The organism is Kribbella sp. NPDC006257 (assembly GCF_040613535.1).
In the GTDB taxonomy this organism is placed as follows: domain Bacteria; phylum Actinomycetota; class Actinomycetes; order Propionibacteriales; family Kribbellaceae; genus Kribbella.
The window spans coordinates 56,698-170,858 of the sequence record NZ_JBEXSJ010000010.1 but is presented as its reverse complement, the minus strand read 5'-3'; the positions used below and the strand labels follow the sequence as shown (position 1 = coordinate 170,858).

Below are 114,161 nucleotides of genomic sequence, written 5' to 3'. Positions count from 1 at the left end.
GAGGCAACGAGCTCCTTCAGCCCCGGAGCATCCCGGTAGAAGTCGAACTGGTTGCGCGAGTCGATCCCGATCACCGGATACGCGTGCCACAGCACCACCGCGTCGTACCCGCCGAAGTCGTCGATCCCGTGCTGGACGAACTTCTGCGGCGTGAACCGCCCGGTCCGGACGTCGTACAGCTGCTCGTCCCACAGCCAGACCAGCGCCACCGAGTACGCCGTCTGGGTCCACTCGCGACCGGGGACCTCGTAGTGCGACCCGTCGTACGGGGTCCGCTCGTAGGCGCCCATCAGCCACTCGGCCAGCTTGCCGCGCCAGCGGGGCAGGTCGGAGGGGTCCTCGGGGGCGCCGAGGATCTTCGCGTCGTCGAGGAAGGCCAGATCCGCTCGCAGGCCGAGGTCGACCCTGGCCGGGAGGTCGATCGGCCGGGGCACGAGGGGGTTCACAGGTATACCTCCGCATAACGCGCGTCGATGACATCCCCGTGCGGCACCGAAGGGATCGCTCCCGCCGTTTTAACGCTCAATGAAGCAGCAACGTTAGCGCGTCGGACCGCATTCGTCAGCTCACTTCCTGTAGTTGACGTGGAAGCTAACGTCGCGGCCAGTACTCCGCAGAAGGTGTCACCGGCGGCGGTGGTGTCGACCACCTCGACCGGTACGCCGGGCACGCGCACCTCGTCGGCGCCGCGGGCAAGGATGACCGCACCCTTGCTCCCGAGCGTGATCACGGCGGCCGGGACGCGCTCGAGCAACGATCCGCCGATCGCCTCGGCCTCGGTCTCGTTCACCACGAGCAGATCCACGGCGGCGAGGAGCTCGTCGGAAAGCTCAGCTGCCGGCGCCGCATTCAGGATGAAGTACGACGAAGCCTCCGCCGCGGCCTGGACGGTGGCGAACGGGATCTCGAGCTGAGCCAGGACGACCTTTGCCCGTTGCACTGCGCGCAATGCTTCGGACGAGAGTTCCAGCTCGGCGTTGGCCGACGGCGCGACGACGATCGAGTTCTCGCCATCGGCCGACACGGTGATGATCGCCGTACCGGTCGGCCTACCGGCGGTGGACACCAGCGACAGGTCGACGCCGGACTCGCTGAGGGCTTTGCGCAACAACTCACCGGACTCGTCGGCGCCGAGCGAGGCAACGAACGCTGTCGAGGCGCCGGCCCGGGCGGCGGCGACGGCCTGGTTCGCACCCTTGCCGCCGGGCCCGCGGGTCAGCCCGCTCGCGAGGACGGTCTCGCCCGGCCGCGGGATCCGCTGGACCGGCAACACCAGGTCCACGTTCGCGCTGCCCACGACGACGACGTCAGCCACGCTCGCCCACCATCGATGCCGCCTCCACAGTCCGTCGTGCCAGCTCGCTGATCGCGATCTGATCCATCCCCGGCAGGCTGGTGGCCAGCCGGTCCTTGAGTGGTCTGGACCACTCTGCCGGAACTCCGAACACGGCGCCAAGTACCGCGCCGGTCGTCGCTCCCGCCGAGTCCGTGTCCCACCCTCCCATCACCGCCCGACAAATTCCGGTGCCGAAGTCAGGAGCCGTCAGCGCGTACGCCGTCAGCGCACTGTTGTTCACCGAATGCACCCAATGCAGATGCCCGTACTCCGCATGCAGGCGATCCAGAGCGTCGTCCAGTGGATCATCCGCAAGGTCCAACCCGAACCGAACCGCCTTCGCGATCTCACCGTTTTCGCTGATCACCTCGAGCGCTGCCTCGGCCACCTCGCGCGGATCGTCCAGCACCATCGCCGCCGCCGACATCGCCGCCACCCACAACGCGCCGTCGACCCCTGCCCCCGTATGACTCAACCGAGCATCCACCAACGCCAACCGCGCCGCCGCCGACCGGTCCCCCGGATGCACCCACCCGTAAACATCAGTCCGGATCTGCGCCCCGATCCACTCCCGAAACGGATTCCGCACCACACCCGCCCGCTCCGGCTCCACCCCCTCAAGCAAATTCCGATAAGCCACCCTCTCGGCCGTAAACACCCGCCCCCCCGGCAACTCATCCAACCAAGCCTGAGCCACGTCCTCGGTAGTCAGCCCATCCCCGTGCTTCTCCACCATCTGCAACGCCAGAATCGCGAAGTTGAGATCGTCGTCCTCCGGCATCCCGTCGATCACTTCTCGCAGACTGGTCGGCCTGGACCGCCGATTCCAAGGCCAGCGAGCCTGCACTTCCTCCGGCACGCCCACCCCGCTCACATACTCCGAAAGCGGCCACTGCCCCGAACTCTGCAAAATCTCCCGAATCCCCTCCCGAGGAATCTTCTCCACCGGCTTCCCCAACAAGCACCCCGCAGCCCGCCCCAGCCAAGCGTTCAACACCCGCCGCTCATCCGCAGGCGGCCCGGCCAACGCGCTCTCCCCAGGCGAGCGAAGCGAAGCCGGCCCTGGGGCCGCGCGCTCGGGATCTCCCACCTGAGGCGAGCGAAGCGAAGCCGCGCCGCCGACAGGTGCCCCGGGGTGCGCCTTTACCTCAGGGCCGGGAGAACCGCTGGGTAGCAGCGGCAGCTGGGGGATCGCCGGTGGAATCCACTGGGGCGCGCGGGCGTCTAGCTCGTCGAGGAGGTCCTGGGCGAGAGCACGTAGTACGGGAGGGGCTGGTTTGTCTGAGGCGCCGGAGACGGGAGCGGTTGTGGTGCCGCCGGCGTGGAGCCAGCGGGACTCGATGTCGGCGGTGTCGACGCCCTCCGTGTGGGATTGGTGCAGCTGGTGTGGCAGCAGGTCTTCCGGCTGCACCCAGGTCAGTCTCATCGACTCAGTCTCTCCAACGTTTCACTCCGACGCGACCACCGGCGCGCGTCGCTCTCGTGCAATTCGGCAGCGACCGACGCCATCACCCGCCCCGGCTGCTCCAGATCGGTCCGGCTGGCCTCCGCGATCGCCGAAGCCCACTCCCCCGGTACGCCGGACGCTCCGCCCAGCGCCCCCGTGATCGCCCCCGCCATCGAGGCGATCGAGTCGGCATCGCGACCGTAGTTCGTCCCACCGAGCACAGCCTGTCGCACATCACCACCCGACACGAGCACGAACCCGAGCGCGACCGGCAACTCCTCGATCGCCTTCGTCCGACTCGGCCGCCGTGCATCAAGCGACTGATTCCGATAGTCCGGCCCAACCGTGTCGAACGGCTCAACCGCCTTACGCAGCAGCGGAATCGCCTGCTCCCAGTCACTCACCCCGTCAACCGCCGCCACCACAGCCTCGACCGCAGCCCGCGTGCCGTCCTTCGCCAAGGCAAGCGCCTCAGCAACAGCCGACGAAGCTGTGGCTGAAGGCACCATCGCCGCCGCGACAGCCGCAGCAAAAACCCCAGCTGCCTCGCGCCCATAACTCGACTGATGCGCCCCCGCCAGATCGATCGCCTCGGCATACGCCCCAGCCGGATCACCCGCATTGGCAACCCCGACAGGCGCCACATACATCGCCGCCCCACAGTTCACGATGTTCCCGACGCCGGCTTCCCGCGGATCGTTGTGCCCGTAGTGCAACCGAGCCACCAACCACTTCTCCGCCAGAAACACCCGCTGCAGCAACAGCGCCTCGGTCTCCAGTTCGGGAATCCACCGCTTCTCCGACAGCAACTTCGGCACCAACGACTCCGCGATCGCATACGCGTCCAGGTGCGTACGCCGTTCGTCGTACACCTCGACCAGCGCATGCGTCATCAACGTGTCGTCGGTGATGTGCCCATCGCCCTTGTGGTACGGCGCGATCGGCCGGGCGTTGCGCCAGTCGTCGTACCAGGGACCGACGATCCCGGTCACCCACCCGCCATGCCGCTCGCGGATCGCCTCGGGCGTCCAGCCCTCGACGGCACCACCGATCGCGTCACCGACCGCCGATCCGACGAGGGCCCCAACCGACTTCTCCTCCAGCAGCGACATCAGCCGTTGACCTGCCCCCACCCGTCGCTCAGCTTCTTGCCCAGCGCCGCCAGGTCGATCTTGTTCGCCAGGAACTCCTGCAGCGCCGGCGTCGCGATCTGGTCCTTCCACTTCGGGTAGTTCTCCACACTCTGGAACGGCGCCTTGGTCAGCTCGGCACCACTGGCCAGCGTCTGCGTCCACCCGTTCTTGCCACCCGTCGCCTTCGCGATCGCATCCCGCGCGCCCTGCGTCGTCGGGATCAGCCAGTCACCCTGCCCGACCGCCGCAAGATTGTCGGCCTTCATGAAGTAGTCGATGAACTGCGCCGCCTGCTTCACGTGCTTACCTTCGGCCGGCACCGACAGCGTCTGCGGGTTCGCGGCCTGCTTCTCCGAAGTCCCCTTCAGCGGCGGCAGCACCTCCCACTGGAAGTCCTTCGGTCCCTGCTCGACGATCTGCTGCGCCGCATAGTTGCCGCCGACAATCATCGCGTACTTGCCGCCGAAGAACCCCGGCAGCACATCCGACCCACTCTGGGTCAGCGACGTCGGGTCGATCGACTTGTCGTCGTACGCCATCGCGTGGATCCGCTTCGGCACCTCGAGCTCGGCATCGCCGATCTTCGCCTTCGCGTCCCGCCCGGTGCCGTCGAAGAACGTCCCGTCGAAGTTCATCCCCAGGTTCAGCACGGTCGCGGTCGGGCTCTTCAGTCCCCAGCCGAGTCCGTACTTCCCACCGCCGGTCAGCTTCTTCGCATCCGCCTGCAGATCGTCCCAGCTGAGCGAGTCGCCGGTCGTCGAGATCCCAGCCTTCTTGAGCAGCGTGGTGTTGCCGAAGACGACGTACGACTGCAGCAGTGTCGGCGCGGCGAACACCTTGCCGTCACTCGACACGGTGTCCCAGACACCCTTCGGTACGGCGTCCTTCGTCTCCTGACTCAGGTACGGCGAAAGGTCGGCGAGGTAGCCCTGGTTCGCGAAGCCGGTGATGTCGGCCGATTCGTCATGGATGATGTCCGCCGCGGTGCCGCCCTGGAACTGGGTGACCAACTGGTCGTGCACCGAGTCCCAGCTGCCCTGCACGTACTCGACCTGGATGTTCGGGTTGGCCGCGTTCCAGTCCGCGACGATCTTCTTGGTCGCGGCGACCGTCGTCTTCTGGAAGGCAAGACTCTGGAACTTCAGCGTCACCTTCTCAGTGGAGTCGGAACCGGAACCACCACTGTCGTCGTTACCGCCACAAGCCGCAAGCGTCACCAAGGCGCTTGCCGCGAGCAACGAGATCACTACCTTCTTCATCACATCTCCTCAGGGGATTTACCGGTGGACCGTGGTGGAAGTTCTTCGGTCCACCTAGCCCTTGACTGCGCCGGACAGCAGGCCGGAAGTCAACCGGCGCTGTAAGAAGGCGAAGAACACAAGGCTTGGGACAGTTGCCAGGACGGACGCCGCCGCGAGAGGCCCGAACTGGACCTGCCCTTCGGCCCCGACGAAGCGGGCGAGGACGAGCGGAAGCGTCTTCAGTTGGGGATCCTGCAGCAGGACCAGGGCGAAGAAGAACTCGTTCCACGCCGAGATGAAGGTGAACATCGCGGTCGCGATCAGCCCCGGCCGCAGCAACGGCATCACGATCGCGACGATGGTCCGCACCCGGCTCGCACCGTCGACGGCAGCGGCTTCCTCGAGCTCCCGTGGCACGGCGGACACGTAGCCCTGCAGCATCCACAGCGCGAACGGCATCGACCACACCGTGTACACGATCACCACACCCGGGATCGTGTTCGTCAGGTGCAGCGGCCGCAGGATCATGAACAGCGGAATCACGATCAGGATCACCGGGAACACCTGGCTGACCAGGATCCACCCGTTGGTGATCGGCCGCAGCCGGCTGCGGAAGCGCGCCAGCGCATACGCGACCGGCAGCGAGACGACCAGCACCAGCACGGTCGACGCGACCGAGATCTGCAGCGAGTTCAGCATCGACCGAACCAGCCCCTGCTCCTCCAACGCATCGGTGAAGTTGGAGAAGTCCGGATGCTTGGGCAGGAACGACGGGTTGATACTCGCGAACTCCTGCGGCGACTTCAGCGAACTGGAGATCAGCCAGACCAGTGGGAACCCGAGAAAGATCAGGTAGCAAAGCACTGCGACGTACTGCGCGGCGCGGGTGACCGGCTTCGTTCTCATGCCTCGCTCCTCAGCCTGTTGCGCAGGTAGAAGGCGAGGAACACGATGATGATCACGACCATCACGTCGCCCATCGCGGCGGCCATCCCGAAGTTCCCGTAGCGGAAGGCCTCGTTGTAGGCGAACAACATCGGCAGCATCGTCTTGCCACCAGGCCCGCCCGCAGTCAGCACATAGACCAGGCCGAACGAGTTGAAGTTCCAGATCATGTCCAGGCTGGTGATCGCCACGATCACGGTCCGCAGCTGCGGCAGCGTGATGCTCCAGAACTGGTGCCAGCTACTCGCGCCGTCCACCGCCGCGGCCTCGTACAGCGATCGGTCGATCCCTTGCAGCCCGGCGAGCAGGGTCACCGTGGTCATCGGCATGCCGACCCAGATGCCGACCACGATCACCGCCGGCAGCGCAGTACTGAAATTGCCCAGGAAGTTGATCGGGTGATCGGTCAGGTGCAGGTTCTGCAGGATCTCGTTGACCGGTCCGTTGGTCGGGTGCAGCAACAACCGCCACATGACCGCGACCACCACCGGCGGCATCGCCCAGGGAATCAACGCGAGTGTCCGGGCGACACCACGGAACCGGATGTTCGTGTTGAGCAGCAGCGCCAGGCCGAGCGCCGCGACGAACTGCAGGATCGTGACGGACAGCGTCCAGATCAGCCCGATCTTGAACGACGACCAGAACAGGTCGTTGTGCAGCAGCTTGCTGAAGTTGCCGAAGCCGATGAAGTTGGTGTCGACGTGCAATCCCGCACGTGCATCGGTGAAGCCGAGCGCCAGACCACGCAGCAACGGGTAGACGCTGAACAGCAGGATCGGCAACAGCGCGGGGAGGAACAGGTAGATGGCCTCCCTGTTCTGCTTCGGCCTGCCGGTGGCAACGGTGCTCAAGGGGTCGACCTCCGCACACTCAGGGTCGGCTGTACGACGATGCGCCGCGGCGTCCGGGTGTCGTCCTCGATCCTTGCCAACAGCAACTCCGCCGCCCGCCGGCCACGTTCGGCCGATCCCAGGTTCACACTCGTCAACGGCGGGAACGACTGCTCGGCCAGCTCGCTGTCGTCCATCCCGACCACCGCGACATCCTTCGGCACTTCGAGCCCGTCAGCGGCCAACTCATGCATCAACCCCACCGCGAGCAGGTCGTTAGCGGCGATCACTGCATCAGGCAGCCCAGCGCGCGCCGATCGGCGACCGTCCGTGCTACCGACTCCCGACAGCAGCTCACGGGCCGCCTCGCGGCCCGCGGCGAACGTGAAGTCGATCGCCTCCACCTGAGCCACCGGCTGCAGTCCGTTCGCCTTCATCGCCTCGGTGAACCCCTTCGCCCGCGCCGCACCGGGAACCGTGTCGACCGGGCCGTTGACGAACGCGATCCGCCGCCGCCCCTTGGACACCAGATGCCCGACCGCCAAAAGCATCCCCTTCGGTGAATTCGCCCGGATGGTGTCGACCCCGGCGCTGGACGGAACGTTGCCGGCCACAACCACCGGTACGTCGCATTCGCGGATCGACTTGATCAGGTCGTCGTCGACCCGGAGCGGGCTGATCACCAGCCCGTCGGCGTACCCGCGGGCCATCCCCCGAACCAGCGCCACCTCGTCGACGACGTCCGGACCGGTGGTGGTGACGACCAGCCGATAACCGGCCGCCGAGACGACTTCCTCGACCGCCCGCATCATCGTCACGTAGACCGGGTTACCGACGTCGGCAACGGCCAGGGTGAGCTGGAACGTCCTGCCGACCTTCAGCGACCGCGCCCGCGCGTCCGGGACGTACCCGAGCTGCTCGACCGCCCGCTGGACCCGCTCGACCATCTCGTCGGTGGCCGGCAACCCGTTCAGCACGCGCGACACCGACGCCACCGAAACCCCGGCCACCCGGGCCACACCGGCGATCGTCGGACGGCTCACGCCAACCTCCTGTAATCGTTCTTGTAATCGTTTACAGATCCGACTGTAGGACCCCTTCCGAGCCGCCGTCAACAGCCCGGTGCAGCTTCGAGGCGCTCACATCCGTCGACGTTTCGGCCAGGTGAGACTGGTGACGACAAGGGATCCGGCGGTCAAGGCGATGCCGAACCAGAAGACGCTGCGCACATCCACATGGTCGGCGAACAGGCCGCCGAACAGGGCGCCCAGTGCGATCGAGGTGTTGTACGCCATCGTGTTGAGGGACATCGCGGCCTCGAACGTGTTGGGCGCCGCGGCCTGAGTGAGGTTGAGCTGGCATAACTGCACGGTGCCGAACGACATCCCCCACAAGACAACCGCGATGACTCCGGCGGCAGGCTGGCGGCCGATCGTCAGCAGCAACAGCAAGGACAGCACGACGCCCGCGCAGCCGATGACGAAGCCGGCACGGAAGTTCCTGGTCACGAGATGCCCGGCGAGGAAGTTCCCGGCCGCACCGCCGACGCCGTACAGCATCAGGACGATGGTGACCGCAGTCGGTGTGCTGGCCGACTCCCGCTCCAGGAACGGCCTGATGAACGTGTACGCCCCGAAGTGGCCGAGGACGAACAGCACGACCATCACCATCACCAACCGAAGCTGCGCGTTCGCACGCGGCAGGCCGAAGACTTCCCGGACCGGTACGGCGTTGTCCGAGGGCAACGAAGGGACGAGCGCGGCCACCGCGGCGAGGACGAGGAGACTCAGGCCGGCCCAGATCAGGAACGTACTGCGCCAGCCGGTGAGATTTTCGACGAAGATGCCCAGCGGGATGCCCACGACGGCGGCGATGGAGATGCCGGACATCACCACCGCCGCGGCCCGGCCGGCCGACGGTCCCGGGACCAGCCGCATCGCCATGCTGACTCCGATGGCCCAGAACACTCCGCTGGCGAAGCCCATCACCAGCCGGGTCGTCAGCACCAACGGGAAGGTCGGCGCGACAGCGGTGACGAGATTGCCCAGCGTCAGCACCACCAGCAGCAGTGAGAGCAGGACCCGGCGATTGACGCGCCGGGTCCAGGCCACGATGAAGGGCACGCCGAGACCCGCGGATACGCCGTACAAGGTCACCATCAGCCCGGCGACCCCGACCGGGACCTGCAGGCTGGAGCTCAGTGGGGTGAGGAGGCCGACCGGCATGAGTTCGGTGGTCAGGAAGACAAAGAGACTCGCGGTGATCGCGGCCACGCCGAACCAAGCTCTGGTGGTCGGCTGAGTCATCGATTGGTGCGTCATTCCAGTAGTCTCAGCCGGACCTTATCGATGAGTCCAACACATGCTCTTCATCCCATCGATCGTGATTTACGATAGATAGATGGAGCTGCAGCAGCTGCGCTATGTCATTGCCGTCGCGGAGACGAACAGCTTCACCCAGGCGGCCCGGCGGTGCCTGGTGGTCCAGTCCGCGCTCAGTCATCAGATCGCCCGGCTCGAACGAGAGTTGGGTGCCAGACTCTTCGAGCGCACCAGTCGCAGGGTCCGGTTGACGCCGGCCGGCGCAGCCTTCCTTCCGGCCGCCCGGCAGTGCCTCGACGCCGCCGAACGGGCCGCAGCCGAAGCCGCCGCGGCTGTCGGTGAGATCCGCGGGCGGCTCGCCGTCGGCTTGATCCCGACCGTCGCCGCGGTTGATATCCCGGGCGCCTTGCGGGCTTTCCGCGAGCAGCATCCGGACGTCCGCATCTCGCTCCGGGTCGGCGCGAGTGAGGATCTTGTCGAGCAGGTGAAGGAAGGAAGCATCGAGGTCGCCTTCCTCGGGCTGCCGACCACCGCACGGCCGGCCGGCGTCGAAGCACGCGTACTGGCCCGGGACAAGCTCGTCGCAGTGGTCGCACCTGACCACCCGCTCGCCGGCCAGCCAACCGTCAGCCTTCGCAGGCTCTCCGAAGAGGTCTTCGTCGACCTGCCCGCCAAGACCGCCGGCCGCGCGCAGACCGATCAGGCCTTCCAGTCCGCCGGCCTGGATCGCGAAGTCGCCTTCGAGGTCACCTCGGCCGATTTCATGGCCCGGCTGATCGCCGAGGGCCTCGGCGTCGGCCTGTTCGCCAGCAGTTACGCCCCACAGTTGACAGGCGTGACCACGATCGAGGTCACCGACGCCCCGGCCCGCGTCGAGTACGTCGCCTGGAGCGCCGCCGGCCGCACGCCGGCCGCGACCGCCTTCCTGACCTTGCTGAACATCCGCTGACCTACCACTGCCGGTGGGATCATGGCGAGATGATCGGACGCCTTCATCATGTGGTCATCGACTGTCCGGACCCGGCCGCGCTGGCACGGTTCTACTCGGAGTTGCTTGGGCTCCCGCTGACGTACGAGAGTGACGACTGGGTGGTGATCGCACCCAGCGACACGAATTCCGGGCTGGCGTTCCAGCTGGCTCCGGATCACCAGCCACCGCAGTGGCCTGATCGCGAACGGCCCCAGCAGTTCCACCTCGACGTGATGGTCGACGACATCGACGCCGCCGAACCGCTCGTCCTGGCCCTGGGCGCGAAGAGGCTGTCGGAGCACGTGTTCGAGGATCCGGCCGGTCACCCGTTCTGCATCATTTCCCGCCCGTCCTGGGCAGCACCGATCAACCCCGGCTGATCCTCGGGGCGCTCAGAGTTTCCGGCTGGGGTACCTCCCTAGAGGAGGGGGAACCGATGGAAACCGAAGACGGAAGCCCGGCCCTGCACCCGAGCTTCCCGCTGTGGACATTCCGGAGCGGCACCGAGTTCAGCGATGAACTGGATCCGCTCGGCTACCGCGTGGTCGGCACCGATGAGGAGATCGGCCTGGTCGCCGACTTCGTCGACGCGAACGATCAGCCGGCCTTCGTGGTCGACACGGGCGCCTGGGTCGTGGGGCAGCGGATCCTGTTGCCGGCCGGCACCGTCGAGTCCGTCGACCACGGCGCCCGGGTGATCAGGGTCGATCGCAGCGGCACGGAGATCAGGGAGGCTCCGCCGTACGAGGTGAGCACAGGCGAGAGCGAGGAGTACCGGAATCACCTGACGCACTACTACTGCGATCTCTACGGCGACGACCACGAGACCTGACCAGCCTCGCCCATCATCTGGGACGGCGGCCGTGTCGCGTTTATCTCAACTAATCTCATGGACTTAGTAGCTTTCACTCCCCCGCCGAGGAGCAGTCCGATGACTTTGACCTTCCACTGGTTTCTACCGACGTCCGGTGACTCGCGGAACATCACCGGAGGTGGGCACGGCGCAGAGGTCGTGCATCGCGATCGGCGGGTGACCACGCGGTACCTGCGGCAGATCGTGACCGCGGCGGAGGAGCTCGGGTTCGAAGGGGCTCTGACCCCCACCGGACTGTGGTGCGACGACGCCTGGCTGTCGACCGCCTCGTTGCTCGACTCCACGGATCGGCTGAAGTTCCTGGTCGCGTTCCGGCCGGGGTTGATGGTGCCGACGCTGGCGGCACAGATGGCGACAACCTTCCAGAACCAGTCCGGCGGCCGGCTGCTGCTCAACGTGGTGACCGGTGGCGAACCGGCTGAACAGAAGGCGTTCGGGGATTTCCTCAGCAAGGACGACCGCTACCGGCGTACGGATGAATTTCTTGCGATCGTGCGCAAGCTCTGGGAGCACGGCGAGCCGTTCGACTTCCGGGGCGAACACTTGCGGGTCGAGCAGGCCAGGTTGGTGTCGGTGCCCGATCCGCTGCCACAGATCTACTTCGGCGGCTCGTCGGCCGCTGCCGGACCCGTCGCCGCTGCCCGCAGCGACGTCTACCTCACCTGGGGCGAACCACCCGCTGCCGTCGCCGAGAAGATCGACTGGATCCGCAAACTGGCCGCCGAAGCAGGCCGGACCGTGCGCTTCGGCATCCGGCTGCACGTCATCACCCGGGACACCTCCGAGGACGCCTGGCGAGAGGCACGCCGCCTCCTCGCGGCCCTTCCGCCGGAGACGATCGCGAAAGTCCAGGAAGGCTTGCACCGCAGCGAATCCGAAGGCCAGAAGCGCATGCTGTCGCTGCACGGCGGCGTGGCGGAGAACCTCGAGATCTACCCGAACCTCTGGGCCGGCGTCGGTCTGGCCCGAGGGGGTGCCGGTACGGCGCTCGTCGGCAGCCACGAGGAGGTCGCCGACCGGATCAAGGAGTACGCCGGTCTCGGCATCGAGGAGTTCATCCTGTCCGGCTACCCACACCTCGAAGAGGCCTACTGGTTCGGCGAATCAGTACTCCCCCGCCTCGAACGCGACGGCCTGTGGGTGAATCCCGCCGAACCGTCCCGGGCGCCGAAGAACGCCGTACCGTTCGCCGTCTGACCTACTCTTCCTGGTCGTCGGCGCCGGGGCGCTCGGCCCACGGAGTCTCCTTGGCGGGGCGGACGACGATGAGCTTGTCGCCTGCTGCCAGGACGGAGACGGACGAGTCGTAGTACCGGTGGACCTTGCCGTCGCGGACGACGGAGACGACCCGGTCCGGGACCGATGACGGTGCCTTGCCGACCTCGCGGCCGAGCACCGGGCGTTCGGCGACCTCGAGACCTTCGCCGTAGGTGAGCAGGTCCTCCATCACCTCGCCGAGGTTGGGGCTGACCGCGGACAGGCCGAGCAGCCGGCCGACCGCCTCGGACGAGGTGACGACGGCATCCGCGCCGCTCTGCCGCAGCAGCGGCACGTTGTCCTCCTCGCGGACCGCGACGACGATGTGCGCCTTCGGGTTGAGCTGCCGGACCGCGAGCGTGACGAGCACGGCCGAGTCGTCGCGGTCGGTGGTGACGATCACCTCGCGGGCGGCGATCACCTCGGCGCGGCGCAGGACGGTCCGGTTCGTCGCGTCGCCGTGGAAGGCGGCGATCTGATCGTTGCCCGCGTCACCGATCGCGGTCGCCCGCGGGTCGATCACCACGATCTTCTCGCGCTGCACACCGTTGCTCAGCAGGGTCTGCACCGCCGACCGGCCCTTGGTGCCGTAGCCGACGACAACGACATGGTCCTTCATGCGCTTCCTCCATCGGGTGTCGCGCATGACGCGGCGACCTTCGTTCGCCAAGACTTCCAGAGTCGTGCCGACCAGCACCACCAGGAACGAGATCCGCAGTGGCGTGACGATGAAGGCGTTCACCAGCCGGGCGGTCGGCGTCACCGGAGTGATGTCGCCGTACCCGGTCGTGGTCAGCGTGACAGTGGCGTAGTAGATGCTGTCGATGAAGCCGACCGAACCGTCGTAGGTGTCCTTGTAGCCGTCACGATCGACCAGAACGATGAGCACCATCAAGATCAGCAAGCCCAGCGCGATCAGCAGCCGCCGGAACAGCTCCACCACCGGCGAGCGAGTGCTCGCGGGCAGGTTGACCAAGAGACCGTGCGGATTGCGACCGGTGGGCAGGGATGGCACGCGTCTGACGATAGGGCACCGACGGCCGATCCACCGCATGCGACAGGCTCTGATCGGACAGTGCAACGGTGACCATCAGATGACCGCTATCCTGCACCACCCTGGTCCGCATCCGGAGCCCCTCGACGGTCCTGAGCATCGCCACATTCTCCGGCTGCACCATGCAGACAGCACGGTCCGCGCCCAATTCACGGGCCTCCTGGATCACCCGGCGCAGCAGTTGACTGCCCAGGCCTTGGTTCTGCCAGCCGTCCTCGACCAGGACTGCCATCTCCATCGCACTACTGCCCAGCTCCTCCCAGGGAGCGGCTGTAGCCATCCCGACGACTGCACCGCCGACAGTGGCGACCACTGAGATTCCACCGGCGGGCGCAGACAGGTGCCGCGCAGTACGGGTTGTCAGCTTCGGCATAGGCACGTGATAGCGACGCGTGCGGCTCTCGTACGAACAGCGCTCATGCATGGCCACTACAGCCTCGGCGTCCTCGACAGTGGCCCTCCGGAGCTCCGGTACGCCGCTACCCGGTCGCGGGCCCTCCTGTACGACGCCTTGGTCGCGCTCGGCCAGCTTGCCTGCGATCTCCACGAGCGCATCGGCCCGGGCCCACTCGGCAGGGGTGTACTCCTCGAAGCCCTGGAGGTTCTCCAGCTCCTCATCAACCGACATCGGGTCGTCGAGCAGCCGTAGTACGGCCCGGAGGTACCTCGTCGGAGCGTCACTCAGTACGTCGGCCTGGCACGGGCGGACCGTCGTACGGACGCAGCCGGCATCGGCGACGAGTGCCGTGAGCGTCTCTGCGGTCCAGCCGACTCCGGTGGACACCACTAGTTCGTCGACAGCGCCGGACTCGGCGGTGAAGACCTCCAGGCTGAGGATGTTGATCTCGTCGGCACCACACCGTGCTGCGAGTTCGGCCAGTGCGCCCGGCCGGTCGGCGAGTTCGGTCCTGATCTTCCAGAGCATGGGTGACGCCCTCCCTCGTGGAACACCCCGCCGGAAACAGAGACGGGGGTGCTTCGAGTGTGCGCGGGAGGTGTTGCCTGGCCGGGTCGCGGATGTTACACGCGCGTCAACCCTTGGGCGGGCGGTGCGGCAGGTTCGGCAGCCGATCGGTGAGCTTCGGCTTACGTGCAGCCAGCTCGGCTGCGTTCTCCCGGCGGTCCAGGTCGGCATGCCGGAGCAGGTCCGGGTACGCCGACTGCGGCACCGGCGGGTAGGTGGTGACGATCGCGTCGCCGCTGAAGACGAAGTAGATCGCCTGACCGTCCTTGATCACCTTAAGCAGGGACCCCTCGCGCACGGTCAGCGCGTGCTCGAACGCCTTCTTCCGGGCGGACCGCTTCGCCAGTGCGGCCTGGATCGCCTGCTGTGCGGGTTCACGGCCGTGCTTGACGGCTTCGAAGGCCATCGGCCCGTACCGCACGCCGTACTTGACTACGTTCTTCGCCAGCCGACTGCGTCCACCTGCCATGTTCACGACTGTACTGACTGCACCAGGTCGGTGGGCGGGAAACGCCTCTGCACAGCGTCGGCATGCGGCGTTGGAAGGTGTCGGGCACCATTGGGCACGTGACGGTACCTACTCCGCGCCGGCCGATCCTGCCGGGCAACAAGCTCTTCGACTCGCTGCCTGGCGCCTCCGACCCGGCGGCGGTCGCCGAGGTGGCGCACCGGACGGCGGAGCTACTGGTCCGCGGCGCACGGTCCACCGAGGACGCGGAAGTGATCGCGCGGGTGGTGAAACTCGCCGACGACTACGGTCTGGACGAGCTCGCCGACCTGTGGTCCGACAGCCCCGCCGACTCGCTCCCTGCCACGTTGTGGCGGCTTTACCTGCTGCGCTCCTGGGTGCACTCCCAGGCCGACGAAGTCTCCCGCGAATACACGACCGGCCGCGAGTACGCCGAGGTCCACGCGGTGGTCGCCGGTGTCGCCGACCCGCCCGGCCCGACCGAGGTCCGCGACATGGTCGACGCCGTACTCCGGGGCGTGGCGGCCGGAGATTTCGCCACCACCCTGGATCGCGCCGCCGCCTTCGCCCGGATCGTCGCGACCGGCCGGGCGCATCTCGCCGGCGACGGGCACGGTCAGGTGCTGTCGGCCTCGAAACTCGTCGAGATGGCCGACCAGCTGCAGACCGCCGCCCGCGCCGAACGAGCCGGCCAGCTCTGGTAGTTGCATCCGGCTTCGCCAGGTGATATGAGGCGAAAGCTCAACAGGACAAGGGGTTTGCGGGCTGGTTAGACTGAGGGCGTTTCAAGCAAGTTATACTGTGTGAGGTGTCGGGCCGTGGTAGCCCCGGGTCCCAAATTAAGCCGCTTCGAGCGGCCACGCGCCGTGAGGCGCTTCCCGGTCCGGCACCCCAACTTCTCCCCCGCCGACAAGTTGCTTCAAGCAACCACGGCGTACGGCGTACTCCGCGGCGCTCGGTGCTGGCACGATGGGCCTGACCCTTTGCCTGGGGAGGAACAAGTGCTGGACGTGCTCGGACTCGACGACGCCGAGGAGATGGCGTATCGGGCGCTCGTCGAGGTGCCGTCGTACGACGCCGCGGAACTCGCCGAGCGACTGGGGTGCCATCCACTCGATGCGGCGCGATCGCTGGCGGCGCTCGAGACGCTCGGCCTCGCGGCTCGCTCGAGCGGCGGCACCGACCGGTACGTCGCGTCACCACCCTCGGTGGCACTTGCTGCACTCGCAGTACAGCGGGAAGAGGCGCTGCGGCGGGCTCAGCGGGAGATCGAGACGCTGACCGAGGTGTATCGCGGGACCGACACCGACCGATCCGTCAGCGACGTCGTCGACGTGGTGCGCGGGGCGAAGGCGGTCGGCCAGCGGTTCGTCCAGTTGCAGATGTCGGCCCGCGAGGAGGTTCTCGGCTTCGTCAAGTCCGACGTCGCCGTCGTCCCGCCGGAGGAGAACACGGCGGAGGACGCCGCTGTCACTCGCGGGGTTCGCTACCAGGTGCTGATCGAGCGGAGCGCATTCGACCGGCCGGGGTACTTCGCGATCGCCTCCGCCTCGATCCAGGCCGGCGAGGAGGTCCGGGTGGTTCCCGAGCTGCCGATCCGGTTGCTGATCGTCGACCGGCGGATCGCGCTGGTCCCGCTGATGTCGGAGTCGGACCGCAGCATCGGCGCGCTGATCGTGCACCGCAGCGGCATGCTCGACGCGCTGCTCGCCCTGTTCGACCGGCTCTGGCGGGACGGGATCCCGCTGATGCTCGGCGCCGACGGCAAGGTCGAAGGACCCCGGCTCGGACTGCCCGAACTGGACGCCCGGATCCTCGGCCTGCTGCTGGCCGGCCTCACCGACCAGGCGGTCGCCAACCAACTCGGCCTCTCGATGCGCACCGTCCAACGCCGGGTCCGCGCCCTGATGGACCGCGTCTCCGCCGACACCCGCCTCCAACTAGGCTTCCACGCCGCCCGCAACAACTGGCTCTAACCCCCCACCCCCACCCCCCCACCCCCCCACCCCACTCATCGGTCCCTTGATCCCCGGCGTGTCGCCACTCATCGGTCCCTCCGGCGGCGAGCCGTAGTACGGGCCGGTCAGGGTCGGATCAGGGATCGTCCCCCTTCCTGCCACCCCCGAAGGCGAGCACACTCAGGGGCAATTGATCAGCCGGGGAGGGCGAGGATCGGCATGGTGGGCGACACGCAGGACAAGGCTTCGGTCGTGGTGGCGACCGACCTGGAGCGAACGTACGGCGAGGGTGACACGGCTGTCCGTGCCCTGCGCGGAGTGAGTGTGGAGGTCGCGGCCGGCCAGCTGACCGCGGTGATGGGTCCGTCCGGGTCGGGCAAGTCGACGCTGATGCACATCCTGGCTGGCCTGGACAAGCCCAGTTCGGGCTCGGTGCTGATCGACGGTACAGAGATCACCACGCTCGGCGACGACGCGCTGACCAAGCTGCGCCGGCAGCACATCGGCTTCATCTTCCAGTTCTTCAACCTGCTGCCGATGCTGACCGCGCGGGAGAACGTGGTGCTGCCGCTGACGATCGCCGGCGAGAAACCCGACCCGGCGTACTTCGACGAGCTGATCGCGCGGGTCGGGCTGACCGACCGGCTCACCCACCGCCCGGCCGAACTGTCCGGCGGTCAGCAGCAGCGGGTCGCGATCGCGCGTGCTCTGGTATCGCGGCCGACGGTGATCTTCGCCGACGAACCGACCGGCAACCTGGATTCGCGGACCAGCAACGAGATCCTGCAGCTGATGCGCGGTTCGGTCGACGAGTACGGCCAGACCACCGTGATGGTGACCCATGACGCCCGGGCCGCCGCGATGGCCGACCGGGTGCTGTTCCTGGCCGACGGCGAGATCGTCAAGGAGACCGGGCAGACCACCCAGGGCGAGATCCTGCAGATCATCGACTCGCTGGACCTGCAATGATCCGGTTCGCGTTGCGCGGGGTGCTCGGCCGCAAGCTGCGGACCGCACTGACCGCGATCGGGGTGGTGCTCGGCGTCGCGCTGGTGTCCGGCACCTATGTGCTGACCGACTCGATCTCGAGTGCCTTCGACTCGATCTTCTCGGAGAACTACAAGAACACCGACGCCGCGATCACCGGCAAGCCCGCGTTCGACCTGTCCGACGACGGCGCCGGTGGGAACCCGCCGTTCGATCAAGGGCTGCTGGCGAAGGTCTCGGCGCTGCCCGAGGTCGGTGTCGCCGACGGCGCGGTCTCCGGTGAGGCACAACTGATCGGGCACGACGGCAAGGCGGTCGTCTTCGGCGGTGCGCCCAACCTCGGCTTCAGCATCAACACCGAGCGGCCCGAGTTCAACACGCTGGCTTTGGTGAAGGGCGACTGGCCGACCGCGGGCGAGGTGGTGATCGACACCAAGACGGCTCAGGCGAAGGGGTTCGCAGCCGGCGACAGCATCGGCGTACAGGCTCGTGGTGCTGTGCAGCAGATGAAGATCTCCGGGCTGGTCGAGTTCGGGTCGGTGTCGTCGATCGGTGGTGCCACGCTGGCCGGGTTCGACCTGCCGACCGCGCAGAAGCTCTTCGACAAGCCCGGCAAGCTCGACCAGATCCTGCTCGCGGCGAAGGACGGCGTGTCGACCCAGCAACTTCTCGCCGCGGTGCAGAAGGTCCTTCCGGAAGGCACTCAGGTTCGCAGCGCCGACGACCAGGCGGCCGAGGATGCGAAGGGCACGTCGAGTTTCCTGACCTTCTTCCGGACCTTCCTGCTCGTCTTCGGTGGGATCGCCTTGTTCGTCGGCTCGTTCGTGATCGCGAACTCGCTGTCCATCACGATCGCCCAGCGGACCCGTGAGTTCGCCACCTTGCGGACGCTCGGGGCTTCTCGTCGCCAGGTGCTCTACTCGGTGGTCCTCGAGGCGCTGCTGACCGGCCTGGTGTCCGCGGTCGCGGGGCTGTTCCTCGGGCTCGGGATCGCGACCGGGTTGTTCAAGATCTTCGATGCGGCCGGTCTGACGCTGCCCAACAACGGGCTCGTGTTCCGCACCCGGACCATCGTCGTCGCGCTGGCGGTCGGGATCGTGGTCACTCTGCTGGCCAGCCTGCGACCGGCTTGGCGTGCGACGCGGGTGCCGCCGATCGCGGCCGTCCGTGAGGGCGCCAAGCTTCCACCGGGAAGGTACAACCGCTTCCGCCCAGTGGGTGCCGCATTGCTCGCCGTGCTCGGCATCGCCTTGGTCGTGACCGGCCTGTTCGTCAACGGTCTCTCCACTGGCGCGCTGCTGGGGTTGCTCGCGGTCGGCGTACTGCTGATCTTCATCGGGATCGCACTGTTCTCTGCGAGATTGGTGCGGCCACTCGCGGCCGCGTCGGACCCGATCGCGCGCTGGTCGGTGCTGGTGCTGACGATCGTGGTCTGGCCGCTGTTCTCCTTGCCCTACTGGCTGCTGCGCCGCGCGTTCTGGGGCCCTGGATCCGGGCTGTCGCGGCTCGGCGGGTTGCTGCTGGGCGCAGTACTGAATCCGGTTCTGCTGGTGATCGTCGGGCTGATGGCCGTACGCCGGGCAGTCACCCGTTGGCGCCCGGAGTGGCCCGCGGAGTTCCCCGGCGTACTGAGTGATCGCCCCGCGGTCGGTATCGGAGGCCAGAACAGTCGGCGCGACCCGCACCGGACTGCCTCGACCGCGGCCGCTCTGATGATCGGGCTCGCCCTCGTGACGCTGGTCGCCACGCTCGGCGCGGGCATCATCAGGCCGTTCGAGGATGCCGTCGACAAGATCTTCAGCGCGGACTATGCGATCACCGCACAGAACAACTTCAGTCCGTTGCCACCGACCGTTGCCGCAGCCATCGAGCACGTTCCAGGGGTCGACGCGCTGTCGAGTGTGCGCGGCGGACAAGGCCGGGCATTCGGCGAGACGATCCCGATCACCGGCGTCGACAGTCAGGCGCCTCAGGTCGTGACGTTCGACTGGAAATCCGGTTCGCAGGCGACGCTCGGCGAACTGGGTGCGGACGGCGCGGTGCTGGATGCAGACTTCGCCAAGAAGCACTCGCTGACTGTCGGTTCGACGTTGCCGCTGGAGACCGTCACGGGCAAGACGCTGCCGCTGAAGGTGCGAGGGATCTTCCAGCCGCCGGCCGGTGGTTCGCCGTTCGGCAACGTGACGATCTCGACCGCGGCGTTCGACGCGACCAACCCACAACCGCTCAACCTCTACACCTTCGTCAGCCTGCACGGCGGAGTCACTCCGGCGAACACGGCGACCCTGCAGCAGGCGTTGAGTACGTTCCCGAACGCGAAGGCGCTGACTCGCGAGCAGTTCAAGAAGGTCCAGTCCGATGGCATCAAGAGCATCCTCAACGTGCTGTACGTGTTGCTCGCGTTGTCCGTGCTGGTGAGTCTGTTCGGGATCGTCAACACGCTGGTGCTGACCGTGTTCGAGCGAACCCGTGAGCTCGGCATGCTGCGGGCGATCGGGCTGACCCGGCGGCAGGTGAAACGGATGATCCGGCACGAGAGTGTGATCACCGCGCTGATCGGTGCGGTGATCGGGATCCTGCTCGGGCTGGGTCTGGCTTCGCTGCTCGCGGCGCGGCTCGACGAGGTGAGCTTCGCCGTACCGACCGGTCAGCTGGTGCTGTTCGGTGTCGTCTCGGTGATGGTCGGGATCTTCGCGGCGATCTGGCCGGCCCGGCGCGCAGCCCGACTCGATCCGTTGGAGGCGTTGCAGTACGAGTGAACCAGGTTGAGTGTTAGCTTCCGGCATGCGTTCGCTCGGAGTACTGGTTGGTCTTGCCCTGGTGGTGACCGGCTGCTCGACTGTCGACTCTGCCGACATCAAGACCAGCGGGATGACGGCCGACTTGCTCGTCAAGCTGCCTGAGAATGCGGACGCTGTCGACGTCACCGCCTCCTTCCGGGTCGGCAACCTGACCTATGTCGAGCTGGGCAGCGGGGAGAACGTGGAGGTCTCGGCGGAGGGCAAGAGGCAACAGTTGCACCGCGGCAAGTTCGCGGGCGCTACCAGCTACACCGGGCAGCTCGGCGTACCCAAGGTCTCCAAGGGCTCCAAGGTCGAGATCAACTTCGCGCTGAACCGCGCCGGCGGCAACACGTCCGCGCCGAGCTCGACCGTTGTGCTGCCCGAGCCGGTGCACCTGTCCCAGCCGGTCGGCGGGGCGAAGCTGTCCCGGCGCAAGGACGTCCAGGTGACCTCTGCGAGTGGGCCGGCTCAGACGCTGACCTGGAGCGGACCGTGCATCCAGACTGGCAGCCTGCAGATCGAGCCTGGTCGTTCCTCGACGACGATCGCTGCTGGGCTGATCCGGGCCACCACGCCGGCCAGCGCGGGGACTGACACCTGCCAGGTGGAGTTTCTGTTGAGCCGGCATACGACCGGCAGGATCGACGGGGCGTTCAAGGACGGGACGATCGTGGCCGTGGCCCAGTCGATCCATCAGGTCGTCTCGGCGCCCTGACACCGGTCGGCCTCTTGTTGGTTACCTTCTAGAGGGACGATTGTTCCGTGAACCGGTAACGATCGGCCTCGTCCCCGCCTCTGACGAAGGGAACCCCACCCATGCGCCGCCTGATCCCGCTGGCCCTCGCGGCCGGCCTGCTGGCCCAGGGCCTGGCCGTCGCGCCGGCCTCCGCCGCCCGCCGTGACCTCGACATCCAGGCCCACCGCGGCGGTCTCGGCCTGACCGTCGAGAGCACGATCGCCTCCTTCAGCCGCGGCCTCGAGCTCGGCGTGAGCACGCTCGAACTCGACGTCCAGATCACCCAGGACGGCCAGGCCGTGGTCACCCACGACCGCCAGGTGTCCGGCAGCAAGTGCAAGGACACCGGGCCCTACACGCCGGACGATCCCGAATACCCGTACGTCGGCAAGTTCATCAACACGCTGACGCTCGCCCAGGTCCGCCAGCTGGACTGCGGCTCGCTGCCGCAGGCCGCCTTCCCCGGCCAGATGCCCGACCCCGGGGCCCGGATGCCGAAGCTGAGCGAGGTGTTCGACCTCGTCCACCGGTTCCACGCGAACGACGTCAAGCTCAACGTCGAGACCAAGGTCGAGGCCGGTGCGCCGAGTCAGACCGCGCCGCGCGAGCAGTTCGTCCAGGTGGTCGCCGCGGAGATCCGCAAGGCGCACATCGCCCGGCAGATCACCATCCAGAGCTTCGACTGGGGCTCGCTGATGCGGATGCGTCAGGTCGCCCCGGAGCTGCCGCTGGTCGCGCTGACCAACTACGACTTCCTCGAGACCGGCAAGCCGGGCAAGTCGCCCTGGCTCGGCGGCATCGACATCGACGACTTCGGCGGCGACCTGGTGAAGGCCGCGACGTCGTTCGGTGCCTCTGCAATCTCCCCGGTGCACGGGTTCCCGCAGGACGGTCGGGTGACCGATCCGACGTACCGGCCCTATGTCACCGCCGACATGGTGCGCTCGGCCCACCAGGCCGGCCTGAAGGTCATCCCGTGGACCGTCGACGATCCGGCCACCATGCAGTCGCTGATCGGCCTGGGTGTCGACGGCATCATCTCCGACTACCCCGACCGGGTCCGTGCGGTCGCTGCTACGAACGGCTTCCGGCTGCCGCGTGCGTACGACGCTCCGCCGGTCGAGGCGCTGCCCATAGCTCACGCGCACAACGACTACGACCACCGGCGGCCGCTGTACGACGCACTCGACCGTGGGTTCAACAGTGTCGAGGCGGACGTCTGGCTGGTCGACGGTGAACTCCGCGTCGCGCACGACCTGGCAGATGCTCGCCCCGGCCGGAACCTGGAGAACCTCTACCTCGAACCACTCGCCCAGCGCGTTGCAGCGAACGGTGGTCAGGTCTACCGGCATGGCCGCGACTTCCAGTTGCTCATCGACATCAAGAGCGACGGACCCACGACGTACGCGGCAATCGACAAGGCACTGGCCAAGTACAGCGACATCAGCACAGTCTTCGTCGGTGGCCGGGTACGCCGTGGCGCAGTGACCTCGGTGATCAGCGGCAACCGCCCGCTCGACATCCTGCAGGCCCAGAAGATCCGGTACGCCGGGTACGACGGCCGTCTGTCGGACCTGAACTCCGGGCTGCCGGCGTCGGTCATGCCGTTGGTGAGCGACAACTGGTCGAAGAACTTCACTTGGCGAGGCATCGGCGAGTTCCCCGCGGCCGAGCGGACCAAGCTGCGCGACATCGTGAAGACGGCTCACGGTGCCGGCTACAAGGTGCGCTTCTGGGAGACCCCGGACGTCCGCGGCGCCGCCCGTGATGCTCTCTGGTCCGAACTGACCTCCGCTGGTGTCGACAACCTCAACACCGACGACCTCCACGGCCTGGAGGACTTCCTGCGCGGCTAGGGCTTCTTCCGCAGCTAGGGCCTGACTTCCGTGAGGGCGACAACGCCGTCGCCCTCACGGAACGCCTTGCGTTGCTTCACCGCTCCGTTGCCCTCTGCGATCAGGCGCTGCAAGGTGTCCTCAACCCGGTCGGTGTCACCGAGTTCCTGCAAGGCGTCGCCGACGTGGTTGATCAGTCGGTCGATGAGTTGTGTCATGGGAAGCGGCTCGGCGTGGAGTACATCCAGGCCGTTGCCTTCGATCCCGTCACGAGCAGCGAGCCAGTAGGCGGCGCGTAGTACCTCTGGCTCGAGCTTCGGACCCGGCGAGCCGTCGTACGTCATCACCAGCGCGCGGATGAGGGTTGCCAGCAACACTGTCTCGTCGATAGTCAGCGGCACATCGCTGATCCGCACCTCCACCGTCGGGAGATGGCTGGACGGGCGGACATCCCAATAGACCATGCCCTCGTCCATGATGCTGCCCGACGCGATCTGCATCGCGACCAGCGCGTCGTAGTGCGCAGCCGATTCGAAGTACGGCGGCGGCCCGGAGCACGGCCAGCGCGACCACATGATCGACCGCCAGCTCGCGAACCCGGTGTCGGACCCCAGGTAGATCGGCGAGTTGGCCGTCAGCGCGAGCAGTGTCGGCAGCCAAGGACGCAGATGGTTGCTGACCCGGATCGCAGCCTCCTTGTCCGGTACGTCGATGTGCACGTGGCAGCCGCAGACGCCTTGCTCCCTGGCCAGCAGCCCGTACCTCGCCGCCATCTGCAGGTACCGCTCCTTCTTGGTGACCAGCTGTTCAGCATGACCACTTGGCGGTACGGCGATCGCGCAGAGCCGGCCGCCCTGTTCCGCCGCGGAGGCGGCAAGCTTCGACCGCATTCGGTGCAGGTGGTCGTGCAGCTCGTCGGCGGTCCCGCAGACCGGCGTGTTGATCTCCACCTGGGCTCTGGTCAGCTCCAGTTCGACGCCTGGGTCGCCCGCTACCGCTTTGCTGCGCGGCAGCGGCTCGCCGGCGGCAGACACCAGCAACAACTCTTCCTCGACGCCCATGGACGGCAAGCTCAAGTGACTCTCTCCTCGGTCAGGGTGCCCTCCGGTACCCGGCGCCGCTCGAGCAGAAACCGTGCCCGGGCCGACACACTGCTCAGCGTGACGCATATGCTCTGCGGCGTGAGTCTGCCGATCGTCACCGCTACCCGGTACGTGCTGCCGCTCCGGGAAGGCGGGTCGCTGCCCGGTGTTGTCGAGGGCAACGATCTCGGCACCTACGTGCTCAAGTTCCACGGCGCCGGCCAGGGTCCGAAGGCGCTGGTCGCGGAGGTGATCGTCGGCGAGCTCTTCCGCCGGCTCGGCTTGCGGGTGCCTGAGCTGAAGCTGATGCAGCTCGATCCCGCGATCGGCAAGTCGGAGCCCGACGAGGAGATCCAGGACCTGCTGATCCGCAGCGCCGGTCTGAACCTCGCCGTCGACTTCCTGCCCGGCTCCTTCGGCTACGACGGCTCCAGCGGCAAACCGGACGACGCCACTCAGGCCCGCATCCTCTGGCTCGACGCGTTCGTCGCGAACGTGGACCGGTCCTGGCGGAACACGAACCTGCTGGTCTGGCACAAGAACCTCTGGCTGATCGACCACGGAGCCGCGTTGTACTTCCACCACTCCTGGATGTCCGCGGAGAAGTTCACCGGGCTCTCCTACGACGCCGACGATCACGTCTTCCGCGACATCACTCCGGCTGTGCCCGGCATCGACTCGGAGTTGGCCGCAGAGATCACACCTTCGCTGCTGACGGAAGTGATCGGCCTGGTGCCCGATGAGTGGATCGCTGAAGGTGACCGTGAGCGGTACGTCGGCCACCTGACCGCGCGACTCGCCGACCGGTCCGCGTGGCTGCCGGGTGGTGCGCGATGAATCTCGTTCCGTTCGACTACGTCATCCTGCGGGCCGCTCCGCGCATCCAGCGAGGCGAGTTCGTCAACGTCGGCGCGGTGCTCTACTGCCGCTCATTGGATTTCCTCGGCGCGGCCTGGGACGTCGAGCCTTCCCGGTTGAAGGCGCTCGACCCGGCGGTGGATGTCGACGTGGTGTGCGCGTCGCTCGAGCACATCCGCGCGATCTGCGCCGGCGACCCCGACGGCGGTCCCGCGGCAGCCACCAGGATCGGTGAGCGCTTCCGCTGGCTTGCGGCACCCCGCAGTACGGTCGTGCATCCCAGCCCGATCCACAGCGGCCTCACCAGCGACCCCACTGCCGACCTCGACCGCCTGGTCGACGCCTTCGTCCGCTAGGCGAGAGCTTGGGAGACGACCTCGCGGGCTTCGGCGAAGACTTCGGCGAGGTGGTCCTCGCCCTTGAAGGACTCGCCGTAGATCTTGTAGAGGTCCTCGGTGCCGGACGGCCGCGCGGCGAACCACGCCGACTCGGTCGTCACCTTGAGCCCACCGATCGGTGCCCCGTTACCGGGCGCGCTCGTCATCCGGTCCAGGATCGGCTCGCCCGCCAGCTCGGTCGCGGTGACAGCGTCCGCGGACAGCGCCGCCAGCTTCGCCTTCTGGTCGCGGCTGGCGGGCGCGTCGACCCGCGAGTACGCCGAGGCGCCGAACTTCGCCGCCAGCTTCGCGTGCGCCTGCGACGGCGTCTCCCCGGTCACCGCGGTGATCTCGCTGGCCAGCAGGGCGAGCAGAATGCCGTCCTTGTCTGTCGTCCAGACCGTGCCGTCGAAGCGCAGGAAGCTCGCTCCGGCCGACTCCTCGCCACCGAACCCGACCGAGCCGTCGATCAGCCCCGGCACGAACCACTTGAACCCGACCGGCACCTCCCAGAGCCGCCGGCCGAGATCCGCCACCACCCGGTCGATCAGCGACGACGACACCAGCGTCTTGCCGACGGCGGTGTCCGGGCCCCACTGCCGGTTCTCGAACAGATACGAGATCGCCGCCGCTAGGTAGTGGTTCGGGTTCATCAGGCCGGCGTCTGGCGTCACGATGCCGTGCCGGTCCGAGTCCGCGTCGTTGCCCGTCGCCAGGTGGAAGTGGTCCTTCTGGGCGACCAGCGACGCCATCGCGTACGGCGAGGAGCAGTCCATCCGGATCTTGCCGTCGTGGTCGAGCGTCATGAACGACCAGGCCGGGTCGACCCGCGGGTTCACCACGGTCAGGTCGAGCCGGTGCCGGTCGGCGATCGCGGCCCAGTAGTCGACACTCGCGCCACCGAGCGGGTCGGCGCCGATCCGGACCCCGGCGCTGCGGATCGCGTCGAGGTTGAGCACCGACGGCAGGTCGTCGACGTAGTGGCCGAGGAAGTCGTACTCCCCTGCCTGCGCCCGGGCGGCCGCGAACGGCGTACGGCGTACTTCGCGGTTGCCACCCGCGATCAGCTCGTTGGACCGGTTCGCGATCCAGCCGGTCGCGTCGGAGTCGGCGGGTCCGCCGTGCGGCGGGTTGTACTTGATGCCGCCGTCGCGCGGCGGATTGTGCGACGGTGTGATCACGATGCCGTCGGCCCCTGCACCGGCGCCACGGTTGAGCCGCAGGATCGCGTGCGACACGGCCGGCGTCGGCGTCAGCCGGTCGGCGCTGTCGACCAGCGTCTGGACGTTGTTGCCAGCGAGAACCTCGAGCACGGTCCGCCAGGCCGGCTCGGACAGGCCGTGGCTGTCCCGGCCGACCAGCAGCGGCCCGGTGGTGCCCTCACCGGCGCGGTACTCGCAGACGGCCTGGGTGATGGCCAGGATGTGCGCCTCGTTGAAGGCGCCGTCCAGACTCGAGCCGCGGTGGCCCGACGTACCGAAGACGACCTTCTGAGCGGGGTTCTCGACGTCCGGCGTGATCCCGTCGTAGGCGGCGAGCAGCGCGTCGATGTCGACGAGGTCCTCGGGCTGGGCGGGCTGGCCTGCGCGTGGGTGCATGTGCTCATGCAACAAGCCTTCGGCCCCGATCACAACTCCATCCGGGTGGCGGACAGGTATTTCAGCGCGGCTCCGGCGCCTTTTCTTTTCAGCTTGGGTACGGCGTGAGCAGTTGGTCGACCGGTGCGTAGTCGTCGGTCAGCAGCGGCGCGTCTCCGATGAACGCCCGTACTGCGGCCGGATCGTCCAGCAACTCCGCCCGCTGCCCCAGCCGTTGACGGATGGCTTCGGACTGCAGCGGTTGCTGAGAGGCGACCAGCACGAAGTTGCCGCCTTCGCTGCCTTTGAGCTCAGCCGGCTTCGCGATCACCCCGACGTACGCGAACTCCGCCGCGACCGTCCGGACCTCCGCCTTCACGAACGCCTGCGGCCCGAAGTCGATGACGTTCACCGTGTAGATGCCCGTCGGTTTGAGCACCCGGCGGACGTCCGCGACGAGCTCGCGCGTGGTCAGGTGCCACGGCACGGCGACCCCACCGAACGCGTCCATGATGACCAGATCGCGGCTCGCCGATGGCTCGGACCGTACGCCGAGCCGCCCGTCCCGGATCCGTATGTCGAGCTCCGGCGAACCCGGCTTCACGCCCAGCTCCGCCTTGTCGACCTCGATCACCCCGGCGTCGATCTCGTACACCTTGTTCTCGGTGCCCGGCCTCGTCGCGGTCAGATAGCGAGGCATCGTGAGTCCGCCACCGCCGACGTGCAGCGCTGCCACCGGTTGCTTGGCCGGCCATTTGCTGTCGATCGCGACGGCGAGGTTCTTGATGTAGTCGAACTCCAGGAACGTGGGGTCCGCGAGATCGACGTACGAATGCCTCAACTGGTCCAGGTACAACGTGCGTCCGTTGGGGCGATCCGGGTCGGCGACCACCCGCGCGCAGTGGTACGCCGTCTCCACCTCGCACGGCCGCGGTGCGACCAGGGTCAACCCGGTCCCGACCAGCGCCAACGCGACCGGCTTCGCGGCGGCCTTGAGCCCGCGGAAGTAGAGCGTGAGTGTGGCGCCGGCGACTGCCAGGATTCCGCCGAGGCAGAGCACGATCGCACTCGTCGGCACCTTCGCCACGAACACGAACCCGGTCAGCACCGTACCGGCGATCGCCCCCACCGTCGCGTACGCCGACAGCCGCCCGACCACCGTTCCCGTCTGCGTCAGCGTCTGAAGCCGCAATTTGGTCACCATCGGCGTCACCGCAGCCAACAGCGAAGCCGGGATGAACAGCGCGACCGTCACCGCAAGGAACACCACGTTCCCATCCGCGCCGCCCCGAACAGCCTCACCGGTCCACCGCACCACCGGCAGGATCAGCAAGACCATCGCCCCAGCAACCAAAACCAACGGCCCCAACGACCGCGTCGGCGGCACCGCATCCGCAAACCGCCCCCCGAACGCAGCCCCCACCGCAATAGCCGCCAGCGCCACCCCGATCACCGCGGTATTCGTCTCCAACGTCAACCCCAGATAAGGCGCCACCAACCGCAACGACACCAGTTCCAGCACCATCACCGCCCCAGAACTCCCCACCACCAGAGCAGTAGCCCCCCGCCCCCCAATCCCCCGCATCTCCCTCACCCCCACCACCCTATCCACGCCCACCCCCACCCCGCCCCATCCCGCCCCATCCCGCCCCTCACCCACTCCCGCCACCCCCAACCACCACCGCGAGCTCGCTCGCACCCCCAACCCCCACCATCCCGCAACCCCGCCCACCCCTCGCATTTCGCTCGTATCCCCGACCCCTTCTCCCCCCTCGCCGTCCCGCCATCCCAACCACCGCCGCGAGCTCGCTCGCATCCCCAACCCCCGCCATCCTCAAACCGACCGCCCCTCCCAACCACCACGCCTTCCCTAAACCCGCACCCAACCGCCAAGTCCTCTCACCACCCCGCACCCAACCCAGCAACCAAACCGAAATTCCCTTGTGGACAACACCGATCCAACACACAAACGCTCGTACCTTCCCTGGCATGAGCAACCGAATCGTCGTCTTCTGTTCCGACCTCATCAACGCCTCCGGCCCCCTCACCCCCGACGAACTCAGCCCACAGGTCCGCGCCGCCGGCCTCACCAAAGCCATCAACCCCGTCACAGCGATCCGCAGCGCCCTCCGCCAGTCGCCGGTCATGGTGCAACTCCCGGACGGCCGCTTCGACTCCGCCCGCCGCATGCTCGACGGAGTCGCCCTCACCCACCGGGTCCGTTTCGCCACCAAGGGAAGACAGGTCCTGTACGCCGGACCCGAACTCTCCATCCTCGACCAGATCCTCGTCCACGAAGGATCCCTGGCCCTGACCACCGGCGGCGCCATCACGTCGTCCTTCGGCGAGTTCAGCGGCTGGTGCGGTCCACCCGACTGGCTCCCCGATGTCCCCGCCGAGTCACTCCTCGCCTTCCGCTTCCGCAACGGCCGCCTCGCCGTCGAACCGGTCCCGCACGAACTCCCCCTGACAAGCCCCGAGGTCGAGCGCCTCCGTCTCGTCCTCCGCCGCTACCTGATGACCTCCGACGCCCTGGACACCTGGCGCAGTCACCACACACTCGGCAAGGTCATGCTCCGCGCCCTCGCCGAGGTGCCCGACCTGCTGGTCGACCCGCTACCGCCCCTGGACGAGATCCTCCGCCTCGGCGACGAACGCTGGGGCCGCGACTGGCCGGTGGAATCAGCCGACGGCCCCCACGACGGCCACCGCGTCGTACTCCACGACGTACCAGCCGCCCTCGTCTCGGCCCTCCACCGCGACGCCGACCGCCTAGGCGTCACCACCGGCGAACTCACCGTCCTACTCCTCTCGGCAGCCACCTACCGAACCGCCATGCCCTGCCGCCACGACGCCCAATCCGCCTGGCTGAACCCACCCACTCCCCCCACCGACTACTACCCCTACGAGCCCCACGAAGACCCCGCGCCTCCCCACACCAACACTCCCGAAGACCCCAACGACCCACGCGACCAAGCACCCGCCAACCCCCGCAGCCGGACGGCCGCCGGTGGTCCCGCCCCAGCCCCCAGCCACACCCCCGACGATCCCGACGACCCCGCGCCGACCCACAGCAACACTCCCGAGGACCCCGACGATCCAGCGCCCACCCACGCTGGCACGCCCGACGGCCCACGCGACCCCACCCTCAGCGGGTACGCGGGAAAGCTCGAGGGCGACGACGACTGCGAAGTCTCCGACGACTTCGAAGAGGTCTGGATCGACGACCTCCCAGAAGCAGTCCTAGCCCTCCGAAGGCCCCCCGAATGACCACCTCACCCCTGATCGAGCTGCGCGATCAACGTCTTCGGCGCAACCTTCCGATACGCGTCCTCGACGATCTCCTCGATCTGTTCCCAGTCCACGCCATCCACATCCAGATACACACCGACCCACCCACGATGCCCGACGTACGGCGGCCGGAAGAAGTGCTCCGGATCGCCCGCGATCAACGCCTCCTGCGCCCCTTCCGGAGCCGCACACCAGAAACCTGTCCGGTCGTCATGATGCTGATCCGCGAACATCACAAACGTCTTCTTGTCCCGCACGAACCACGTCGGCTCCCCATGACTCAGCCGCTCAGTAGTCTCCGGCAACCTCAGACAGATCTCCCGCAAGCGCTCCAACCCGTCCATCACCACTCCTCAACCTCACCGACGCGGTCCAGGCGCCACCACGCCGGACTCGTACGCATACACGACAGCCTGCGCCCGATCCCGCAGATGCAGCTTGGTCAGGATCCGGCTCACGTGAGTCTTCACGGTCTGCTCGGCAAGCACCAGCGTCGCCGCGATCTCCCGATTCGATTGCCCCCGTGCGATCAACCGCAGTACGTCGGTCTCACGTGGCGTCAGCCCACCCGCGGTCGCCGGAAGCACCGGCCGCACCTTCACGAAATCCTCCACCAGCCGGCGAGTGATCGACGGCGCGAGCAACGCATCTCCCGCAGCCACGATCCGCACCGCCGCAGCCAACTCGTCCGGAGACGAGTGCTTCAACAAGAACCCACTCGCCCCCGCGCGCAACGCGTCGTACACGTATTCATCCAGATCAAAGGTGGTGAGCATGATGACCCGAGGCGTCTCCCCTGGTGCCACGCCGGCCAGAATCTCCCGCGTCGCGGCCAACCCGTCGAGCACCGGCATCCGCACATCCATCAGGATCACGTCCGGGACCAACCGCCCGGCCGACTCGACCGCCTCGGCCCCGTTCGACGCCTGGCCGACGACCTCCAGATCGGGCTGCCCGGCCAAGAGCGCGCTGAACCCCGCCCGGACGATCTCCTGGTCGTCGACCACCAGCACCCTGACCGTCACTCGCCCACCTCGTCGCCTATTGGAATGGCCACCTCCACCAGAAACCCGCCATCGTCGGTCGGCCCCGCATGGAAAGTGCCGTCCACCAATGCGACCCGCTCCCGCATCCCGATCACCCCATGCCCACTTCCCGGCGCCACCGGTACGTCGGCCCGCGCCGGCCCGTTCACCACCGTCAGCCGCAACTCACCGCCGATCACCCGAACAGCCACCTGTACTACGGCCTTCGGCGCATGGCGCACCGCGTTGCTGATCGCCTCCTGCAGCACCCGATAGGCGTTCAGCTCCACCGCTGGATCCAGCCCCGCAGGCACCTCTGCCTCGAGCCGCACATCAGCCCCCGCCCGTCGCGTACCAGCCACCAGTTCCTCCAACCGCTCCAACCCAGGCTGTGGCTCGAGTTCTCCCGAGGACGGTGACATGCGCTCTTCGCCGGAAAGCGATGAACTCAGCCGGTCGGGCATGCCAGCGGCGCCGAGGAGGTGTGGGTGAAGGTCGAGCGCCGGATCGCGGTCAGCTCCGGTCAATGCGGTGTCTTCGCGGAGAAGACGCAGTACGCGGCGCATCTCCGTCAGCGAAGACCTGGCGTCCTCGGCAATACCGGCGAACTCCTCGCGCGCATCGTCGGGCAGCCCTGCCAGCCGATGCGGCGCGCTATCGGCCCGGACCACCACAACGGAGAGGTGATGAGCGACAACGTCATGGAGTTCGCGCGCGATCCTGGCGCGTTCTTGCCAGCGCGCCCGCTGCGCCCGTTCCTCCGCGCTGATTCCTTCCTGCGCGGCCAACTGACGCCTGGTCTCCGACCGCGACCGCAGCAGGTCCCCGACGACGACGGCGACCGCGGAGAAGATCGCCATCGTCAGCAGACCAGGCCAGCTGCCGCGCTCCGATGCAGCGAGCATCGCGACGACCCCGACCAGTTGGGTGACCACCCACCAGCCGGCCAACTCGCGCCGCGACGCACCCCGCGACCCGACGATCGCCAGCACGGCGGCGAGCCCGAAGACACTCGTCACCGGCCACGGCCACGCTTCGTCCGACGAGACCGGAACGCTCACCGCCGCGATCAGCGCCGCCACCAGCACGGAGACCGGAATGCCGGCCGCCGGCCGCAACCAGGCCAGCACCAACCCGAACCCACGACCGACCCCCAACGCCAGCGCGGCCCCCAACGGAATCCGGTAGTGCTGCCCAAGGTCCGCGGTGGTCAAGACGAGCAACACAGCAGTAGCAAGTCCAGCCGCCCAACCACCCCACACGCTGGGCCATCCACTCTGACGTGCTCCCACACCCGCCCCCATCCATTCCTTCACGAGCCGAGCCTAGGACCCGCTCGGCTCGTGAACCGGCATCAGATCTGCTGGGTCCAGGAGTAGAAGAACAGCAGCCCACCGATCGACAGCAAGATAGTTGCCGGAAGCACCCACCACCCGACCTTCGATCCGTACAGCCGCCGGATCTCCGCCGCGTGCAGCAGCGCCGACCCCCGCAGTACGAACGGAATCAACACGACGACCGGCACCGCGATCGCCGCGTGAACCGCCCAGGCTCCGGTCTTGGTCGGCCCGCCCCAGGTCCCCGGCCCGAACGGCCCGTCCTCCACGAATCCGTAGAACGGCCCGCGAACGATCGACAACACGAACAACATCAGCAGGAACAAGCTCAGGCACCCGAACACCACACTCAGCAACCCGTGCCCGAAGGAGTTGACCGCCCCCGGCCGCCGCAGACGCACCAGCTCGCCCGACCCCAGATACCGAGCCATCCGCCGCCACCACCCCTGCACCGAATCCACCCGCCCCACAACCGCCAGCGCCATCACCACCACCCCAACCCCCACCAACGCCACCCCATACCCCACCCCCCGAACCAACCCCCCACCCACCGACCGCCGCACACCCCCGCCGCCCGCCACACCAGCATCCCCAGCCGGACGGACCGGGTTCCCCGCCACACCAGCATCCCTAGCCGGACGGACCGGGTTCCCCGCCGCACCAGCATCCCTAGCCGGACGGACCGGGTTCCCCGCCGCACCGAGGTTCAGGGCCGCACTCGCATCCCCTCCCGCGCCCGGGTTCCCACCCACACCCGGGTTCCCCGCCGCACTTGGGTTCGCGGTCGGGCGGATCGGCGTTCCGGAGGGTGGACCGGCGGGGTGTGGGTGACCGGATTGCGGTTCATCGGCGGGGTTGGAGTGCGACTGCATGGTGTCCGTCATGGCTAGCTCCTCGGTCTCATTAACTGAGATAGAGCCTAGAGATGAGCGTCCTTCCAGACGTCCAGCCACAGAGCCAATTCCGACCCCCTACCCGGGTACGGGGCGTGACTGTGATCCAGCTCACAGTGACCACGGTCTGTGTCCCAGCGTTACACGGTCAGTGCCGGTAGGTGTCAGCGGCTATGCCGCGCCGGTAGGTGTCAGCGGCGGTGCCGCGCCCGACAGGGAGGTTCGGACAGATGCGCATCAAGAACCTGGTGGTATCCGCCACGCTACTCCCGGTGCTGCTGTTCGCGGGTTGCGGCAACAACGAGTCGTCCGATCTCGCCGCTCAATCCCCCGGTGCACAGAAGGCGGCCAAGCACGGCCTGACCGACGCGGCCGCCGAGGGTTCGGCGCAGGTGGAGGGCTCGCCTGGTTCGGACGACCCGGTCGTCAACGCGTACTACAGCTACCGCGTCGCCCTCGACGTGATGATGCGGAGCGGCGGCAAGTCCACCAAGCAGCTGATCCCGGTGATGACGAACGACCTCTATCGCTCGATCAGCCAGCAAGCGAAGTACTACCGCTCCAAGCGTCTCCACAACACCGGCCTCACGACGGTCGTCTGGGCCAAGCGAACCCTGCTCGCCGACGGCGTCATAGTCCGCGCCTGCTACGACACAAAAAAGGCCACCACCGTCGATGCGAAGGGCAGGAGCGCCTTGCCCCCGAAGACCCCAACCCGCTGGCTAGACGAAATGCGCGTCGAACAGGTCCAAGGTCGCTGGGTAGTAGACGGCGGCCGCACCACCCCCGTGAAGTGCTGACCCCACTCCCCCGCCCAGCGCTCGACGACATCCGTGTCGACCACGAGGCTCAGACCACAGCATCCTGACCCACCCCCGGCAACGGCCCCCGAACGACTCCGATCCGCCGCCCACTCCCGGGCACACCTCGCGGCACGGAGCCAACTCGCAGCGCGGAGAGCACCCCCCTCGCTCTCCGCGCTGTCTGTTTCCCACCACGCCCTCAGGACCAGGCGGCCGGAGCGACCGTTGCTCGGCCTTTCGGTTGCGCGAGTTGGATCGGTTAGGGGTGGCGGCTTTCGATGTGGATGAGGGCTTCTACGGCAGCGTGGAGTTCCCCGTCGTGGTGGGGACCGGACCAGACGATCACCCGCGCCTTGTCGCCGAGCTTGGCAGCGACAAGTTCACGCGCCGGGGTGGGATCGCCTTGGTTGAGCAGTACGACGAGTCGCCGGCCGTCGCGCTGGAGGCGATCGAGCAACGGCGGCAACGTGGATCCGTGGAACAACCCGGGATCGCTCTTGACCTTCGTCTCGATCATCACGCCGCGCCCGCGAACCACCAGCAGGAAGTCCGCCCGGTCCCGGGTGAACTCGCGATCGTGATAGACCCGCGCCTTCGGCCACAACCGCTGCAACGCGAGATCGACCTCCGCGTCGTACCGCGCGGACAGCCGGCTCACCCGAGAACTCGTACCGCAAGGACGAAGCTCCTCAGGCGCCCGTCGTCCTCGACGCCGCCGGCCCAGCAAGGGCAGGAACCAGCGGCGGAACCTGGTGTCGATCATCGGCGGACCCCCTGGCCCTAGTCCGGCACTCACCGCAAGTGTCGCAGCGCCCCAGGTGACGAACCAGACCAGAACCACCCCCACCCCCGATCGTGATCCCATTGCGACGAACCCCCAACAAAACCCACTTCCGCGACCTGGGAACAACTACCTCCCAGATGCCAGCGAATTCAGCCGGGCGACCTGGTCGGTACCGGGGCCGGCGGCTTGGCCAGGCCGGACTCGCCGGGCTCTTCGAGGATCTCGCCGAGTCGGTGACGTGGCGCAACGGCTCGCTGTTCATCAAGCACCGCCGGTTCGGGGGCGTCCGGAACCTCGCCGGAGAAGGGCTGCTGATGACCCCGTCCGCCTTCGTCTGGCCGACCGTGTCTCGAGTACGATCCCTCCCTGGCAGCCAACTCTCACCTACCGGCGCGCGGTATCGCGACCTTGTGGGATGACAGTTCGAGTCCGGCTCCGGCAGGCGTCGCCGGCGTACTCGGTCGATCGCGCGCGGAGTTGCTGACCCAGCTCGACGGACCGAGGTCGACCACTGAGCGGGCCGGCCGGACAGGTTTGACGCCCGGCGGTGTTTCACAACACCTGAGCGCCCTCCGCGCCGACGGCCTGGTGACTGCGCATCGAGCCGGTCGTGCGGTCCTCTACGCACGGACCTCGGTGGCCGAGGCACTCCTGGAGGCCGCGAAGTTCAGCTGAACCTGCGGAGGCCGCGTTCCACCGAGGGCTGGGAGGGGTGGGTTGTTGCTGGGGGCAAGGGGTTATTGGGTTGCGGGTTGGCGGCTCCGGCGGTTGGGTAGTGGGGTTGACCGATGGAGGGAACGGCTGTGGAACCGGTGAGTGCGGCGGAGATTCGTGGCGGGTTCGTCAATTCGACGAAGAGTCTGGTGAAGGCGATGACGCTGCCGCGTGACTTCGACGAGTTGCCGTGGGAGTCGCTGGACTACCTCGGCTGGCGTGACCCCAAGGCGCCCGCGCGCGCCTACCTCGTCGTACCGCGGGATGGTGGTGTGACTGCCATCGCTCTCGGTACTGCGGCAACCGGAAAGCCCCGGCGCGGTACCGGGCTGTGCGACCTCTGCCACACCGCGCACCAGGTCACCGACGTCGCGTTGTTCGCGGCACGGCGAGCCGGGTCGGCCGGGCGTGCGGGAAACACCGTCGGCACCTACATCTGCGCGGACCTCGCCTGCTCGCTGTACGTCCGCGGCCTGCGCGACCCCGAAGTACCGCAGGGCGAGACCGTCGCCGCCGATGTCCGGGTCGATCGGTTAGGTCAGAGACTCGACAGTTTCGTCGGTCGGGTCCTCGCATAACGCCTTCCGATGGATACGCTTGGCGCAGGGTCTGGGGCAAGCCGCCGAACCGGGAGTGAGAACGCGATGACGGAGTTCAGAATCACGCACGAGATCCACGAGGTCCATCCGGACATTCGCGAGAAGCTGACCGCCACGACGATCGAGGCGATCAACGAGTCCAGCTCCCGCTCGGCCGAGGACGCGGCGCTGGTTCTGCGCAACAAGCTCGGCGAGATCGGCGTCCACATGAGTGACGCGGCCTGCCTCGCCGCGGTCGAGCGGATCCGGTCCGGCAAGTCGCTGCGGTTCGAGATCGAGCGCCGCGACAGCGACAGCGACAGCGACACCGAGGACTGAGACGCCCTCGTACTTCGTCGGCGTCGACCTCGCCCGGGGACAGCGAGGCGTCACCGGTCTGGCGGTGATCGACGACAGCGGCGGACTGCGTGACGTCGCGACCCTGCAGTCGGACGAGGAGATCCTCGCCTGGTTGTCGCCGTGGGTCACCGGACCCTGCCTGGTCGCCTTCGACGCGCCGCTGATCGTGGTGAACCCGTCAGGCAAACGCTTGTGCGAAAGGCTGATCGGTCAGTACTTCGGCCGGTACGGCGCCCACTGCCATTCGGCGAACACCGCCAACCCCAGCTTCACCGACGGATCGCGCGCGCTGCGGATCGCCGAGCTTCTCGGGCTCGACACCGACCCGACCCGCACCTCCGTACGACGGGCCGCCGAGGTCTACCCGCATCCCGCACTCGTCGCCCTGTTCGACCTGCCGCGAATCCTTCAGTACAAGGCGAAACCCGGCCGCGACTTCAACCACCTCCACGGCGAGATGCTCCGCTTGGTCGGATACCTAGAATCCCTTGCCGACGCTTCCCCACCACTCCACCTCAACACCACTCCGAAGTGGCAAACAATCCGGAAGAACCTCGACGCGGCCACCCGCAAGGCCGACCTCAAACGCCTCGAAGACGCCATCGACGGAGTCGTCTGCGCCTACATCGCCTGGTACGCCACCACCCACCCAACCCGAACGCGCACCTTCGGCAACCTCACCACCGGCACGATCCTCACCCCCGTCACCCCGCCCATTGCAACCCGGTACGACGCGGCACTCGCCGGCTCCTGATCGTCCACTACGACGTAGCGCCGGTGTAGCGTCGCATTCCCAGTTGCCACACAAGCGTCGTTCCCGCCGTGAATCCGACGGCCAGGACAACTGCCATCAGCATGGTGCCGAGGTCGGGTCCATAGATGAGTGTCTGCGCCGGCCAGGTGGTGATCGCGGCGACCGGGAACGCGAAGGTGAGTAGTTGCCGGAGCCAGCGGCCATAGATGTCGATCGGGTAGCGCCCGAATTCCCAGGCGGCTCCGTGCAGCACCCCGAGGTTGAGCCGCGGTGCCCAGAAGGCCAGCGATGCGAGCGCTACCGAGGTAGCCCATCCGATCAGCAGCCCGAGCAGGGTGAGGAATGACCAGCCGGCCAGTGCGACCGGCGAAGGGACAATGGCCAGCTCACGGAGTCCCAGAATGATCACGACGGCACCGAGGACGCCTTGCACAAGGGCGACGGGTGCGTGCCGGGTGCTGGTTGCGAGCAGGAGGCTGTTGGCCGGCTGGAGCAAGTAAACGTCGAGCCGGCCATCTCTGATCTGGTCCGAGAAGTCGGCGAGACCGGGATCGAGGAGTGTCGCCCGGAGGCCGGTGATGAGCGAGTAGGTGCCGATCAGGACGAGCATCTGTCCTGCGGACCAGCCCGCGAGCAGCCCGGTCTGGCTGAACACGATGCCGATGGTGCCGATCGAGGCGCCCAGTTGGACCAGGGCGAGCAGGACATCGAAGAACAGGTTGGTCCGGTAGGCCAGGGCACGCCGGAGCGCGAGGGAGAACGCCGTACCGAGCAGTCGAACGATTCTCATCAGGCCCCCACTGTGCTGTAGCGACGGATGCCCAGACGCCAGGCACCCACAGCGCAGCAGCCGAAAGCAGCGGTCCAGAACAGCGCGATCGAGTAACCGGTGGCAGCCTGGTCGACTGTCAGAGTGCTGGTCGCCAACTCGGCGGGGAGCCCGAGCATCGAGCGGAAGGGCAGCAGTTGGGCAACGGTCCGGAGCGGATCGGGCAGCAGCGCGTTGGGTGCCGCGGAGCCACCGAGCAAGAAGATCAAGACACCACCGAAGGCCACCACGCCGTGGACGCGCTCGGTCCAGAACGCCGCCATGGCCAGCGTCCACGTGAACAAGAACCGCAAGGCCGCTGCGAGGACTACGGCCGGCAATGCCGCCAGCAGTGCCAAGGGTGAGAAGCTCACGCCGACCGGCACTCCGACGAACGCCATCAGCGGTATCCCGAGCAGGACCATCCAGAGGCGAATGGCCAGGTTCTCCCCGAGCGGGCCGATGACCGTTGGCTGCGGCCGGAGCAGCGCGGCGGCCACGTCACCGCTGTAGATGGCCTGCGCGAACGTGTGGTTCTCGAAGGACGCCGTCATCAGCCCCACAGAGATCACGGCGAGGTAGTAGCTGCCCACCTGAGGCCCTGCCCCGGGCACGCGCAGCCAGACGAGAAGCCCCAGGAGTGGAGCCACCGACTGTCCGACGATCAAAGTGACCAGGAACCACCAGGCACCGGACCAGCCGATGACCTGCCGCCAGATCTCGAGCCGCAGCAAGCGGAGGATCCGGCTCATGACGCGGCTGCTTCTATGCCTCGCAGGCCTTGATAGACCTGATCCATCACGTTCTCCAGCGACGGTTCCTCGACCGACAGATCGGCGATCGCGAAACGGGCCAGCAGCCGGGCCGTTGTGGCCGGCACGTCGTCCCGGTCCACCCGCAGCAACCACCGGTTCCCGTCGCGCTGCAAGATCTCGCCGTACGCCGACAGGTCCGGATCGTCATCGGTGACGTCCACCCGGATCAGCTTGGTCGGCGCGAAGGCGGAGCTGAGCTCGTCCCGGCCGCCGTCGAAGGCGATCGCCCCGTCGTCGATCAGGATCAACCGTGGACACAGCGATTCGACGTCGACCATCGAATGGCTGGTCAGCAACACCGTGGCCCCGGTCTGTGCGGAGTAGTCGGCGATGAACGTTCTGATCAGTCGCGCCGCCGACACATCCAGACCGATCGTGGGCTCGTCGAGGAACAACACCGTCGGGCGGTAGAGCAGCGCGAGAGCGAGACCGGCCCGCATCCGCTGGCCGAGGCTGAGCGCACGGAGTTGCCGCTGCAGGATGTCTTCGAGGTCGAGCAGTGCATTGAGCTCGGCCAGGTTCTGCCGGAACTGGGACTCCTCGATGTCGTAGAGGACCTGCTGATAGCGGAACGAGTCCAGCACGGTGAGTTCGGGCGCGTCCCCGATCGGCTGGCTTCCCCGGATCAGCGCGATCTTGCGCAGGTAGTGGTTGTGCCGTCGCCAGGGAACCTCGCCGAGGACCCGGACCTGACCACTGGTGGGGTGCAGAATCCCGGCCAGGATCTTCATCGTGGTCGTCTTGCCGGCGCCGTTGCGGCCGAGAAATCCGACGATCTGCCCGGGGGCGATCTCGAAGCTGAGGTCCTGGACGGCGTGGACGTCGCGGAAACGCCGGTGCAGCAGGGAGCGGGTGGCCGCGAGCAGGCCGGCATCGCGCACCGGCACGCGGTACGTCATCGACAGCTGGTCAACGGCAACGGCGGGAGCCGAATTCGACGGGATCACCATGGTTTAAAGTGTATCTTTTAAGTAACACTGAAGCCTTTTCTCCAAAATTGTGAGGATCCACGGTGGCCGATAGCGAAAACCCTCAAATGGCGCATCAACGGCGATCCGAGGAATCGTGCTGGCCAGAGAGGCCGGGATCTCGGTCCAGCAACTGCGTAACTACGAGCAGGCGGGACTGCTGCCGGCCGCCAGCCGCTCCGCGTCGGGTTATCGGGAGTTCGACGAGTACCACCGTCGCGCCCTGATCCCGGCCCGCGCCTTGGTTGGAGCGTACGGCTGGGACGACGCCGTGACGATCATGGCGGCCGTGCACCGCGGCGACCTGAAGACCGCGGTGGCCCGGATCGATCATGCACATGCTGAGCTCGACCGCGACCGCCAACGCATCCAGCAGGCGCTGCACGCCTTCGAGGTCGTCGTGACCCACCCACTCGACGCCGACCCCCGAATGGCAGCAGCCCTGGACCAGATGAATCGGCAGGGCGCCTCCTTGCGCGTCGGCCAACTCGCGGACCTGCTCGGCGTTCGCACCTCGGCATTGCGGTTCTGGGAAAGCGCCGGACTCATCCGGCCGGGCCGCGACCGGGCAACCGGCTACCGCGTCTATGACCGTGCAGCCGCTCGCGATGCGCATCTCGTCCGTCTTCTCCGCGAGGGCAATTTCCCGACCACGATCATCCGCGCCGCGCTGGCCGAGATGCACTCCTCGGCGGACGGTCGCCCCGAACGGGTCGGCGCCGAACTCAACCGGCGCGATCTCCAATTGCACGAACGCAGCCTGGCCCGGCTGCGCGCCGACGCCGTCCTCGTTGCCTATCTGGACTGGCGAGACGACTTACCGGGGTTGCGGGGTGAGATCGCCGGCCGTCAGGAGGGAGTGCAGGGTGAGGTTGGCGGCGGCTAGGGATTCGCGGCCGCCTTGCTCGCGGTCGATGACGCAGAGGGCTTCGCGGATATCGGCGCCCAGGGCACGGAGTTCCGTCGTGGAGAGGACGATCTGGCCGCCACTGGTGACGACGTCTTCGACGACCAGGACGCGGCGGCCCGTGATGTCGGCCCCTTCCGCCAGGCGGGCGGTGCCGTAGGCCTTGGCCTTCTTGCGGACGAAGGAACAAGGCAGTCCGGTGTGCCGGCTGAGCGCGGTCACGACCGGGATGCCGCCCATCTCGAGGCCCGCCAGGACCTCGATGTCCGCGGGCACCAGTGGCACCATCGCTTCGGCGATCGCGTCGAGCAGGACCGGATCGCCCTCGAACTGGTACTTGTCGAAGTACTCGTGAGTCGTCATCCCCGACCGGAGCACGAACTCCCCGGTCAGATGTGCCGTCCGGTAGATCCGTTCACCCAACTCCGCAAGGTCCACGCCCGGATCCTATCCAGTGCGCTGCGACTCCCGGAGATTGCGAAGGTCAGCTCGCTCGTTGCTCGTCGGGAGGTGCGGGCAGCAGGCGGCGGAAGTCTTCGACGGCGATGATCGGTACGCCGTACGCGCGGGCCGCTCGCGCTTTCACCGACAGGCTGTCCACGTCGGCCGCGACCACGAAATCGGTCTCTGGACGAACCGCTTCCTGCGGCACAAAGCCGGCTGCTACGGCCCGGTCCCACCAGGTCTCCCGCGGCTCGACCATGTCTCCCGTGAACACCAAGGTGCTGCCCGGTGGGAACCCACGTGCTCCTGGTCGCGCGGGCACCGAATACCTGCCCTGGCTGGCGGCGACCAAGGCGTCGTCCACATCGGACGCCCGATGCCCCAGCATCACCGCAACCTTGTCCAGGTCGCGGCGCTGCTCGGCGTCAACGCCGTCGTCCGCGGCCCACAACGCCGACGCCAGCGCGGCCACGTAGTACCCATGAAGCTCGTCGACCTGCGGCCGGGTGAGGCCGAGGTCGGTCGCGACGTGCACCAGCTGATCGGCGTCGGCCTGGGTGATCTCGCGATCGGCCAGGACCATGTCGAGCACCGCCAGGTACGAGTCGGCCTGCGGCGGTTCCGGCACCCGCGGCAACTGGTCGACCAGCCGGCTCATCCACCCATGCCGGCCGCCCGCGTGAACGGGTCGCACGGTTGGCGTGAACGGCGCTGAAGGAATTGTTGGCCAGGGCAACCTTCGCACCTCTTCATAAGCCCACTGCCACGGCGGCCGGCCCGGAAACGCCTGCAGATAGTGCTCGAACAACAGCGCTGTCGCCCGGGTGTCCGCCAGAGCCGAATGCCAGCCCTCCAAGGGAATCCCGGCGGCCGAACAGCATGCGCCGAGAGTCCGCTTGGCGCCCGGATGCAGATACCCCGCGAGAGCCATCGTGCACATCGCGCGCTCGGTGATCAGCGGCACGGCGTACCCGATCCGCGCGAACTCTGCGCGCAGGAACCCCAGGTCGAACTCGACGTTGTGCCCGACCACCATCCGCCCGGCCAGCAGCCCGGCCAGGTGCGCGGCGACCTCGGCGAAGTCGGGCGCCGCCAGCACGTCAGCGGTCAGAATTCCGTGAATATGTTGTGGACCGAGATCGCGTTGCGGATTCAGCAACGTCACCCACTCGTGCTCCAACCGGCCCTGAGCGTCCAGCAACACGACCGCGATCTCGATCACCCGATGCCGGTGTCCGGGCAGCAGGCCGGTGGTCTCGGTGTCGATGACGGCATACATCCCCAGCGCCTCCTCCAACGCGAGTCCAGTACGAGCGGAATCCCAACCCCGCAAGCCGATCCGGCCCCTCCGAATCCGACCTGTTCCCAGCCAATCACAGGCCACCGACAGTTTCGGATCGACAGCTTGGAAGGCCCCGGGCGTGGAAGTCAGACCGCCGGTACGTCGACCGCGATCTCCTCGCCCAGCTTCGCCCCGCCGATCAGGTCAAGATCGTCGCCACTCCAGAAGCGCCCCGGGTCGTACCAGTTCAGCCGCCGCCCACCCGCGAGCAGCCCCATCTCCTCGTACGTCATCGCGACCACTTCCGCGCAGTACGCCGTCTCCAGCTCCAGGTCGCGCTCGCCGCGCCGGAACTTCGGGATCCGCCCCCGCATCCAGCGCGACGCGAGCCGTGCGGTGGAGGGGAACGGCGTACCGTCCAGGCGCGCGACAGTACGCAGTACGGCGTCTTCCATCTCGCGGGTGATCGTGTGGTCGAGCTGCCGCAGCCAGGCGTGCTGCCCGTAGCGGTGGGACCAGGTGAGCACCGCGTCGCGCAGGTCGTGCAGCTGTACGCCGCGCTGGTGGTTGCCGGTCCAGATGTCCGGCAGGGAACGCCCGAGCTCCGCGTGCCACATCAGCGGCGGCATGTCCTCGAGCACGATCGCCATGCCGACGTGATTGACCGGGCTGTTGGTGGTCAGCTGGATCGCCCGGTCCGCCGCACTGTCACCGCGAAAAAGCCAAATGTCACCTGTTCGTGTCAGTTCCGTAGCGTCATCCAGTGAAATCCGCGTCTCCACGTCGCTAGGTTAGTGCTCATGAAGGCATGGAAGGTTGTAGGACTGGCGGGGATTGTCGGCGTCGCGGCAACCGGTGTGGTGATCGCGAGGGGCGAGCGCAAGCGTCGCGCCTACACCCCCGAGGAAGTCCGGGACCGTCTCAAGACCCGCGTCAAAGAAGCAGCAAGCGCCTGATCCGAGCCCGGCGCTCCGCAAAGAGCGCCGGAGATCAGCCCGTACTGCGACCAGCCGGCCGACCCCGTACTACGAGGTCGCCGGCCAGCCTGACGCTGCCAAGGTTGACCAGCGTCTCCGCGGCCCTTCGGGTTGATCTCAAAGGTTGTGGAGAGCAACATTCTCCAGCCGGCCCGAGGTGATCTCGGCCGTCTGATATGTGCAGAACGGCTGCCTGCGCCGATCCGTCGGCGACCCCGGGTTGAGCAATCGCAGCCCACCAGGCGTCGTCGTGTCCCACGGGATATGGCTGTGCCCGAAGACGAGCACGTCCACCCCTGGGTACGCGCGCTCACACCGTTCCTCGCGACCCTTGCTCGCACCCGTCTCGTGGACGACGGCGACCGAGAGCCCATCGAGCGACACCCGGGCGACCTCGGGCAGCCTGCTCCGCAGTACGGGGCCGTCGTTGTTGCCCCAGCAGCCGATCAGCTGCCGGGACCGCGACTCCAGCTCGTCCAGCAGTTCGACGCTCACCCAGTCGCCGGCATGGATCACCACGTCGGCCCGCTCGATCTCGTCCCACAGAACCGCAGGCAACCGCTTCGCCCGCACCGGCAGATGCGTGTCCGAGATCAGCACCAAACGCATCCCACTACTCTCCCACGGACCTGATCAACTCCCTCTCCCGCTCAGGGCTGAGCCCGGCCTTCCGCTCCCGCTCGAGCCCGAGTTCACGCTCCCAGGCCAGCGTGTCGCGCATGAACTCCGCACGCGGCCGATGCGTCAGCCCAGCCGCGACCGCCGCCTGGCCGCTCCGGTTCGACCAGCCTTCGTACCCCGGCTCGACCAGCCACATCGCGAGCGAGTCCGCCCCCATGTACTGCTCGACCTTCTGCGCCACCAACCACTCCCGCGACGCGAGCACCACCGGTCCGGTATGTCCCCCGACCGAGCGCGCCAGCTCGATCCACTCCCCGAACGGCACCACCGGCCCGACGGCGTCGAATGTCCCGGTCCGCCCGCTCTCCGCACAGTCCAGCAACCAGGACGCCAGATCCCGTACGTCGATCACCGAAGTCGCCAGATCGGGCGTGTCGGGCACCAGCAACGGCTCCTCCGTCGCCCGAGCGGCCCGCGCCACCCACGCACCGGCGCGATCGCTGGCATCCCCAGGCCCACCGATCAACCCGGCCCGCGCGATCACCAGCCGGTCCCCCACCGCCTCGGCCGAGGCCAGCTCACAGGCAACCTTCGCCTCGCCGTACTCCTCCCGCCCGGCGACGTCGCCCTCCAGCGCGGCTCGCACCGCCGCCGACTCGTCCGCGCCCGGCGTATCGAATTTCTCGTAAGCGTTCCCGGACGAGATATATGTCCAGTGTTTCGCCTTGTGTGCAAGGGCTTCCAGCGCACCCCTCACGAACCCTGGCTGCCACGACACCTCGAAAACGGCGTCCCACTCGCGATCCGGCAGCGCGTCGTACGCGTCGGGCCGGCTGCGATCGGTCGCGACCAGGGTCGCGCCGGGCGCTACCGCACCACTCTCGCCGCGCGCGACGCAGCTGACCGCATGCCCGCGAGCGAGTGCCTGGGCCGCGATCTCACGCCCCACAAAGGCTGTTCCACCGAGTATCAGAATCTCCACAAGGACAGCCAAGCAGGCGGCACGGACAAAACCCATCACCTCTGCGGACAGCAGAACCAGTGTCCTGAGCCTGAAGTTCGCGCATACCGCTCCGGCGAACTTCCGACTCAGGACACTAGCCACGCTTCGTGGCGTGCCGGCGGCGCGCGGTCAACCCCGGTCGCTACCCCTTGCGGCAGAGGCGTCGGCGGGAGCACTGTCGAAATGTCGTACGCGTCGAAGGACGTAGTACGGAACGCAGCAAGGGGGAGAAATGACTGGTTTCGTGCAGATCATCGAGTACCGGACCTCGAAACCTGACGAGGTCCGCGCGCTCAGCGAGGACTACCGCAAGGCGCGGGAGGCGCTCGGCGACGGCAGCGTCGGACCCGGCCGGGTGATGGCGTGCGCGGATCGCGACGATCCCGGGCGCTACCTGACGATCGTCGAGTTCGAATCGGCCGAGGCCGCGAAGGAGAACTCGGATCGGGCCGACACCGGCGAGTTCGCCGCGAAGATGATGGAGCTCTGCGACGGGCCGCCGACGTTCCGCAACCTCGATCTGATCGAGACGATGTAAAGGTTTCGAGCGGACCGCTACCGGAGGGAGGAGAAGGTAGCGGCCCGCTCGGTGTCGGACCGGATCCGCGGCGCCGGACCCGGTCGTGGTCTGTGCCTACGTCAACCCAGGCGTTTGCGTCGTGTGGAAAGCAGAGCTGTCCGTACTACGGCGCGCCCGGATGTCCGTACTGCGGGGCGCAAGGCCGCCGGTACTACGCGGCGCTCGCGACTCATGTTGTCCGAGGCCGTCGGGCCCATGGAGCGGATCTGGATCGTTCACCGGATCGGGCTTCGCCATCGGGGCCAGCTGATCCGGCTTCGGGCGTGCCTCCAGCCTCGGTTCGGCCTCGAGCTCCGGTTCGGGCGGTGGCTCCGGGGCCGGGTGGAGGTCAGGCCAGGGCCGTGGCGGGAGATCGGCGCGAGGTTTGAGTTCGAGGACCGGATCAGGGCCGGGATCGGGGTCGAGCCACTCGACCTCGGTGGCGCCGGCGTGACCATGGATGGCGATCACCGACTCGATGGCGTCCCAGACGGTCGTGGTCGGGTAGTCGCCGTACCAGCGGAGCGCGACGGCCCCGTCGGTGAACTGGACGCCCTCGGCGACCGGGCCGGTGCCACTGACACCGGAGACGTCGTGATGGCGGATCAGCCGGAAGCGACGGGAGCTCATTTCGGTGCGACCTCCCAGAGGCGCTCACCCGGCAGCTTGCGGCCCGGCAACGCTTCACTCGGCGGGATCGGCTCGCTCGTCACCCGCAGGCCGGCGAACCGGCGCGACATGGCGGCTGCATAGCGGTCGGCCAGGTCGGCCTCCGCCTGGTAGTCCGCGACGACGTGGTCTCCGAACCACACACGCACACGGCGTCGCTGCGTCCCCGAGTCCGGCTTGTTTAACGGAACGGGTTCGGTACTGGCATGGTCGCCGGACATCAGTGCACCCTGCGCCCGGTCGGCTTGATCGGCGTCTTGCGGCCGCCTGTCGGTGTTCCCATCAGCGGCATCGAGGACCAACAGCTCACTTCGATCACTTCCACTTCCCTGTGGGGATGGGTTCACTGGTAGTGACGAGTGCCGCGAGGGTCTATGACGTGGATTCCCAAAACTTTTCGAACCCGGCCGGAGCTGTAGTGGCCCACGCTGGGGAACCCCGCGCCGGTGGGCGTGGCTGGACGGATCGGGAACCGGTGGGCGGGGGTCAGGCAATGAGTGGTGTGAAGCTCTTCCGAGACCTGGCAGCGGTGCCCGACCTCCCCACCCAAGCCCTAACCGCGGCGCACCCAGCGACCCCAGGTGTCGACGTCTTCGGCGTCCGGGGTCAGCTTCGGTTCGAAGTACTCCGGCGGCTGGCCAGGCAGATATGCAGCAACCAGCCATTCAGCGTTATGAAGCAGCAAAGCCGGGACGTCGGGCAGCCCAGCCACAATCGTTTCGAACGCAAGTCGAGCCTCCTCCGCCTGGATCGGCTTGTGGGTGCGGAACTGGATGTCGACCATCACCGGATACGCATCCATCGCCTGCAAAACATCAGGCTCCGGGGCCAGTTCGTTCGGCCCGATGAAGATCCCCATCGGCGCGTCAACAGTTCGCGCCCGCCCCACGTAGCCCCGCTCGCCCGCCACCAAGTCGCCGCCCTGCAGATCCAGCACCTCCGCAATCTGCGCTGCAGCCGCGTCGAGCGGAACCTCGAACGCAAGAAAGATCTCGTCACTCGCCGCCATCAATGCTCCTTGAGTAGCTGATCAATCGTCCGTCTCCGAGGATCACCTGAATGAGCTTCGGCACGGTCGTCCCTGGCTGGCCACGGCAGCGACGATACGCACGGCCGGCGCCTTCCTCGGTCACCTTCGTCGGCCGGCCGTCGATAACCACCAGGTCCGCTTGTTTACCGGCCCGCGACATAGCGCTCTTGAGTGCGTTCGGCCCCGAGCTTGTCGGAGTCTTGAACTCCACGGCCTCCCCTTCATCAGCCCCGGACCAGCGGATTGTGGCGTCCGGATTCTTACGCCACGCTCCATGGTCGGCCGGTCGGGCATCCACCCGCCACCCTTCCTCCGACAGCCGATCGGCGATCGACCGTTCCTCGGGGCTGAACTCGTTGTGCGGGTCGTGGACACCCGGCGCGAAGTCGACTCCGAGGGGTCGGAGGTCGAATGCCGGGTCGAAGTCCGCTGCCCCGTCGAGGCCCACCTCGATCGCCTCGACAGCTATCGGCGATGGTTCCCGGGACTCCTCCGCAGGCGGATGATCCGGGAGTTCCACGTCGATGATGGGTGGGGGCTTCTGCTCCGGAAGGTCTTCGTAGGTGAAGGTTGCTGCTACGCGTTCGGGGGTGATGGTGATGGTGGCGGATTGCCAGGTGGTGGTGGGGGTGGCGGACATGGCTTGGAGGAGTTCTGTGGCGGCTTCGTTGATGTCGACCGCGATCTTGTAGTCGCGGTCCTCGGGCTGCTCCTGGTCCTCGACGACGACTGCTCGGCCGTCGGCGGTTACCTCGATCTCGAATTCGAAGGCGTCCTCGCGTTCCTTGTCGGCCTCTTCGCGGGCCTTCTCGTCCTTCTCCTGTTGTTTGCGGAGCTTCTCGAGGGCCTTGCGGGCGACCTTGATCAGCGGCGGTTCAGGTGCGTCCGACGTCGAGTCCGCAGGCTTGAAGGGAAAGGAGAGCCGCTTCGTGCGGCCGAAGAGGTCTCGTTCGGCGGCGTCGCCGGATCCGCCCGTGGTTCGGTTGCGGTCGGCTGAGAGAGCATCCGGGCGGGATGAGCCGCCACCAACCAACCGGGTCGCCCAGGCCTTCGCTTTGGGCGGTGCCATCGACAAGTAGTGCGCAGCCTCTTCGCAGGCGCGTGCGGCAGCATCCAGTTGCTGCGCAGCGACGGTCGCCCGCCCCTGCGAAGCAGCGACAGCCAGAGCAGCGTTCTCGCGGCAGCGTTCCGCAGTACGTTGCAGATGAATAACTACTGCGGGCACCTCATCGAGGCACTCGACCAGACCTTGCGCGACTCGCTGCAGGTCGGACGGCATCTCGACGACTAGATCTGGTCGGCGTAGCTCTTGCAGCCGGCCGAGGCGATCTCCAGTGCTTCGGCTGCCTGTTCCACGGCCTTGCCGGCGGCGTCGAGGATCTCCGCGATGTCGCGGTCCACTCCGGTCGCCGTACCGGCGATCAGACTCTCCACCTGGGCGCTGTGCTGGGTGAAGCGGAGTTTGAAACCGGCCAGGCCACCAGCTGCCTGCTTGGCCTCCATGGAGACCTGCTGCAGCTGTTCCTTGAGCCGCTGTACGTCGGACACTGACTGCCTCTTTCTAGGGATTGCGCTTTTTCGGCAACACGATGGCCGTGCCGGAGATGATCACCGGTACGGCGATAGCGATCCACCACGGCAACCCAGCTGCCATCAAAACCATGACGAGCACTGCGCCGCCCCAGCCCCACCAGCGTGCGCCGGGCAGCCGTGGCAGACCCAGTACGCGGGATGCGGCCAGCATGGTGACGGCCTCGATCACTGCGTCTTCCAGGGCGGCCAGGAAGGATCCGGAGATCACCCAGACCAGTACGAAGCCGACCACTACCAGTGCGGCGCTGATAGTACGGCGCTTGCGGCGCTCCTGCTCAGCCCGGGCCTTCGCACGCACCTCTTCAAGCTTGTCGACCGTGTCCGCTAGCTGCTTGGTGAGCTTGGCCGCGGCCGCCTCGATGTCAGTGAGTCCCCTGATCACCGGCATCGTCACCGTTGTCTTCTTGCCATCCGCCGGAAGCCCTGCTCGCTGCAACGAAGCAGCGGCCTTCTCAGCAAGCGCGTTGAGCCGCAGCTCCAGCTTGCGTCCCCGCTCGGCCATAGCGTCGGCTTCGGCCATCGCTGCGGCCTCTGCCTTCGACCTGTTGGCAGTCAGCCGGTCCTGCGCCTGCTGCGCATCAGCACGCGCTCCTGCAACCTGCCGCACAGCACGTGTGTACTCAGCCCATTCCTGCGCTTCAGTCTTCATCGGCGTACCAGCTCCACATACCGGTCGACCTCATCCACCCGCAACGGCGCGAACGGTACGACGACCTGTGCCTCCGGGTGCAGCCCGTCCCACAGCAGCCCGCGGTGCGGCTCCGACGCCCATCGCACCAACGGCCCGCACACAGCCCGTACGCCGTCCTGCGGGTGGCGCATGAACAAGTGAGTCGCGACGTTGGCCCGCCCGTAGCCAAGTTGCTCAGTGCAAACATGCAGCCGGTTCCACCACCCGAAGGTGATCAGCCCCTGCGTCGGCCCGTCGCGCACGATGTCCTGCAGAGCGTTCGCCGGACTCTCGAAGTACCCGTCGGCGTGCGTCTGCATCTTCGGCACACCATGGAACCCGAATCCCAGCAGGTAGGTCTCCCCACCCACCTGCCCGTTCCGCACGGCGTCGCGCAGCGAGAACAACCGCGGCGCGATGTCCTCGTGCTTGTCGACCGTCTCCACCTCCGACCCGAGCTGCCGCAACGCCTGGATCAACGCGCCCTTGCCCTCGGCAACCGCAGGCGACGAGTCCGTCCCGTCGACAAAGATGAACCGTGGCGGTACGACGGCAGCCGCAGCAGCCGACACCGCCAACCCGGAAAGCACACCGAGCGCATCCGCCGGACCATCACCGAGCACCAGTACGCCGGCGCCCGGTTCGGGCCGCACCTCGATCGACACAGGTGCCTCGGTCACCGCGATCGGCAACCCCATCCACGGCCGACCCAGCTCAGGCTTCACCGAAGCAGCCGTGTCGGCCAAATGCGCCGGCTCGGCGAGATGGAAGATCCGCGGCGGATGCGTAGTACCGGATCTCAACCACAACTCACGGCGCAGATCGTCCAAGACAGCCTTGTCGGCAAAGCTGACGAGTACATGCTGGTTGTCGTCCGGCGACCCGAAGTTCGCATTCAGCACTGCCTCACCACGGAACTGCAACTCGGCAGCAGCCGTGTTCCCGGTCCGCAGAATCGCCTGCGAATCAGCCGGAGTCGTCTTCAACGCGATCCGATACGGCACCTGCCCGAAGATGGAGTCGCGCCGCGTCGACAGCCGCTTGACCCCCTCGATCGTCTGGGTCGCAAGCACGACATGTACGCCGTACGCGCGGCCAAGTCGCACCAGTCGCTCCAGCAGCCGAGCAGCCTCGTCCGCAAGCTCGTCATCGTCCTCCAGCAGCACCTGGAACTCATCCAGTACTGCGAGGATGCGAGGCGGCCGCTCCGGTCCAGCAGGAAGCTCCGCGATATCCGCCACATTGCCATGCGACTTGAAGATCTCGCTGCGTCTCGCCAGCTCGTCGGACAAGTGCCGCAGTACAGCCAACCCAAATGCACGATCACTGTGCACTCCAAGCACCCGCACATGTGGCAGCCAATGCTCGCGATCTCCGGCCGGTCCAAGCGCGGAGAACTCGACACCATGCTTGAAGTCGAGCAGGTACATCTCCAGATCCACCGGGTCGTACCGCGCGGCCAGACCATGGATCAGCACGAGCAGCAGATTCGACTTGCCCTGTCCGACAGCTCCACCGACCAGGACATGCGGCAGCGCCGGGTTGCCGCTCCGCAACCGCACCAGCGCCGGCGTGCGATCGTCGTACCCGATGATTGTGCTGAGCTCGTCGCTGACGGGCTGCCACCAGGTCGAGCGATCCGGCAGTGTGCGGTTGAACTCGATCGTCGGCAGCACGGCGATCTCGGCGAGTTCTGCGACCACATCACAGATGCCTGCGGCAACGTTCGCGTCGAACGGCGGATCCAGCAAAGCAGGCACGTTCTGCAGCTGAGACACCTCTACCTTGCCGCCGGCGATCGCCACCGGGGTCAGCAGGTCGAGCAGCTGCCGCGGATCCACCTCGTGCTCACCGGCCGAGGATGGGTCGTGGTGGACCAGGAAGCAGATCCCCCGATCGCCACCGGTCGCCGCCAGCCGGACGAGATCGCGCTGCGCGAGGGAATCGATGCCGGAGGGGTAGTCGAAAAGGACGATCAACCTGTACGGGTCGGTGACCCGCCCGGTCTCACGGATCAGCTCCTCGAACTTCTTGTGCCCCAGTTGCGCCTGCCGGCTGGCCCGCAGAGACGACACGTCGACCAGCCCGGAGAGCACAGTGTGCAGCTGTTCCGCGGTATGCGTTGCCCGCGGCACCAATTGCGGGTACTTCGTGGTCAGGTGCCCGAGCAGCCCCATCATCCCGGTCAGCCGCGGATCGAACGCGTCGATGCGCAACCGGAACGGCTCAGCTGCCGCGATCAACCGCAGCGCCACACTCTGCAGCAGTTGCCGCGCACCCTCGTTGCGATCAGCGGTCACCCGCCAGCCGTTCGTGCGCAGCAGCGGCGCGACGACCGGCGTACCGCCTTCCAGCTGACCGATCCGCACGTACGACGGGGTGCCCGCGCCCACCAGCTGCCTCGACCGCCAGCGCGCGTCGTTCGGCGGGATCGAGGCGAGCCCCGGCGCCAGGCGATCCGCGAGCAGGCGTGCCGCGGGCTCGGCCGATGCCAGCGCCTCGGCGGTCGCGGCCTCTACCAGGCCACGCGATTCGCGCCGGGCGATGATCGTCTGCTCCTGCAGCTGCCGATGCAGCTTGACGGCGCGCTGGTGCTCGCCCTGGGTGAGCCGGCGCGCGTTCTCGAGGAGTTCCCCGAGCGCGAACTGCAGTCCCCGGACCCGTGCCTCCAGAACCTCCGGAGAAACCGGTCCGGGCATGCCTTCCCCGTCAGGCTTCTCCGTCACGAGCACCGTCCTTCCACCACTGCGACGCGACCTACCGATTGCCTTCGTAAACCATGTCACACCATCAGCCCCGTGTGTCACTCCAGCCATCAGAAGTCTCACCTGCCGACTAGTTGTTGGGCGCGACGATCTCTAGCTCATAGCCGTCGGTGTTATGCAGGAATGCGGCGTAATGCTGCGGCCCGCCGGCGTACGGATGGCGGTCGGCGAACATCAGCGTCCAGCCGTGCGCGGCCGCCTCGGCGACGATCGCGTCCAGCTCGGCCCGGCTCGCGGCATTGAGAGCCAGATGGTTCATCCCCGGCCGCAGCCGGTCGTGTTCGGCGGCGGACATCGCCGGGCTCTGCTCGGCGACCAGATAGCTGCCGTCGGGCGCGATCCAGGTGTACCCACCGGGCCAGCTGTCGCCGTCCTTCCAGCCCAGCCGGGTGAGCACCCAGCCCCAGCTCGTCAGCGCTCGGGGAAGGTCCGGGACCCAGATCTCGACGTGGTGCACAGCGGCGGCCATCGGAGCATTATCTGTGCTCGTCGAAACGGCTGGACACCGCCACCGCGGCCAGGCCGACAACCACCAGCCAGACCACCGCCGCGGCCAGCCACGGCCACCAGTCGGCACCCGCTGCGACCTGGGCGACGGCCTTGCCGAACAGGCCGCCCGCAGGGGCGAAGACCAGCACCACCAGAACGCGGGCGATCGAGGTCTCCTTGGTCATTTCTTCATTGTCCGAGCCCTCAGCCGCCACCGCAGCGACACTGGCGCGCCTCTCCGATCCGCTCCTGTGGAAGGGTCGCCGGTTTTTGTCCGACGGGTGGTCTAGTGTCCTGAGTCGGAGGGTCGTGCTTCAGCTCCGGTGGTCAGGTGCGTGCATCGCGGTGCTGGAGGAGCGTCCTCGATGCGGAGCATCGTGGATGCTCGTCCAGTGCCGCGAGGTGCGTGCCTGGGCGCCGGAGATGTGCACGAACCTCCGACTCAGGACACTGGCGTCTGGGGTGACTGGAAGGGGGCAACGTGAGCGCGACCCGGATCGAGACCACGGCGTACGGCGTGGCAGCGCTGGAGAAGCTGCGTGCCGTCGTGGCCGGCCTGAAGGCCGGCGATCCGATGAAACCCGTCACCTTGCTGCTGCCGAACAACCTGGCAGGCGTGGCCGCACGCCGTTTCCTGGCGCTGACCGGGATCGCCGGGATCTATCTCGCCACGCTGCCCCGATTGGCCGAACAGCTCGCCGCCGGCCTGCTCGCACCCCGCCGCCCGGCAACCCGTCCGATCGTCGCAGCGACCTGGCGTACTGCGCTGTCGAAGGCGCCCGGAGTCTTCGCGGAAGTGGCCGACCACCCCTCCACGATCCAAGCGCTTGCTGCAGCACATCGGGAGTTGCGCGATCTCAGCGAGCCGGCTCTCGACAGTGTCTCCTCGGCATCGGTTCTCGGGCCGGACCTGATCCGGCTGCATCGCCATGTCACCGGCGAACTGGCGCCCGATTGGTACGACGAGACCGATCTGCTGACGACTGCTGCCGCGCGCATCGTGGAGAGCCCTGAGATCGTCGGCGAGCTCGGTGCGCTGGTGCTTTATCTGCCACAGGAGTTGACCCAGGCCGAGGCCGGATTCGTCGAGGCTCTCGGGACGGCGTCCGCCGATCTGACGGTGATCGTCGGACTGACCGACGTGAAGCGGGCCGATCGCGCCGTACGGCGTTCGCTCGAGCGGATCGGGATCGACCTGCCGACGTCGATCTCCAAGAATTATCCGGTCGCGACCGAGGTGCTCAACGCCTCCGACGCCGACGACGAGGTGCGCTGCGTCGTGCGGGACGTTGTCGCTGCTCTGGCTAGGACGCCGGCGCACCGGATCGCCGTGCTCTACTCGGCAGCCACTCCTTATGCCCGGCTCCTACACGAGCATCTGGCCGCGGCCAAGATCGAGGTCAACGGTCCTGGGACTCGGCCGGTCCATGAGCGAGCGCTGGCACGGACTCTGCTGGAAGTGCTCGCCCTGGTCGATCACGATCTTCCGCGCGCCGACTTGTTCCGTGCCTTGGCGAACGCGCCGACGCGGGACTTCACCGGCGAACGCATCCCGGTGCCGCAGTGGGAGCGGCTGTCCCGGGCGGCCGGGGTGGTTCGTGGTGACGACTGGGACGTTCGGCTCGGGCGGTATGCGGAGTCGGAACGGCGCACGGCTGACCAGGAAGAGGCCGCAGAGGACGTCCGGCCGGCCGCAGTACGGCGTGCGCAGTACAACGCAGAGACCGCGGAACGGCTGCATGGGTTCGCATCGGAGCTGCGGCGGCGGTTGCTGGCGATTGCTTTGCTGGAGACCTGGGCGGAGCTGGCGGCTGCCGTGCTCAAGTTGTTCCAGGATCTGCTGGGCGACACCGATGCGCTGCCGGTCGAGGAGCAGTACGCGGCGATCGCGGTGGAGGGATCGCTGCGTGGCTTGTCGACCCTCGACGAGCTCGGTACGCCGGCCAGCCTGACCGTACTGCGGGACGTTCTCGACCTGGAGTTGCAGCAATCCCTGCCTCGGGTGGGCACCTTCGGCACCGGCGTACTGGTGGCGCCGTTGTCCACCAGCATCGGGCTGTCGGTGGATCTCGTGTATGTGGTCGGGTTGTCGGAAGACCTCTATCCGGGACGGGTGCACGAGGACGCGCTGCTCCCACATCGGGTCCGCGAGGCGGCCGCGCCGGAGCTGGCCTCGTTCCGCGATCGGCTGGACGAGAAGCAACGGCATTTGCTGGCGGCGTTCTCGGCCGGGTCGGAGCGGGTGGTCGCGTCGTTCCCGCGAGGCGATCTCCGCCGATCCAGCAGGCGACTGCCGACGCGGTGGCTGCTCGGGACGTTGCGTTCGCTGACCGGCGATCACGCTTTGGCCGCGACCGAGTGGGACAGGGCGGAGTACGGCGATCGGTTGCTCACCTCCGCGTCGTACGCCGGTTCGTTGACCACGGCAAGGATGGCGGCGACCGAGCAGGACTGGCGTGTGCGTGCTCTGTCGGCGGGGTTGGTGCTTCCTGATCAGGTGATCGAACGGGCTCGGGTGTTGCTGCGGGCCCGTACTTCGGACGAGTTCACGCGGTTCGACGGGAATTTGGCAGGGGTGCCCGGGCTGCCTGATTACGCGACGGAGGATCGGGTTGCCTCGCCGACGTCGCTGGAGTCTTATGCGACGTGTCCGCACGCGTACTTCGTCGAGCGGCTGCTGCAAGTCGAGCCGCTCGAAGCGCCTGAGGATCTGCTGGTGATTTCGCCGCTGCAGGTGGGAAATCTGATCCACAACAGTCTGGACGCGTTCGTGTCGCAGCTGGTCGGGTCGCTGCCTGGGTACGGCGAGCCCTGGTCGGCCGAGCAGCGGTCGTTGTTGCTGGCGATCGGTGCGGATCTTGCCGACCGGTTCGAGGCCGAAGGGCTGACCGGGCATCCACGCTTGTGGCAGCGGGAGCGGCTGCGGATCCTGGGTGACCTGCTGGTGCTGCTGGAGGATGACGATCGGTGGCGCGCTCTGGTCGACGCGTCGGTGGTTGCCAGCGAGCTGCGGTTCGGGTTCGACGGGGAGCCGCCGGTGGAGATCCCGATTCCGTCCGGGCGGGTGCTGTTGCGCGGATCGGCGGACAAGGTCGATCTCGGCCGGGACGGCACGATCTACGTGACCGATGTGAAGACGGGCGGCTTCTCGCGGTACGAGGCGATCGAGTCGGATCCGGTGGCGGCGGGGACGAAGTTGCAGCTGCCGGTCTATGCGTATGCGGCGCGGGCCCGGCTCGGTACGGCGTCGACGCCGGTGGAGGCGTCGTACTGGTTCGTTCGCAAGGGCGGGCGAAGGATTCCGGTGCCGTTGACGGACGAGGTCGAGGCTCGGTACGTCGACACGCTGGACGTGATCGTGTCGTCCATCGCGTCCGGGCAGTTCCCGGCGAAGGCTCCCGAAGTACCGGACTTCCTGTGGGTGCAGTGTCCGTACTGCAACCCGGACGGCATAGGGCACAGCGAGGTGCGGACCAGGTGGGAGCGGAAACGGCAGGATCCCGAGCTGGAGCGGCTGGTGCGGCTGATCGACCCGGGCGCGCTGCCGGCGTTCGAGGAGGTGGCCCTCGATGAGTGAGGAGCTGCTGGACGCGGAGGCGCGCGAGCAGATCCGGTCGGACACCGGCGAGACGCTGTTCGTCGAGGCCGGGGCCGGGTCGGGGAAGACGCATGCGCTGGTCGATCGGGTGACCACGCTGGTGCTGCGGGACGAGATTCCGCTGAGCACGATCGCGGCCGTGACGTTCACCGAGAAGGCGGGCGCGGAGCTACGCGATCGGTTGCGGGTGGAGTTCGAGAAGGCGCGGCGGGGGCCTGCGCGGCGGCTTGCCGACGCGGCGCTGGACGATCTGGATTCGGCGTCGATCGGGACGCTGCACTCGTTCGCTCAGCAGTTGCTGCTGGCGCATCCGATCGAGGCCGGGTTGCCGCCGCTGATCGACGTACTGGATGAGGTCGGGTCGTCGGTCGCGTTCGAGGAACGCTGGTCGGAGTTGCAGCAGCAGTTGCTGGACGACGACTCGATCGCGGAGCCGTTGCTGTTGGCGATGGCGGTCGGGGTCGAGCTGAAGCATCTGCGGTCGTTGGCGCGGCTGTTCGGCAACGACTGGGACCTGATCGGCGATCGGGTGCTGGTGGATCCGCCCGAGCTGGTGGCGATGCCGGAGCTCGACGGGTTGATCGCGGCGGCGGCGCAGATCGGTGCGGTCGCCGAGGACTGTCTGGTCGACGACGACCGGCTGCTGCCGAAGGTGCGTGAGATCCGCGACCTCGGGCTGATGCTCGACACCGCGACCGACCAGGAGACGCAGCTGGCGATCCTGCACAAGCTGCGCGGGCTCAAGGTGGGGCGGGTCGGGCGCAAGGAGAACTGGCCGGACGTGGGGAAGGTGCGCGCTGATTGCACCGAGGTGGTCGAGGTCGCCGGGTCGCTGGTGGAGCTGCTCCTCGATGCTTGCCTTCGGCATCTATCGCACTGGGTCGCGGTGCGGGTGCTGGAGTCGGCGGAGCTGCGGCGGGGCGAGGGTCGGCTGGAGTTCCACGACCTTCTGGTGCTGGCCCGGGATCTGCTGCGGCGCGAGGCATCCGTGCGGTCCGCCCTTCATGATCGCTACCAGCGGCTGCTCCTGGACGAGTTCCAGGACACGGACCCCATCCAGATCGAGCTCGCCGTACGGATCGCCGGTGGCGCCGCGGCCGACGCGGCGGACTGGCGCGACGTCGAGGTCCCACCCGGCCGGCTCTTCGTGGTCGGCGACCCCAAACAGTCGATCTACCGCTTCCGCCGCGCCAACATCGCGACGTACCTGACCGCCCAGAACCTGCTCGGTGAAACGGTCGAACTCACCACGAACTTCCGCACCGTCCCGCCAGTCCTCGACTGGGTCAACCATGTCTTCGGCACCCTTATCCAACCCCAGGAAAACGCCCAGCCCACCTACCAACCCCTCACCCCCCACCGCCCCGCCCTCCCCGCCACCCGCCACCTCACCTCAACCCCAGTGGCAGGAGGTGGGGGTTCAAGTCGCCCCTCTGACACACCAGCCGACGCGACCCCAGCCCCAGATGCTTTAGAGGCTCCGGCCGTAGACAACCTGCCGGCTGCAGTCAGCGGCGACCAACTGTCTCTTCTCGGCGACGACAACGCAGCTGAACCTGACCCGGAGCCCATCCCGGAACCTTCTCCTGAACCTTCGCCCGAAGAGCCCACCCTCGCCACCGTTATCCCGCTTCGGCGTGGGTTCGCCGTTTCTGTTCCGGCACTCGACGGCGACGACCTCGACTCACCCACGCTCGGCGAACCCTCCCCACCCGGCGGGCCAGCAGTGACGGTGCTGGGCGCCGAACCACACGACGACCTCCCCCGCGCCCAAGCAACAGCACTCCGCGAACGCGAAGCAGCCGACGTCGCCGCGGTGGTGGATCGCGCCCTGCGCGAAGGCTGGCAGGTCTACGACCACAAGACCGAGACCTGGCGACCAGCAGGCGCCGGCGACATCGCAGTACTGGTTCCAGCTCGTACTTCGCTGCCGTTCCTCGAAGACGCCCTCGACCGCGCCGACATCCCGTACCGCGCCGAAGCCAGCTCCCTCGTCTACCAAACCGCCGAGGTCCGCGACCTGCTCGCCTGCGCCCGCGCCCTCGGCGACCCGAGCGACCAACTCGCCCTCGTCACAGCTCTCCGATCCCCACTCTTCGGCTGCGGCGACGACGACCTCTTCACTTGGAAGCGATCCGGCGGCTCCTTCACGCTCACCGCGCCGGTCCCCGACTCGCTCCTGACCCACCCCGTCGGCGAAGCGATGGAGTGGCTTCGCCGCACGTACTACGCGGCGCGCTGGCTCACCCCCAGCGAGGTCCTCGCGAAGATCGTCGCCGATCGCCGCATGCTCGAAGTCGCCGCGACCGGTCCCCGAGCGCGCGACGCCTGGCGACGGGTCCGGTTCGTCGTCGATCAGGCCCGCGCCTGGTCCGAGGTCGAGCACGGCGGCCTCCGCTCATACCTCGCCTGGGCAGCTCACCAAGGCGAGGAAGCCTCGCGGGTGGCAGAAGCAGTGCTGCCCGAGACCGACGCGGACGCCGTACGAGTGATGACGATCCACGCCGCGAAGGGTCTGGAGTTCCCGATCGTGATCCTGTCCGGTATGACGGCGGCGCCGAACCGGCAACGCGGCGTACAGGTTCTCTGGCCGACCGGCGGCGGCTATGCGGTGAAGCTCAAGGCCTCCGTGCAGACTGAGGATTTCGACCTCGTTCAGCCTGTCGACGAGCAGATGGACGACTACGAGCGACGGCGGCTGCTGTACGTCGCAGCGACCCGTGCGCGCGATCACCTTGTCGTCTCGCTGCATCGTTCCGGAACGCGTCGGCACTCCAGCAACGCTGAGCTGCTCACGAGCGCCGGAGCCGCCGAAGCGCCACACACGACGTTCTTCGACGGGCCGCCGATCGAGGTTGGGTCGGACGACGCCCGTTCCTCGGCCGAGGTCGCGCCACCGATCAACCGGCAGGAGTGGGAAGCCAAGATCGCCGAAGCGCGCCAAGCGAGTCGTCGCCGATCCGCTCACAGCGCCTCCGGGCTGGAAGGCACCGGCCCGGACGTCGCACTCCACGGCGCCGATCCAGGCAGCGCCAAGGCCGCCCGCGACATCGAACTACCCCCGTGGTCGAAGGGCCGCTACGGCACCGCGATCGGCCGAGCGGTCCACGGCGTACTCCAAGTCGTCGACCTCGCCACCGGCGCCGGCCTCGACGCGGCAGTTGCCGGGCAGTGCCTCGCGGAAGGCGTCGTCGAGTACGCCGATGTGGTGACCGCGCTGGTCCGCTCGGCGCTCGGTTCAGACGTCGTACGACGGGCCGCCGCGCGCGAGCACTGGCGTGAGTCGTACATCGGCACCCTGCAACCCGACGGCACCGTGCTCGAAGGCTTCGTCGACCTGATCTACCGCGAGGACGACGGCACGCTGATCATCGTCGACTACAAAACCGACGCCGTCCCCGCCGCCGCACTGGACTCCCGCGTCGCCTACTACGCCCCCCAACTCCAGGCCTACACCGACATGCTGCCCAACAGCGGCCGCCCCGTCCTCCTCTTCCTCGCCCCCACCACCGCCATCTCCCACACCCTCTAACAGATGCCCTAGGCAACTACTGCCAGATAAATGGATTGCCGGTTGCGCAGGCGGCGGCGCAAGATCCAGCTATGACCTCGACCGAAGCCGTTCACCTGTTGACCTCCACCGTTCGTCCGGTGCGGGTCCAGCAGCTGACCGGCCGGATGCGGAGGCCGATCCAGCCGCGGTCGTGATCGCGGCCCTCGTCGCGGGGCTGCTCGCCGGCTATGGCATCGCCATGCCCGTCGGAGCCGTCGCGACCTACCTCGTTTCCCTCACCGCCCGAACCACTCTGAAGACCGGAGCGTACGCCGCCCTCGGCGTAGCAACCGCCGACGGCCTCTACGCCCTCATCGCCACCCTCGGCGGCTCAGCCATCGCCCCACTCATCGAGCCGATCACCACACCCCTTACATGGATCTCGGCGTCGGTACTCATCGCCCTGGCCATGCGCTCAGCACTCACCGCCATCCACCAACACCGCCGTCTACAAACAGCCAACCGGCCAACCGACACCCCACCCACACCACTCCGGGCCTACCTGACCCTCCTCGGCATGACCGCCCTCAACCCCACCACCGTCATCTACTTCAGCGCTCTAGTACTAGGCAGCCACCAAACCGGCACCCCGCTCAACCAATCCATCTTCGTCATCGCCGCCTTCACCGCCTCCACCACCTGGCAACTCCTCCTAGCCGCCGGCGGCGCCCTCCTAGGCCAAACCCTCACGAGCCCCCGCGGCCGCCTAACCACAGCCCTGACCTCATCCCTCCTAATCACCGCCCTAGCCCTCCACCTCCTAACTCACCCCTAACCCACCTCCGCCACAAACCAACCCACACCCACCCAGCAGTCGCCCTGGCACCGGCCCGAAGGCGCGCGCTACCGCCTCTGCGACCTGTGAACTCGGCCCCACACCCGATGTTTGTCGGGGCGGGAGACAGGTGCGTCCGCCAGGTTGTCACTCTCCGGTGGGTGGTTGACGAGTCAGGGAATGGGTGGATGGTTACAGGGTGTGGCAAGTGGGGATGTCACCCTGTGCTGGGGATCACTCAGCCGTCCCCTACGATGCACCGCATCCGGATGTAGTTCGGATTCGCGGAGCCGGATCGCCCAATCCGGCTGGCGGGTCTGCCACGAAGAGTGTGAGGGTGTGGCCATGATTATCGGCAGTAGGAAGATCGTCGTGGACGAGGCAATCGCTCAGCTGCGGCTGTACGCCGAGACGAACGGCGCGGTGCTCAAGTACTACGACGGTCTGCCCCACGTCTCGACCATCGGTACCGACCCCGACCGGATCACCCTGGAAGACCTGGCGCGGACGATGGTGATCGGCTCGGATCTGCGCGCGCTGGACATCCCGTGGCTGCTCGAGGTCGACGCCGAGAAGGAGTTCGCCGCGGTCCCGGTCGACGCGCGGCTCGAGGACGCCGCCCCCGGCAGCCCGCTGTTCGAGGCGGCGACGGCGCTCGACGAGAAGTTCTCCGGTCACCGCGGCTTCGGCCACGCGAAGAAGGCCAAGCTGCTTCACCTCAAGCGGCCCTATCTCTTCCCGGTCAGCGACAGCTTCATCCGGATGACCTACAGCGACGCCTCGGCCGGCCCTGACTTCCTGGCCGCCGTCCACCGCGACCTGGTCAACCCGGCGAACGTCCGCGACTTCAAGCTCCTCCAGGTCCGCCTCATCGCCGAACCCCAGACCTCCGCCGCCCGCCTCCTCGCCGAAGCCCCCACCCTCCGCCTCCTAGACATCCTCGCCTCCCTCCTCGGCGAAGCAAAGTAGTCCCCCGTACGACCCAGTCCCGCCCGTGCCGACCGACCACATACCGGCCCCTCGGACACCAACCCGGGCCCTCGGACAACAACCCGGGACCTCGCACAACAACCCGGGACCCCGCACAACAACCCGGGACCCCGCACAACAACCCGGAACCTCGGACACCAACCCGGGACCGTGAACACGCTATTTCGTGCCCCGAACCCCCGACACATTGTCCCGACCCCCGAGAACCTGTTCGAACCCCAGCGGCCTGTCCCAAACCACGAGACGCCACCCGGGCGCCCCCAGAGCAAACCTGATCCTGCCCCGTACTACGGGCCATCGGCCAAGCCGGATCCGCCACGTGCCGGGCCCTCGGACAACAACCCGGGACCGTGAACACGTTATTTCCCGTCCGAACCCCCCACACGTTGTCCCGGACCCCCGAGAACCTGCCCGGACTCCCGCCAGCATGTCCCGGCCCCCCGAGACCCCGCCCGGACTCGCGACTGCATGTCCGAAGGCACGGGAACCTGTCGCAGCCCCACCTTGTCGACGGCGTGTCAGGACCCCGCGCGCTGCTGCGAGCGCCGACGGTGGGGTGTAGACCGGCGATGGGGTGGGGACGGGGGATGGAGCCACGTGCCCGCAACCCCCGCGTTCGAGCCGATCTACATCACGCCGAGGCGGGCCAGCGGCTCTACCAGTTCGCGTTCCTCGTAGGAGAGGTGTGAGAGGAGGGTGTCGTCCAGGAGGTCTACGGCCGCGCGGAGACCCGCGATGTCGCCGGAGCCGTCGACCAGGGCGACTAGAGCTTTGTCTACTCCTTCTAGGACGTCGTGGATGATCAGGTGCTCTTCCTGCAGGCGGTCGACGACTGATGTGAGTGCCGGGTCGGCACGCCGGAGTCGCGGGAACAGAGAAGCGTCTTCGATCGAGTGGTGAGTCGTCACCAGCCGGCAGTACGTCTCGCAGTACACGCCTAGCGTCCAGTTGTTCTGCCGCATCGTCATCGTGTTGATGTGCGACCGCGCTGCACCAACACCCAGCGATCCGGCAGCCACCTGCTCCACCAGGTCCCGGATCTGCTCGAGCTCACCTCGCAAGTGGTCGTGCACGTCGATCAGATGCTGCCCCGACGCAAGCTGGTGAGGCGCGTAGGTCCTCGAAGGATCCAGCGCAGGTCCAGTCGGCCGCTCCGACTCATCCAGCACCTGCACAGCACTGCGCCGTACTGCGGGTGCCGGCGTCGGCACCACGCTGAAGCCCACCCGAGACCCAGACGCCGGAGCAGACGCCGCGGCGGCCGTCGCCACTTCAAGGCCAGCAACAGCGCGCGTGGCGGACGTAGTACCGGAGCGTTCTGCTGCGACAGCTTCCCGTACTCCGGCAGCAACGTCCGCGAAGCGCCGGATGTCGTCCGGATCGTCCGACGCCAAGATGTAAGTGCTAGTCCCCTCCGACATCGTCAACTCAGCCAGCTGCTCGATCCACGCCGCCTCCGGTCCCTGCAGGAATCCACCACCGTTCCCGAACCGCCCGGACACGTTGTACAGCCGCCGCACCTCAGCAGGCGACCGCCCAGCCTCCACTGCAGCCTCATCGATGATCTTGTTCATCCCCGCCAGCACTTCCGGCGGCGTGTACGCGCTGGACGGCAGCCACCCATCCGCAACCCGTCCCGTCACACCCAGCATCCGCGGCTTGTACGCCCCCAGCCAGATCTCCACGTCATGCGCAGGCGCCGGCCCACGCTTCGCCCCAGACACCTGATAGTGCCTGCCCACCAGGCGAATCCCGCCACCCTTAGGCGTCCACACCTCGCGAATGATCGCCAGCGCTTCCTCAAGCGCTTCGACACTCTCCCCCGCACTCCGCCGCGGTCCCCCGTTGGCCGCAACCGCCTCCAGGAACCCGCCTGCTCCCAGACCAAGCTCCACTCGCCCACCAGTGATCAGGTCGAGCGAGGCAACACTACGAGCGAGTACGACGGGTTGCCGGAGCGGCAGATTCGCCACGTTCGTCGCAACCTTGACGGACTGCGTGTGGGCCGCGATGACCGACAGCAGCGTCCAGGCGTCCATCAAGCGTGGCTGGTACGGATGATCCTGCACCGTGACCAGATCGAGCCCGACCTGTTCGGTCAGCTGCGCCAGCGCGATGACCCGCTCGGGGTTGTCCACCGCGGGTGTCAGGAACGTGCCGAAGACCAGCTCGTGCCCGTAGTCCGCCATTCGTTGCTCCAGTGTCTCGTCCGGGGTGTGGCTTGAGTGGATCATTCGTGCCACGTAATGTTGACCTGACGAACAAATTACTTCGTGCCACGAACAATCACAAGTGGAGCCCAGCGTGAAGGAGACTCTCGGCGCGGCGAGCGGCCTGGTCCGCCTGACGTTCCTGGTGCAGAACCTGTACGCCGAGATCGGCCGTGGCTGCGACCTCACCGTCGCACAGGCGCAGATGCTGTGCGCTCTCACCGAGGACTCCCTCGGCATGGCAGACCTCTCCGCGACCCTGGGCCTCGAGCGCTCCAGCCTCACCGGCCTGGTCGACCGCGCCGAGCACCGCGGCCTCGTCGTCCGGGAGGGGGATCCGAGTGATCGCCGGGTCGTCAAGGTGACTCTCACAGCCGCCGGTGCCGACGCGGTCCACAAGTTCCACGACCAGCTGACCGAGCGCCTCGAGAAGCTAGTTGCGGACCTCCCCGCCACCGAGCGGGAGCGTTTCACCCGCACACTGGGCCGCCTGGTCACCGGCGTACCAGCCGTCTTCGCCGACTAGCTGGACACTTCTGCGAACGCCTCTTCCAGGGACAACTTGCGACCACGCTCATAGGCAGCCTCGAAGCCGGCAATCCGAGCAGTAGCCCGCTCAATGTCCGCTGCTTCCGCAAAAGTCACCACATAGTTTTCAGCAGCTCGAGCGGCCGCAGCCGCTCCCAGCAAGCACGCAGCAAGCTCCGGCTCGTCCACCAACGCAGCGGCGAGCCCCTCGAGAGCCCAGCACATCCCACGCCCCGACTCGTAGTCCTGCGAGACCCGGAACGCCTCTGCATGCAACTCCCGCGCCTTCGCGTAGGACCCGCGCAGCTCATACGTGTACCCGAGCTCCTCCAACACGATCGACAAGTACAACACCGGCTGATCCTGTCGCCGTGCAGCATCCACCAGGCCCTGCAGACGGGTCTCTGCCTCGTCCAGCTCACCCGTACGCCGAGCAGCGAACCCCAGAACGATCTCCGCCAACGCCTGCGACGACAGATGCCCTTGCTCGGTCGCCAACCGCAGTCCCCGTACGCCGTACTCGCGTGCCGCCGCATAGTCGCCCTGCCGGATCGCAGTCCACCCGAGCCAGCCCAGCTCAGCCGCTACCTCCGGCCAAGCTTCCAGCTCCTCCGCCATCCGCAGACCCTCGGCATGGAGCCGTGCTGCCTCGTCGAAGTCGCCCACCAACTCCGCATGCGCACCCTGCCAACCAGTTGCCTGCAGCAATCCCCAGCGATCACCCAGCGACCTGAAGATGGCTGCACCCTCGTTGGCGTCACTCTCCAACGCCTGCAGATCAGCACGGACATGCGCATGCTTCGCACGAGCAACCAGTACCGCTGCGACTCCCCATTGATCCCCGTCAGCGATGAAGGACTTCAGCGCGTGCTCCAGCATCTCCAGACACGTCACCAGGTCACCCGAGTCGCTGCCGTTGAACGCCAACCACCACTCGGCCCGCGCGTCCACCTCTGGCAAGCAACGATCCCGTACTGCGGCCGCGCCGGCGTCGCCCTGCAGATACATGAACCCCGCCAACCACGCTGCCACCGCAGGAGTCTCAGGCAGCACCTCCAGCGAACGCCTGGCCTCAGCAAACCGTCCACGGAGGAACCAGTACCAACCAAGCGCAACAGCAAGCCGAGTAGCGAGCTCGAAGTCACCATCCCCCACTGCTCCGTCCAGAGCACTCCGCAGGTTCCCGGACTCTTCATCCAATCGCTGAAGCCACATCCGCTGCTCCGCGCCGTACAGGTGCGACTGGGCGAGCTCGGCCAACTCTACGTAGTACTGGCGATGTCTGAGTCGCACTTGCTCGAGCTCGCCGGCTTCGCGGAGCTTGTCGACGCAGTACGCAGCAACTGACTCCAGTAGTCGGTAGCGACCACCAGCTTGTACTACGAGGGATCGGTCGACGAGCCGGATGAGTACATCGAGGGAGCCCGAAGCCACCTGCTCAGCCGCGCCCGCAGTACAGCCGTCTACATGTACTGCGAGTCGCCGAAGCACCAGCTGCTCCTCAGGCGAAAGCAGGTCCCAGCTCCAGTCGATCATCGCCATCAACGTCTGCTGCCGAGGTGCAGCACCCCGATGACCAGTAGCAAGCAGCCGGAATCTGTCGTCGAGTCGTGCGACCAACCCGTCCACACCAAGCGCACGTACTCGAGTAGCGGCAAGCTCCAGCGCTAGCGGAATCCCATCAAGCCGACGGCAAAGCACCGAGACGCCAGAAGCCGACTCTGCATCCAGAACGAATCCTCTGTCGGCAGCAGCAGCCCGGGCGACGAACAACTGCACAGCACTTAGCTCTGCAAGGTCCTGCAGCTCACTGGCCGCACCCGGGACCTCCAGCGTCGGCACACTCCACACTGCTTCACCGGCGATACCCAGCGGCTCCCTGCTAGTAGCAAGCACCCGCAACCCAGGCGCAGCAGCCAACAGCCGGTCAATCAGTGCAGCAGCCTCATCAATCACATGCTCACAGTTGTCCACCACCAACAGCCGCTCCCCCAACACAGCCGCCAGCCGAGCCAGAGTGGACTCCCGCGAGCCACCCACATCCCGAAACTCCAGCGCAGCCTGTACTGCGTCAGTCAGCGACCCGGCAACATCCAGCGCATCCGGCGCGACGGCCGCCAGCTCGACCAGCACCACGCCGTCCGCAAATCTGTCGACCACCCCAGCCGCCGATGCAATCGCCAGCCGAGTCTTGCCCACTCCCCCAGGCCCGGTGAGCGTCAGCAGTCGATCGACGGCCAAGCGCGACCTAATCTCGTCAACTGCCTCTTCCCGCCCGATCAACTCGGTCACCTGCGCCGGCAGGTTGCTGGCCGGCGCTCCGGATCCCGGCCTCCCTTGGTGTCGACCCCTCGCTCCGTCCGAGCCCCGCGCTAGCTCTTGCGCGAGGATCGACCGCTGCAACTCGGCCAGCTCAGGACTCGGGTCCAGTCCCAGTTCGTCCGCTAGCAGCCGGCGTACCTGCTCGTAGCTCTCCAGCGCCTCACTTTGGCGACCCGCCCAGTACAGCGCCTTCATGTGCGAAGCCCGCAGTCGCTCCCGCAACGGGTGCTGCGCTACCAAGTCAGCCAGCTCCGACACCGGATAGTCGCCGGCCGCCAACCGCTCCTCGAAGTGCTGCTCGAACGCAGTCAGCCGCTGCTCGTTCAACCGAGCAACGGTCGCCTCCACGAAGGCCTCGTCGGCGAAGTCGGCGTACGCAGGTCCACGCCAAAGCTGGAGTGCCTTCGCCAGCTTTCCCTCCTCCAGGCACGCGGCGAACCGCAGTACGTCGCAGGTGGCGCTTTCGACCTTCAGGGAATAACCAGCAGGGCCTGACACCACCAGAGCGCGACTACCTGGCTCAGCGTCTTCAAAGGCGCGGCGCAGCTGAGACACCTTCGCAGAGAGCGTCCCGGCTGGATTGCCAGGGAGGTCGTCGCCCCAGAGGTCGTCGATCAGCCGGTCAGCAGGGACCGGACGCCCCTCGTGCACCAAGAGGTCGGCCAGCAGGGCGCGGACCTTCAACCCTGGCACCGTGACGGCCACACCGTCGTCGGTCCAGGCGGTGACCGGCCCCAGCACCCCGAAACGCATGGCCGCACCCTATCTTTCCGCGGTCTTACGCCGGACCGGAAAGAAACCGTAAAGCCATTCAGAGACAGTCAGGTCCAACAGGCAGCGCAAGGAGGTGAACAAGGTGAAGCTACGACTCGCAGTGATCATCGGGAGTACCCGGAGTGGACGGTTCGGTCCGACAGTAGCCAACTGGTTTGCACAGCAGGCAGCCAAGCGAGCGGACCTCGACGTAGACGTGGTCGACCTCGCGACAACCGACCTGCCCCCCACACTGACCGACACTGACGAGCCGGCGCCCGCCGCGGTCTCAATACTCGCTCCACGTCTTGCTGCTGCGGATGCGTTCGCAGTGGTGACGCCGGAGTACAACTGCAGCTTCCCGGCGCCACTGAAGACCGCACTGGACTGGTACTACGAGGAGTGGCATGCCAAGCCGGTAGCGATCGTTGCCTACGGCAGGGAGAACGGCGGCCTGTACGCCGTAGCTCAGCTGCGGCAGGTGTTCACCGAACTGCATGCCGTCACCATTCGCAACACCGTCACTATGCCTTGCTACTGGGAACAGTTCGCCGCAGACGGCAGCTGGCCCCGCCCTGGTTCCGGCTACGACGCCGCTGCCAAGCTCGTGCTCGACCAGCTCGTCTGGTGGGCTCACGCGCTCAGAGACGCACGCAAGAAGTATCCCTACCAACCCTAGAAAGGCCAGCACCATGAGGAAGATTCTCGAGTCCACCTTCGTCAGCCTGGACGGCGTCATCTCCAACCCACAGGACTACAGCCCGACGTACTGGGACGACGAGCACTTCGGGTACTCCGCGTCGCTGATGGAAGGCGCCGACGCACAACTACTGGGCCGGGTCACCTACGAAGGCTTCGCCGATGCCTGGTCACAGCGCACCGGTGAGATGGCGGACCACTTCAACAACATGAAGAAGTACGTGGCCTCCCGGACGCTGACAGAAACCACCTGGAACGCCGAGCTTCTCCAGGGCGATGCTGTCGAGGCAGTGCGCCGACTCAAGGAGAGTGAGGGCGGCAACCTGATCAAGTTCGGCACTGGCGAGTTCTCCAAGGCGCTACTCGACGCCAAGCTGGTCGACGAGTACCACTTCTGGATCTTCCCGGTGATCGCCGGCAGTGGCGACCGTCTGTTCGACGGACTACCCATGACGCACCTGGATCTGTTGGGCACTACCACCTTCAAGTCCGGCATTGTCGTCCACAAGCTGGCACCGAAGGCCTGAACTGTCGTGAACGTCCGGGGAGCTTCCCCGGACGTTTCGCATTCCGTACGGCGACCGGTTGCGGCGGTTCTGGCCTGGGTACCAGGCAGACCTACGGGGCCCAGCCAAAGAAAGTCGCACGGGAGGTCCGATGGGAACCGTCATCACCATCATCGTCATCGTCTTGGTCGTGATCGCTGCAGGTGCAGCGTTCTACGCGTACCAGCGAAGAAGGTCCGGCCAGCTGCAGCAGCGGTTCGGACCGGAGTACGAGCGAACGCTGGAACAGTCCGGTGATCGCCGCGCCGCAGAGCGTGACCTGCGGGAACGTGAGCACCGGCACTCCAAGCTCGATCTGCGGCCGCTCAGTGCTGAGTCCACCGCGCAGTACCGGGCGGAGTGGGACAACTTGCAGGGCAGTTTCGTGGACGCACCTGCGGACGCTGTAGCACAAGCGGATCGCCTTGTACTGCGCATGATGCGCGAGGCCGGCTACCCGGTCGACGACTTCGAGCAGCGCGCCGCTGACATCTCCGTGGATCACCCGGAGGTCGCGGAGAACTACCGCGAAGCGCACCGCGTCGCAGTAGCCCAGACGCGCGGCGAGGCCGACACCGAAGACCTACGCCAGGCAGTCACCGCCTACCGCCGTCTAGTCGACACCCTGCTCAACACGAACACCAGGGAGCAAGCATGACCACCCCGTACAACGACGACTCCCGTATTGCGGACACTGACGACACAGCCCGTACTACGGACGCCGCCGCCGACCGTGACTACGCAGACGACCGTACTGCGGGTCTAGACGCGGACCGTGCCTACACAGACGACCGCACTGCGGATGCAACCGCCGACCGTGACTACGCAGACAACCGCAGTACGGATGTCACCGGGGACCGTGACTCCGCAGACAACCGCAGTACGGATGTCACCGGGGACCGTGACTCCGCAGACAACCGCAGTACGGATGTCACCGGGGACCGTGACTCCGCAGACGACGACGCTGTGCGTACGACGGATCGCGGAGAGGTCGACCCGACGTCGACCGACGAGACCGACCGCTCGGCGTACGCGGACTCCGATCGGCTCGACGACAGCGGTGACGCGCTCGGCCGTCCGACCGCGGATCCGGTCGGCGAGCAACGCAGTACGGACAATGCTCCTGAGGTCAGCCCGGACGACCCACTCGTCCCCGACGACATGGTCGTCGACTTCAAAGCACGCTGGGACGTCATCCAGCAAGGTTTCGTCGACGATCCGCGCAACGCGGTGACCGACGCCGACAAGCTCGTCGGCGACGTACTCGAGCGCCTGTCCAGCACCTTCGCCCAGCAGCACCAGAGCCTCGAAGGCCAATGGTCCGACGGCGAGCCCTCCACAGAAGACCTCCGCGGCGCCCTCCAGCGCTACCGAGCCTTCTTCGACCGCCTCCTCACCCTCTGACCCAAAATCGGAGGCCGCCGACATCGGCGGCCTCCGAGAGCGTCAATTAGGGCGCAATGTTCTGATTGAGATGGAACAGGTTGCCCGGGTCGTACTTCCGTTTCACGTCGACCAACCGCTCGTAATTCCCCTTGTAGTTGTCAGCCACGCGCCCCTGATCGTCACCGGCCATGAAGTTGACGTACCCGCCGGACTCCGAGTGCGGCGCGACGGCGTCGTAGTAATTCCGGACCCACTCCGTATTCGCCTCGTTCTCCGCCGGATCAGGCCACATTCCCGCGATCACTGTCGCGAAGTTGGCATCGCGATAGGCGAAGGCCGTCGCATCAGCCGCCACCCGATGGCAGGCGCCATTGATGGGGTAGATGTGCACGGTCGAGTTCACCGACGGCAGCTTCGGCGCGTGCTCCAGGTGCGCCTGGATCGCGTCATCGGTCAGCTCAGTAACGAAATTCGCCTTCCAGTAATGCTGCAGCCCGGCCGGCACCAACCCGTCGAACGCCGCATTCAACGCCGGGTAAGGCATCGGCCCAACATGCTCAGCCACGACCGGCGCGAACTCGCGGAATTGCGCGATCTGCTGCTCGCCCTTCTCCGGACTACCGGCCCAGCACCCGACGATCAGCATGAACGCGTCACCATGCCGATCCTCTGGAATGAACGGCAGCGGCGGCGCGAGCTGGAACGCCGGGAAGCCTCCGAGCTGCTCCGGCGCATCCTTGATCAGCTCGCGGAACCCACGCAGTACGGCAGGCGCGTCTGACATCTCGAACAACATCGGTCCGCCGAAAATGGTGTCGACAGGCTCCAGCCGGAATTCCAGCGCCGTCACCACCCCGAAGTTGCCGCCTCCGCCGCGGAGCGCCCAGAACAGGTCGTCGTTCTCCTTCTCGCTCGCGATCAGGAACGTCCCATCGGCCGTCACCACATCCGCCGAGATCAGGTTGTCGCAGGACAACCCGAGCCCGCGCGCGAGGTACCCGATCCCGCCGCCGAGCGTCAGCCCGCCGACCCCGGTCGTCGAGATGATCCCGCCCGTTGTCGCCAACCCGAACGCATGCGTCGCCGCGTTGAAATCACCCCAGGTCGCTCCACCGCCGGCGCGGGCCGTTCTCGTGTACGGATCGACCCGTACATTGCGCATCCGGCCGAGATCGATCACCACCCCGTCGTCGACCGTGCCGAAGCCCGGCACACTGTGTGAACCACCCCGCACCGCCAGCTCCAGCCCGTTCGTCGCCGCGAACTTCACGCCTGCGATCACGTCGCCGGTGTTCTCGCAGCTGATCACTACCCGCGGATGCTTGTCGTGCATCGCGTTGTACACCCTGCGCGCCTCGTCGTACCCATCGTCGCCGATGGCAACGACCGGTCCCCTGGTGCGCTCCCTCAAGTCCTCGATCGTGAACTCGCCCATGACTCCTCCAAAGCCGAGCGGGCCTTCCACGTTGTCGACCGGCACGCGTCGCAGCCATGCCGACCAGACCGGCAAGCCACCGTCGAACGCGGCGCGAATTCCACCCCAGAGAGCACCCGTCCCCCGACGGCCGCCAGACCTCCCCCTGGCAAACCTCGTCCCCCCGACACTCCTCCTGGCGCGCCCGCGAGTCAATCCCTGCCTTGACCCGGGTCTGCACTATGGGGCTATGAAGCTGCCGTGGCTCGGATTCGTCGCGCTGGTCCTCTCCGCAGCGGTCGCCTGCTCCTCCACCACGGCCGCCGACCCGACACCGACCCCACCATCCGCCGCGACCCCCACAGCCGGTACGCCGACAGTTGGCCCGTCAGCCGGTACGCCGACCGTCGGCGACCCGACGTCCGCGACTCCCGTGGATCCCGTCTCGCTCCCGGCGCTGATGGCGAAGAAGTACGACGGACGCGATCTCCGCCTCGGCGAGGTGATCACCCGCACCGACGCCTACACCCGGTACTTCGTCACCTACGCCAGCGGCAAACTCAGAATCTCCGGCGTCCTCAACGTCCCGACCATTCCCGGCCGCCACCCCGCCCTGGTACTCAACCACGGCTACATCGACCCAGCCGTCTACACCAACGGCCAAGGGCTGATGCGCGAGCAGGACTACCTCGCCCGCCGAGGATACGTAGTACTGCACACCGATTATCGCAACCATGCGCAGTCGTCCAAGGATCCGCAGACCGAGGTCAACCTGCGGATCGGGTACACCGAGGACGTCATCAACGCGGTGCTCGCCCTGAAGGCCTCTCCGTACGCCGATCCGCAGCGCGTCGGTCTGCTCGGCCGATCGATGGGTGGCGGGGTCACGTACAACGTGCTCGTCGCGCAACCAGGTCTGGTCAAGGCGGCCGTGATCTATGCGGCGGTCAGTTCCGATGCCGTCGAGAACTTCAACCGCTGGACCCGCCCTGATGCCTCGATCGCCCCGGCGGTGATCCGCGCTCACGGTACGCCGGAGCAGAACCCGACCTTCTGGCGCAACCTCTCCGCGGTCACCTTCTTCAACCGCGTTACCGAGCCGCTATTGATCCACCAAGGCCTCGCGGACTCTACCTGCCCACCCGCCTGGGCCCAAGAAACCCTTACTGCGTTGAAGAAGGCAGGCAAACAAGCCACTCTCTATACCTACCCCGGCGAAGAACACGCCTTCGCCGCCGCCTGGCCAACCTCAATGGCCAGATCAGTCGCCTTCCTCAAACAACAAGGCGTCTAGCTCACCATGTCGCCGCGGCCGCGGCGATGGTCGCGCGGCGGCGAGGTAGATGCCGAGGTCAGGAGGCGGCGAGGTTGGCTGGTTGGTTGAAGAGTGGGCGGGTGTTGAGGTCCACCTCGCCGGGGCGGTTGCCGTAGGCAAGTAGTTCTCCGCCCCAGTTCATCCCGAGGTAGTCGGCCGTCAGGCGGAGGGTGCCGAGCATCGGCTCCACCTCGGCGAGATCCTTGGCCGTGTGAGCCGTGATCGCCCACATGGTCTTGCCCCGCATCCGGTCGCGAAAATCCACCCCGGGGACGCGCATCCAGGCGGTCCAATAGTCCAGATACAGCTTCACGCTGGTCGACACCGTGAACCAGTACAGCGGCGACGCGATCACCAGATCCGTCGCGGCCAGCGTCGCCTCCAACAACCGCAACTCGTTCCCCACCGGAGCCGGGTAGATCCCATCACCCGCATGCCGCACGTCGCCGAACGGATCCAGCGGCAACTCCGAGAGCCGCAGCCACGTCTGCTCCACCTCGTCCGGCAACTCCGCCGCCGCCAGCCGCGCCAGCGCCTCGGTATTCCCGTTCGCCCGGGCGCTCCCCAGCAGGAACAGATAGTTCGCAGTCATGATTCTCCTTGCTCATGCAACTATTGCACAAGCCTACATCCAGCCTCCGCCCCACGTCGAGCGCCCGGTCCGCCCACGTGATCAGCCGGGCTCGTCCCCTGTGCGAGCCCGGCTTACCTGAGCTCAGTCAACCGGCAGCTTCAGCATCGCCCACCCCACCGCGGCGAACCCGACTGCCTGCAACCCCCAGCCGACCAGGTCGAGCGTGTGGTTCGTGATGACCACCGCGGCGACGAAATGAATCGGCTGCGAAACGATCACTGCGACAGCAGCCCACCGAGCGACCACCCGTGCCCGCCACAGCGCAGTACCGAGCAGAATCGTCCCCACCACGTGCCCCAGCACGAAGAACACTCCCGAGATCGCGCCCGAGGGATGGATCGACTCGATCAACCGCGTGAGCGCCCCCGCATCCAGCCCCGCCTTCGTCCCCGACCACAGCAGCTGATCCTCCGCCGTCAACCACCCGAGCGCGAGATACCCCGGCACCAGCAACAGCATCGCGATCAACGTCAGCCGAGGCGCCCGCGCCCTGGTCATCCGAGCGACCGCGTACACCGCCGGCACCAGCGTCAACACCGCGATGAATCCCAGCCACAGCACCAGCGACATCCGATCAGGAGCCGCTAGAGCCTTGCGCGCCATGGTCGCCGAGTCGTCCACGGTGTCGTAGGGCAGAACGAACCGCAGTACGGCGACCGCGGCTGGTCCGATCGGGAGAAGCAGAGCGATGGCCAAACGGCTCACACCGACGCTGTTCGCAGTACGGGCTGCTGTCGTTGTCATCGCGCGCCCGCCAGCTCGTGCGCCGGACGGAGTACCAGCACGGTTCCGACGGCGGTCAGGACGACCGCCACTCCAGCGGCGACAATCGCGGCGGCAGGTACGTCACCCACGAAGAACGCCGGGAGAGCGCTCGCTGCGGACAGCAGCCGCAGCACGATGAGCGGTACGACGGCCCGCCGCTGACCGCGCCAGGCGAGGACGACCAGCACCAGGCTGATCAGCCCGAGCGCCGCGCTGATCAGAGCGATGGAGATCGGCGGGTGCTCGCCGTCGGTGGCGAGCGGCGTCGCCAGATCGGCGACCGAGAGCAGGCCGAACACGATCAGTCCGGCGCGAAAAGTACGAGACATCAGAACCCCCTTGGAAGGACCCCCGGATCGGGGTATGCCACTACGGTCGCGGTCCCGCTCGCCCGCCGCCTGGGCCGCTGTTCACCGGGGGCCGGGAGATTGCCCGGGAGATCAGGGAGCGCGTTCCCGGGACGCCGGGAGTTTCCGAGGGCACACTGATTCCCATGAAGGCCGGTCGCTCCAACCCCGTTCTGCGCTGGGTCGCGGCCGCGCTGGGGGCGTTCGCGGTGGCCGAGGTGATCGCGCTGATCGCGCTCTCCGGCCCCGCCGGCTGGTCGCTGCAGGACGCGGTCGACAGCTTCGCCGTCACGAACGGCCTGATGGGCCTCACGTTCGCGGTCTGCGGCACGGTGATCGCCTGGAACCGCCCGGGCAACCCGATCGGCTGGCTTTTCGTGGCCGACGGCATCGGTCACGCCACCACCGCCGCCGGCGCACCCCTCACTCTCGTCCTTCACAACAACGAAACCCCGATCGGCCTCCAACGCCTCCTGGACACCGTCATCTCCTGGTCCTGGCCGTGGTCGATCGCCCTGTTCCTCCCGCTGGCCCTGTTGCTCTTCCCCGACGGCAAACTCGTCTCCCCGCGCTGGCGGATCGCCGCGATCGCACTCGTCGTCACCGCACCCTTCTTCGCCGCAGAGATGGGCACCTCCCCCGACGCAGCCTTCGAAGGCGGCGTCCGCGGCTACCTCACGATCTCGTCGTACGACGAACTGCAACCGTTGTGGACGGCGACCGAAATCCGCGGCCTGATCGTCTACGCCGTCGCGATCGCGAGCCTGATCATCCGCTACCGGCGTTCGGACGAAACCCGTCGCCGCCAGCTGCTCTGGCTGCTCCTCGCCGCCGTGATCGTGCTCGTCTTCATGGTCCCGTGGGCGCTGGTCGCCGGTACGCCGATCCTCGTCCTGCTGTCGATCCCGCTGATCCCGATCGCTGTCGCCGTCGCGATCGTCCGCCACAAACTCCTCGACATCCGGTTCGTCGTCTCCCGCGCCCTGACCTGGGCGCTCCTGTCGGTCATTGCCATCGGCACCTATGCCGCACTGGTCGCGATGACGGACTCGTTCATCTCGTCCCGCTTCGGCCGATCCGCCGCCGTCACCGTGATCGTCGCGCTGCTGATCGCGCCGGTCCTCCCGCAGTTGCAGCGACTCGTCGATCGAGCCATGTACGGCGACCGCCGCGACCCCGCGCGGGTCGCCTCCCGCGTCGGCGAGGAACTCGCGACCAACCCGGCCGGAGGGATGCCGGGCGTGGTCGGCGCGATTCGCTCCGCACTGCGACTCCCGTACGTCGGGATCGCGGTCGACGGTTCATTGGTAGCCGCTGACGGAGTCGCGGCAAACGTAGTACCGGTTGACATGTCGTACGGCGGTACTACGGTCGGCTCCCTTCTCGTCGGGCTCCGGTCGGGCGAATCCGGGTTGTCGCCGGCCGATCGGAACGTGCTCGCGCTGGTCGCAGTACCGCTGGCCGTCGCTGTCCATGCGACTCGGCTGTCCGATGAGCTCCAGGCGTCCCGCGAACGGCTGGTCGCTGCTCGCGAAGAGGAACGGCGTCGGCTGCGCCGCGATCTCCACGACGGTCTCGGACCGACATTGACCGGCGTCGCCTTCACCGCTGACGCAGCGGCGAACTTGGTGTCGGTCGACCCTTCCCGCGCCTCCTCGCTGTTGGCAGATCTTCGGAGAGACACCCGTACGGCGATTGCCGACGTACGCCGGCTGGTCGATGATTTGCGACCGCCTGCGCTCGACGAACTCGGTTTGGTGGGGGCGTTGCGGCAGAGAGCGGATCAACTTTCGTGGCGGGCGGATGGCGCTTCGGTCTCGGTATCCGTGTCGGCCGAGGGGTTGCCTGCGTTGCCCGCGGCATTGGAGGTGGCGGCGTATCGGATCGCCACCGAGGCATTGACAAACGTAGTACGGCATTCTCGTGCGACAGTCGCAGTACTGGCTCTGCGGTGTGGAACGGAATTGGAGATCGAGGTGACCGATGACGGCTCGCCGAACGGCGCGTGGATCCCAGGCGTCGGCCTGCAAGCCATGCGCGAACGCGCCGCAGAACTAGGCGGCACCTTCGAAGCCGGCCCATCAACCTCTGGCGGCCGCGTCCGCGCCTCTTTCCCCCTGGCGACGTCATGATGACCGCGTTCGCTTCGGCGGTGGCGCCATGACCCGCGAAGACTCGGCGGCGGCCCCGATCCGAGTGGTCCTCGCCGACGACCACCCCGTCGTCCGCGCCGGCCTCGCTGCGCTGTTGACCTCGCTCCCCGGCATCGAGGTGGTCGGCGTCGCCGCCACCGGCCGCGAAGCCGTCCGCGAGGTCATCACCTCGCGCCCCGACGTCGCCGTACTGGACCTCCAGATGCCCGACCTCGACGGCTTCGCCGCCACCCGCGAGATCGCCCGCACCGCCCCCGATGTCGCCGTCCTCGTCCTCACCATGTTCGAAGACGACGACTCGGTCTTCGCCGCCATGCGCGCCGGCGCCCGCGGCTACCTCGTCAAAGGCGCCGAGCAAGAAGAAATCGCCCGCGCCATCCGAGCCGTAGCAGCCGGCGAAGCAATCTTCGGCCCCGGCGTAGCGCGCCGCATGCTCTCCTTCTTCTCCGCCCCACCAGCAACCCCCGACCCCTTCCCCTCCCTCACCACCCGCGAACGCGAGATCCTCGATCTCCTAGCCGCCGGCCTCTCCAATTCCGCCATCGGCGCCCACCTCTCCCTAGCCTCCAAAACCGTCGCGAACAACGTCTCCACCATCTTCACCAAACTCGCCGTAGCCGACCGCTCCGCCGCCATAATCCAAGCCCGCAACGCCGGCCTCGGCGGCGATCACTGAATCGCGCGGAGGTAGCGATCTCCGATGGTCTTGAGGTGTTGTACGAGGGCTGGCGGGGCGGTGACGTGGAAGTCGAGGCCTAGCATGCCGATGTAGACGGCTACTACTTCGAGGCTTTCGGCGCCGGTGATGAGGACGCAGGTGTTGTCGTCGACCGATTCGACGATGCCGACGGCTGCGTGGATGCGGGAGAGCACTTCCTCGGCCGAGGCGAAGACGGTGATCGTCGCGTGGACTTTCCAGCCGGTGGTGGCGACATCACGTAGTACGAAATCTGTGTAGTCCTCTTCGGGCATCGGCCGGGGCTTGTAGCGGCGACCTGTTGCCATCCGCAACGTCATCCAGTCGACGCGGTACGTGTGCCAATCGCCCGATTCGTCCCGCGCGACCAAATACCAGTAGCGCTGCCAGCTCACCAACCGATAAGGCTCGACCAAGATCGGCAAGGTCTCCGGCGACTCTTTCTCCCGTACGGCATAATCGAAGCGCAGGTAATGCTCATCGCGAATCGCCGCCGCGATCGTCGTCACCACCGCCGGATCCACTTCGGGATCTTCCACATTGGAACCGGTATTGTCCGGCCCTTTCGACAGCGTCGAATGAATCGCGTTCACCTGTCGCCGAAGACGATGCGGCAACACCTGCTCGAGCTTCGCGAGAGCGCGCGTACTGCTCTCCGCCATCCCGCTCACCCCAGCCCCCGTCCGTAACCCAACGGCGACCGCAACCGCCTCCTCGTCATCCAGCAGCAACGGCGGAAGCTTCGCGCCGACGCCCAACTGGTAGTACCCCGCCGCGCCGCGAGTCGCGTCGACCGGATACCCGAGCTCCCGCAGCCGATCGATGTCGTTGCGAATGGTCCGCGTGCTCACCCCCAACCGCTCCGCCAACTCGGACCCCGGCCAGGCCGGCCGCGACTGCATCAGCGCCAGCAAGGACAGCAATCTCGACGAGGTTTCACGCATGCTGAAAATAGTAGCTTGAATAGGAATCTATCGTTCCTATATGGCTCCTACGGTAGAGCCATGAACAACAACGACAGCACCTCCGCAGACATCCGTCCCTTCAAGATCGACATCGCCCAGGCTGACCTCGACGACCTGCTCGCCCGGCTGGCCAACACCCGCCTGCCGCAGCCGGCGCCTGGCGACGACTGGGACCTCGGTACGCCGAACCACTACCTCCGCGAGATGGTCGACCGCTGGCAGAACGAGTTCGACTGGCGTGAGCAGGAGGCGCGGATGAACGAGTTCCCGCACTACCTGACCGAGATCGACGGCCAGACCGTCCACTTCATCCACGTCCGGTCCGCGGTCGAGGGTGCGACGCCGTTGCTGCTGGCCCACTCCTACCCGGGATCATTCGTCGACTTCCTCGACATGATCGGCCCGCTCACAGATCCTGTCGCTCACGGCGGTTCAGCCGACGATGCCTTCTCGGTCGTCGTCCCGTCGATCCCGGGTTTCGGATTCAGCACTCCGCTCGTCGACCGCGGCTGGACGATGGCCCGGGTCGCCCGGACGTTCGACAAGCTGATGCGGCGCCTCGGCTACTCGTCGTACGGATCCCACGGAAGCGACGGCGGCGCCATGATCTCCCGCGAACTCGGCCTGCTGAACCCTCCCGGATTCCTCGGCCTGCACGTCCTCCAGCTCTTCTCGTTCCCGTCGGGCGACCCGACCGAGTTCGAGAACTTCGGACCGGCCGAGTACGCCGCCCTCGAGCACATGCAGTGGTTCCAGTCCGTCGGCGGCTACAACGCGATCAACGCCAGCCGCCCGCAGACCGTTGCCGTCGGCATCTCCGACTCCCCTGTCGGCCAGCTCGCGTGGAACGAACTCTTCAACAGCTTCGGCAACGGCACGAGCCTGGTCACCCCCGACCAGATCCTCACCGAGGTCAGCCTCTACTGGTTCACCAACACCTCAGCCAACGCCGGCCGCTACCACTACGAAGAAGCCCACGCCGGCACCGAACCAGCCGTCAACACTGCCCCCACCGGCGTCGCAGTCTTCGCCGACGACTTCAAAACCATCCGCTCCCTGGCCGCCCGGGACAACACCAACATCGTCCACTGGAGCAACTTCGAAACCGGCGGCCATTATGCCTCCCTCGAACGCCCGGAGGACGTGGTAGCCGACCTCCGCACCTTCTTCGCAAGCCTCCGCTGACCTCTTCACCCCCGGCTGGCCCACCGTCTCTGGCGGTGGGCCGCCTTGCGTTGGAGGGAACCAGCGTCAGGAGGGTTTCAGGGTGAGTCCGTCGGCGGCGAGGAAGACCGGCATGGGGTCGCTGATGGCGCCGATGAATCCCTCCGGTCCTTCGTTGTGGAAGGCAAGTAATACCCAGGCGCCGTCGACGTCCCGCACCAGCCGCCCGACGTACAGGGAATCGTCTGTCAGCGGGGTCGCTCTGCTGATGTCGAACGGACCGGAGACGCTGTCGGCGATCAGGGACCAGACGCCGCCGCTGCCCGACGTTGCCTTCTTGCCGGCCGAGAGTTCGTTCCGCAGACAGTTGAACAGGAGAACGACCTGTCCCTCCACCACCTCGACCTGGAACACCTCGAGCTGCCCGAACCCGGCACCGGGTTCGCTCAGCGGCGGTTGCACCTCCCAACTGAGCAGGTCACGCGACCGCGCATGGCCGACCACGCCGCGATCGTCGACGGGGCCATGGTTCGCCCGGCCGGTGATCAGCATGTGCCAGCCGTCGCCAGCCGGATCCTCGAAGACCCAAGGATCGCGCCAGGCCTCGTCGAACCACGTCGTACCGTCGTACTTCTCGTACCAGCGCGGATCGGCGGATGCGATCGGATTGCCGTCGTACTTGTGCCAGGTCACCAGATCATCAGACCTGGCCAGGCCGATCGTCTGGATCAGCGCCCCGTCGCGCTCGCTCGCTCCGGTGTAGAACATGTGCCACGTACCGTCCGGACCCCGTACGACGGACCCGGTCCACGTCGCTGCGTCATCGAAGGCCGGCGCGTCCCCGTGGACAAGCGCATCCTGCACTCTCGTCCAGGAACGCAAATCGTCCGATACCGCGTGACCGATCGACGCGCGGCCGTGACGCCGGCCCGGGTCGTGCAAGGCACGAGACGCGTACAGGAAGAACAGGTGGTACTGGTCGCCGTCCTTGGCGAACCAGAAGTCCCACACCCACGAGTCGGGCAGTTCGAGCATCAGCCCTTCACCCCCGCCGAGGCGATGCTGCCGATGAAGGCGCGCTGGAACGCGACGAACAGGACGAGTACCGGCACGGTGATCATCGAGGCGTAGGCCATGATTTGTCCCCAGGAGACGTTGAGCTGGAAGAAGTACTGGATGCCGACCATCACCGGTCGCAGGTCCTCGCTCTGCACCACCATCAGCGGCCACAGGTAGGAGTTCCAGGCGGGCAGGAAGGTCAGAATCGCGACAGTGGCGATGGCGGGTCCGGACAGCGGCATCACGACGCGTCGGTAGATGCCGAACCAGCCGGCGCCGTCCATCCGCGCGGCCTCGTCGAGCTCGACCGGGATGCTGCTGAAGTACTGGTAGAAGAGATAGATCGAGAATGCATTGGCGACGAACGGCAGGATCTGTACGTGATACGTGTCCAGCCATCCCGAGGTCAGGGTCAGGTGGAATCCGTGAATCTCCAACCAGGGCAGCTTGTTGACCCACCACACCAACGGCAGCGCGAAGGTCTCGAACGGCACGATCAACGTCGCGATGACGGCGGCCAGTACTACGCGCCGCCCGCGCCACCGCATCCGGGATAGCGCGAACGCCGCCATACTGTTGATCAAGATGCCCAAGGCAACCGTCACCAGGGAGATCAGTACCGAGTTGAACAGCAGCCGCTCGGCCGGCACCCGGTCGAAGACGCCGCGGTAGTTGTCCAGGGAGATGTCGCCCACCGGCAGGATCGCCTTGATCGAGCTGAGGTCGGCGAAGATCTGTGCGTCCGGCTTGAAGGACGAGATGAGCATGAAGACGATCGGGAACGCGAAGAAGATCACCAACACCGACCGCCCCAGCTGCAGAGGCAGTACCCGCTTCATGTCACGCCTTCTCTCTGGTCAGGAAGCGCTGGACGCCCGAGACGGTCAACACCAGCACGAAGAACACCAGCGAGACCGCCGCGGCATAACCGGTGGACTGCTGTTCGTACCCCGCCCGGACCGCCATGAAGACCACCGTGGTCGTCCGGTCGAGCGGACCACCCTGAGTCATCACGCTGATCTGGGTGAAGAGGCTCAATGCAGCAATCGTGATGGTGATCAGGATGAAGGTCCGGGTTGCCCGCAGCCCCGGCCAGGTGACATGAGTGAACGTCTTCCAGGTGGAGGCGCCATCGAGGGACGCCGCCTCGTACAGGTCGCGCGGAATCGTCTGCAGGCCGGCCAGCCAGATGATCATGTGGAAGCCGACGGCCTGCCAGATCGACATGAACATGATCGCCGGCATCGCCGTCGTTGGGTTGTTCAGCCAGTCGGTCCCGTGGGAGTGCCCGAAGGTGACCGCCGAGATGATCTGGTTCAGCAGCCCGTCCGGCTGGTAGATGAACCGCCACAGCAGCGAGATCACCACCATCGACGTGACCACCGGAGCGAAGTACACGGTCCTGAAGAAGTTCGTCCCGCGCACCTTCGCGTTGGCCAGCAGCGCCAGGATCAGCGCCAGCCCGGCCTGGACGGGGACGACGACCACCGCGAAGTACGCCGTATTGCGCAAGGACGCCCAGAAGAAGCTGTCCCCGAAGAGCCGGATGAAGTTGTCCGCGCCGACGAACCGTGGCGGCCTCGGCGAGATCAGCCTGGCGTTGGTGAACGCCAGCCCGAAGGCGAGCGCGACGGGCACCAGGAAGAAGACGACCAGCAGGATGACGGCGGGCGACGCCATCGCGGCACCGATCAGCGTCTCGCGGGACCGGGCGCTCGGCGTACGGACTTGTCGTGGAATCGCTTGCTCGGCGACTCGTCGGGGAGCTGTGGTGGCAGACATGTCAGTACGCGTAGTTGCCGTTGGACTTGATGTTGCTGTCGATGTCGGCTGCTGCCTTGTCGAGGATCTTCTGGGCGTCACCGCCGGCCAGGATGTCCGAGACGGCCTTCTGGAACGTCGAGGCGATGAACGGGTACGCCGGGGTGACAGGCCGCACCTCCGCGTACTTCTGCGACAGCTCGAGGAAGATCCGGTACTTGCCACCTGGCGCGTACGCCGGTACTTGCGCCGCCGCATCGGTGTTGGCCGGGATCAGGCCGAGCGCCTTCGCGTAGTCGACGTAGTACTCCGGCTTGGCCGAGAACTTGAGGTACTCCAGAGCGCCGTCCTTGGCCGCACACGCCGACGACATACCCCACTGCCAGGAGGCGCCACCGATCTTCGGGCCCTTGCCGAAGTCCGGCGGCGGCAGGAAGACCACGTCGGCGCCGTACTTCTTGGTGACCGTGTCCGCGGCCCAACTGCCGTTCCACATGATCGCGCTCTTGCCGTTGACGAAATCCACGGCCGAGTCCTTGCCCGACTTCTGCTGCGCATACCCCTTGGTGATCATGCTGCGGAACCAGGTAGCCCACTTGAGGGCATCCGGCCCGTTCAGAACACCCTTCGCAGTCTGGTAGCCGTCGCGGTTCACCAGGTCACCGCCAAAGCTCTGCAACATCGGCGAGTAGGCGTAGGGAATCCATTCGCCGGTGCCGGCCGTGCCCAGGTCGAGCGGGTACGCGTACTTGCCGCCCGCCTTGATCTTCGCCACCGCGGCGTCGAACTCCTCACCGGTCCACGGCTTGTCGATCGTCGGGATCCTGATGCCGTACTGCGTCAGTACGGACTTGCGAGCGGTGAGGTTCATCGCGACGTCGTAGTGACCGAAGGAGTAGATCTTGTCGTCCACCTTGCCGAGCGTGCTCGGCAGCTGCTTGTCGAAGAATCCGCTGGGCAGATCGAGAGGCTGAAGATAGCCGGCCCAGGCCCAGTTCGGCACGTTCGGCCCATCGATGTCCATGACGCAGGGCAGCTTCTTCGCGGCCGCCGCGGCGGTGACTGCGTCGTTGTAAGCGGCCTGCGGGAAGGACTGAAGCTTCACCTTGTACTTGCTCTGGCTGGCATTGAAGGCGTCGACCACCTTCTTGTTGACCGCCAGCTCGACGGGGTTGCCGCCGTTGTGCGTCCATAGTTCGAGGGTGGTGACACCGCCTTCGCTGGTCGATCCGCTCTCCGAACTGCCCGAGGAGCAGGCCTGCAGACCGACTGCGGCGGCGCAGAGCAGGGCGACTGCGCCGATACTCCGCTTGGTGACATGTTGCATGGTCTTTCCTTTCGTTTTCGGGCAGGCCGAAGCAACGCATCGACTGCCGGTACTGCGTGTCTGTGGCAGCGGTGAGCGTCGATGGCCCCGCTGTTACGTCTTGATGCTGTTACGTCTTGATGCTGCTAGATCTTGATCAGCTGGGTCGGTCCACTGACTTGCGGACCACCAGCGGACAGTGCAGGGCCGCGTGCTCCGCACCATCGGGTTCTCGTCCCTCGATTCGTGCGATCAGGGCGTCCACGGCCCAAGCACCCATCTCGTAGTGAGGCAGCGCGACCGTGGTCAACCCCGGGCGGACTCCATCAGCGATGAGCTCCTGGTTGTCGAACCCCACGACCGACAGATCCTGAGGTATGCGCAGACCGAGCTCGGCCGCGGCGTGATAAGCACCCATGGCCATCCGGTCGTTGAAGCAGAAAACGGCCGTCGGCCTCACAGTTGTTGACAGCAACTTCCGTGCGGCTTGCAGTCCGCCTTCGGTGTCCGACCGGCCCGTGACCACGAGGCGCTGCTCGAAGGTCAGGCCGGCGGCTTTCAAGGCCTGCTTGTATCCCTGGAGCCGTCCGTGGGTGGCAGGAATGTCATCGACGTTGTTGACGAACCCGATCCGGGAATGCCCATGGCGGATCAGCTCCTCGGTGGCAGTCCGCCCACCGGCCACCTCGTCAGGCACTACCGAAGGCACGGCAATGTCCGAAGACCGCGCGTCGAGCAACACGGTCGGTACTTCGCCGACCGCGTCCGGCAGCGCGACCTCGCGGTGGTACATCGTCGCGTAGAGGAAGCCGTCCACCTGCCGCTGCCGAAGCGCCCGGATCTCAGCGGCTTCGAACTCGCTGTCCGACCCGGTGTTGACCAGCATCAGCAACCACCCGGCCTTCGACGCGGCCTCCTGCGCCCCGAGGATCATCCGCCCGGCGTACGGCGTCGTCGCGATCTCGTCGCTGATCAGGGCCAGCATCTGCGATCGCTGGAGGCGCAGGTTCCGCGCCACGCTGCTGGGCGCGTAGCCCAGCTCGGCCGCGGACCGCCGGACCCGATCCCGGGTACTGTCGGTGATCCGCTTCCCCGGCGCGTCGTTCAGGACGTGCGACACCGTCGTGACCGACACCCCCGCATGCGCCGCCACATCCTTGATCGACACCTTCGCCATCTCTTTGCCCAATCGTTTTTCCAGCTGTTGGGGACTACAGTCGCGCTCTCGATCCGGGCTGTCAAGATGTCATGCCCAATCGATTTTTCAGATGAGATCCTGCGCTGACGCCACGGCGCCGGCCCGGCCGCGTTCGGGGCCCCGCTCTGCCGTAGCGGCCGTTCTTGGTGTTTCCTCAGTACAGGAGACATCCATGACACAGACCGGCCGCTCAGCACCCCCACCGCGAAGGAAGGCACGTCCGGCGCTCGTCGTCGCTGCCGCCGTACTGGTCACCGTGGCCTCCGCGCTGCTGGCCGGACTCGCGGTCGTATTCCTCAAAGGCCCGTCGGACTCGAGCCAGCCCGCACTTCCCTTGCCTGTGAGCAGTACGACGGTCAGCGCGCCCACCTCAACGCCCGGCGTCCCGGTAGGTACTCCGACCGCTTCGGTCACGCCAAGGCCCTTCCGGTACCAACCGCTGTGGCCGTTCGCCTCGACCGCCGCAGCCGCTGCATGGCAGCGCTCCTACCGCAGCGGCGGGCACCAACCGTGGCATCTGGACGCAGAGCAGACCGCGCTGTCCTTCACCACCGGCTTCCTCGGCTTCACCGAGATCAACCAAGTCGTGTCGCGCTCAGTTCAAGGAGACGACGCGCGGATCCGCGTGGGCTACAAGCCGGACGGCAAAGACCCTGCTGCCGTCGCCGCGGAACTCCACCTGGTCCGCATCGGTCAGGGCGCGGACGCACCCTGGGAAGTCGTCGGAACCATCGACGCCACCCTCTCGTTGGATCGCCCCCGGTACGGCGCGACCGTGACCTCACCCCTAACCGCCAGCGGCCTGATCACCGGCGTCGACGAGTCCATCCGACTGGAAGTCAGGCAGCCGTCCTCCACCCGCCCACTCGGCACCTCCTGCTGCCTCCCCGCCGGCGGCACCAACCAACCGTGGTCAGCACGAGTCACCTACAAGGGCGCAACCGACCCCGCCCAAACCCTCATAGCCTCAACCGGCGGCCACGTCCAATCCGTAGAACGCTTCGCCATCACCGCCATCCGCTCAAGCCGATAGGTCGCATCCACTCACGCCGCACTCAGAGAAGCCAGGTAGGCGAGATGGTGTGAAGTCCCGATCGCCACCGGCTTGCTGGTCGAGCCAAGACTGCTTCCGCGACCGTCAGCAGCACTGGCGATCTCCCCATCGCCCCAGGAATACTGCGCCCCCGAAAAGCTCCCCGACTGAACCAGGTCACTGCAGACCACACGCAAGGTCGGCCCCCGCCCCATCTCGCCGCTCATTCGCTCCCTGACAAACAGCCAATGATCAGAACAGGTGTACTTCAGAGTGACGTGCTTGCTGGGAAACTGCGCTCCCACTCCCGGATGCACAACGCCGTAATCACCCAACCGAATCTCACGACCCCCACCTTCAACCACACCCCGCCAGATCTCCTCCTCGAACCGAGGCCGTTCCCACAACGACGTCTGATCAAGCGCCGACGGCACCGACCCGCTCAGAATCGTCATCGACCGAAAAGCACCCAACGCTTCCAACGCCGCAAAACTCCCCAGCGCCCATTCCACCAACTGCGGGCTGCATGAATCGACATACTCCAGATCAACGATCAGATCGACCTGCCCAACCTCCAACTCGAGAAGGTCAACCACCCGACCAACATCCTCCGCCGTCGCCCAGGCCGCCCCCACCCGAATCGCCCCACCCGCACCAAGTTCGCTCCCCAGCCGCCCGATCCACCCAATCCGGCTAGCCGGCAAATCCCCCCGAGCCACCGGCACGAACGGAATCTGACCCCCGAAGAGTTCGTCCTCCCCAGACAACCTGTCAGCCAACGCCCCCAACCCACCCCGATCCTCACCCGCAAAAGTCAACGACCCCGGCGGCCCAACGGCGTCAACCATGACCAGCCGCCCCAGCGCATGGAGCTTGCGAGCCACCTTCTCGACATTCTGCAGTTGCCCGTCAACGTCCCCGTCGAACTGCAGCAACGGCTGCACGCGGCCCACCTCCCGCAGCGCCTCGACCGCCCACAACTCCCCCTGCTTAGCACGCAGCGCCACAAGCGCGTCGAAGTCCCCAGCCTCGAACATCGCGCCTCCTCCGGTCACACTCAGTCACCTCCAAACAGAGTAGGCGGCCCTCCGTCGCGGCGCAGTCCTGCTGGCGATTCCGTCGTAGTCGCCTGTGGATAACTCCCGGGGCATCGCGTCGCACCGCCCTATTCTGAGTAGGCGTTCGACAGAAAGGACCGCAATGGACCACCCGGAAACGGAGTACTTGCTTCCTGACGGCGACCGGGTGCGCGTCATCGCCACCTCGGAGGCCTCAAGGCTCCTCCCGAACCTCCTGAAACTGTTCCGCTCGGGCAAGACCGAGCCGATGATCTTCGGCGATGCCGGCCATCCAGAAGGCGTCGTCATCCCGTGGGAAGTCTGGCAACGACTCGACGCCCTGGCGTACGAGGAAGACGGCTTCGCTCACATGTACGAAACAGCGCGCCAGCGATTGGCCGACCCGCAGCCGTCCATCCCCTTGGAGCAGGCGGCCGCAGACATCGGGTGGGATCTCGATGAAGAAGTTGATGACTCCGAGTTCCGCAAACCGAAGTGACGCAGTACCGCATCCTGATGCGGCCAGAAGTGCTCCAGCAACTGGCCGCGCTCAGCCACGCAGCCCAGACTCAGCCCGACAGCCTGCGGGAACGTGAGTTCCGGGCCCTCAAGGCAGGTCTCCGTGCTATCGCCAACGGCGAAGAAGAGAGCTTCGACGGTAAGCGTCTTGGCTATTCGCCGGACCATCACGACCTCAGGGACTGCGCGGAAATCAAGCTGCCAGTCGTCACGGAGGCTCGCTACAACCGAGATCTCGGTCCGTCCCATCGCCTGCTCTACCGTGAGTTCGAGCCTGACGACGGCGGGCCGCCATACCGCGAGGTGATCTCCTTCGCGCACCGCGGCGACGACCGCCCTTTCAAGGAGGCCGCAGCCCGCTTGGACCGCGCACACGGCGTCAAGCACCAGGTCTTGGACGGCATCTCCAACACCCGCCCCCAACGCGGCCAGCGCCCTTCAGGCCAGGCAGCGCCTGTCCGTCAGCCGCTTCCAGCTGACCTCGCCAAAGCACTTGCCGCGGCGTCAAGCGTCGCGCTTGCCAGTGGCGCGACCTCCTCCCGCTCGGCTCCTCAAGCCGCCGCAACCGCAGCCCACGAGCCAGACCAGCCCAGCGCCTACCGTCGTCCGCCGCCGACAGGCAAGCGCGTCGACTCGACCAACCTGGCCCGCTGAGTCTTCCGTTCAGGGGAGGAGGTCGCGGCCGCCGTCTGCTACAAGGCGTTGGCCGGTGACGAAGCCGGCGCCTTCGGAGGCGAAGAAGCTTACGGCGTGTGCGATGTCGTCGGGCGTCCCCATTCGCCCGACCGGCACCGACGCCTCGTACTCCGCGCGCACGGCCTCCGACACATCCGCGTGCCTCTCGACCGGTATAAACCCCGGTGCGACCGTATTCACCGTGATCCCGTACGGCGCAAGCTCGCGTGCCCAACTCCGCGTCAGACCAACCTGCGCAGCCTTCGCCGTCGCATACGCCGACCGCCCCGGCGGCGACCGAAACGCAACCTCAGAGTCGATCTGCACAATCCGCCCGTACTGCCGCTCCCGCATGCCCGGCACAATCTCCCGTCCCAACAACACTGGACTCTTCACAAAGAAGTCCAACTGGTTCAGGTGTTCCTCCCACCCGATCTCCAGCACCGCCCCGTTCGGCTGTGGCCCGGTCGCATTGACCACCAACAAGTCCACGGCACCGAGCCCGGCCTCGATTGCCGCCACCAACTCTGCTACCGCGTCCCGGTCAGTCACGTCGCCCTCGAACACCTCGGCCACGCCACCCGCATCCCGAATGTCCGCGACGACTTCATCCGCCCGTCCATCCCCCGGCAGCCCGTTGACCGCCACCGCAAACCCATCGCGCCCGAGCCGTCGCGCGATCACAGCCCCCAGACCCCTAGAACTTCCCGTCACCAACGCGACGCGCTGCCCGCTGCTCATACCCGCGATCATCGCAGCTGTTCGATGGCCGAGAGGATCGCTTCCCAGGGGACCGGCCTTCCGTCCTCCTCCCGAGGCTCGCGGAGAGGCCAGACATCTTCGCCGTACAGGAATCGCACGCCGGCGCTTCGTAGTACGTCAATGTGTGCTTGCTACGCAGGATGACGCGCGTGCGCGGCGTTCACTCGGGGGAACACGACCATCGGCACGCTGCCGACGCTCTCGCAGAGGACAGACATTGCCTGGTTGTCGCCGATCCCGAGCGCCAGCTTGGCGACTGTGTTAGCTGAGGCGGGCACCACGGCGTACGCGTCCGCCTTCGGGTGCGGCCGTGGCTCACCAGGCATCCGAGGCTCCGATCGCACCGGCAGCCCCGTAACTACTTCGAGCTTGCCGACCTCACCGACGTTCTCCAACCACCATCCAGCCGTTGGCGTCAAAGTGACGGCGACCGTGTACCCCAACGCGACCAACCGCTCGACCAGCCCCACCCGCAGCTGCTCGACCCCACCCGCCCCACTAGCGACGACCCCAACGATCAAAGCAATCCCTCCACGGCAGTCGCCTTCGTCTGTTGCCTGCCGCATCCTTCACCGACAGAAGCTAGTTCACCTCTTCGCAGCCATGCTCTCCCGCAACTTCCGCGCCAGCCCCTTCGGCGCCATGATGCAGTAGCTCTCAGCAAGCAACTCCCCCACCTCGTCCCAATCAGTCTCCTCCTCATCAAGCACGATCCCCACCACGTCCGAACCCCACTGCGCCTTGAAAAACGGCGCCCCCATCGTCGTCAACGCAGCCAGCTCCGGCCCCGCCGCCCGAAACGTCATCACCGTCACCGGCCCGTCATCCCCCGCCGCCTCCGCATACGCCGCCGGCACTCCCGACATGATCGTCAACACATGCGCGATCGTCCGCTTCCTCACCCGCCACCGAGTCCCCACCCACGCATCCTCTTCATACGCATCCGGAAACCCCTGGCAAATCTTCCCAAGCCGCTCCACAATCTCGACCGGCGCATCACTGGTCTCAGTCACACCCAACCTCCCGTCACCAGAGACGCTAATACCGCCCTCCGACAGTTTTGTTCGGCACGCGTACTCGTCGAAGATGCTCAGTCAACCGACGGAGCCGCTCGGTAGAACCGATCTCCAAGCATCCGGAACGCGGCGGCCAACTCCGGCGCATCCAGTACTTCGAAGTCGACGTCCAACATGCCGATCCACAGGGCCAGCTGGTGTGGGGTGTCCGAGCCAACCGTGATCAGACAGGTCTCGTCGTCGATCCGCTCCGGCGTGATCGGCACCGGCATACGAGCAATCACGTACGCCGCCGGCGCGTGTACCCGAATCCGCGCGGAGTAGTGCCAAACCGCAGTACTCACCTTCGACCACACGTACTCGGCGACGTCGTCGAACGGGAGTTCGCGAGGCGCGAACCGCGGCCCGGTCGGCGTACGGGGTGTCATCCGGTCCACTCGAAACGTCCGCCAGTCTTCGCGATCGTTGTCCCAGGCAACCAGGTACCACCGTCGTCCCCAGGTGACCGATGCGGTTCCGTAGTACGGACGCTCTCCTCTCCAGCGCGACTCGAGTAGTCGAAGCGCAGTCGCTCGCGCGCCCGGATTGCGGTCGCGACAGCAGTCAGCACTTCGCCGTCGACGGTCGGCCCGGAGCCCGGTACGGCGACCACCGCCGCCTGCATCGCGTTCACCCGGTGCCGCAGTCGCGACGGCAGCACCTGCTCGAGCTTCACGAGTGCGCCGACGGAGGCTTCCTCTATGCCGGCCACGCTCCCGCCGGCCGCAGTACGTAGGCCAACCGCCACTGCCACCGCCTCGTCGTCATCCAGCAGCAACGGCGGCAACGCGGCGCCCGCGCCGAGCCGATATCCGCCAGCGACGCCTGGCTGAGCGTGCACCGGATAACCGAGCGTCCGCAGTCGCTCGATGTCGGTCCTGAGGGTCCTGGTCGAGATCCCCAGTCGCTCGGCCAGCTCAGGCCCGGTCCAGTCCCGCTGCTTCTGGAGGAGCGAGAGGAGTCTCAGGAGTAGCGCGGAGGTTTCCAGCATTCTCAGATCTTCCCAGCAATCGCGGAAGAAAGTCTTCCGCAATGGCTTCTAGCGTTTGGCGCATGAACACTTCAGCGATTCGCCCCTTCCGCATCGAGATCCCGCAAGCCGACCTGGACGACCTTCGTTCCCGCTTGGCCAACACCCGCTGGCCCTCCCCGGCCCCGACCGAAGCCGCCGACTTCAGCCGCGGCGTACCGCTGACGTATCTGCAGGAACTTGCCACCTACTGGGGCAACGACTTCGACTGGCGTGCGCAGGAGGCCCGGCTCAACTCGTATCCCCAGTTCCTCACCGAGATCGACGGCCAGACCATCCACTTCCTCCACGTCCGCTCCGCCGAACCTTCCGCGACGCCTCTGTTGATGACCCACGGCTACCCGGGATCCTTCGTGGAATTCCTCGAACTGATCGACCCCCTCACCAACCCCGTCGCCCACGGCGGCTCAGCATCCGACGCCTTCCACCTCGTCATCCCCTCGATCCCCGGCTTCGGCTTCTCGACGCCAGTCTCGTCCGACGGCTGGGAGGTTGCCCGTACTACGGAAGCCTTCGCGACGCTGATGGATCGCCTCGGCTACACCACTTATGGCGCCCACGGCGGCGACGTCGGCGCCGGAATCACCGGCCGACTCGCCTCGTTGTATCCCGATTCCATCATCGGCACCCTCGTCAACAGCGACCGCGGCTCCCTAGGCCTGGCCGGCGACCAGTTCCCCATCCCCGACCACCTCACCGAGGACGAACTCGCAGTGGTGGAGGCTCAGCGCGAATCCTGGAAGGCCGAACGAGGCTACCTGGACCTCCAATCCCACCGCCCCGAAACCATCGCGGCAGCCCTCACCGACTCCCCCGTCGGCCAACTCGCCTGGATCGCGGAAAAGTTCCAAACCTGGACCAACCCCTCAGCCACCACCCCAGACCAGGCAGTCCCCCGCGACCAGCTCCTCACCAACATCACCCTCTACTGGTTCACCCGCACAGGCGCCACCGCAGCGCGCTTCCTCCACGAGGCAGCCCACTCCGGCGTCAGCTGGCTAGCCCCCTCATCAGTCCCCGCCGGCTGGTCCATCTTCAACACAGACCCAGTCCTCCGCCGCATCATGGACCCCACCCACCAGATCCCCTTCTGGTCCGACCACAAGGAAGGCGGCCACTTCGCCGCCATGGAAGCCCCCACCCTGTTGGTCGACGACCTCCGCACCTTCTTCAGGACCCTGCAGCCAGAGGCCTGACCCCGCCGCTACCACCTCAGTCCGATCCGCCACACGGATCGGACTGAGGCCTATGGGAAGCGAAGCTCCCGGATCGCCCCAAGCTCAATCCCGTACCGCGCATAAACCTTCGTCGTGTTCTCGCCGGTCAGCCTGTCCTCTGCTATCCCCAACGCCGCCCCCACTCGTACGACGTGCTCCCGTGACTGGCCCTCGATCTCCAGGTACGGCGGAATCATTGGCCAAGAGTCGATCTCCAACTCGGCGTCCAGTAGCTGGAAGCTGACTCGTCGGTTCTCCTGGTAGGACTTCGCGGCGAACCCCATCTTGCCCAGCAACTCGTTGGTCGTTTCGAAATCGTCGACCGCCACTTCGGTTTCCGTCGTGCCATCGATCCCATCGTGCGCGATCTCTTTGATCGCCAGGCTCACCGAAGTCCCGGTATCACGCAGCCGGATCCACCTTGACTTGTCTCCGGCCTGGATGTCGTAGACATAGCGCCGCATCACGCGATACCCGACCCGACGTCCTCCGAGCCGAAGAATCTCGTCGGCCAAACTATCGGGGTCGATATCCAACACCTTGGCCTCGAACTCGATCGCCATATCAGTTCCGAACCTCTCCCTCGACGCCGTACTTCCGTGCCAGCTTTCGGTACTCAGCTTCGCGCAACGCCAGGATCTCGGCACGGAGATCGCTCCGCACGAACTCTTCCACAGGAAGACACAAGTCCATGCGCTGGATACATACGCCGACTTGGAAGACGCCGTCTCGATCGCGGTATAAGCGAACGCCGTAGTACCCCTCCTCGCAGTCCGTGGAGTTGTTGAATCGGCAGCCAGTACATGTCTCTGGTAGACGCACCGGCCTGATCTGCTTGAAGTAGACGACTCGTCCTGTCGGCAGGCGATACGCCGTGCGCCATCCAGAAGCCCCCGCGGTTACATGGATTCCGACGGGCACCACTTTCAGGTCCCGCAAAAGACCGTAGATCGCCTCAATCGACTCCTCACCCTCATCCAGAGAGTTCAGCAACCGAACTGAGATCGCCGGCGAGTACTCCGACAGCAGCCGGTGAACCCGGGGCACATGATCCTCGTTCGGTACGACGATATTGGCGTTCGCTCGAATGCCGTGAGCAACAGCCACCTGGATCGAGTCTTGTAGTGCTCGGATCTTTCGCTCCGCGCGGATCGTGTTCGCAAACTTCCCATGCTGCACCTGGGCGAGCTCGGCAGCAGTTGTTCCAAAGATCGAGAAGTTGACACGCTCTAGTCCAGCTTCGCCGCAGGCAGGCAAGACCCGTACGCCGTTTTCTCCGTTCGACGTAGCGCACACCTTGTAACCGGCCGCCGCACCAACGCCGACTACCTCAGCCAATTTCGGATGGAGCGTCGGCTCACCGCCGGTCAGGTGCAGCTCATCGACGCACAACGCGTCGCGCAACAGCGCCAAGGTATCCGCGAGAGACTCGTCCGGCGCAACAGTTGCGGGCAAAAACCCGGCTCCATTCGACCCGAGATAGATCGACACCCGACCGGATCGGCCCGCGGCAGTCATCTCGGCGGGAGCCCGCCCGAGGTTGTCTGCGAGAACGGGCGTTCCTTCGTTGTGACAGAAGGTACAGGTCATCCCGCATGCGTCGATGACCTTCAGCCGCAGTGTCCTGTCCATCGAGATGGTCACCGGCAGGCCCGTTCTCGGATGTGCACCCATCAGTGTTGCAGCGGGCCTACGTCTCGGCTCGAGGGTCGGCCAAACAGCAATCTTCATATCGGTCACTCCAAGTCAGCAGGTAAGTCACTCATGCTGAACTTGCTGACTACGGAGCGAAATCGATCGATCCCGTGGGACGAGTCCACGGATCGGTTCCATCCCGCTACCCTCGGTGTGTCATCTCGGAGGGAGGAGGCTGTGTGACTCGGCGCAAAGTGTTTGATCCGAAGGCTGTTCCCAGCTCCTTCTGGCGCGGCAGGGACGTCCAGGCCGCCTTGGCTCGGCGCGACATCGGCGCGCTGTTTCGAAGCTACCTATCTGCGTTCGACGATTGCACTCAGACACAGCTTGCTTTGCTGACTGAGCACGATCGATCGGACGTCTCGAACTGGGTGCGCGGAGCGCGTCACGGCCAGGTATCCGACATCGGCGTACTCACGCGCATCGCCGAAGGGTTACGCCTACCTGATACGGCCCGCATGCTGATGGGCCTCGCCCCGGCTGATGCCCTGATGTCCTCGATCCGCGATGAGCGTGAGATGGCGGATGCCACTGGAAAATCGACCGATCGAGACCGACGCCGACTCGACGATTCTGACCTCAACAGCACCCGAATAGCCATCTGCGGCAGCCGGGCCGCAGAAGCCCACGGCGCAGTGATCGACACCGCTGTCCGCTCACTGGCGCGACTCGTCATGGTCAGAAGGTTGAGAGTGAACCACGGTCCCATTGGAGTCGGCATTGAGGTCATGACGCACATCGCAGACCACTACCAGCCACCAGGTCTGCGGGGCGCGGTTGCGATTTTCGGACGCAGGAATGTCATCGCCGATGCTGAGTACGTCGTGGTCGTCGGTGGCGGAGCCGGCACGCGAGCTGAGGCCGACTTGGCAATCGCACTAGGCAAGCAAGTTCTTCCGTACGGCGCGAGCGGCGGCACCGCCAGGGCCATGTTCCAACAGGTACGCCGACAGCCTGCCTTGACCTCGTGGATTCCCAGCGATCAACTCGCGACTCTGAACAACTGCGCCAGCCTTGACTCAGGGGCCAGCACAATGGAGATCGAGCAGATGACGGATGATTTCGTCGACCTACTCGACAACGTCATTCACGCCGACCGAGGAGAACCACGTGTCTGATCGTCCGTACGTCCTGCTGTCCGTTGCGGCATCGGTCGACGGCTACATCGACGACAACACCGACCAGCGCTTGCTCCTGTCCAACGACGAGGACTTCGATCGAGTCGACGAGGTTCGCGCCGGCGTGGACGCCATCCTGGTAGGCGCCAACACGATCCGCCGCGATAACCCTCGCCTGCTCGTCCGCTCAGACGACCGCCGCAAGGCACGCCTGGATGCCGGCCTGACCGAGTCCCCGATCAAGGTGACGATCAGCGCCAGCGGCAACCTCGATGCCTCGTCGAAGTTCTTCAGCACTGGCGACGTGGACAAGATCGTCTACGTCCCAGCTGCTGCGTTCTCCAAAACTGACGCCTCAGTCGGCCAGGTCAGCACCGTGGTCGACGCCGGCGACGCAGTGAGTATCGACAACATCCTCAAGGATTTGGCCGAGCGCGGCGTCCGCCGCCTCATGGTCGAAGGCGGTGGGACCATCCACACTCAGTTCCTTTCAGCGGGCCTCGCAGATGAGATCCAGCTCGTAGTCGCACCGTTCTTCATAGGCGACAGCACAGCCCCTCGGTTCGTCGGCGACGCCAACTTCCCTCAAAACCCCGCCCACCGAATGGAACTAGCCGAGGTCAAGCAAATCGGTGACGTCGTCCTGCTCCGCTACCTCCCGAAGGAGGCAACGCATGCCTGACCCAGACGACCACCATTGGCTCACGCGGGCCATCGACCTCTCTCGTTCCTGCCCACCCTCGGATACAGCCTTCTCGGTCGGCGCAATCATCCTCGGCACCGAGGGCGAAGTACTCTCCACTGGCTACTCGCGCGAGACAGGCCCCAAGGATCACGCCGAGGAGATCGCCATCGCCAAACTCGCCGTCGAAGACGGTGCCCTGGCCGGGGCGACGATCTATACCAGCCTCGAGCCGTGCAGCAAGCGAGCATCGCGGCCTCGAACCTGCACGGAGCTCATCCTCGCCGCCGGCATCAGCCGTGTTGTCCTTGCCTGGCGTGAGCCACTAATCTTCGTCGACTGCGAAGGTGTCGAGCTCCTGACCGCCGCAGGTCTCGACGTTCTCGAACTTCCCGAACTAGCAGAGGCAGCCAGGTCAGTCAATGCCCACGTCCTTCCGCACTGATCACTTAGGCGACTCATACCGGAAGGCAACGCATGGCTTTGGACCGCGATGCAGACCTTGCACTCCGTCTGCAGATCATGGATCGGCTCACTTATCTCAGTGACCAGTCGGGTGGAGTCGTCACCCGTGAGCAGCTAACCAGCCTAGATGTGAATAGTCAGCGGAGACGGATCATCGACCAGTCAGGCGGCATCTGGAATCCAAGCGATCTCAACGCATCCCTCTCCATCCTGAGCTCGCCGACTGGCCCATACAACGACGGCCAGGTTCAGGGAGGCTACGCCTACAAGGCAGGCTCCATCGGCTTCGTGACGGCCAGCGGCAGCCAGGCAACCTTCGACTGTCGCTCGCGCCTCGAGCTACTTCTGTAGAGGCTTGAGCGATGGAACAAGCGCCTTCGGGGCGCGCGGCTGCCAGCGTCGGGAGCAACGGGAGATCCGCTGCGCCGACTGGCACTTCCGAGATAGTCATCGACGGAGGGGATAGCATCAATGGACGTCGACCCGGCGGTCAGCGCGCGAATGTCACGGACCCGCAGCCGGGACACGTCGGCGGAAATGGCCGTTCGCCGTGAACTCCACCGCAGAGGGTTGCGATATCGAGTGAACTGTCGGGTTGTTCCGGACTTGCGTAGAACCGCCGACATAATGTTCAAGAGGCAGCGGATCGCGATCCTGATCGACGGTTGCTTCTGGCACGGATGTCCAGCCCACTATAGGCCCGCGACGGGACGCCGCCGCGAATTTTGGGCGACCAAGATCGCAGAGAATATGCGACGGGACCGCGAATCGGCGGAAGCGTTCACCGAGGCTGGTTGGCTTGTCCTTCGTTTCTGGGAACATGAGGACCCGAGCGATGTCGCCGACCGAGTTGTGGCAGCATTACGCGGTGCGAACTAACTCGGCCAACTCTCGAACTTTCGGCTCACCGCGTAAGTAACTTGTTTGCAATCCGCGTCGACGATATCGCTCAGCGCCTCCACCAACCTCCAGTCGGCTGCTGCCAACGGTGCACTGTTCGGTTTTGTGACGACGACTGTGATCGGCTTCAATGGATCTTGAACACGGATCAGGCACGAGTTCCAGATCAAGCCCTGGATGGCGCTCAGCGGTCCCCAGATCACGAACATCGACTGGCCCCGCGGGTCTTCAGCGAAGCATCGCATGGGCTTCTCCTCGATGGTGTCCGCCCTCGGAACCCACTGGTCTCCTAGCGCTAGTCGTACAACGGACTGAGGTCCGGGGTATGCCCGATTAGTGAAGGAGGCGATCGGTCCGATGCCCTCCAAGGCCCGTCGGTAGTCCTTCGCCGGCCCGTCCTTGATCCACACCCTGATCTTTTCGGCGGGCATGAAGGCGGAGAGCCGCAGGCCGATCTTCGGGTCCTTGACGAACCGGTCGTACATCTCGCTCGCGGAGTGCGCCGACAATTCTTCCCAGCGTACAGCGTCGAATTGGCGAACTAGCTCCGTGATAACTTCTGTCCGCACCTCCAATGGTATTGCTGCCATCAGATCCCCTCAATCGGCGGGAACTCGAGTCTTACGCTGTCGTCGGCACCGCCGAGGTCGCCGACGTCAGCCATCCACTGTTCGAGAAGATCGCGCACCTGAAGATCCTCAAAGACAAACTGGTTGCGCCCGACCGACACCTGCTCGATCTCGTCCTCGGAGACCTGCTCCCGTATATCGTATACCTCCGCGAGCCGTCGAATATCGCTAACGAAGTCGAGTACCTCCACGTGGGTCTTCCCTTTACGGAGGCGCAGCCCTCGGCCAAGCTGCTGGACGAAGATCCGCCGGCTATGGGTGACCCGCGCGAAGCATAGAATGTTGACGTCGGGGACATCGACTCCTTCATTGAGAATGTCGACGGCCACCAAGATGGGCACCTCACCCGATCTGAACTTGAGAAGACGCTCCCGTCGCTCCCGGATCTTCAGATTGGCATGAAGTGTCTTGGCGCGCTCCCACCCGGGCCGGAGCGCCAATAGATTGCGCACCCGCTCGGCATGTTCGATCGTCTGGCAGAAGATGATGGCGCGAGGGTTTATAGTCTGGTCCCAAACCTCTTCAAGTCGCCCCCTAACCGCTTCGTCCCGCTCAGGGATAAAGAGTCGCTTGTTCAGGTCTCTTATGGAGTAGCCGTTCTCTGACGCGTCCCGAACGAAATCCCAATCGATGTTGTCAGCAAACACTCGATACTTCACGTCGGCCAAGTAGCCGAGCTTCATACCTTCGGAGATGGAGACCCGAACGATCGGCTCACCGAAGGTTTGCTCGATGTCGAACCTGTCACCGCGCCATGGGGTCGCTGTCACGCCGAGCCGTTTCGCGCGCGGCAGCAGGTCAAGCATCGTCGCATAGTTTCCAGTCTCGCCGACGTGGTGGGCCTCGTCGACCACAATTAGATCCGGCGTGTACCCGGACTCGATGTAATCACGGGCCGTCGGAGCGACGCCAAACGTCACGCCGGGCAACGAGTTCGGCTTAGATGAGCCGTGTAGGAGCCGCGTCGGGACGTCCTTCGGGATGTCACGCCACATCGCACGTTCAAGTTGTTCGACGAGATCGATCATGTGCGCAGTTACGAGCACCTGTGCGTCTGGGTTCGCTAGGAGGAACATCCTGAGTACCCGACCAGCTATGACTGTCTTTCCGAGGCCAGTCGCCAGGTACACGAGGGCCTCTCCGGACTCGGATAGCGCTGCCCACGCTGCCTCGACCGCGCGGTCCTGGTACTTGTGCAGATCGAACGGCTTGGCACGCTCCGGCGCTCTTTCGTAGATGGTGGACAGACTTTCGCCATTCCACAATGTGACGTTGATACCGACTTCGCTCAACGCCTGCGCCCGGTTCTTTGCTTTTTGTGTAAAACGCTGGTTCGTGACAACCACCGCACGATGAATGTTGTAATGCTGCATTGCGCTGTGCGTTTCGTCCACCGCGTCGAAATCGACGTTTCCCGACTTCTTCCACTTCGCTTGGAAAATCCAGTCCTCGCCTTTCAGGCGACCAAGCACGTCGGCGCCCTTGTCGCCTGGGCCGTCCACGTTGACCACGTCGGTGAAAGCAATCAGGGCGAGTAGCCGTTCCAGTTGCCGCGTGAAGCCCTTCGGACCTTCCTCGATCAGGAAGGTCGGGTCCAGGAATGAAGTTGTCATACCGAAACGATCTCGGCGTCGAGCAGATCGGCCGTCAACAGCAGCCGAGAGAGTTCGAGTGTCTTGTGCATCTGCGGACCTGCAACCATCCTTTGCAGGTCCGCAAGAAGCGCTCCGACGCGCGCGATCTGGTCGGCTTGAGTGTCCTCCCCCAGAGCTGCATAGGTGCTGCGGAAGAGCGCGCCGTCCAAGACGAGAGAGGGGCTGCTGGCCACCAGGTCGTGGAAACCGGCAGCGCTCAGGTATCGCGCGAATTCGCCGCTAGTGATGGCGCCGGACCAGTCGACATCCGGCGCGATGCTGATGGCGATGGTTTCTGCGGCTCGCCTAGAGTCGCCGGATAGGGAGTTCCACAAGGCGGCCGGGTCCTTCGGTGCCAGTTCTGCGAGGCGCTCCCGCATGTTGTCGAGCAGCGCCTCAGCTCTCGCTCGAACGGCCGCCTTGTCGACCCGGCGATCGGGGAATTGTTCGAGGATCAAGGTCACGAGCTGATCTATCGATCCGTCGAAAGAGTAGACGTCCTTCAATTGGGGCGCGGCGCATACCAGCGCGACGTTCATCGGTGACCATCCGTACTGCGCGATCAGCGCTGCACCCGCATCGACGTATACCTCGATCTCGCCTGCGACGATCCGAATCGCATACGGCTGCTTGCGATCGTCTTTCTTCAAGTCGACGCCGGAGGTGACGTAGACACGGAGCACCGGCTGAGCAGTTCCAATTCGGACCTCTCGGTCGGTGTCGGGCAGCAGGGTCGCGGCGTCTCGGTAGCGCGCAAAGCGCTCCGCTTCGGTCTCAGGCTTGACTGGCTCGGGATCGTCAGGCTCGTCGTGGCTGGACGTCTCTCCGGCTTCGTCCCCGTCCTTGCCGAGATGGGACAGACCCTCCTTGTCCAGCCAGTCGTCCTCATCGGTCGACGGCTTCGGCTCGGGCGGCGGCCCGTTTTTAATTTGGTCGTGAGCCTTCGCCGCCTGGTACCAAGTCTCGTCGGTCTCGAACTCTGGGTCGCCATTGCGGAACTTCGCGCCCCAGGATTTGACAGTCTCATGGATCGACGAGGTGCCGTTGCCAGGGATGAGGTAGCGGAGGCCGGGCTTGTTCTCGCGGTAGGCGTTGAAGAGCTGACTCATCGGCGAAGTGTTCTCACGCCCGACGAGACGCATCGCGATCTGCGGCCGCAGAGGTTCAGAACCCCGGACTTTCTCGACCATGAACCGCCATTCGCTGGAGGAGGTGTCGAAGTTGTTCTTGCGGACGTTCACAGGGGCGTGGTCAAGGTGGACCTCGCCGACGATCCGGCCCATACCGAGCTCGATCGGATACTCCAGCTCGAAGTCGCCATCGGGCGTCTCCCAGTCAAAGAGCGACTTGTCCTGATAAGTGATCGCGCGGCCGTGTCGTAGGAATGTAAGGCCAAAATCCGACTTGTCGGCGTAGCGCTGGATGCCGAGCCATCCCCAAATCCGGCGCTCGCGCTCCGTGATGTCCGTGCTCTCGCAGTCGACGCACTTCTCGTAGGCGGCGTTGTACCAGCGGCCACAATTCATACAGGCGTACGCGTTGGTGAGGGGAACGTTGATCTCGATAGCGGTGTGAACCTCGGCACCTTTGTAGGTGACCGAGCGGCTTGGATCCCAGATGCAGGGCAAGTGGGAACGGACCGCCCGGTTGTTCACGTATAGCCGCTGGCCCGCGCCGCCCATCAGTTCAGCACCTGAGTGCCCATCTTGAGGACTGCGCAGCATGTAGGTGTAGATACGACCCAGGTGTCCCGTGGTTTCCTTAATGGCGCGCGTGTACTTCAGCCGCGCCACGATGTCCTCGCGGAGCTTCGTCACCGCGACCAGGGTGCCGTGCTCCTCGCTCGCTTTGTCCTCGTACCGCAGCGGAACATCGTAGGTTGACTCGCGTTGCATCACCGTAAGGTCGATGGTCGCGATGACCCACTGGTCGTCCCCTCGCCGTCCAGTGCGGACCTCAGTAATGCCGCCTAGTCGCGCAGTGGCGATGTTGAAGCCCATCCCGAAAAGACCGAGAGTGCCGAAGCGCTGCTTACCCGACGTGCCGGCGCTGAGCGCGTCCTTTAACTGTTCGGGCGACATCCCGCGCCCATTATCGCCGACCGAGATCGCTGAGGACTTCTCTGCCTTGCCGGAGGTCGGCAGGGTGATGTCGATCCGTGGCTCCAGCGCCGGTTCTTCGGACGACGCCTCGATCAACTCGTCGAGCGCGTTGTCGATCAACTCGCCTAGGCACTGGTGCAATTGGAGGTCGACCTCCGCAATCATCTCCAGGATTCGTGGAGACGGAGTCAGGTTGAGGCTGCTGAGCCGCGTTTCGGTCACGAACTGATCCTCTCCTTGACCAGGGCCTGATGGACGCTCTCGGCTACGACCTGGCCGAGCAGAACTGGCACCGCGTTGCCAAGTTGTCGCATCGCTTCTCCCCAGGAGCCGTGAAGCTCGTAGTCGTCGGGGAAGGTCTGAAGACGTGCACTCTCGCGAACGGTGAAGTACCGCACCGCACCGTCGACATCCCTGAGCATGTTCTCGCCACCTGGCACACCGTGACCGCCCGCCTTCAGCGCCTTAGCTGGCATATCCAAAGGGCTGCCAGTGTGGCCTGGGTAGGAGCGAGCGCCGGGTTGCAGGACGTGGTTGAGGACCAGTCGGGATGGCCTGAGCGCGGGTTTGGGCAGGCCGATGAGGGCGTCGCGGACGGTGCGCCAACGCTGCTTCGGCATATCGTCGGAGAACAACCCTGGGATCCGGAAGCTGGGCCGTTCCGGCCGCTTGTTCGCCGGTACTTCATGCTCATCCCAGTACTCGCCGGTCACCCACTGTGAGCGCAGCAGTGCACGCTTGGAATGACTGGCCGCCGGGAAGGTCCAGTCGACATCGAGGTCTCCCCGGAATCCGACGAAGAACACCCGGTGCCGCTGCTGCGGCACCCCAAAGTCCGCGGCGTTGACCAGCGTTGGCGCGACTCGATAGCTAAGAGCGTAACGCTCGCGACGGTCGATGGCGGCGCGCAGCCGGAGCAGGTGCTCCATCCATCGTTCCCCGGGCTTGGCTCGCAGTGTCGGAAGCGCGAGCCGCAGCTGGATGTACGCATAGTAGTCGGCGAAGGCAGACCGCGTGAGCCCTCGCACATTTTCGATGATGAACGCCCGGGGCCTTAACCGGGCGATGATCTCTGCGGTGGCCGGGAACATGTCGCGCGCATCGTCTGCGGCCCGGCCAAGTCCACCAGACGAGAACGGCTGGCACGGTGGCCCGCCAGCGACAAGATCCACGTCCTTGGTCACCACCGACCAATCGAAATCTCGGACATCGCCCTCGTAGACGTTCCAATCCTCGACCAATTCGTGACCGCGCTCCTTGTTCTCCCGGACCGTGTCGCAGGCCCACCTATCGCGCTCCAGCGTGGCGATCGACTCGAAGCCAGCCGCTTGGCAGCCAAGCGCGAGGCCGCCGGCCCCAGCGAAGAGCTCGACGCTGGCAAAACGAGTGGGCGCATTCTCCACGATGGAGAGGACCGGCGGATCCGCAGACAGGGCGGCGGATACGACCGCAGTCTCGGCCATGTGTTTCCTTCTGGTTATGATCATTGAGTGCAAGCCATCCTGCCCCAAACCGCCGACGGTTGCCTGCATCCAGCGGCGACACGGCGATACGCGTCCGAGGACGCACCCCTCGGCGGCTTGACTGGTGCAGACGGTTGCCCGAACTATTGATTCAGCCCGGTCCTGCGACGCCGTTGGCGGGGGTTCTTGCGCAGCTGCCGCAGGTCCACGTGCTACTCGGAGTCTTCGTCGATCAACAGGTGCGCGATCTGCTGTTCGCGCCTCGCCTTGTAGCCAGCCGCGACTGTGGCCAGGTCCGACCCGGGAGCGTATTTGATAGCGGCACCTAGAGCGTCGACGGCTTCGGGGCCTTCGAGTGACATTTCAGCGCCCACCAAACGGAGGGCTTGCGCGAGCGGCGACTCTGGAGCATCCGGCAACTTCTCAACGTCAAAGGTCCCGTCGCCGCGAAAGATAAGGAAGACCTCGTCGCCGATGCCGAGATCCTCAGCTTCGAGGAAACGCTTGATGCTGCCATAAGCAGGTTGGTGGTTCTTCCACGAGAACTTCTGCGGTCCAAGTCGAGTGGGAAGATCCGCATGCTCTCCCTGCGATATACCAACAACCGTGGCGACGGCGGTCGACGCTCCCCAACCACTCCCCCGCAGGTGGTCCTGGTTAATTGTTGTCCGGAAAAGCCAGTCGTCGCCGCGGCGGTAGTAGCCCTGGACCTTCGCGGGGTTTTTGCCGCCGACGATCTTGACAGACTGCGCGCCTACCATCCCGTTTCGGACCTCGTATGGGGCGCTTCCGGCGTACACGTTAACCGACGCCGCTGACACGCCAAACCGCTCAACCAGTGAATCGACGACGGTTACCAGTGGAAGTTCGCCGCCAGCTTGCTCCAGCAGTTTGCCGACTTCTGTACGGATGTTGCTGTACCTATCCATGCCCCACGACGCCAGAGCCCAATGCTCCACGCCCACTTTGTGCAGTCGGGGGTCAGCACTGAGTTGGTTCCGAAGGTTTCCGAGCGATCCCCGCTTTGCCCGTTCGAACAGTACCTCCATGGTCAATGGCCCACCCTCGATGGAGAGCAGCGCTGCCGCGAGGTCGTTGACGGAGCTCGTGCGCAGCAAGACGAAGCCGCTGCGGACCTCGTATCCAAGGTGCTTCAGCCAATCTGTTAGCCAGGGCAGCGTCCCTGGCTCCTCAGAACCGACCAGGCCTACATCCGCCAGCCTCACGACACCGAACTCGTCAGCAAGTTCGTCGAGATAGATCGCCGTCTCGCGTTCCGCAGCCTCAAAGCTCGGCTCCGCACACCAACCAGCGGCAATCTCATAAGCATCATCAAGGATGTCGATGACGCGCCAAGCCGGCTGGCCGATGCTGTCGACCGGATGGTCAAGAGCAGGCGCTTCGGCAAGAACTTCTGCCAGTGGCCTGACACCACGAATCTGGCCTCGCATGAGCGCAGCGACCTGACCAACTGGAGAACCCTCTGCAACCAGCTCGTGCAGCTTGGCCCTGGCCTTGGACTCAAGTTGGCGCACACGCTCGCGCGTCACTCCGAACTCTTGACCGAGCTCCTCCAACGTGGCCGGCTTCCATGCAAACAAGCGTCGCGCAAGGATCGTGCGAAACCGCTCGTCCATCCCGAGGATCGCTTGCTCCAGCACATCTGCGATGCTCGGTGTCGACGACGGCATCACGTCAGCTGCTGACAGAGCGACCACTCGATCGCGGGCTGCGACAACCTCAGCCGGTACTCCGAGCGCAAGCGGAGCGAGCACCCCCCGATCGATCCTTCCCGTCGTCTGGTTCCACACGGCCAGGATTTCGATGTCTCTGATGAGATCACCGAGCCACGGGCTGGGCGGAGCAGTCTCAGAGACCGTTGAGGCATCGTTGACGAGGAACGTCTGCGGCTGCGACGTCGAACGATCGGCCAGGCTCCGAATGATCGCGGCCACGGTCGCGACCCCGGCGCTGCGGTAAGCCAGAAGCTCCTCGAGTGGCAAGTCGACCAGATGGCTGGTAGTCCGACGCTTCTCGCGGTAAAGCACGTTGTAGGCACGAACCGGCAGGCCGAGCTGCTCGATCGGAACATCCAATGGCATGCCGGGGAGGATCTCACCGATCGACCACCGGCTGAGACGGTCGACCGCGACGCACACGATGCCATCGAGTATCTGGGTCCGACTTACCGGGTCGGTGTTGTCGATTGCCTCATCCCACCAAGAGCCCAGAATTCCGTCGTCGGGCGATGCCTTGCCGGCAAGCCACGGAAAAGCATCCGCCCATACCCTCGGGCGCAGGTCGATGAACTCTGGATCAGGCATCACGATGGGTCCGCAGTCTTAGTCGCGGCAGGGTCGTCAACTGCAACGACATCTGCCTTCTCCGATACGACGACGGTGTACTGGATGAGGTCACGCTTGCTGCGCACAGAGGCATCGGGGACGCGCAATGAGATGAGTCCAACGACATTGGTCCGATCAACTGGAGCCGCCTCGCTGGTTTCGTCCTGATCGGCGACCAACGAGATCACGAGCACCCCCCGAGTGCTGCTCCTCCCCAGAGTGGGAAAGTCCTTGCCTTCGGGCAGAGGGCTTGCAGCAAGGATGTTGCGCTTGTTCTCACCGGTGAAATCGATCCGCGGATCTTGGCGACGCGCGCGTTTCCAGATCGGAGCGTCCTGTCCAAGTTCATCGAGCCAGAGCATGCGGCCGGGTGTCTGCCTTTGCGGCCAGACGATTCCCCAGTCTTTGATGCGTTCGTTTTCCATCGCCATGGCGATGAACGACCGAAGTGGCGCAATCACACCCAAGTAGTCAGGATGCCATTTAAGTTTGTCGAAGTAGTTCAAGAAATCGGCAGCATCGATGAGACCGACCTTAGCCTTCTGGTCCTTCGCGATTTCGCCGTCTGTGTACGGTAAGGTCGCGTCTTTGGTTGCCTTCTTCAACAACGGAAGGATTACCTTGTCCAAGTTCGCCCTGTTCTGCACCTTCCCTTTGTCGTCCCTCGGTGGGATTGACGACAGCTGGTGAAACGCACCGACCGACGCGCGTGACTTCACGACCGCATTGAACATTTTGTTCCGTGCGGTGGGTTTGAGCCAGGGCAAGTGCTGGCTCACCAGCGGTGGAATCTGTCGCGGCTCGACGATCGGTTTGCCATCCTCATCAAAGCCGGCATACTTGGCCAGCTCATCACGAAAGGCCTCCTCGTCAAGGAGTAGAGCCTCGAATGCGTCGTAGAGGTCAACTCTCGAATCGCGGCGAATGTAGAGACGTACCAAGTCGCGGTAGCCCTCGCGGAACCCGAACCATCGGCCGGCCTGCATCAGGGTGTCAGCTTGTCCGGCCTTGCGACGGAAGAACGACACTGTGAGGCCCTCGACGGTGAATCCTCGACTGAGCTTCGCGCCGCCGACGAGGACGCGCCAGACCTTCCCCGCGTCGAAGTCGAGCGCCTGCTGCTGATCCTGAACCGCCTTGTCTGAATTCACGATGAGCACCGGGTCCGAGCCTGCGCTCGTCATCTCAGCCATGGCCTGGGCCACGAATGGCCTAACGTCGTCGAAGCTCGCCGGAACAGGGTCGCCATTGACGCGAGCGATCATCACGGGCAGGAAGTCATCGTCGAAGAGTTTGCGCAGGCGCGTTAACCCTTCACCGGACGTGAATTTTCCGCTGTTCCAGAGAGAGCGCACAACGAAGGCCGAATCGAGATGAGTCTTGTTGCTCAACTCCTCGTGCACGAGCATCGTGTGATGCCGGTGAAGCTTGCCATCCATAGACTCGCGGTATTTCTTGATTGCTCCGCTCAGGACCCAGGCATCGAGAGCATCGCCGAGTTCCGCCTTGCGCAGAAGCGGTTCCTGGTCCGGAGCGCCCTTGACAGAACGTACAAAGGCGAGCTCATTAGATGTCGCTACTGTCTTCTCAACAGTCTCCCAGTCGGGGTCAACGTCGTGGAACTCCTGAACGCCCATATAGTCTGCGGGTCGGGGCAAGGACAACACGAAATCCGACGGGAAAAGGTTGCTTTCGTCATCCGGGTCGATGAACACGTTCGCGAAAGGCGTCGCCGTATATCCAACGTACTGCGCACGCGGAACTATCGCCATCATCTCGGTGATGCGCTCGTTGATTTTGGTGCGCTCTTGTGACTTCTTCGGGTCCTTGGTGTTGACCGATGCGAGATCGGATTCGTCGTCGATAATAAGAGCAGGCAACTCCTTGAGCATGGCCTGCAGGGGACTCAAGTCCTTGATCAACTTGCTGAGCGGCGCCGAGTTCTTCTTCACTATGACTACATAGGCATCGGTGTGAAACAAGTTCTCCGGTGCATTCAGCGGTTTCGTCCTGTCATGACGCTCATAGCGAAGTTGCGACATCCCCTGAGGCAGACTCTTGTAGTCATGGTGATGGGTGGTCACGCGACGGATCCGTGCCACCCCCGGTTGATTCAGCGCCTGCTCGGAGTGCCGGACGAATTTGTCTGCGAGCCAGTCTGCGTCCTGCTGATAGTCTAGCCCCTTTGCTACTTCCGGATCTGCGGAATCCTGGCCAGCAAGGACATTTTCGACACCCATGAGTTCCATGTCGATGCGGCGCTGAGTCTGAGCGCGGAGGATTTCGATCGTGCCGGTCATGACGACGATCAGGCGGTAGCCAGCATCGACCGCCTTTGCGATGACGCCCGTGAAGTTGGCTGTCTTGCCGCTCTGCACGTAGCCGACCACGAGCCCCTTCGTCTGCTTAACCTCGACGCGCGTTGGGTCGGCGAGGCGCTCGATCACTGAGTTAGTACCTTGGTCTAGCGTCGCAATCGACGACGCTGGCCATTTTTTAACCTCCGCGAGATACTTCTCGTAGTCATCCCAGTAGAGACTGCTTCGCTGGTGCCGGGCCTCTTCGTACCAGGGCTCGAACTCCCGACTGATGACAATCGTGTCTTCCTGATGGACCGGAATGACGGAACGGATTTCTCCCTCTGCTGCAGGTGACAGACCCAGTGCGCTAACAACGGCGACCCGTCGCGCGACCGTGCCTGAACCCGCCTCGACACCGTCGGGTCCAAGCAGCACCATGTCGTCGCTGGCATCCCACTTAGCGAAGGCGAGGCGAAGCGCGATCATGGCGTTGTGGTTGATGGGTGCGCTCTGAACGAAGGCGACCAGTTCTTCCTCCGACACCTGAATGCCACCGAATATGGCGAGAGCGGGCAACAACGGCCTAGGAGATTGCTCCGCGAATCCTTGTAGAAGGTTACGGAGTGGCGTTCCCCAGGCCGGAGATGTTCCACCTTGAACCTGGGTCATGAATGCTCCTCATCAACAGTGACGAGACCTGCCAACGCCCCAGGTAGAGCACTGGGATGGAAGTAGGTTAGGTCTACGCGGTACGACAGATCGCTGACCATCTTGAAGTTGGGAACACCCCCGGCAAGCCGTGAAGCAGTCAGGGCTGGGAACTGCTCGTCGACGAGGAAGGCACGCGGCTCGTTCCGCTTGGTCCAAGATGTGCTGTAGAGCTCCACGTCGGCGTCATCCCACCCCAACGCCTCCAGCTTGGCGTCAACCTTCGGGCGATAGCCGCCCGCCTTCGCCCGAATACCTGAGATCATCTGGCCGAGAGTCAGTCCGCGCTCGTGATTGGTTCGCGTCAGCTGGATTGAGATCAGACTCAGCGGAACACCCCGTACTGGGATGAGCTGCGTGAACCCGTGCATCATGTGCCGGCGCTGCTCGCCTGACGTCGTCTTGATCTCTAGGTGGACATCGCTGAGTACAAAGTCGTGCTCCTCCGACAGCGGTCCTTGCCAAGATTCGACTGCAGGACCTGAGCCAGCCTTTTCGATCAAGTACTCCAAGACCAACAGCTCGCCAAAGAGTCCCAATTCTTTCTCGACGCTGAGGCCGGCCTTCCCCAGGAAGAGATTGCGATGCTTAGTGACGGCAGTGGCAACTGCGGCGGCGAGCGGCTCTCCGAGCAATTGCAGTTGGTCCGCCACACTCGTGAGGAGGCTGTATGCGCCGTGCACGTTGCCTTCGACCGACACCGTGAGCTCAGCAAGGTCTCCTTCGTCTGAGTCGACCGGCTTGAACCTGATGTTGCGCCACTTCGCGACGACGGGTTCTGGAGGCGTGAAGGCAGTGATCAGGGTGATCGTTCCATTGGCTGGGTGAAGGTCGAGCTTGCACGCGGGTGCCCCGGCGATCGGGAGCACCACCGGGTGTCCCGACGTCCACAAGAAGTCGACGTTCGCCACCGAAAGGTGACGCGCATCCTCAGCCTGCTCGGTCACGCTCGGTTCTCCCGTCTTACTCACCGCGCATGATTTCTTCGGCTTCAACCGCTGAGCCGAGAATTTCGCGCCAAAGCAAAATGTTGTCCTTGTCCTTCGGCCCCAGGTGCGCGCCTTCGAAAACCTTGTGGGTCAGCAGAAAGAGCAGCGCCTTCAGCACAGGCGCGTCGTTCAGGCTTCGCCGCTCTGGAGCGAACAAATAGCGATAGCGGGAATTGATCCACAGCGTGCTGTTGCCGAAGTCCACGTCGATGAACTCGCTCTCGGGGAGAAGCTTCCACTGCAGGTTGAGAGAGTCGGATCGAAGCAAGGGCAGCTCCGCCTCAATCGACTTTCGCAACTTCGGCGCGAAGCCCTTGTCCGGGGCGATCACTGGCTGCCGCTGGCTAACGCGTCGGTTTCCCTCCACGTAGCAGGCCTCGGCGTCCTTCAGGTACGCATCGAAGGTGGTGCCGTCCTTCGCCGCTGCGTGGGCCAGCGCATCCCGGAAGATCGGCTCGAAGCGAAGGCCAGCCTTCTCCGGGTTCATAGTGAGGAAGGAGCCGATCGCCGTCTCTTCGTCGAGCATGACTCGAGCGAGTTGCCGATGAGCCGATGAATTGGCGACCTCCGACCACCCCCCTACTTGCAAAAGACGGTCGTTCCTGTAGATGTAGAAGCCCTGAAAGCGGTCCCCCGGCTTGCCGTTGATCCGGAAACCGGGGATGTCGACCTTCGGCGGCCAGATGTGGCAGTGGAGCGTGATCTGCTCGTCGCCGGATTCCGCGACGACCGCCTTGGGATACGCGGGATGACCAGATCTGGCGTAGCCGAATGGGTCAAGGGGCTTCACAGGGGTGCCGATCCCCTCGTCGGCGTACTCCAGCTCGTCGACCAGGATGTCGATGTCGAGGACATCCTTCGCGATGAGACGGTGGAAGGTCACGCCCAGATGCGACCGGAGGCCAATTTCCGCGTTCGCCATCCAGGTGCGGGCCTCCTCGGTGTTGGCGCCGCGGTAGGTGCTGCGCAGCTCGCTCCAGACGACCGACGTTCCTCGGCCAGCTCCGGTAACGCGCTTGCGGTGAGCGTCGGCATCCGCCGCAGCGTCAGCGGACAGCACCTCACACGAGAAGTCTTTAGAGAAGTCAGCACGCTGGATGCGGCGCCCTACAGGGGTCGCTCCGTACTTCGAAGACCAGACGGTCAGAACATCGGCGTGCCCAAATGACGCGGCTTTCATCCCAATGCCGAAGTGACCGAGGTCGTTATGAGCATACTCGCGCCGGTGACCGAGAGTCATGGCCTTGTCCGCCGATGAGGAATCCATCCCGTTACCGTTGTCGATCACCTCGACCTGAACGAGTCGGTCGTTGTCGGTTAACAGACGGACGGCGATCTTGGTCGCTCCGGCGTCGAGGCAGTTGTCGACGAGATCAGCAATTGCAGACTCAAGGGTGTGGTTTGCGCCGAGGCTCTTGACCAGACCGGCGTCTGGTTCGAGCTTAATGGTTTCGACCACGTCGGGCCTGCTCACCACCCGACCGCCGCGCCTGGACAATGTGGATCTCTCGAACATCTCCTACACGACTGCCCTGCTGGCTGACGCGCTGAACCGGATGACTCGCAGATGCTCAGCCGAACAATGCCTAATTTCATACAATCCCCCACTGGACCCTGCCAGCTCTTGGCTTCCTGGCCATAATGTGCTTGCCCGCCGCTTTGGTCGTTGAGCACCGCGCTTGGACGAGATGCGCAACCGCAGCGGTGCGTCGTTGATCCGTCCCCGATGGGCCTATCGGGTGAACCGGCTGGATCGTTACATGGCGTTGCCGTGATTTCCGCGCAGAAGACAGACCGGCCTAGCGCCGGCACCAGCGCGAGTTGGCCGGCATCGATCAAGGACGGTCGTATGACATGACGTTGACCGCAGCCCGAGACGCGGACATATGCCTGACATGCGTTCCCGTTCAGGCGCGATCCAAGTTCGGCCGGCGAACCTCTACCTTCGAGCACGTCGGCGCCGACAGCTAACTTGGTAAGACGGTGCTACTACAGGTTGGGGTTCGCAACCTGCTCCGCGTCGAGTCCGTACGTCGGCTCGTCTCGTCGGCAGAGCGCGCTGGTCGCGCCTCCGGACCGGGCCGGCGAAAATTTCCTGCAGGGGATCAGCTGTGCAGCAGTATGCGTGCCATGCTGTTCAAACCGCGACGGCAGGAGGCACAAGTGGCACGTCTTCGTTCAATCGAGCCCGGAACGCAGGTCGTCAGGGTTCATCCGACAGAGGTTGATTGCTTCTACCAGACACTCACAGACCAGTCAGGGCAAACATATCTGCATCTCTCGACGTTCGGCTCCGACGAGAGGCAGTCCACGCCCAAGAGCAGCCAGTCGCTGCAGCTCGATGAGACGGCTGCCCGCCAGCTGCTCCAGATTCTGCGTGAGACCTTCCATCTCTAGGCCCATATTCAGGTTGCCTCGTACCCTTCCACCAGACGAAGGTCCGGGGAATCCTGCGGTCGCAAACCGGGGATGGCTGGCTCCTATGTCGCAAGGACGCGCCCAACTCATTAGGCCGCTATCGAGATGGCCTGAGCGAACTGCGGGTATCGCGCGCGTTCCCAGGCCGGGGTTTCTTCCCATGGAGTGATGTAGCCGGGTTACGGCCCGGGCGGTACTTCTTGACAGCGGCGATCCATGCCCCCCGGAAGATGTGGCCTTCTTCGTTCGAGAACGTCTTCCTCCTAGTGGTCATGAGCGACATCAGGCCAACAGCGCTGATCTCCGAGTTGAGTTGACGGCCAAGTCTCGGCGCCGAAGGCCCGAGCGCTTCGAGATCGACGAGTACGCCTCCTCGGCTGCACGAGGACAGACTCTGACCTAGAGCGTCGATGAAAGCCGTCTCGGCCAGCTAATGTCGCAGAGCTCCCAATACCAGATTTTTGCTCTTCACGCAATCGCGAGCCGTCGAATCTGAGCCAACCATCATTTGATAGCACCCGGTCAGAGAATGAAGCTCTTGCGGTCGCGGTCAGTTGAAGGGGTCGGTTCGCAGGGTGGTGGGGGATTTGCCGGTTCGGCGGCGGAGGAGGGCGCGGAGGGTGCTGGATTGTTGGTAGCCGACTTCTTGGGAGATGGTTTCGAGGGAGAGTTTCGTCGTACGGAGGAGGTGGAGGGCGCGTTCGATTCTGAGGTCTTGGATGTAGCGGATGGGTGAGGTGCCCATGGTTCGCTGGATGGTGCGTTGGAGGGTTCGTTCGCTGATTTCGAGGTATTTGGCCGCGGCCGGGATGCTGATTGGTTCGTGGAGGCGGTCGCGGGTCCAGTGTTCGAAGGCGGCGACGGTGGGGTCGTTCTGGGCGAGGGCGCTGGGCAGGATGTACGGCGTTTGGGATGGGCGCTCGTCGATCACGAGGTAGTGGGCGACGAGGTCTGCGACGCCTGGGCTGATGGTGCGGACTATTTCGAGCGCCAGGTCGAGGTGGCCGAATCCGGCGCCGGCCGTGGTGATCATGTCGTCGTGAATCAGCATGCTTTCCGGAAAGAGGCGGACCTCGGGATAGCGATGGCGGAAGGCGGGTGCCAGCGACCAAGTGGTCGTTGCTCGCAGCCCCTTCAGGATGCCGGACTCGGCCAGCAGGAACGTGCCGGCGCAAGCGGATGCGATGGCGGCGCCGTCGACATACGCCTTGGCGATGAGCTCCCGTGCCGGCAGCGACTCGTCGCCGGATGCGAATTCGATCAGGGCATCGGGCCGGCGCTCATTCACAGCCGGTACTACGAGTAGGTCCATGTATTCGACCCGAGCAACCGGCGCGCACTCGACGAGGTGCCCGGCCGACGTCCGCACCTCCGATTCGAACCCGATGGAGGTGACATTCCAGCGATCGGTTTCACCCGACTGTTTCGCCATGGTGTTGGCCGCTTCCAGTACGTCGAGGACCGAGGCCAACCCGGAGTCGAATACGCCATCGCAGACCAGAACAGCAATTTCCATGTCGGAAAGGTAGCGCCGCGCGCCGCAGAATCGGCGGGGCAGACCGGGGCATTTTCGATCTGCCCCGAGCTGCCCCGCCGAGGGGTTATCGGGCCGAGTCGATCAGGTCGTCGATTGATTGGGCGACGATGGTTGGGTCGTCGTTCGGGATGTCGTGGCCGCCGAAGCGGGCGAGCTTGTGGGTGGCGCCGAGATCGGCGGCCAGAGATTGTTGGTGGTGTTGCCATCGTTCGTCTAGGTCGGTGAGGCCGAAGGGGTGCCAGGGTTTGACGTCGACGCCGGGCCAGCGGCTGACGCGGCTGGCGATGACGCCAGTTGGTACGCCGAGGGGGCGTCGGCTCTGCGCGACTTCGGCGACGCTTGCGGATACGTCGTACGAGAGGCGTCCGTCCGGAGCGATGAGGATTGGTTCGGTGATGTCCAGGTTCAGGTGGATGTCGCTGGTGTCGACGAGAACCAGTCCGGCGACAGGCCAACGCGCAGCGTAGATCAGCGCGATCAGACCTCCGATCGAGTGACCGACGAGGACGAACGGTCC

The 114,161-nt window shown here is 65.9% G+C and carries 109 protein-coding genes and 1 pseudogene (2 of these 110 only partly in view); 44 read left to right on the top strand and 66 right to left on the bottom strand.

Going from position 1 to position 114,161, the window contains the following annotated elements; translation table 11 throughout:
* The 9 genes from ABZ004_RS15070 to ABZ004_RS15030 form a co-directional block, all read right to left on the bottom strand.
* Positions 1-446: the 5' end (the start) of an SUMF1/EgtB/PvdO family nonheme iron enzyme gene (locus ABZ004_RS15070; RefSeq protein ID WP_355680421.1), read on the bottom strand. 1,543 nt of this gene lie to the left of the window's left edge; the window shows 446 of its 1,989 coding nt (coding positions 1-446); it begins with the start codon at positions 444-446; its stop codon lies off the left edge, out of view.
* Positions 443-1,315, bottom strand: a complete 873-nt coding sequence (locus ABZ004_RS15065) for a ribokinase (protein ID WP_355680420.1) — start codon at positions 1,313-1,315, stop codon at positions 443-445. The genes ABZ004_RS15070 and ABZ004_RS15065 overlap by 4 nt, the downstream gene beginning before the upstream one ends.
* A complete protein-coding gene (locus ABZ004_RS15060) occupies positions 1,308-2,762 on the bottom strand; it encodes an ADP-ribosylglycohydrolase family protein (RefSeq protein WP_355680419.1) in 1,455 nt (484 codons plus the stop codon). Before ABZ004_RS15060 ends, ABZ004_RS15065 begins: the two co-directional genes overlap by 8 nt.
* Complete coding sequence (locus tag ABZ004_RS15055; RefSeq protein ID WP_355680418.1) at positions 2,759-3,895, bottom strand: ADP-ribosylglycohydrolase family protein; 1,137 nt, start codon at positions 3,893-3,895, stop codon at positions 2,759-2,761. Before ABZ004_RS15055 ends, ABZ004_RS15060 begins: the two co-directional genes overlap by 4 nt.
* Complete coding sequence (locus tag ABZ004_RS15050; protein ID WP_355680417.1) at positions 3,895-5,175, bottom strand: extracellular solute-binding protein; 1,281 nt, start codon at positions 5,173-5,175, stop codon at positions 3,895-3,897. The genes ABZ004_RS15055 and ABZ004_RS15050 overlap by 1 nt, the downstream gene beginning before the upstream one ends.
* 54 nt (positions 5,176-5,229) lie before the next feature.
* The gene (locus ABZ004_RS15045; RefSeq protein WP_355680416.1) at positions 5,230-6,063 is read right to left on the bottom strand and encodes a carbohydrate ABC transporter permease; all 834 of its coding nucleotides are present in this window, start codon (positions 6,061-6,063) and stop codon (positions 5,230-5,232) included.
* Positions 6,060-6,953: a sugar ABC transporter permease gene (locus ABZ004_RS15040; protein ID WP_355680415.1), complete on the bottom strand. Its 894-nt coding sequence runs from the start codon at positions 6,951-6,953 to the stop codon at positions 6,060-6,062. Before ABZ004_RS15040 ends, ABZ004_RS15045 begins: the two co-directional genes overlap by 4 nt.
* The gene (locus ABZ004_RS15035; RefSeq protein ID WP_355680414.1) at positions 6,950-7,975 is read right to left on the bottom strand and encodes a LacI family DNA-binding transcriptional regulator; all 1,026 of its coding nucleotides are present in this window, start codon (positions 7,973-7,975) and stop codon (positions 6,950-6,952) included. The genes ABZ004_RS15040 and ABZ004_RS15035 overlap by 4 nt, the downstream gene beginning before the upstream one ends.
* Positions 7,976-8,071: 96 nt before the next feature.
* Positions 8,072-9,253 carry an MFS transporter gene (locus ABZ004_RS15030; RefSeq protein ID WP_355680413.1) on the bottom strand — a complete coding sequence of 394 codons (1,182 nt, stop codon included), beginning with the start codon at positions 9,251-9,253 and terminating at the stop codon, positions 8,072-8,074.
* 79 nt (positions 9,254-9,332) lie between these two features.
* On the opposite strand from ABZ004_RS15030, the gene ABZ004_RS15025 reads away from it, so the two are divergent.
* The 4 genes from ABZ004_RS15025 to ABZ004_RS15010 all read left to right on the top strand — a co-directional run bounded on the left by ABZ004_RS15025 (position 9,333) and on the right by ABZ004_RS15010 (position 12,294).
* Positions 9,333-10,202 carry a LysR family transcriptional regulator gene (locus tag ABZ004_RS15025; RefSeq protein ID WP_355680412.1) on the top strand — a complete coding sequence of 290 codons (870 nt, stop codon included), beginning with the start codon at positions 9,333-9,335 and terminating at the stop codon, positions 10,200-10,202.
* Positions 10,203-10,231: 29 nt separating this feature from the next.
* The gene (locus ABZ004_RS15020) at positions 10,232-10,603 is read left to right on the top strand and encodes a VOC family protein (protein ID WP_355680411.1); all 372 of its coding nucleotides are present in this window, start codon (positions 10,232-10,234) and stop codon (positions 10,601-10,603) included.
* Positions 10,604-10,659: 56 nt separating this feature from the next.
* Positions 10,660-11,055, top strand: a complete 396-nt coding sequence (locus tag ABZ004_RS15015; RefSeq protein WP_355680410.1) for a PRC-barrel domain-containing protein — start codon at positions 10,660-10,662, stop codon at positions 11,053-11,055.
* 99 nt (positions 11,056-11,154) lie between these two features.
* Positions 11,155-12,294, top strand: a complete 1,140-nt coding sequence (locus ABZ004_RS15010) for an LLM class flavin-dependent oxidoreductase (protein ID WP_355680409.1) — start codon at positions 11,155-11,157, stop codon at positions 12,292-12,294.
* Between the two features lies 1 nt (position 12,295).
* Here the strand turns inward: ABZ004_RS15010 and ABZ004_RS15005 are convergent, their stop codons facing one another.
* From ABZ004_RS15005 to ABZ004_RS14995, 3 genes are all read right to left on the bottom strand, one after another.
* On the bottom strand, positions 12,296-13,246 hold the full coding sequence (locus ABZ004_RS15005; protein ID WP_355680408.1) for a potassium channel family protein: 951 nt from the start codon (positions 13,244-13,246) through the stop codon (positions 12,296-12,298).
* Positions 13,218-14,333 carry a GNAT family N-acetyltransferase gene (locus tag ABZ004_RS15000; protein ID WP_355680407.1) on the bottom strand — a complete coding sequence of 372 codons (1,116 nt, stop codon included), beginning with the start codon at positions 14,331-14,333 and terminating at the stop codon, positions 13,218-13,220. Before ABZ004_RS15000 ends, ABZ004_RS15005 begins: the two co-directional genes overlap by 29 nt.
* A 106-nt stretch (positions 14,334-14,439) precedes the next feature.
* The gene (locus ABZ004_RS14995) at positions 14,440-14,841 is read right to left on the bottom strand and encodes a hypothetical protein (RefSeq protein ID WP_355680406.1); all 402 of its coding nucleotides are present in this window, start codon (positions 14,839-14,841) and stop codon (positions 14,440-14,442) included.
* Between the two features lie 98 nt (positions 14,842-14,939).
* Between ABZ004_RS14995 and ABZ004_RS14990 the strand changes: the two genes are divergently transcribed.
* The 6 genes from ABZ004_RS14990 to ABZ004_RS14965 all read left to right on the top strand — a co-directional run bounded on the left by ABZ004_RS14990 (position 14,940) and on the right by ABZ004_RS14965 (position 23,161).
* Entirely contained in the window at positions 14,940-15,545 is a 606-nt protein-coding gene (locus ABZ004_RS14990) for a hypothetical protein (RefSeq protein ID WP_355680405.1), read from the top strand.
* 162 nt (positions 15,546-15,707) lie between these two features.
* Positions 15,708-16,817 carry a helix-turn-helix domain-containing protein gene (locus ABZ004_RS14985; RefSeq protein ID WP_355680404.1) on the top strand — a complete coding sequence of 370 codons (1,110 nt, stop codon included), beginning with the start codon at positions 15,708-15,710 and terminating at the stop codon, positions 16,815-16,817.
* 201 nt (positions 16,818-17,018) lie between these two features.
* A complete protein-coding gene (locus tag ABZ004_RS14980; protein WP_355680403.1) occupies positions 17,019-17,768 on the top strand; it encodes an ABC transporter ATP-binding protein in 750 nt (249 codons plus the stop codon).
* A complete protein-coding gene (locus tag ABZ004_RS14975) occupies positions 17,765-20,545 on the top strand; it encodes an ABC transporter permease (RefSeq protein WP_355680402.1) in 2,781 nt (926 codons plus the stop codon). Before ABZ004_RS14980 ends, ABZ004_RS14975 begins: the two co-directional genes overlap by 4 nt.
* 25 nt (positions 20,546-20,570) lie before the next feature.
* Positions 20,571-21,284, top strand: coding sequence for a hypothetical protein (locus ABZ004_RS14970; RefSeq protein WP_355680401.1), 714 nt, complete (start codon positions 20,571-20,573; stop codon positions 21,282-21,284).
* A gap of 101 nt (positions 21,285-21,385) precedes the next feature.
* A complete protein-coding gene (locus tag ABZ004_RS14965; protein WP_355680400.1) occupies positions 21,386-23,161 on the top strand; it encodes a glycerophosphodiester phosphodiesterase family protein in 1,776 nt (591 codons plus the stop codon).
* Positions 23,162-23,175: 14 nt separating this feature from the next.
* On the opposite strand, the gene ABZ004_RS14960 is transcribed toward ABZ004_RS14965, so the two are convergent.
* Positions 23,176-24,216, bottom strand: coding sequence for a glutamate--cysteine ligase (locus ABZ004_RS14960; protein WP_355680399.1), 1,041 nt, complete (start codon positions 24,214-24,216; stop codon positions 23,176-23,178).
* 105 nt (positions 24,217-24,321) lie between these two features.
* Here ABZ004_RS14960 and ABZ004_RS14955 point away from each other — a divergent pair, with 105 nt between their 5' ends.
* Together ABZ004_RS14955 and ABZ004_RS14950 are read left to right on the top strand one after the other, a co-directional pair.
* Entirely contained in the window at positions 24,322-25,059 is a 738-nt protein-coding gene (locus ABZ004_RS14955) for a HipA family kinase (RefSeq protein ID WP_355680398.1), read from the top strand.
* The gene (locus tag ABZ004_RS14950; protein ID WP_355680397.1) at positions 25,056-25,436 is read left to right on the top strand and encodes a DUF3037 domain-containing protein; all 381 of its coding nucleotides are present in this window, start codon (positions 25,056-25,058) and stop codon (positions 25,434-25,436) included. Before ABZ004_RS14955 ends, ABZ004_RS14950 begins: the two co-directional genes overlap by 4 nt.
* Here ABZ004_RS14950 and pgm read toward each other — a convergent pair.
* Both pgm and ABZ004_RS14940 read right to left on the bottom strand, forming a co-directional pair.
* Positions 25,433-27,055, bottom strand: coding sequence for a phosphoglucomutase (alpha-D-glucose-1,6-bisphosphate-dependent) (gene pgm / locus ABZ004_RS14945; protein ID WP_355680396.1), 1,623 nt, complete (start codon positions 27,053-27,055; stop codon positions 25,433-25,435). The two genes, ABZ004_RS14950 and pgm, sit on opposite strands and share 4 nt — an antisense overlap.
* 88 nt (positions 27,056-27,143) lie before the next feature.
* Complete coding sequence (locus ABZ004_RS14940) at positions 27,144-28,619, bottom strand: fused MFS/spermidine synthase (RefSeq protein WP_355680395.1); 1,476 nt, start codon at positions 28,617-28,619, stop codon at positions 27,144-27,146.
* Positions 28,620-29,023: 404 nt separating this feature from the next.
* Between ABZ004_RS14940 and ABZ004_RS14935 the strand changes: the two genes are divergently transcribed.
* Positions 29,024-30,304, top strand: coding sequence for a hypothetical protein (locus ABZ004_RS14935; RefSeq protein WP_355680394.1), 1,281 nt, complete (start codon positions 29,024-29,026; stop codon positions 30,302-30,304).
* Positions 30,305-30,309: 5 nt separating this feature from the next.
* Here ABZ004_RS14935 and ABZ004_RS14930 read toward each other — a convergent pair whose 3' ends face one another.
* From ABZ004_RS14930 to ABZ004_RS14915, 4 genes are all read right to left on the bottom strand, one after another.
* Positions 30,310-30,669, bottom strand: coding sequence for an MmcQ/YjbR family DNA-binding protein (locus ABZ004_RS14930; protein WP_355680393.1), 360 nt, complete (start codon positions 30,667-30,669; stop codon positions 30,310-30,312).
* Between the two features lie 15 nt (positions 30,670-30,684).
* Positions 30,685-31,350: a response regulator transcription factor gene (locus tag ABZ004_RS14925; protein ID WP_355680392.1), complete on the bottom strand. Its 666-nt coding sequence runs from the start codon at positions 31,348-31,350 to the stop codon at positions 30,685-30,687.
* The gene (locus tag ABZ004_RS14920; protein WP_355680391.1) at positions 31,347-32,576 is read right to left on the bottom strand and encodes a histidine kinase; all 1,230 of its coding nucleotides are present in this window, start codon (positions 32,574-32,576) and stop codon (positions 31,347-31,349) included. The genes ABZ004_RS14925 and ABZ004_RS14920 overlap by 4 nt, the downstream gene beginning before the upstream one ends.
* Positions 32,577-32,704: 128 nt before the next feature.
* Positions 32,705-33,193, bottom strand: coding sequence for a hypothetical protein (locus ABZ004_RS14915; RefSeq protein WP_355680390.1), 489 nt, complete (start codon positions 33,191-33,193; stop codon positions 32,705-32,707).
* 617 nt (positions 33,194-33,810) lie between these two features.
* On the opposite strand from ABZ004_RS14915, the gene ABZ004_RS14910 reads away from it, so the two are divergent.
* Positions 33,811-34,380, top strand: coding sequence for a hypothetical protein (locus ABZ004_RS14910; RefSeq protein WP_355680389.1), 570 nt, complete (start codon positions 33,811-33,813; stop codon positions 34,378-34,380).
* Between the two features lie 262 nt (positions 34,381-34,642).
* Here ABZ004_RS14910 and ABZ004_RS14905 read toward each other — a convergent pair whose 3' ends face one another.
* Complete coding sequence (locus ABZ004_RS14905) at positions 34,643-35,146, bottom strand: hypothetical protein (RefSeq protein ID WP_355680388.1); 504 nt, start codon at positions 35,144-35,146, stop codon at positions 34,643-34,645.
* A gap of 429 nt (positions 35,147-35,575) precedes the next feature.
* Here ABZ004_RS14905 and ABZ004_RS14900 point away from each other — a divergent pair, with 429 nt between their 5' ends.
* The 4 genes from ABZ004_RS14900 (at position 35,576) to ABZ004_RS14885 (ending at position 37,573) form a co-directional block, all read left to right on the top strand.
* Complete coding sequence (locus tag ABZ004_RS14900) at positions 35,576-35,842, top strand: winged helix-turn-helix domain-containing protein (protein ID WP_355680387.1); 267 nt, start codon at positions 35,576-35,578, stop codon at positions 35,840-35,842.
* Positions 35,843-35,955: 113 nt separating this feature from the next.
* Complete coding sequence (locus ABZ004_RS14895) at positions 35,956-36,459, top strand: FBP domain-containing protein (RefSeq protein WP_355680386.1); 504 nt, start codon at positions 35,956-35,958, stop codon at positions 36,457-36,459.
* 66 nt (positions 36,460-36,525) lie between these two features.
* Positions 36,526-36,798, top strand: coding sequence for a hypothetical protein (locus ABZ004_RS14890; protein ID WP_355680385.1), 273 nt, complete (start codon positions 36,526-36,528; stop codon positions 36,796-36,798).
* Positions 36,692-37,573: a DUF429 domain-containing protein gene (locus ABZ004_RS14885; RefSeq protein ID WP_355680384.1), complete on the top strand. Its 882-nt coding sequence runs from the start codon at positions 36,692-36,694 to the stop codon at positions 37,571-37,573. The genes ABZ004_RS14890 and ABZ004_RS14885 overlap by 107 nt, the downstream gene beginning before the upstream one ends.
* Positions 37,574-37,580: 7 nt before the next feature.
* On the opposite strand, the gene ABZ004_RS14880 is transcribed toward ABZ004_RS14885, so the two are convergent.
* The 3 genes from ABZ004_RS14880 to ABZ004_RS14870 are packed head-to-tail and all read right to left on the bottom strand — an operon-like array spanning position 37,581 to position 40,146.
* Positions 37,581-38,363, bottom strand: a complete 783-nt coding sequence (locus ABZ004_RS14880; protein ID WP_355680383.1) for an ABC-2 family transporter protein — start codon at positions 38,361-38,363, stop codon at positions 37,581-37,583.
* Positions 38,363-39,133: an ABC-2 family transporter protein gene (locus ABZ004_RS14875; protein ID WP_355680382.1), complete on the bottom strand. Its 771-nt coding sequence runs from the start codon at positions 39,131-39,133 to the stop codon at positions 38,363-38,365. Before ABZ004_RS14875 ends, ABZ004_RS14880 begins: the two co-directional genes overlap by 1 nt.
* Complete coding sequence (locus ABZ004_RS14870; RefSeq protein ID WP_355680381.1) at positions 39,130-40,146, bottom strand: ATP-binding cassette domain-containing protein; 1,017 nt, start codon at positions 40,144-40,146, stop codon at positions 39,130-39,132. The genes ABZ004_RS14875 and ABZ004_RS14870 overlap by 4 nt, the downstream gene beginning before the upstream one ends.
* Before the next feature lie 115 nt (positions 40,147-40,261).
* Between ABZ004_RS14870 and ABZ004_RS14865 the strand changes: the two genes are divergently transcribed.
* On the top strand, positions 40,262-41,050 hold the full coding sequence (locus ABZ004_RS14865; RefSeq protein ID WP_355680380.1) for a MerR family DNA-binding transcriptional regulator: 789 nt from the start codon (positions 40,262-40,264) through the stop codon (positions 41,048-41,050).
* On the opposite strand, the gene pyrE is transcribed toward ABZ004_RS14865, so the two are convergent.
* The 3 genes from pyrE to ABZ004_RS14850 all read right to left on the bottom strand — a co-directional run bounded on the left by pyrE (position 40,982) and on the right by ABZ004_RS14850 (position 43,579).
* Positions 40,982-41,509 carry an orotate phosphoribosyltransferase gene (gene pyrE, locus ABZ004_RS14860; protein WP_355680379.1) on the bottom strand — a complete coding sequence of 176 codons (528 nt, stop codon included), beginning with the start codon at positions 41,507-41,509 and terminating at the stop codon, positions 40,982-40,984. The two genes, ABZ004_RS14865 and pyrE, sit on opposite strands and share 69 nt — an antisense overlap.
* A gap of 46 nt (positions 41,510-41,555) precedes the next feature.
* A complete protein-coding gene (locus ABZ004_RS14855; RefSeq protein WP_355680378.1) occupies positions 41,556-42,794 on the bottom strand; it encodes an exonuclease domain-containing protein in 1,239 nt (412 codons plus the stop codon).
* A 149-nt stretch (positions 42,795-42,943) separates the two neighbouring features.
* Complete coding sequence (locus ABZ004_RS14850; RefSeq protein ID WP_355680377.1) at positions 42,944-43,579, bottom strand: hypothetical protein; 636 nt, start codon at positions 43,577-43,579, stop codon at positions 42,944-42,946.
* An 18-nt stretch (positions 43,580-43,597) separates the two neighbouring features.
* On the opposite strand from ABZ004_RS14850, the gene ABZ004_RS14845 reads away from it, so the two are divergent.
* A complete protein-coding gene (locus ABZ004_RS14845; protein ID WP_185445019.1) occupies positions 43,598-43,753 on the top strand; it encodes a hypothetical protein in 156 nt (51 codons plus the stop codon).
* Between the two features lie 138 nt (positions 43,754-43,891).
* Here ABZ004_RS14845 and ABZ004_RS14840 read toward each other — a convergent pair whose 3' ends face one another.
* Together ABZ004_RS14840 and ABZ004_RS14835 are read right to left on the bottom strand one after the other, a co-directional pair.
* Complete coding sequence (locus ABZ004_RS14840; RefSeq protein ID WP_355680376.1) at positions 43,892-44,383, bottom strand: metallophosphoesterase; 492 nt, start codon at positions 44,381-44,383, stop codon at positions 43,892-43,894.
* A 4-nt stretch (positions 44,384-44,387) separates the two neighbouring features.
* Complete coding sequence (locus tag ABZ004_RS14835) at positions 44,388-45,377, bottom strand: NAD-dependent epimerase/dehydratase family protein (RefSeq protein ID WP_355680375.1); 990 nt, start codon at positions 45,375-45,377, stop codon at positions 44,388-44,390.
* Between the two features lie 253 nt (positions 45,378-45,630).
* Between ABZ004_RS14835 and ABZ004_RS14830 the strand changes: the two genes are divergently transcribed.
* Positions 45,631-45,936 (top strand): hypothetical protein, encoded by a 306-nt coding sequence (locus tag ABZ004_RS14830; RefSeq protein WP_355680374.1) that lies wholly within the window; start codon positions 45,631-45,633, stop codon positions 45,934-45,936.
* A 96-nt stretch (positions 45,937-46,032) separates the two neighbouring features.
* Here ABZ004_RS14830 and ABZ004_RS14825 read toward each other — a convergent pair whose 3' ends face one another.
* The 9 genes from ABZ004_RS14825 to ABZ004_RS14785 all read right to left on the bottom strand — a co-directional run bounded on the left by ABZ004_RS14825 (position 46,033) and on the right by ABZ004_RS14785 (position 53,358).
* On the bottom strand, positions 46,033-46,587 hold the full coding sequence (locus ABZ004_RS14825) for a hypothetical protein (protein ID WP_355680373.1): 555 nt from the start codon (positions 46,585-46,587) through the stop codon (positions 46,033-46,035).
* The gene (locus ABZ004_RS14820) at positions 46,584-46,775 is read right to left on the bottom strand and encodes a hypothetical protein (protein WP_355680372.1); all 192 of its coding nucleotides are present in this window, start codon (positions 46,773-46,775) and stop codon (positions 46,584-46,586) included. Before ABZ004_RS14820 ends, ABZ004_RS14825 begins: the two co-directional genes overlap by 4 nt.
* Before the next feature lie 404 nt (positions 46,776-47,179).
* Complete coding sequence (locus tag ABZ004_RS14815) at positions 47,180-47,635, bottom strand: hypothetical protein (RefSeq protein ID WP_355680371.1); 456 nt, start codon at positions 47,633-47,635, stop codon at positions 47,180-47,182.
* Positions 47,622-48,935 (bottom strand): hypothetical protein, encoded by a 1,314-nt coding sequence (locus ABZ004_RS14810; RefSeq protein WP_355680370.1) that lies wholly within the window; start codon positions 48,933-48,935, stop codon positions 47,622-47,624. Before ABZ004_RS14810 ends, ABZ004_RS14815 begins: the two co-directional genes overlap by 14 nt.
* Before the next feature lie 8 nt (positions 48,936-48,943).
* Positions 48,944-49,204 (bottom strand): hypothetical protein, encoded by a 261-nt coding sequence (locus tag ABZ004_RS14805; protein WP_112237432.1) that lies wholly within the window; start codon positions 49,202-49,204, stop codon positions 48,944-48,946.
* A gap of 13 nt (positions 49,205-49,217) precedes the next feature.
* The gene (locus ABZ004_RS14800; protein ID WP_355680369.1) at positions 49,218-49,898 is read right to left on the bottom strand and encodes a hypothetical protein; all 681 of its coding nucleotides are present in this window, start codon (positions 49,896-49,898) and stop codon (positions 49,218-49,220) included.
* Entirely contained in the window at positions 49,895-52,645 is a 2,751-nt protein-coding gene (locus tag ABZ004_RS14795) for an FtsK/SpoIIIE domain-containing protein (RefSeq protein WP_355680368.1), read from the bottom strand. The genes ABZ004_RS14800 and ABZ004_RS14795 overlap by 4 nt, the downstream gene beginning before the upstream one ends.
* A gap of 109 nt (positions 52,646-52,754) precedes the next feature.
* Entirely contained in the window at positions 52,755-53,153 is a 399-nt protein-coding gene (locus tag ABZ004_RS14790) for a VOC family protein (protein WP_355680367.1), read from the bottom strand.
* 7 nt (positions 53,154-53,160) lie between these two features.
* The gene (locus ABZ004_RS14785; RefSeq protein WP_355680366.1) at positions 53,161-53,358 is read right to left on the bottom strand and encodes a hypothetical protein; all 198 of its coding nucleotides are present in this window, start codon (positions 53,356-53,358) and stop codon (positions 53,161-53,163) included.
* A gap of 296 nt (positions 53,359-53,654) precedes the next feature.
* Between ABZ004_RS14785 and ABZ004_RS14780 the strand changes: the two genes are divergently transcribed.
* From ABZ004_RS14780 to ABZ004_RS14765, 4 genes are all read left to right on the top strand, one after another.
* Positions 53,655-56,750 carry a PD-(D/E)XK nuclease family protein gene (locus tag ABZ004_RS14780; RefSeq protein ID WP_355680365.1) on the top strand — a complete coding sequence of 1,032 codons (3,096 nt, stop codon included), beginning with the start codon at positions 53,655-53,657 and terminating at the stop codon, positions 56,748-56,750.
* On the top strand, positions 56,743-60,303 hold the full coding sequence (locus ABZ004_RS14775) for a UvrD-helicase domain-containing protein (RefSeq protein ID WP_355680364.1): 3,561 nt from the start codon (positions 56,743-56,745) through the stop codon (positions 60,301-60,303). Before ABZ004_RS14780 ends, ABZ004_RS14775 begins: the two co-directional genes overlap by 8 nt.
* A 172-nt stretch (positions 60,304-60,475) precedes the next feature.
* Entirely contained in the window at positions 60,476-61,099 is a 624-nt protein-coding gene (locus ABZ004_RS14770; RefSeq protein WP_355680363.1) for a LysE family transporter, read from the top strand.
* Between the two features lie 345 nt (positions 61,100-61,444).
* Positions 61,445-62,068: a DUF6308 family protein gene (locus tag ABZ004_RS14765; RefSeq protein WP_355680362.1), complete on the top strand. Its 624-nt coding sequence runs from the start codon at positions 61,445-61,447 to the stop codon at positions 62,066-62,068.
* A 647-nt stretch (positions 62,069-62,715) separates the two neighbouring features.
* Here ABZ004_RS14765 and ABZ004_RS14760 read toward each other — a convergent pair.
* Positions 62,716-64,323, bottom strand: a complete 1,608-nt coding sequence (locus ABZ004_RS14760) for an LLM class flavin-dependent oxidoreductase (RefSeq protein WP_355680361.1) — start codon at positions 64,321-64,323, stop codon at positions 62,716-62,718.
* A 70-nt stretch (positions 64,324-64,393) separates the two neighbouring features.
* On the opposite strand from ABZ004_RS14760, the gene ABZ004_RS14755 reads away from it, so the two are divergent.
* Positions 64,394-64,825 (top strand): MarR family winged helix-turn-helix transcriptional regulator, encoded by a 432-nt coding sequence (locus tag ABZ004_RS14755; RefSeq protein ID WP_355680360.1) that lies wholly within the window; start codon positions 64,394-64,396, stop codon positions 64,823-64,825.
* On the opposite strand, the gene ABZ004_RS14750 is transcribed toward ABZ004_RS14755, so the two are convergent.
* Positions 64,822-67,902 carry a BTAD domain-containing putative transcriptional regulator gene (locus tag ABZ004_RS14750; RefSeq protein ID WP_355680359.1) on the bottom strand — a complete coding sequence of 1,027 codons (3,081 nt, stop codon included), beginning with the start codon at positions 67,900-67,902 and terminating at the stop codon, positions 64,822-64,824. The genes ABZ004_RS14755 and ABZ004_RS14750 overlap by 4 nt on opposite strands.
* 103 nt (positions 67,903-68,005) lie before the next feature.
* On the opposite strand from ABZ004_RS14750, the gene ABZ004_RS14745 reads away from it, so the two are divergent.
* The 4 genes from ABZ004_RS14745 to ABZ004_RS14730 all read left to right on the top strand — a co-directional run bounded on the left by ABZ004_RS14745 (position 68,006) and on the right by ABZ004_RS14730 (position 70,550).
* Positions 68,006-68,581 carry an NAD(P)H-dependent oxidoreductase gene (locus ABZ004_RS14745; RefSeq protein WP_355680358.1) on the top strand — a complete coding sequence of 192 codons (576 nt, stop codon included), beginning with the start codon at positions 68,006-68,008 and terminating at the stop codon, positions 68,579-68,581.
* A gap of 13 nt (positions 68,582-68,594) precedes the next feature.
* Complete coding sequence (locus ABZ004_RS14740; protein ID WP_355680357.1) at positions 68,595-69,128, top strand: dihydrofolate reductase family protein; 534 nt, start codon at positions 68,595-68,597, stop codon at positions 69,126-69,128.
* Between the two features lie 130 nt (positions 69,129-69,258).
* Positions 69,259-69,804 (top strand): hypothetical protein, encoded by a 546-nt coding sequence (locus tag ABZ004_RS14735; RefSeq protein WP_355680356.1) that lies wholly within the window; start codon positions 69,259-69,261, stop codon positions 69,802-69,804.
* Positions 69,801-70,550 carry a hypothetical protein gene (locus ABZ004_RS14730; RefSeq protein ID WP_355680355.1) on the top strand — a complete coding sequence of 250 codons (750 nt, stop codon included), beginning with the start codon at positions 69,801-69,803 and terminating at the stop codon, positions 70,548-70,550. Before ABZ004_RS14735 ends, ABZ004_RS14730 begins: the two co-directional genes overlap by 4 nt.
* Before the next feature lie 46 nt (positions 70,551-70,596).
* Here the strand turns inward: ABZ004_RS14730 and ABZ004_RS14725 are convergent, their stop codons facing one another.
* Positions 70,597-71,967 (bottom strand): FAD-binding oxidoreductase, encoded by a 1,371-nt coding sequence (locus ABZ004_RS14725; protein ID WP_355680354.1) that lies wholly within the window; start codon positions 71,965-71,967, stop codon positions 70,597-70,599.
* 229 nt (positions 71,968-72,196) lie between these two features.
* Between ABZ004_RS14725 and ABZ004_RS14720 the strand changes: the two genes are divergently transcribed.
* Positions 72,197-73,240: an alpha/beta fold hydrolase gene (locus ABZ004_RS14720; RefSeq protein ID WP_355680353.1), complete on the top strand. Its 1,044-nt coding sequence runs from the start codon at positions 72,197-72,199 to the stop codon at positions 73,238-73,240.
* A gap of 58 nt (positions 73,241-73,298) precedes the next feature.
* Here ABZ004_RS14720 and ABZ004_RS14715 read toward each other — a convergent pair whose 3' ends face one another.
* From ABZ004_RS14715 to ABZ004_RS14705, 3 genes are all read right to left on the bottom strand, one after another.
* Positions 73,299-73,853 carry an NAD(P)H-dependent oxidoreductase gene (locus ABZ004_RS14715; RefSeq protein ID WP_355680352.1) on the bottom strand — a complete coding sequence of 185 codons (555 nt, stop codon included), beginning with the start codon at positions 73,851-73,853 and terminating at the stop codon, positions 73,299-73,301.
* Between the two features lie 123 nt (positions 73,854-73,976).
* Positions 73,977-74,639 carry a hypothetical protein gene (locus tag ABZ004_RS14710; protein ID WP_355680351.1) on the bottom strand — a complete coding sequence of 221 codons (663 nt, stop codon included), beginning with the start codon at positions 74,637-74,639 and terminating at the stop codon, positions 73,977-73,979.
* Positions 74,636-74,989, bottom strand: a complete 354-nt coding sequence (locus tag ABZ004_RS14705) for a hypothetical protein (protein ID WP_355680350.1) — start codon at positions 74,987-74,989, stop codon at positions 74,636-74,638. Before ABZ004_RS14705 ends, ABZ004_RS14710 begins: the two co-directional genes overlap by 4 nt.
* Positions 74,990-75,153: 164 nt before the next feature.
* Here ABZ004_RS14705 and ABZ004_RS14700 point away from each other — a divergent pair, with 164 nt between their 5' ends.
* Both ABZ004_RS14700 and ABZ004_RS14695 read left to right on the top strand, forming a co-directional pair.
* Positions 75,154-77,139 (top strand): histidine kinase, encoded by a 1,986-nt coding sequence (locus ABZ004_RS14700; RefSeq protein ID WP_355680349.1) that lies wholly within the window; start codon positions 75,154-75,156, stop codon positions 77,137-77,139.
* Between the two features lie 28 nt (positions 77,140-77,167).
* Entirely contained in the window at positions 77,168-77,836 is a 669-nt protein-coding gene (locus tag ABZ004_RS14695; RefSeq protein ID WP_355680348.1) for a response regulator transcription factor, read from the top strand.
* On the opposite strand, the gene ABZ004_RS14690 is transcribed toward ABZ004_RS14695, so the two are convergent.
* Positions 77,830-78,801, bottom strand: coding sequence for a WYL domain-containing protein (locus ABZ004_RS14690; protein ID WP_355680347.1), 972 nt, complete (start codon positions 78,799-78,801; stop codon positions 77,830-77,832). The genes ABZ004_RS14695 and ABZ004_RS14690 overlap by 7 nt on opposite strands.
* A gap of 60 nt (positions 78,802-78,861) precedes the next feature.
* On the opposite strand from ABZ004_RS14690, the gene ABZ004_RS14685 reads away from it, so the two are divergent.
* Positions 78,862-80,007 carry an epoxide hydrolase family protein gene (locus ABZ004_RS14685; protein ID WP_355680346.1) on the top strand — a complete coding sequence of 382 codons (1,146 nt, stop codon included), beginning with the start codon at positions 78,862-78,864 and terminating at the stop codon, positions 80,005-80,007.
* A gap of 66 nt (positions 80,008-80,073) precedes the next feature.
* On the opposite strand, the gene ABZ004_RS14680 is transcribed toward ABZ004_RS14685, so the two are convergent.
* The 5 genes from ABZ004_RS14680 to ABZ004_RS14660 all read right to left on the bottom strand — a co-directional run bounded on the left by ABZ004_RS14680 (position 80,074) and on the right by ABZ004_RS14660 (position 85,289).
* On the bottom strand, positions 80,074-81,021 hold the full coding sequence (locus tag ABZ004_RS14680) for a hypothetical protein (RefSeq protein WP_355680345.1): 948 nt from the start codon (positions 81,019-81,021) through the stop codon (positions 80,074-80,076).
* A complete protein-coding gene (locus ABZ004_RS14675; protein ID WP_355680344.1) occupies positions 81,021-81,884 on the bottom strand; it encodes a carbohydrate ABC transporter permease in 864 nt (287 codons plus the stop codon). The genes ABZ004_RS14680 and ABZ004_RS14675 overlap by 1 nt, the downstream gene beginning before the upstream one ends.
* Position 81,885: 1 nt before the next feature.
* Positions 81,886-82,827 (bottom strand): sugar ABC transporter permease, encoded by a 942-nt coding sequence (locus ABZ004_RS14670; protein WP_355680343.1) that lies wholly within the window; start codon positions 82,825-82,827, stop codon positions 81,886-81,888.
* A 1-nt stretch (position 82,828) separates the two neighbouring features.
* On the bottom strand, positions 82,829-84,133 hold the full coding sequence (locus tag ABZ004_RS14665; RefSeq protein ID WP_355680342.1) for an extracellular solute-binding protein: 1,305 nt from the start codon (positions 84,131-84,133) through the stop codon (positions 82,829-82,831).
* 136 nt (positions 84,134-84,269) lie between these two features.
* A complete protein-coding gene (locus ABZ004_RS14660) occupies positions 84,270-85,289 on the bottom strand; it encodes a LacI family DNA-binding transcriptional regulator (protein ID WP_355680341.1) in 1,020 nt (339 codons plus the stop codon).
* Between the two features lie 193 nt (positions 85,290-85,482).
* On the opposite strand from ABZ004_RS14660, the gene ABZ004_RS14655 reads away from it, so the two are divergent.
* Positions 85,483-86,343, top strand: a complete 861-nt coding sequence (locus ABZ004_RS14655; protein WP_355680340.1) for a hypothetical protein — start codon at positions 85,483-85,485, stop codon at positions 86,341-86,343.
* Positions 86,344-86,354: 11 nt separating this feature from the next.
* Here ABZ004_RS14655 and ABZ004_RS14650 read toward each other — a convergent pair whose 3' ends face one another.
* Entirely contained in the window at positions 86,355-87,380 is a 1,026-nt protein-coding gene (locus ABZ004_RS14650) for a hypothetical protein (protein ID WP_355680339.1), read from the bottom strand.
* 163 nt (positions 87,381-87,543) lie between these two features.
* On the opposite strand from ABZ004_RS14650, the gene ABZ004_RS14645 reads away from it, so the two are divergent.
* Both ABZ004_RS14645 and ABZ004_RS14640 read left to right on the top strand, forming a co-directional pair.
* Positions 87,544-87,900 carry a hypothetical protein gene (locus tag ABZ004_RS14645; protein ID WP_355680338.1) on the top strand — a complete coding sequence of 119 codons (357 nt, stop codon included), beginning with the start codon at positions 87,544-87,546 and terminating at the stop codon, positions 87,898-87,900.
* A complete protein-coding gene (locus tag ABZ004_RS14640; RefSeq protein ID WP_355680337.1) occupies positions 87,897-88,574 on the top strand; it encodes a hypothetical protein in 678 nt (225 codons plus the stop codon). The genes ABZ004_RS14645 and ABZ004_RS14640 overlap by 4 nt, the downstream gene beginning before the upstream one ends.
* Positions 88,575-88,583: 9 nt before the next feature.
* On the opposite strand, the gene ABZ004_RS14635 is transcribed toward ABZ004_RS14640, so the two are convergent.
* The 4 genes and pseudogenes from ABZ004_RS14635 to ABZ004_RS14620 form a co-directional block, all read right to left on the bottom strand.
* The gene (locus ABZ004_RS14635; protein WP_355680336.1) at positions 88,584-89,336 is read right to left on the bottom strand and encodes an SDR family oxidoreductase; all 753 of its coding nucleotides are present in this window, start codon (positions 89,334-89,336) and stop codon (positions 88,584-88,586) included.
* Positions 89,337-89,488: 152 nt separating this feature from the next.
* Positions 89,489-89,878, bottom strand: coding sequence for a flavoprotein (locus ABZ004_RS14630; RefSeq protein ID WP_355680335.1), 390 nt, complete (start codon positions 89,876-89,878; stop codon positions 89,489-89,491).
* A 66-nt stretch (positions 89,879-89,944) separates the two neighbouring features.
* Positions 89,945-90,370: an MmcQ/YjbR family DNA-binding protein gene (locus ABZ004_RS14625; protein ID WP_355680334.1), complete on the bottom strand. Its 426-nt coding sequence runs from the start codon at positions 90,368-90,370 to the stop codon at positions 89,945-89,947.
* Between the two features lie 77 nt (positions 90,371-90,447).
* Positions 90,448-91,403, bottom strand: a pseudogene (locus ABZ004_RS14620) (YafY family protein).
* 62 nt (positions 91,404-91,465) lie between these two features.
* On the opposite strand from ABZ004_RS14620, the gene ABZ004_RS14615 reads away from it, so the two are divergent.
* Positions 91,466-92,638, top strand: coding sequence for an epoxide hydrolase family protein (locus tag ABZ004_RS14615; protein ID WP_355680333.1), 1,173 nt, complete (start codon positions 91,466-91,468; stop codon positions 92,636-92,638).
* A 50-nt stretch (positions 92,639-92,688) separates the two neighbouring features.
* Here ABZ004_RS14615 and ABZ004_RS14610 read toward each other — a convergent pair whose 3' ends face one another.
* Complete coding sequence (locus ABZ004_RS14610; RefSeq protein ID WP_355680332.1) at positions 92,689-93,222, bottom strand: hypothetical protein; 534 nt, start codon at positions 93,220-93,222, stop codon at positions 92,689-92,691.
* 1 nt (position 93,223) lies between these two features.
* Positions 93,224-94,390 carry a radical SAM protein gene (locus ABZ004_RS14605; protein WP_355680331.1) on the bottom strand — a complete coding sequence of 389 codons (1,167 nt, stop codon included), beginning with the start codon at positions 94,388-94,390 and terminating at the stop codon, positions 93,224-93,226.
* A gap of 143 nt (positions 94,391-94,533) precedes the next feature.
* Between ABZ004_RS14605 and ABZ004_RS14600 the strand changes: the two genes are divergently transcribed.
* From ABZ004_RS14600 to ABZ004_RS14580, 5 genes are all read left to right on the top strand, one after another.
* The gene (locus tag ABZ004_RS14600; protein WP_355680330.1) at positions 94,534-95,472 is read left to right on the top strand and encodes a hypothetical protein; all 939 of its coding nucleotides are present in this window, start codon (positions 94,534-94,536) and stop codon (positions 95,470-95,472) included.
* Complete coding sequence (locus tag ABZ004_RS14595; protein ID WP_355680329.1) at positions 95,465-96,154, top strand: dihydrofolate reductase family protein; 690 nt, start codon at positions 95,465-95,467, stop codon at positions 96,152-96,154. Before ABZ004_RS14600 ends, ABZ004_RS14595 begins: the two co-directional genes overlap by 8 nt.
* A complete protein-coding gene (locus tag ABZ004_RS14590; protein WP_355680328.1) occupies positions 96,147-96,599 on the top strand; it encodes a dCMP deaminase in 453 nt (150 codons plus the stop codon). Before ABZ004_RS14595 ends, ABZ004_RS14590 begins: the two co-directional genes overlap by 8 nt.
* Before the next feature lie 32 nt (positions 96,600-96,631).
* Complete coding sequence (locus ABZ004_RS14585) at positions 96,632-96,970, top strand: hypothetical protein (RefSeq protein ID WP_355680327.1); 339 nt, start codon at positions 96,632-96,634, stop codon at positions 96,968-96,970.
* A gap of 120 nt (positions 96,971-97,090) precedes the next feature.
* Positions 97,091-97,498 (top strand): very short patch repair endonuclease, encoded by a 408-nt coding sequence (locus ABZ004_RS14580; RefSeq protein WP_355680326.1) that lies wholly within the window; start codon positions 97,091-97,093, stop codon positions 97,496-97,498.
* On the opposite strand, the gene ABZ004_RS14575 is transcribed toward ABZ004_RS14580, so the two are convergent.
* From ABZ004_RS14575 to ABZ004_RS14540, 8 genes are all read right to left on the bottom strand, one after another.
* Complete coding sequence (locus ABZ004_RS14575; RefSeq protein ID WP_355680325.1) at positions 97,495-98,109, bottom strand: hypothetical protein; 615 nt, start codon at positions 98,107-98,109, stop codon at positions 97,495-97,497. The genes ABZ004_RS14580 and ABZ004_RS14575 overlap by 4 nt on opposite strands.
* Positions 98,109-99,761 carry a helicase-related protein gene (locus ABZ004_RS14570; RefSeq protein ID WP_355680324.1) on the bottom strand — a complete coding sequence of 551 codons (1,653 nt, stop codon included), beginning with the start codon at positions 99,759-99,761 and terminating at the stop codon, positions 98,109-98,111. Before ABZ004_RS14570 ends, ABZ004_RS14575 begins: the two co-directional genes overlap by 1 nt.
* Entirely contained in the window at positions 99,758-102,106 is a 2,349-nt protein-coding gene (locus ABZ004_RS14565; protein ID WP_355680323.1) for an ATP-binding protein, read from the bottom strand. The genes ABZ004_RS14570 and ABZ004_RS14565 overlap by 4 nt, the downstream gene beginning before the upstream one ends.
* Complete coding sequence (locus ABZ004_RS14560) at positions 102,103-103,347, bottom strand: DNA cytosine methyltransferase (protein WP_355680322.1); 1,245 nt, start codon at positions 103,345-103,347, stop codon at positions 102,103-102,105. Before ABZ004_RS14560 ends, ABZ004_RS14565 begins: the two co-directional genes overlap by 4 nt.
* 212 nt (positions 103,348-103,559) lie before the next feature.
* The gene (locus tag ABZ004_RS14555; protein WP_355680321.1) at positions 103,560-105,671 is read right to left on the bottom strand and encodes a sigma factor-like helix-turn-helix DNA-binding protein; all 2,112 of its coding nucleotides are present in this window, start codon (positions 105,669-105,671) and stop codon (positions 103,560-103,562) included.
* Positions 105,671-108,661: a Z1 domain-containing protein gene (locus tag ABZ004_RS14550; RefSeq protein WP_355680320.1), complete on the bottom strand. Its 2,991-nt coding sequence runs from the start codon at positions 108,659-108,661 to the stop codon at positions 105,671-105,673. The genes ABZ004_RS14555 and ABZ004_RS14550 overlap by 1 nt, the downstream gene beginning before the upstream one ends.
* Positions 108,658-109,647, bottom strand: a complete 990-nt coding sequence (locus tag ABZ004_RS14545; protein ID WP_355680319.1) for a PD-(D/E)XK motif protein — start codon at positions 109,645-109,647, stop codon at positions 108,658-108,660. The genes ABZ004_RS14550 and ABZ004_RS14545 overlap by 4 nt, the downstream gene beginning before the upstream one ends.
* A 16-nt stretch (positions 109,648-109,663) precedes the next feature.
* Positions 109,664-111,148: an ATP-binding protein gene (locus ABZ004_RS14540; RefSeq protein WP_355680318.1), complete on the bottom strand. Its 1,485-nt coding sequence runs from the start codon at positions 111,146-111,148 to the stop codon at positions 109,664-109,666.
* A gap of 671 nt (positions 111,149-111,819) precedes the next feature.
* Between ABZ004_RS14540 and ABZ004_RS14535 the strand changes: the two genes are divergently transcribed.
* Positions 111,820-112,086, top strand: coding sequence for a hypothetical protein (locus ABZ004_RS14535; protein ID WP_355680317.1), 267 nt, complete (start codon positions 111,820-111,822; stop codon positions 112,084-112,086).
* Between the two features lie 571 nt (positions 112,087-112,657).
* Here the strand turns inward: ABZ004_RS14535 and ABZ004_RS14530 are convergent.
* Positions 112,658-113,623, bottom strand: a complete 966-nt coding sequence (locus ABZ004_RS14530; RefSeq protein WP_355680316.1) for a helix-turn-helix domain-containing protein — start codon at positions 113,621-113,623, stop codon at positions 112,658-112,660.
* Positions 113,624-113,708: 85 nt separating this feature from the next.
* Positions 113,709-114,161: the 3' portion of an alpha/beta hydrolase gene (locus tag ABZ004_RS14525; RefSeq protein ID WP_355680315.1), read on the bottom strand. Its footprint extends 264 nt past the window's final position; only the last 453 of its 717 coding nucleotides appear in the window; its start codon lies off the right edge, out of view; it ends in the stop codon at positions 113,709-113,711.

Coding starts and splice junctions, on each gene's coding strand:
- ABZ004_RS14750 (WP_355680359.1), bottom strand. CDS start 67,902: ATGCGTTTCGGGGTGCTGGGGCCGGTCACCGCCTGGACCGACGACGGT.
- ABZ004_RS14825 (WP_355680373.1), bottom strand. CDS start 46,587: ATGAGCTCCCGTCGCTTCCGGCTGATCCGCCATCACGACGTCTCCGGT.
- ABZ004_RS15055 (WP_355680418.1), bottom strand. CDS start 3,895: ATGTCGCTGCTGGAGGAGAAGTCGGTTGGGGCCCTCGTCGGATCGGCG.
- ABZ004_RS15050 (WP_355680417.1), bottom strand. CDS start 5,175: ATGAAGAAGGTAGTGATCTCGTTGCTCGCGGCAAGCGCCTTGGTGACG.
- ABZ004_RS14610 (WP_355680332.1), bottom strand. CDS start 93,222: ATGGCGATCGAGTTCGAGGCCAAGGTGTTGGATATCGACCCCGATAGT.
- ABZ004_RS14910 (WP_355680389.1), top strand. CDS start 33,811: ATGCGCATCAAGAACCTGGTGGTATCCGCCACGCTACTCCCGGTGCTG.
- ABZ004_RS15020 (WP_355680411.1), top strand. CDS start 10,232: ATGATCGGACGCCTTCATCATGTGGTCATCGACTGTCCGGACCCGGCC.
- ABZ004_RS14580 (WP_355680326.1), top strand. CDS start 97,091: ATGGACGTCGACCCGGCGGTCAGCGCGCGAATGTCACGGACCCGCAGC.
- ABZ004_RS14765 (WP_355680362.1), top strand. CDS start 61,445: ATGATTATCGGCAGTAGGAAGATCGTCGTGGACGAGGCAATCGCTCAG.
- ABZ004_RS14815 (WP_355680371.1), bottom strand. CDS start 47,635: ATGGCGGCGAGTGACGAGATCTTTCTTGCGTTCGAGGTTCCGCTCGAC.
- ABZ004_RS15010 (WP_355680409.1), top strand. CDS start 11,155: ATGACTTTGACCTTCCACTGGTTTCTACCGACGTCCGGTGACTCGCGG.
- ABZ004_RS14590 (WP_355680328.1), top strand. CDS start 96,147: ATGCCTGACCCAGACGACCACCATTGGCTCACGCGGGCCATCGACCTC.
- ABZ004_RS14870 (WP_355680381.1), bottom strand. CDS start 40,146: ATGGTGATCCCGTCGAATTCGGCTCCCGCCGTTGCCGTTGACCAGCTG.
- ABZ004_RS14675 (WP_355680344.1), bottom strand. CDS start 81,884: ATGAAGCGGGTACTGCCTCTGCAGCTGGGGCGGTCGGTGTTGGTGATC.
- ABZ004_RS14875 (WP_355680382.1), bottom strand. CDS start 39,133: ATGAGCCGGATCCTCCGCTTGCTGCGGCTCGAGATCTGGCGGCAGGTC.
- ABZ004_RS14665 (WP_355680342.1), bottom strand. CDS start 84,133: ATGCAACATGTCACCAAGCGGAGTATCGGCGCAGTCGCCCTGCTCTGC.
- ABZ004_RS14735 (WP_355680356.1), top strand. CDS start 69,259: ATGGGAACCGTCATCACCATCATCGTCATCGTCTTGGTCGTGATCGCT.
- ABZ004_RS14935 (WP_355680394.1), top strand. CDS start 29,024: ATGAGCAACCGAATCGTCGTCTTCTGTTCCGACCTCATCAACGCCTCC.
- ABZ004_RS14680 (WP_355680345.1), bottom strand. CDS start 81,021: ATGCTCGAACTGCCCGACTCGTGGGTGTGGGACTTCTGGTTCGCCAAG.
- ABZ004_RS14855 (WP_355680378.1), bottom strand. CDS start 42,794: ATGTATGCCGTCATCGACACCGAGACCACCGGCCTGCTGCCCGGACAC.
- ABZ004_RS14930 (WP_355680393.1), bottom strand. CDS start 30,669: ATGGACGGGTTGGAGCGCTTGCGGGAGATCTGTCTGAGGTTGCCGGAG.
- ABZ004_RS14720 (WP_355680353.1), top strand. CDS start 72,197: ATGAAGCTGCCGTGGCTCGGATTCGTCGCGCTGGTCCTCTCCGCAGCG.
- ABZ004_RS15060 (WP_355680419.1), bottom strand. CDS start 2,762: ATGAGACTGACCTGGGTGCAGCCGGAAGACCTGCTGCCACACCAGCTG.
- ABZ004_RS14740 (WP_355680357.1), top strand. CDS start 68,595: ATGAGGAAGATTCTCGAGTCCACCTTCGTCAGCCTGGACGGCGTCATC.
- ABZ004_RS14840 (WP_355680376.1), bottom strand. CDS start 44,383: ATGCGTTTGGTGCTGATCTCGGACACGCATCTGCCGGTGCGGGCGAAG.
- ABZ004_RS14975 (WP_355680402.1), top strand. CDS start 17,765: ATGATCCGGTTCGCGTTGCGCGGGGTGCTCGGCCGCAAGCTGCGGACC.
- ABZ004_RS14980 (WP_355680403.1), top strand. CDS start 17,019: ATGGTGGGCGACACGCAGGACAAGGCTTCGGTCGTGGTGGCGACCGAC.
- ABZ004_RS14950 (WP_355680397.1), top strand. CDS start 25,056: ATGAATCTCGTTCCGTTCGACTACGTCATCCTGCGGGCCGCTCCGCGC.
- ABZ004_RS14705 (WP_355680350.1), bottom strand. CDS start 74,989: ATGTCTCGTACTTTTCGCGCCGGACTGATCGTGTTCGGCCTGCTCTCG.
- ABZ004_RS14635 (WP_355680336.1), bottom strand. CDS start 89,336: ATGAGCAGCGGGCAGCGCGTCGCGTTGGTGACGGGAAGTTCTAGGGGT.
- ABZ004_RS14700 (WP_355680349.1), top strand. CDS start 75,154: ATGAAGGCCGGTCGCTCCAACCCCGTTCTGCGCTGGGTCGCGGCCGCG.
- ABZ004_RS14660 (WP_355680341.1), bottom strand. CDS start 85,289: ATGGCGAAGGTGTCGATCAAGGATGTGGCGGCGCATGCGGGGGTGTCG.
- ABZ004_RS14995 (WP_355680406.1), bottom strand. CDS start 14,841: ATGGCAGGTGGACGCAGTCGGCTGGCGAAGAACGTAGTCAAGTACGGC.
- ABZ004_RS14730 (WP_355680355.1), top strand. CDS start 69,801: ATGACCACCCCGTACAACGACGACTCCCGTATTGCGGACACTGACGAC.
- ABZ004_RS14550 (WP_355680320.1), bottom strand. CDS start 108,661: ATGACCCAGGTTCAAGGTGGAACATCTCCGGCCTGGGGAACGCCACTC.
- pgm (WP_355680396.1), bottom strand. CDS start 27,055: ATGCACCCACGCGCAGGCCAGCCCGCCCAGCCCGAGGACCTCGTCGAC.
- ABZ004_RS14970 (WP_355680401.1), top strand. CDS start 20,571: ATGCGTTCGCTCGGAGTACTGGTTGGTCTTGCCCTGGTGGTGACCGGC.
- ABZ004_RS14760 (WP_355680361.1), bottom strand. CDS start 64,323: ATGATCCACTCAAGCCACACCCCGGACGAGACACTGGAGCAACGAATG.
- ABZ004_RS14535 (WP_355680317.1), top strand. CDS start 111,820: ATGCTGTTCAAACCGCGACGGCAGGAGGCACAAGTGGCACGTCTTCGT.
- ABZ004_RS14725 (WP_355680354.1), bottom strand. CDS start 71,967: ATGGGCGAGTTCACGATCGAGGACTTGAGGGAGCGCACCAGGGGACCG.
- ABZ004_RS14555 (WP_355680321.1), bottom strand. CDS start 105,671: ATGCCTGATCCAGAGTTCATCGACCTGCGCCCGAGGGTATGGGCGGAT.
- ABZ004_RS14710 (WP_355680351.1), bottom strand. CDS start 74,639: ATGACAACGACAGCAGCCCGTACTGCGAACAGCGTCGGTGTGAGCCGT.
- ABZ004_RS14715 (WP_355680352.1), bottom strand. CDS start 73,853: ATGACTGCGAACTATCTGTTCCTGCTGGGGAGCGCCCGGGCGAACGGG.
- ABZ004_RS14895 (WP_355680386.1), top strand. CDS start 35,956: ATGGAGGGAACGGCTGTGGAACCGGTGAGTGCGGCGGAGATTCGTGGC.
- ABZ004_RS14650 (WP_355680339.1), bottom strand. CDS start 87,380: ATGTTCGAGGCTGGGGACTTCGACGCGCTTGTGGCGCTGCGTGCTAAG.
- ABZ004_RS14880 (WP_355680383.1), bottom strand. CDS start 38,363: ATGAGAATCGTTCGACTGCTCGGTACGGCGTTCTCCCTCGCGCTCCGG.
- ABZ004_RS14785 (WP_355680366.1), bottom strand. CDS start 53,358: ATGACCAAGGAGACCTCGATCGCCCGCGTTCTGGTGGTGCTGGTCTTC.
- ABZ004_RS14655 (WP_355680340.1), top strand. CDS start 85,483: ATGACACAGACCGGCCGCTCAGCACCCCCACCGCGAAGGAAGGCACGT.
- ABZ004_RS14615 (WP_355680333.1), top strand. CDS start 91,466: ATGAACACTTCAGCGATTCGCCCCTTCCGCATCGAGATCCCGCAAGCC.
- ABZ004_RS14585 (WP_355680327.1), top strand. CDS start 96,632: ATGGCTTTGGACCGCGATGCAGACCTTGCACTCCGTCTGCAGATCATG.
- ABZ004_RS14605 (WP_355680331.1), bottom strand. CDS start 94,390: ATGAAGATTGCTGTTTGGCCGACCCTCGAGCCGAGACGTAGGCCCGCT.
- ABZ004_RS14890 (WP_355680385.1), top strand. CDS start 36,526: ATGACGGAGTTCAGAATCACGCACGAGATCCACGAGGTCCATCCGGAC.
- ABZ004_RS14670 (WP_355680343.1), bottom strand. CDS start 82,827: ATGTCTGCCACCACAGCTCCCCGACGAGTCGCCGAGCAAGCGATTCCA.
- ABZ004_RS15045 (WP_355680416.1), bottom strand. CDS start 6,063: ATGAGAACGAAGCCGGTCACCCGCGCCGCGCAGTACGTCGCAGTGCTT.
- ABZ004_RS15030 (WP_355680413.1), bottom strand. CDS start 9,253: ATGACGCACCAATCGATGACTCAGCCGACCACCAGAGCTTGGTTCGGC.
- ABZ004_RS14645 (WP_355680338.1), top strand. CDS start 87,544: ATGGACCACCCGGAAACGGAGTACTTGCTTCCTGACGGCGACCGGGTG.
- ABZ004_RS14965 (WP_355680400.1), top strand. CDS start 21,386: ATGCGCCGCCTGATCCCGCTGGCCCTCGCGGCCGGCCTGCTGGCCCAG.
- ABZ004_RS14560 (WP_355680322.1), bottom strand. CDS start 103,347: ATGGCCGAGACTGCGGTCGTATCCGCCGCCCTGTCTGCGGATCCGCCG.
- ABZ004_RS14530 (WP_355680316.1), bottom strand. CDS start 113,623: ATGGAAATTGCTGTTCTGGTCTGCGATGGCGTATTCGACTCCGGGTTG.
- ABZ004_RS14810 (WP_355680370.1), bottom strand. CDS start 48,935: ATGCCGTCCGACCTGCAGCGAGTCGCGCAAGGTCTGGTCGAGTGCCTC.
- ABZ004_RS14775 (WP_355680364.1), top strand. CDS start 56,743: ATGAGTGAGGAGCTGCTGGACGCGGAGGCGCGCGAGCAGATCCGGTCG.
- ABZ004_RS14830 (WP_355680374.1), top strand. CDS start 45,631: ATGACTGGTTTCGTGCAGATCATCGAGTACCGGACCTCGAAACCTGAC.
- ABZ004_RS14575 (WP_355680325.1), bottom strand. CDS start 98,109: ATGGCAGCAATACCATTGGAGGTGCGGACAGAAGTTATCACGGAGCTA.
- ABZ004_RS14685 (WP_355680346.1), top strand. CDS start 78,862: ATGAACAACAACGACAGCACCTCCGCAGACATCCGTCCCTTCAAGATC.
- ABZ004_RS14570 (WP_355680324.1), bottom strand. CDS start 99,761: ATGACAACTTCATTCCTGGACCCGACCTTCCTGATCGAGGAAGGTCCG.
- ABZ004_RS14690 (WP_355680347.1), bottom strand. CDS start 78,801: ATGCGTGAAACCTCGTCGAGATTGCTGTCCTTGCTGGCGCTGATGCAG.
- ABZ004_RS15015 (WP_355680410.1), top strand. CDS start 10,660: ATGGAAACCGAAGACGGAAGCCCGGCCCTGCACCCGAGCTTCCCGCTG.
- ABZ004_RS14800 (WP_355680369.1), bottom strand. CDS start 49,898: ATGAAGACTGAAGCGCAGGAATGGGCTGAGTACACACGTGCTGTGCGG.
- ABZ004_RS15025 (WP_355680412.1), top strand. CDS start 9,333: ATGGAGCTGCAGCAGCTGCGCTATGTCATTGCCGTCGCGGAGACGAAC.
- ABZ004_RS14695 (WP_355680348.1), top strand. CDS start 77,168: ATGACCCGCGAAGACTCGGCGGCGGCCCCGATCCGAGTGGTCCTCGCC.
- ABZ004_RS14845 (WP_185445019.1), top strand. CDS start 43,598: ATGAAGGCATGGAAGGTTGTAGGACTGGCGGGGATTGTCGGCGTCGCG.
- ABZ004_RS15000 (WP_355680407.1), bottom strand. CDS start 14,333: ATGCTCTGGAAGATCAGGACCGAACTCGCCGACCGGCCGGGCGCACTG.
- ABZ004_RS15005 (WP_355680408.1), bottom strand. CDS start 13,246: ATGGTGCTCATCGTTCTGGTCGATCGTGACGGCTACAAGGACACCTAC.
- ABZ004_RS14905 (WP_355680388.1), bottom strand. CDS start 35,146: ATGATCGACACCAGGTTCCGCCGCTGGTTCCTGCCCTTGCTGGGCCGG.
- ABZ004_RS14790 (WP_355680367.1), bottom strand. CDS start 53,153: ATGGCCGCCGCTGTGCACCACGTCGAGATCTGGGTCCCGGACCTTCCC.
- ABZ004_RS14940 (WP_355680395.1), bottom strand. CDS start 28,619: ATGCGGGGGATTGGGGGGCGGGGGGCTACTGCTCTGGTGGTGGGGAGT.